Source organism: Microbacterium sp. X-17 (assembly GCF_039615055.1).
In genome coordinates this window covers 1-113941 of record NZ_JBDHNI010000001.1, presented here as the reverse complement: position 1 = coordinate 113941, position 113941 = coordinate 1, and the positions used below count along the sequence as shown (strand labels likewise).

At 72.3% G+C, this 113941-nt stretch carries 105 protein-coding genes and 2 pseudogenes; 59 read left to right on the top strand and 48 right to left on the bottom strand.

The genetic code is table 11. The features are described from left to right. Positions 1-71: 71 nt before the first annotated feature. Entirely contained in the window at positions 72-689 is a 618-nt protein-coding gene (locus ABCS02_RS00535; protein ID WP_345833655.1) for an NAD(P)H-binding protein, read from the bottom strand. A 59-nt stretch (positions 690-748) separates the two neighbouring features. Between ABCS02_RS00535 and ABCS02_RS00530 the strand changes: the two genes are divergently transcribed. The 3 genes from ABCS02_RS00530 to ABCS02_RS00520 are packed head-to-tail and all read left to right on the top strand — an operon-like array spanning position 749 to position 3207. Beyond that, a complete protein-coding gene (locus tag ABCS02_RS00530) occupies positions 749-1237 on the top strand; it encodes a MarR family transcriptional regulator (protein ID WP_345833654.1) in 489 nt (162 codons plus the stop codon). Between the two features lie 40 nt (positions 1238-1277). Then, positions 1278-2714 (top strand): argininosuccinate synthase, encoded by a 1437-nt coding sequence (gene argG / locus ABCS02_RS00525; RefSeq protein ID WP_345833653.1) that lies wholly within the window; start codon positions 1278-1280, stop codon positions 2712-2714. A 7-nt stretch (positions 2715-2721) separates the two neighbouring features. After that, complete coding sequence (locus tag ABCS02_RS00520) at positions 2722-3207, top strand: MarR family transcriptional regulator (RefSeq protein ID WP_345833652.1); 486 nt, start codon at positions 2722-2724, stop codon at positions 3205-3207. Between the two features lie 16 nt (positions 3208-3223). Here the strand turns inward: ABCS02_RS00520 and ABCS02_RS00515 are convergent, their stop codons facing one another. Then, a complete protein-coding gene (locus tag ABCS02_RS00515; protein ID WP_345833651.1) occupies positions 3224-5884 on the bottom strand; it encodes a LuxR C-terminal-related transcriptional regulator in 2661 nt (886 codons plus the stop codon). Between the two features lie 567 nt (positions 5885-6451). Here ABCS02_RS00515 and ABCS02_RS00510 point away from each other — a divergent pair. Then, positions 6452-7765 carry a UDP-glucose/GDP-mannose dehydrogenase family protein gene (locus ABCS02_RS00510; RefSeq protein WP_345833650.1) on the top strand — a complete coding sequence of 438 codons (1314 nt, stop codon included), beginning with the start codon at positions 6452-6454 and terminating at the stop codon, positions 7763-7765. A gap of 10 nt (positions 7766-7775) precedes the next feature. On the opposite strand, the gene ABCS02_RS00505 is transcribed toward ABCS02_RS00510, so the two are convergent. Continuing rightward, a complete protein-coding gene (locus tag ABCS02_RS00505) occupies positions 7776-9056 on the bottom strand; it encodes a serine/threonine-protein kinase (RefSeq protein ID WP_345833649.1) in 1281 nt (426 codons plus the stop codon). Positions 9057-9153: 97 nt separating this feature from the next. On the opposite strand from ABCS02_RS00505, the gene ABCS02_RS00500 reads away from it, so the two are divergent. The 3 genes from ABCS02_RS00500 (at position 9154) to ABCS02_RS00490 (ending at position 10143) form a co-directional block, all read left to right on the top strand. Next, positions 9154-9645, top strand: a complete 492-nt coding sequence (locus tag ABCS02_RS00500) for a MarR family transcriptional regulator (RefSeq protein WP_345833648.1) — start codon at positions 9154-9156, stop codon at positions 9643-9645. A 70-nt stretch (positions 9646-9715) separates the two neighbouring features. After that, complete coding sequence (locus ABCS02_RS00495) at positions 9716-9880, top strand: hypothetical protein (RefSeq protein WP_285115337.1); 165 nt, start codon at positions 9716-9718, stop codon at positions 9878-9880. Between the two features lie 11 nt (positions 9881-9891). Then, complete coding sequence (locus ABCS02_RS00490) at positions 9892-10143, top strand: DUF6458 family protein (RefSeq protein ID WP_345833647.1); 252 nt, start codon at positions 9892-9894, stop codon at positions 10141-10143. Between the two features lie 66 nt (positions 10144-10209). Here the strand turns inward: ABCS02_RS00490 and ABCS02_RS00485 are convergent, their stop codons facing one another. Next, positions 10210-11598 (bottom strand): aminotransferase class V-fold PLP-dependent enzyme, encoded by a 1389-nt coding sequence (locus ABCS02_RS00485; protein ID WP_345833646.1) that lies wholly within the window; start codon positions 11596-11598, stop codon positions 10210-10212. 144 nt (positions 11599-11742) lie between these two features. Here ABCS02_RS00485 and ABCS02_RS00480 point away from each other — a divergent pair, with 144 nt between their 5' ends. Together ABCS02_RS00480 and ABCS02_RS00475 are read left to right on the top strand one after the other, a co-directional pair. Beyond that, positions 11743-12525: a class I SAM-dependent methyltransferase gene (locus tag ABCS02_RS00480; RefSeq protein ID WP_345835154.1), complete on the top strand. Its 783-nt coding sequence runs from the start codon at positions 11743-11745 to the stop codon at positions 12523-12525. Between the two features lie 9 nt (positions 12526-12534). After that, positions 12535-13419, top strand: coding sequence for an aminoglycoside phosphotransferase family protein (locus tag ABCS02_RS00475; protein WP_345833645.1), 885 nt, complete (start codon positions 12535-12537; stop codon positions 13417-13419). Between the two features lie 115 nt (positions 13420-13534). On the opposite strand, the gene ABCS02_RS00470 is transcribed toward ABCS02_RS00475, so the two are convergent. Continuing rightward, positions 13535-15577, bottom strand: coding sequence for a DEAD/DEAH box helicase (locus ABCS02_RS00470; protein WP_345833644.1), 2043 nt, complete (start codon positions 15575-15577; stop codon positions 13535-13537). A 276-nt stretch (positions 15578-15853) separates the two neighbouring features. Between ABCS02_RS00470 and ABCS02_RS00465 the strand changes: the two genes are divergently transcribed. The 3 genes from ABCS02_RS00465 to ABCS02_RS00455 are packed head-to-tail and all read left to right on the top strand — an operon-like array spanning position 15854 to position 18344. Next, a complete protein-coding gene (locus ABCS02_RS00465) occupies positions 15854-17380 on the top strand; it encodes an NAD(P)/FAD-dependent oxidoreductase (RefSeq protein WP_345833643.1) in 1527 nt (508 codons plus the stop codon). After that, the gene (locus tag ABCS02_RS00460) at positions 17380-17838 is read left to right on the top strand and encodes an SRPBCC family protein (protein ID WP_345833642.1); all 459 of its coding nucleotides are present in this window, start codon (positions 17380-17382) and stop codon (positions 17836-17838) included. The genes ABCS02_RS00465 and ABCS02_RS00460 overlap by 1 nt, the downstream gene beginning before the upstream one ends. A 47-nt stretch (positions 17839-17885) precedes the next feature. Further along, entirely contained in the window at positions 17886-18344 is a 459-nt protein-coding gene (locus ABCS02_RS00455) for a GNAT family N-acetyltransferase (protein ID WP_345833641.1), read from the top strand. 6 nt (positions 18345-18350) lie between these two features. On the opposite strand, the gene ABCS02_RS00450 is transcribed toward ABCS02_RS00455, so the two are convergent. After that, positions 18351-18734, bottom strand: coding sequence for a phage holin family protein (locus tag ABCS02_RS00450; RefSeq protein WP_345833640.1), 384 nt, complete (start codon positions 18732-18734; stop codon positions 18351-18353). A gap of 96 nt (positions 18735-18830) precedes the next feature. Between ABCS02_RS00450 and ABCS02_RS00445 the strand changes: the two genes are divergently transcribed. After that, positions 18831-19931, top strand: coding sequence for a trypsin-like peptidase domain-containing protein (locus ABCS02_RS00445; RefSeq protein WP_345833639.1), 1101 nt, complete (start codon positions 18831-18833; stop codon positions 19929-19931). A 69-nt stretch (positions 19932-20000) separates the two neighbouring features. On the opposite strand, the pseudogene ABCS02_RS00440 reads toward ABCS02_RS00445, so the two are convergent. Then, positions 20001-20756, bottom strand: a pseudogene (locus tag ABCS02_RS00440) (IclR family transcriptional regulator); the annotation flags it as partial. Positions 20757-20837: 81 nt separating this feature from the next. Here ABCS02_RS00440 and hutH point away from each other — a divergent pair. The 3 genes from hutH (at position 20838) to hutI (ending at position 25357) form a co-directional block, all read left to right on the top strand. Further along, the gene (hutH, locus tag ABCS02_RS00435) at positions 20838-22427 is read left to right on the top strand and encodes a histidine ammonia-lyase (protein ID WP_345833638.1); all 1590 of its coding nucleotides are present in this window, start codon (positions 20838-20840) and stop codon (positions 22425-22427) included. A 93-nt stretch (positions 22428-22520) separates the two neighbouring features. Next, a complete protein-coding gene (hutU, locus tag ABCS02_RS00430) occupies positions 22521-24197 on the top strand; it encodes a urocanate hydratase (RefSeq protein WP_345833637.1) in 1677 nt (558 codons plus the stop codon). Then, a complete protein-coding gene (hutI, locus tag ABCS02_RS00425) occupies positions 24197-25357 on the top strand; it encodes an imidazolonepropionase (protein ID WP_345833636.1) in 1161 nt (386 codons plus the stop codon). The genes hutU and hutI overlap by 1 nt, the downstream gene beginning before the upstream one ends. Positions 25358-25425: 68 nt before the next feature. On the opposite strand, the gene ABCS02_RS00420 is transcribed toward hutI, so the two are convergent. The 3 genes from ABCS02_RS00420 to ABCS02_RS00410 all read right to left on the bottom strand — a co-directional run bounded on the left by ABCS02_RS00420 (position 25426) and on the right by ABCS02_RS00410 (position 30673). After that, positions 25426-26322, bottom strand: coding sequence for an agmatinase family protein (locus ABCS02_RS00420; RefSeq protein ID WP_345833635.1), 897 nt, complete (start codon positions 26320-26322; stop codon positions 25426-25428). 187 nt (positions 26323-26509) lie between these two features. Further along, a complete protein-coding gene (locus ABCS02_RS00415) occupies positions 26510-29881 on the bottom strand; it encodes an efflux RND transporter permease subunit (protein ID WP_345833634.1) in 3372 nt (1123 codons plus the stop codon). A gap of 144 nt (positions 29882-30025) precedes the next feature. Beyond that, complete coding sequence (locus tag ABCS02_RS00410; protein ID WP_345833633.1) at positions 30026-30673, bottom strand: TetR family transcriptional regulator; 648 nt, start codon at positions 30671-30673, stop codon at positions 30026-30028. A gap of 90 nt (positions 30674-30763) precedes the next feature. On the opposite strand from ABCS02_RS00410, the gene ABCS02_RS00405 reads away from it, so the two are divergent. Then, on the top strand, positions 30764-31702 hold the full coding sequence (locus tag ABCS02_RS00405; RefSeq protein WP_345833632.1) for an SDR family oxidoreductase: 939 nt from the start codon (positions 30764-30766) through the stop codon (positions 31700-31702). A gap of 42 nt (positions 31703-31744) precedes the next feature. Here the strand turns inward: ABCS02_RS00405 and ABCS02_RS00400 are convergent, their stop codons facing one another. Further along, positions 31745-33241, bottom strand: a complete 1497-nt coding sequence (locus ABCS02_RS00400) for a PLP-dependent aminotransferase family protein (protein ID WP_345833631.1) — start codon at positions 33239-33241, stop codon at positions 31745-31747. Positions 33242-33304: 63 nt separating this feature from the next. On the opposite strand from ABCS02_RS00400, the gene ABCS02_RS00395 reads away from it, so the two are divergent. Then, the gene (locus ABCS02_RS00395; protein WP_345833630.1) at positions 33305-34207 is read left to right on the top strand and encodes a membrane protein; all 903 of its coding nucleotides are present in this window, start codon (positions 33305-33307) and stop codon (positions 34205-34207) included. A 75-nt stretch (positions 34208-34282) separates the two neighbouring features. Here the strand turns inward: ABCS02_RS00395 and ABCS02_RS00390 are convergent, their stop codons facing one another. Next, complete coding sequence (locus tag ABCS02_RS00390; protein WP_345835153.1) at positions 34283-35044, bottom strand: MerR family transcriptional regulator; 762 nt, start codon at positions 35042-35044, stop codon at positions 34283-34285. A 98-nt stretch (positions 35045-35142) separates the two neighbouring features. Here ABCS02_RS00390 and ABCS02_RS00385 point away from each other — a divergent pair, with 98 nt between their 5' ends. Further along, positions 35143-35859, top strand: a complete 717-nt coding sequence (locus ABCS02_RS00385; RefSeq protein WP_345833629.1) for an MBL fold metallo-hydrolase — start codon at positions 35143-35145, stop codon at positions 35857-35859. Positions 35860-35865: 6 nt separating this feature from the next. Here the strand turns inward: ABCS02_RS00385 and ABCS02_RS00380 are convergent, their stop codons facing one another. The 5 genes from ABCS02_RS00380 to ABCS02_RS00360 all read right to left on the bottom strand — a co-directional run bounded on the left by ABCS02_RS00380 (position 35866) and on the right by ABCS02_RS00360 (position 41556). Further along, the gene (locus ABCS02_RS00380; protein ID WP_345835152.1) at positions 35866-38016 is read right to left on the bottom strand and encodes an APC family permease; all 2151 of its coding nucleotides are present in this window, start codon (positions 38014-38016) and stop codon (positions 35866-35868) included. Between the two features lie 249 nt (positions 38017-38265). After that, positions 38266-38895 (bottom strand): PadR family transcriptional regulator, encoded by a 630-nt coding sequence (locus ABCS02_RS00375; RefSeq protein ID WP_345833628.1) that lies wholly within the window; start codon positions 38893-38895, stop codon positions 38266-38268. Further along, complete coding sequence (locus ABCS02_RS00370; protein WP_345833627.1) at positions 38892-39719, bottom strand: DUF4097 family beta strand repeat-containing protein; 828 nt, start codon at positions 39717-39719, stop codon at positions 38892-38894. Before ABCS02_RS00370 ends, ABCS02_RS00375 begins: the two co-directional genes overlap by 4 nt. Positions 39720-39857: 138 nt before the next feature. Then, a complete protein-coding gene (locus ABCS02_RS00365) occupies positions 39858-40466 on the bottom strand; it encodes an antibiotic biosynthesis monooxygenase (protein WP_345833626.1) in 609 nt (202 codons plus the stop codon). 52 nt (positions 40467-40518) lie between these two features. Then, entirely contained in the window at positions 40519-41556 is a 1038-nt protein-coding gene (locus ABCS02_RS00360; RefSeq protein ID WP_345833625.1) for a LacI family DNA-binding transcriptional regulator, read from the bottom strand. Between the two features lie 363 nt (positions 41557-41919). Here ABCS02_RS00360 and ABCS02_RS00355 point away from each other — a divergent pair, with 363 nt between their 5' ends. The 5 genes from ABCS02_RS00355 to ABCS02_RS00335 are packed head-to-tail and all read left to right on the top strand — an operon-like array spanning position 41920 to position 48035. Next, positions 41920-43173, top strand: a complete 1254-nt coding sequence (locus tag ABCS02_RS00355) for an extracellular solute-binding protein (RefSeq protein WP_345833624.1) — start codon at positions 41920-41922, stop codon at positions 43171-43173. 14 nt (positions 43174-43187) lie between these two features. Continuing rightward, on the top strand, positions 43188-44321 hold the full coding sequence (locus tag ABCS02_RS00350; RefSeq protein ID WP_345833623.1) for a sugar ABC transporter permease: 1134 nt from the start codon (positions 43188-43190) through the stop codon (positions 44319-44321). Continuing rightward, positions 44318-45235: a carbohydrate ABC transporter permease gene (locus tag ABCS02_RS00345; RefSeq protein ID WP_345833622.1), complete on the top strand. Its 918-nt coding sequence runs from the start codon at positions 44318-44320 to the stop codon at positions 45233-45235. The genes ABCS02_RS00350 and ABCS02_RS00345 overlap by 4 nt, the downstream gene beginning before the upstream one ends. Beyond that, complete coding sequence (locus ABCS02_RS00340) at positions 45232-46044, top strand: peptidase E (RefSeq protein WP_345833621.1); 813 nt, start codon at positions 45232-45234, stop codon at positions 46042-46044. The genes ABCS02_RS00345 and ABCS02_RS00340 overlap by 4 nt, the downstream gene beginning before the upstream one ends. After that, positions 46041-48035, top strand: coding sequence for a glycogen debranching N-terminal domain-containing protein (locus ABCS02_RS00335; protein ID WP_345833620.1), 1995 nt, complete (start codon positions 46041-46043; stop codon positions 48033-48035). The genes ABCS02_RS00340 and ABCS02_RS00335 overlap by 4 nt, the downstream gene beginning before the upstream one ends. 95 nt (positions 48036-48130) lie before the next feature. On the opposite strand, the gene ABCS02_RS00330 is transcribed toward ABCS02_RS00335, so the two are convergent. Continuing rightward, positions 48131-49192: an NAD(P)-binding domain-containing protein gene (locus ABCS02_RS00330; protein WP_345833619.1), complete on the bottom strand. Its 1062-nt coding sequence runs from the start codon at positions 49190-49192 to the stop codon at positions 48131-48133. A 150-nt stretch (positions 49193-49342) separates the two neighbouring features. Here ABCS02_RS00330 and ABCS02_RS00325 point away from each other — a divergent pair, with 150 nt between their 5' ends. Continuing rightward, positions 49343-49588: a DUF3073 domain-containing protein gene (locus tag ABCS02_RS00325; RefSeq protein ID WP_345833618.1), complete on the top strand. Its 246-nt coding sequence runs from the start codon at positions 49343-49345 to the stop codon at positions 49586-49588. Positions 49589-49667: 79 nt separating this feature from the next. On the opposite strand, the gene ABCS02_RS00320 is transcribed toward ABCS02_RS00325, so the two are convergent. The 10 genes from ABCS02_RS00320 to ABCS02_RS00275 form a co-directional block, all read right to left on the bottom strand. Next, positions 49668-50276, bottom strand: coding sequence for a response regulator transcription factor (locus ABCS02_RS00320; protein ID WP_345833617.1), 609 nt, complete (start codon positions 50274-50276; stop codon positions 49668-49670). Then, entirely contained in the window at positions 50273-51412 is a 1140-nt protein-coding gene (locus tag ABCS02_RS00315) for a histidine kinase (protein WP_345833616.1), read from the bottom strand. Before ABCS02_RS00315 ends, ABCS02_RS00320 begins: the two co-directional genes overlap by 4 nt. A 31-nt stretch (positions 51413-51443) precedes the next feature. Continuing rightward, a complete protein-coding gene (locus ABCS02_RS00310; protein WP_345833615.1) occupies positions 51444-52187 on the bottom strand; it encodes an ABC transporter permease in 744 nt (247 codons plus the stop codon). Continuing rightward, on the bottom strand, positions 52184-53134 hold the full coding sequence (locus ABCS02_RS00305; protein WP_345833614.1) for an ABC transporter ATP-binding protein: 951 nt from the start codon (positions 53132-53134) through the stop codon (positions 52184-52186). The genes ABCS02_RS00310 and ABCS02_RS00305 overlap by 4 nt, the downstream gene beginning before the upstream one ends. Before the next feature lie 80 nt (positions 53135-53214). Further along, the gene (locus tag ABCS02_RS00300) at positions 53215-54480 is read right to left on the bottom strand and encodes a Calx-beta domain-containing protein (RefSeq protein ID WP_345833613.1); all 1266 of its coding nucleotides are present in this window, start codon (positions 54478-54480) and stop codon (positions 53215-53217) included. Positions 54481-54644: 164 nt separating this feature from the next. Then, entirely contained in the window at positions 54645-55766 is a 1122-nt protein-coding gene (gene purM / locus ABCS02_RS00295) for a phosphoribosylformylglycinamidine cyclo-ligase (RefSeq protein ID WP_345833612.1), read from the bottom strand. Between the two features lie 22 nt (positions 55767-55788). Continuing rightward, positions 55789-56580 carry a carbonic anhydrase family protein gene (locus tag ABCS02_RS00290; RefSeq protein WP_345833611.1) on the bottom strand — a complete coding sequence of 264 codons (792 nt, stop codon included), beginning with the start codon at positions 56578-56580 and terminating at the stop codon, positions 55789-55791. A 37-nt stretch (positions 56581-56617) separates the two neighbouring features. Further along, positions 56618-58204 carry an amidophosphoribosyltransferase gene (gene purF / locus ABCS02_RS00285; RefSeq protein ID WP_345833610.1) on the bottom strand — a complete coding sequence of 529 codons (1587 nt, stop codon included), beginning with the start codon at positions 58202-58204 and terminating at the stop codon, positions 56618-56620. A gap of 32 nt (positions 58205-58236) precedes the next feature. Further along, positions 58237-58722: a hypothetical protein gene (locus ABCS02_RS00280; protein ID WP_345833609.1), complete on the bottom strand. Its 486-nt coding sequence runs from the start codon at positions 58720-58722 to the stop codon at positions 58237-58239. 62 nt (positions 58723-58784) lie between these two features. Further along, positions 58785-59141 (bottom strand): sterol carrier family protein, encoded by a 357-nt coding sequence (locus tag ABCS02_RS00275; RefSeq protein ID WP_345833608.1) that lies wholly within the window; start codon positions 59139-59141, stop codon positions 58785-58787. Between the two features lie 58 nt (positions 59142-59199). On the opposite strand from ABCS02_RS00275, the gene purD reads away from it, so the two are divergent. Continuing rightward, entirely contained in the window at positions 59200-60462 is a 1263-nt protein-coding gene (gene purD / locus ABCS02_RS00270) for a phosphoribosylamine--glycine ligase (protein WP_345833607.1), read from the top strand. An 89-nt stretch (positions 60463-60551) separates the two neighbouring features. Here the strand turns inward: purD and ABCS02_RS00265 are convergent, their stop codons facing one another. Further along, positions 60552-61796 (bottom strand): FAD-binding protein, encoded by a 1245-nt coding sequence (locus ABCS02_RS00265; protein ID WP_345835151.1) that lies wholly within the window; start codon positions 61794-61796, stop codon positions 60552-60554. Between the two features lie 166 nt (positions 61797-61962). On the opposite strand from ABCS02_RS00265, the gene ABCS02_RS00260 reads away from it, so the two are divergent. Both ABCS02_RS00260 and ABCS02_RS00255 read left to right on the top strand, forming a co-directional pair. Continuing rightward, positions 61963-62430 (top strand): DUF6325 family protein, encoded by a 468-nt coding sequence (locus ABCS02_RS00260; RefSeq protein ID WP_345833606.1) that lies wholly within the window; start codon positions 61963-61965, stop codon positions 62428-62430. Positions 62431-62441: 11 nt separating this feature from the next. Beyond that, a complete protein-coding gene (locus tag ABCS02_RS00255; RefSeq protein WP_345833605.1) occupies positions 62442-62777 on the top strand; it encodes an SHOCT domain-containing protein in 336 nt (111 codons plus the stop codon). Between the two features lie 94 nt (positions 62778-62871). Here ABCS02_RS00255 and ABCS02_RS00250 read toward each other — a convergent pair whose 3' ends face one another. Next, a complete protein-coding gene (locus tag ABCS02_RS00250; RefSeq protein WP_345833604.1) occupies positions 62872-63351 on the bottom strand; it encodes a MarR family transcriptional regulator in 480 nt (159 codons plus the stop codon). Positions 63352-63405: 54 nt separating this feature from the next. Here ABCS02_RS00250 and ABCS02_RS00245 point away from each other — a divergent pair, with 54 nt between their 5' ends. From ABCS02_RS00245 to ABCS02_RS00235, 3 genes are read left to right on the top strand one after another with little or no spacing between them, the layout of a single operon-like run. After that, on the top strand, positions 63406-64131 hold the full coding sequence (locus ABCS02_RS00245) for a hypothetical protein (protein WP_345833603.1): 726 nt from the start codon (positions 63406-63408) through the stop codon (positions 64129-64131). Further along, the gene (locus ABCS02_RS00240; RefSeq protein ID WP_345833602.1) at positions 64128-64913 is read left to right on the top strand and encodes an SDR family NAD(P)-dependent oxidoreductase; all 786 of its coding nucleotides are present in this window, start codon (positions 64128-64130) and stop codon (positions 64911-64913) included. The genes ABCS02_RS00245 and ABCS02_RS00240 overlap by 4 nt, the downstream gene beginning before the upstream one ends. A gap of 27 nt (positions 64914-64940) precedes the next feature. Then, positions 64941-65843: a phosphoribosylaminoimidazolesuccinocarboxamide synthase gene (locus tag ABCS02_RS00235; protein WP_345833601.1), complete on the top strand. Its 903-nt coding sequence runs from the start codon at positions 64941-64943 to the stop codon at positions 65841-65843. A 15-nt stretch (positions 65844-65858) separates the two neighbouring features. On the opposite strand, the gene ABCS02_RS00230 is transcribed toward ABCS02_RS00235, so the two are convergent. Continuing rightward, the gene (locus ABCS02_RS00230) at positions 65859-67757 is read right to left on the bottom strand and encodes a heavy metal translocating P-type ATPase (RefSeq protein ID WP_345833600.1); all 1899 of its coding nucleotides are present in this window, start codon (positions 67755-67757) and stop codon (positions 65859-65861) included. 143 nt (positions 67758-67900) lie between these two features. Between ABCS02_RS00230 and ABCS02_RS00225 the strand changes: the two genes are divergently transcribed. Then, a complete protein-coding gene (locus ABCS02_RS00225; protein WP_345833599.1) occupies positions 67901-68599 on the top strand; it encodes an RraA family protein in 699 nt (232 codons plus the stop codon). Between the two features lie 33 nt (positions 68600-68632). Beyond that, positions 68633-69535 carry a VOC family protein gene (locus ABCS02_RS00220; protein WP_345833598.1) on the top strand — a complete coding sequence of 301 codons (903 nt, stop codon included), beginning with the start codon at positions 68633-68635 and terminating at the stop codon, positions 69533-69535. A gap of 726 nt (positions 69536-70261) precedes the next feature. Here ABCS02_RS00220 and ABCS02_RS00215 read toward each other — a convergent pair. Together ABCS02_RS00215 and ABCS02_RS00210 are read right to left on the bottom strand one after the other, a co-directional pair. Next, positions 70262-71728 (bottom strand): annotated as a pseudogene (locus ABCS02_RS00215) (DHA2 family efflux MFS transporter permease subunit); the annotation flags it as partial. 13 nt (positions 71729-71741) lie between these two features. After that, positions 71742-72323, bottom strand: coding sequence for a PadR family transcriptional regulator (locus tag ABCS02_RS00210; protein ID WP_345833597.1), 582 nt, complete (start codon positions 72321-72323; stop codon positions 71742-71744). A gap of 301 nt (positions 72324-72624) precedes the next feature. Between ABCS02_RS00210 and ABCS02_RS00205 the strand changes: the two genes are divergently transcribed. Beyond that, entirely contained in the window at positions 72625-72933 is a 309-nt protein-coding gene (locus ABCS02_RS00205; RefSeq protein ID WP_345833596.1) for a hypothetical protein, read from the top strand. Positions 72934-72969: 36 nt separating this feature from the next. Further along, positions 72970-73503: a MarR family transcriptional regulator gene (locus tag ABCS02_RS00200; RefSeq protein ID WP_345833595.1), complete on the top strand. Its 534-nt coding sequence runs from the start codon at positions 72970-72972 to the stop codon at positions 73501-73503. Between the two features lie 15 nt (positions 73504-73518). On the opposite strand, the gene ABCS02_RS00195 is transcribed toward ABCS02_RS00200, so the two are convergent. The 5 genes from ABCS02_RS00195 to ABCS02_RS00175 all read right to left on the bottom strand — a co-directional run bounded on the left by ABCS02_RS00195 (position 73519) and on the right by ABCS02_RS00175 (position 78265). Next, entirely contained in the window at positions 73519-74130 is a 612-nt protein-coding gene (locus ABCS02_RS00195; RefSeq protein ID WP_345833594.1) for a uracil-DNA glycosylase, read from the bottom strand. Between the two features lie 27 nt (positions 74131-74157). Next, a complete protein-coding gene (locus ABCS02_RS00190) occupies positions 74158-74781 on the bottom strand; it encodes a TIGR00645 family protein (protein WP_345833593.1) in 624 nt (207 codons plus the stop codon). A 64-nt stretch (positions 74782-74845) separates the two neighbouring features. After that, entirely contained in the window at positions 74846-76012 is a 1167-nt protein-coding gene (locus ABCS02_RS00185; protein WP_345833592.1) for an alcohol dehydrogenase catalytic domain-containing protein, read from the bottom strand. After that, the gene (locus ABCS02_RS00180) at positions 76009-77037 is read right to left on the bottom strand and encodes a phosphonatase-like hydrolase (RefSeq protein WP_345833591.1); all 1029 of its coding nucleotides are present in this window, start codon (positions 77035-77037) and stop codon (positions 76009-76011) included. The genes ABCS02_RS00185 and ABCS02_RS00180 overlap by 4 nt, the downstream gene beginning before the upstream one ends. Positions 77038-77107: 70 nt before the next feature. Continuing rightward, a complete protein-coding gene (locus ABCS02_RS00175) occupies positions 77108-78265 on the bottom strand; it encodes a TIGR03364 family FAD-dependent oxidoreductase (protein WP_345833590.1) in 1158 nt (385 codons plus the stop codon). A gap of 167 nt (positions 78266-78432) precedes the next feature. Here ABCS02_RS00175 and kynA point away from each other — a divergent pair, with 167 nt between their 5' ends. From kynA to purQ, 6 genes are read left to right on the top strand one after another with little or no spacing between them, the layout of a single operon-like run. After that, positions 78433-79293 (top strand): tryptophan 2,3-dioxygenase, encoded by an 861-nt coding sequence (gene kynA, locus ABCS02_RS00170; protein WP_345833589.1) that lies wholly within the window; start codon positions 78433-78435, stop codon positions 79291-79293. Further along, positions 79290-80339, top strand: a complete 1050-nt coding sequence (locus tag ABCS02_RS00165) for a hypothetical protein (protein ID WP_345833588.1) — start codon at positions 79290-79292, stop codon at positions 80337-80339. Before kynA ends, ABCS02_RS00165 begins: the two co-directional genes overlap by 4 nt. Further along, the gene (locus ABCS02_RS00160; RefSeq protein WP_345833587.1) at positions 80336-81661 is read left to right on the top strand and encodes an aminotransferase class V-fold PLP-dependent enzyme; all 1326 of its coding nucleotides are present in this window, start codon (positions 80336-80338) and stop codon (positions 81659-81661) included. The genes ABCS02_RS00165 and ABCS02_RS00160 overlap by 4 nt, the downstream gene beginning before the upstream one ends. After that, on the top strand, positions 81658-82515 hold the full coding sequence (locus tag ABCS02_RS00155; RefSeq protein WP_345833586.1) for a PaaX family transcriptional regulator C-terminal domain-containing protein: 858 nt from the start codon (positions 81658-81660) through the stop codon (positions 82513-82515). The genes ABCS02_RS00160 and ABCS02_RS00155 overlap by 4 nt, the downstream gene beginning before the upstream one ends. A gap of 43 nt (positions 82516-82558) precedes the next feature. Continuing rightward, positions 82559-82816: a phosphoribosylformylglycinamidine synthase subunit PurS gene (purS, locus tag ABCS02_RS00150; protein WP_345833585.1), complete on the top strand. Its 258-nt coding sequence runs from the start codon at positions 82559-82561 to the stop codon at positions 82814-82816. Further along, positions 82816-83514, top strand: a complete 699-nt coding sequence (purQ, locus tag ABCS02_RS00145) for a phosphoribosylformylglycinamidine synthase subunit PurQ (protein WP_345833584.1) — start codon at positions 82816-82818, stop codon at positions 83512-83514. The genes purS and purQ overlap by 1 nt, the downstream gene beginning before the upstream one ends. Before the next feature lie 56 nt (positions 83515-83570). On the opposite strand, the gene ABCS02_RS00140 is transcribed toward purQ, so the two are convergent. Continuing rightward, positions 83571-84365, bottom strand: a complete 795-nt coding sequence (locus tag ABCS02_RS00140) for a helix-turn-helix transcriptional regulator (RefSeq protein ID WP_345833583.1) — start codon at positions 84363-84365, stop codon at positions 83571-83573. Between the two features lie 77 nt (positions 84366-84442). On the opposite strand from ABCS02_RS00140, the gene ilvD reads away from it, so the two are divergent. Continuing rightward, entirely contained in the window at positions 84443-86308 is a 1866-nt protein-coding gene (ilvD, locus tag ABCS02_RS00135) for a dihydroxy-acid dehydratase (RefSeq protein ID WP_345833582.1), read from the top strand. Positions 86309-86385: 77 nt separating this feature from the next. On the opposite strand, the gene ABCS02_RS00130 is transcribed toward ilvD, so the two are convergent. Then, on the bottom strand, positions 86386-86763 hold the full coding sequence (locus tag ABCS02_RS00130) for a TfoX/Sxy family protein (RefSeq protein ID WP_345833581.1): 378 nt from the start codon (positions 86761-86763) through the stop codon (positions 86386-86388). A 139-nt stretch (positions 86764-86902) separates the two neighbouring features. On the opposite strand from ABCS02_RS00130, the gene purL reads away from it, so the two are divergent. Continuing rightward, complete coding sequence (purL, locus tag ABCS02_RS00125; RefSeq protein ID WP_345833580.1) at positions 86903-89221, top strand: phosphoribosylformylglycinamidine synthase subunit PurL; 2319 nt, start codon at positions 86903-86905, stop codon at positions 89219-89221. Positions 89222-89227: 6 nt separating this feature from the next. On the opposite strand, the gene ABCS02_RS00120 is transcribed toward purL, so the two are convergent. Both ABCS02_RS00120 and ABCS02_RS00115 read right to left on the bottom strand, forming a co-directional pair. Then, positions 89228-90133, bottom strand: coding sequence for a DMT family transporter (locus ABCS02_RS00120; RefSeq protein ID WP_345833579.1), 906 nt, complete (start codon positions 90131-90133; stop codon positions 89228-89230). Between the two features lie 55 nt (positions 90134-90188). Then, positions 90189-92309 carry a transglycosylase domain-containing protein gene (locus ABCS02_RS00115; protein WP_345833578.1) on the bottom strand — a complete coding sequence of 707 codons (2121 nt, stop codon included), beginning with the start codon at positions 92307-92309 and terminating at the stop codon, positions 90189-90191. Positions 92310-92489: 180 nt separating this feature from the next. Here ABCS02_RS00115 and ABCS02_RS00110 point away from each other — a divergent pair, with 180 nt between their 5' ends. From ABCS02_RS00110 to ABCS02_RS00100, 3 genes are all read left to right on the top strand, one after another. Then, positions 92490-93677, top strand: coding sequence for an LLM class flavin-dependent oxidoreductase (locus ABCS02_RS00110; RefSeq protein WP_345833577.1), 1188 nt, complete (start codon positions 92490-92492; stop codon positions 93675-93677). Positions 93678-93717: 40 nt separating this feature from the next. Further along, positions 93718-94413 carry a CE1759 family FMN reductase gene (locus tag ABCS02_RS00105; protein ID WP_345833576.1) on the top strand — a complete coding sequence of 232 codons (696 nt, stop codon included), beginning with the start codon at positions 93718-93720 and terminating at the stop codon, positions 94411-94413. A 73-nt stretch (positions 94414-94486) separates the two neighbouring features. Continuing rightward, the gene (locus tag ABCS02_RS00100; RefSeq protein ID WP_345835150.1) at positions 94487-95965 is read left to right on the top strand and encodes a glycosyltransferase; all 1479 of its coding nucleotides are present in this window, start codon (positions 94487-94489) and stop codon (positions 95963-95965) included. 24 nt (positions 95966-95989) lie between these two features. Here ABCS02_RS00100 and ABCS02_RS00095 read toward each other — a convergent pair whose 3' ends face one another. Further along, positions 95990-96409 carry an organic hydroperoxide resistance protein gene (locus ABCS02_RS00095; protein ID WP_345833575.1) on the bottom strand — a complete coding sequence of 140 codons (420 nt, stop codon included), beginning with the start codon at positions 96407-96409 and terminating at the stop codon, positions 95990-95992. Positions 96410-96511: 102 nt separating this feature from the next. Here ABCS02_RS00095 and ABCS02_RS00090 point away from each other — a divergent pair, with 102 nt between their 5' ends. Then, complete coding sequence (locus ABCS02_RS00090) at positions 96512-96790, top strand: hypothetical protein (protein WP_345833574.1); 279 nt, start codon at positions 96512-96514, stop codon at positions 96788-96790. A 62-nt stretch (positions 96791-96852) separates the two neighbouring features. Here ABCS02_RS00090 and ABCS02_RS00085 read toward each other — a convergent pair whose 3' ends face one another. Further along, positions 96853-97776: an SDR family NAD(P)-dependent oxidoreductase gene (locus ABCS02_RS00085; protein WP_345833573.1), complete on the bottom strand. Its 924-nt coding sequence runs from the start codon at positions 97774-97776 to the stop codon at positions 96853-96855. 4 nt (positions 97777-97780) lie between these two features. Then, positions 97781-98095 (bottom strand): chorismate mutase, encoded by a 315-nt coding sequence (locus ABCS02_RS00080; RefSeq protein ID WP_185275984.1) that lies wholly within the window; start codon positions 98093-98095, stop codon positions 97781-97783. 93 nt (positions 98096-98188) lie between these two features. Here ABCS02_RS00080 and ABCS02_RS00075 point away from each other — a divergent pair, with 93 nt between their 5' ends. The 4 genes from ABCS02_RS00075 (at position 98189) to ABCS02_RS00060 (ending at position 100635) form a co-directional block, all read left to right on the top strand. Continuing rightward, positions 98189-98629 carry an SRPBCC family protein gene (locus ABCS02_RS00075; protein ID WP_345833572.1) on the top strand — a complete coding sequence of 147 codons (441 nt, stop codon included), beginning with the start codon at positions 98189-98191 and terminating at the stop codon, positions 98627-98629. Then, on the top strand, positions 98626-99066 hold the full coding sequence (locus ABCS02_RS00070) for a MarR family transcriptional regulator (protein ID WP_345833571.1): 441 nt from the start codon (positions 98626-98628) through the stop codon (positions 99064-99066). Before ABCS02_RS00075 ends, ABCS02_RS00070 begins: the two co-directional genes overlap by 4 nt. A gap of 42 nt (positions 99067-99108) precedes the next feature. Continuing rightward, entirely contained in the window at positions 99109-100392 is a 1284-nt protein-coding gene (locus ABCS02_RS00065; RefSeq protein ID WP_345833570.1) for a GNAT family N-acetyltransferase, read from the top strand. Between the two features lie 120 nt (positions 100393-100512). Next, on the top strand, positions 100513-100635 hold the full coding sequence (locus tag ABCS02_RS00060) for a hypothetical protein (RefSeq protein ID WP_345833569.1): 123 nt from the start codon (positions 100513-100515) through the stop codon (positions 100633-100635). A gap of 13 nt (positions 100636-100648) precedes the next feature. Here the strand turns inward: ABCS02_RS00060 and ABCS02_RS00055 are convergent, their stop codons facing one another. After that, a complete protein-coding gene (locus tag ABCS02_RS00055; protein WP_345833568.1) occupies positions 100649-101935 on the bottom strand; it encodes an adenylosuccinate synthase in 1287 nt (428 codons plus the stop codon). A 145-nt stretch (positions 101936-102080) separates the two neighbouring features. Here ABCS02_RS00055 and ABCS02_RS00050 point away from each other — a divergent pair, with 145 nt between their 5' ends. From ABCS02_RS00050 to ABCS02_RS00020, 7 genes are all read left to right on the top strand, one after another. Next, on the top strand, positions 102081-105026 hold the full coding sequence (locus tag ABCS02_RS00050) for an MMPL family transporter (protein WP_345833567.1): 2946 nt from the start codon (positions 102081-102083) through the stop codon (positions 105024-105026). 12 nt (positions 105027-105038) lie between these two features. Beyond that, positions 105039-106955, top strand: coding sequence for a hypothetical protein (locus ABCS02_RS00045; RefSeq protein WP_345833566.1), 1917 nt, complete (start codon positions 105039-105041; stop codon positions 106953-106955). 46 nt (positions 106956-107001) lie between these two features. After that, complete coding sequence (locus ABCS02_RS00040; RefSeq protein WP_345833565.1) at positions 107002-107691, top strand: TetR/AcrR family transcriptional regulator; 690 nt, start codon at positions 107002-107004, stop codon at positions 107689-107691. Next, positions 107688-108407 carry a hypothetical protein gene (locus ABCS02_RS00035; RefSeq protein WP_345833564.1) on the top strand — a complete coding sequence of 240 codons (720 nt, stop codon included), beginning with the start codon at positions 107688-107690 and terminating at the stop codon, positions 108405-108407. The genes ABCS02_RS00040 and ABCS02_RS00035 overlap by 4 nt, the downstream gene beginning before the upstream one ends. A 2-nt stretch (positions 108408-108409) precedes the next feature. After that, positions 108410-110305: a YhgE/Pip domain-containing protein gene (locus ABCS02_RS00030; RefSeq protein ID WP_345835149.1), complete on the top strand. Its 1896-nt coding sequence runs from the start codon at positions 108410-108412 to the stop codon at positions 110303-110305. A gap of 96 nt (positions 110306-110401) precedes the next feature. Further along, the gene (locus ABCS02_RS00025; RefSeq protein WP_345833563.1) at positions 110402-111247 is read left to right on the top strand and encodes a metallophosphoesterase; all 846 of its coding nucleotides are present in this window, start codon (positions 110402-110404) and stop codon (positions 111245-111247) included. After that, the gene (locus ABCS02_RS00020; protein WP_345833562.1) at positions 111244-111660 is read left to right on the top strand and encodes a DUF3052 family protein; all 417 of its coding nucleotides are present in this window, start codon (positions 111244-111246) and stop codon (positions 111658-111660) included. Before ABCS02_RS00025 ends, ABCS02_RS00020 begins: the two co-directional genes overlap by 4 nt. Before the next feature lie 77 nt (positions 111661-111737). Here the strand turns inward: ABCS02_RS00020 and ABCS02_RS00015 are convergent, their stop codons facing one another. Next, the gene (locus tag ABCS02_RS00015; protein ID WP_345833561.1) at positions 111738-112400 is read right to left on the bottom strand and encodes a TrmH family RNA methyltransferase; all 663 of its coding nucleotides are present in this window, start codon (positions 112398-112400) and stop codon (positions 111738-111740) included. Positions 112401-112513: 113 nt separating this feature from the next. Here ABCS02_RS00015 and ABCS02_RS00010 point away from each other — a divergent pair, with 113 nt between their 5' ends. After that, on the top strand, positions 112514-113314 hold the full coding sequence (locus ABCS02_RS00010) for an HAD-IIA family hydrolase (protein ID WP_345833560.1): 801 nt from the start codon (positions 112514-112516) through the stop codon (positions 113312-113314). Positions 113315-113327: 13 nt separating this feature from the next. Here the strand turns inward: ABCS02_RS00010 and ABCS02_RS00005 are convergent. Beyond that, positions 113328-113941, bottom strand: a 614-nt coding sequence (locus tag ABCS02_RS00005; protein ID WP_345833559.1) for a septum formation family protein, incomplete at its 5' end; no start/stop codon positions are given.

Genomic DNA, 113941 nt, shown 5'->3' with positions numbered 1-113941 from the left:
CCCCGGCGCGGCCCGCCGGCCCACTGTGGGGCCCCAAACGGCCCCATCCCCCACGAAAGTGCGGAGGCGGTTCAGCCGGCGACGCCGACGGCGGCGCGCTCGGTCTCGGGGCGGGTGAGGGACGCGAGCATCGCGGCGGCGAGGTCGGCCCGCGACACGCGGAAGCTGCGCGGCACGCTGGCTCCCACGCGGGTCTGGTAGCGCCCCGTCGCCTTCCCGTTGGTGAGCCGCGGAGGCCGGAACGCCGTCCACGCGCTGTCGGACGCGGCGAGCGCCGCCTCCATTTCGCGCAGGTCGTCGTAGACCGGCCGCAGCGCGCGCTCCACGATCGGGATCGCGATCCGGCGGCTGATGAAGCTGTCATCGGGCGGAGGCGGGGCGACCGGCGCGGCACTGATGACGACGAATCGCGCCGGGTGCGCGGCCAGGATCGCGCGCGTGGCGGGAGCCGCGATCGGCGCGTCCTTCCCGGATCGCGGCCCGATGGCCGACAGCACCGCGTCGGCGCCGTCGATCGCCTCCCGCAGCGCCGCCGTGTCCGCGAAGTCGGGCACCACGCGGACGGTCACGCGCGGGTCGAAGGACGCCGGCCGCCGCACGACGACCGTCACGTCGTCGCCGCGCTCCAGCGCCTGCCGGACGAGCTCGGAGCCGGTGCGCCCGCTGGCGCCGAAGATGGTGAGTCTCATATCGGCATGGTAAGTGATAATCACAGTGATGTGCAATCACTGATTGGTACGATATCGGGATGCCGGCACCAGACGACGCACGCGAGTTCACCGCGCTCGAGACCCGCGCGAGCTTCCTCCTCTCGCAGCTCGGCCTCCAGAGCGCCCAGCGCTTCACGGCGGCACTCGCCCCGCTCGGCATCACCCCCAACCGCTTCGGCGTGCTGGCGCAGCTCGCCCGCCAGGAGGGCCGCACCCAGCAGGAGCTGGCCACCGCGCTCGGCCTGCACCGCAACTCGATGGTCGGCCTGATCGACGACCTCGAAGCCCGCGGCCTGGTCGAGCGCCGCCGCCACCCGGACGACCGCCGCGCCTACGCCATTCACCTCACCCCCGCCGCCCGTGATGTCCTCGCCACGGGCGACCGCATCGCCGACGAGCTGGAGGAGACGATGCTCGGGCCGCTCAGCACACAGGAGCGGGAGGCCCTGGTGGCGACTCTGACCCGCCTCGTGGCCGCAGCGGGGTACACGGCCGGGGTGCATCCCGGGCTGAGCGAAGGGCACTGAGCAGGAAATCGCCGCCCACGCCCGCACTAAGCTTTAACCCGTGTCCAAAGTCTTGAGCAGTCTTCCGGTCGGTGAGCGAGTCGGCATCGCGTTCTCGGGGGGTCTCGACACCTCCTGCGCGGTCGCCTGGATGCGCGAGAAGGGTGCGATCCCCTGCACCTACACGGCGGACATCGGTCAGTACGACGAGCCGAACATCGACGAGGTGCCCGGCCGCGCCACGGAGTACGGCGCGGAGGTCGCCCGGCTGGTCGACGCCAAGCGCGCGCTGGTCGAGGAGGGCCTGATCGCGCTGCAGTGCGGCGCCTTCCACATCCGCTCCGGCGGCAAGACCTACTTCAACACCACGCCGCTCGGCCGCGCGGTCACCGGCGTCATGCTGGTGCGCGCCATGATGGACGACAACGTCGAGATCTGGGGCGACGGCTCCACGTACAAGGGCAACGACATCGAGCGGTTCTACCGCTACGGCCTCATCGCCAACCCCCGCCTGCGCATCTACAAGCCGTGGCTGGACGCCGCGTTCGTGGAGGAGCTCGGCGGCCGCAAGGAGATGAGCGAGTGGCTCGTCGCCCGCGGCTTCCCGTACCGCGACGCCACAGAGAAGGCGTACTCCACCGACGCCAACATCTGGGGCGCCACCCACGAGGCCAAGCGCCTCGAAGAACTGGACGCCGGGCTCGACATCGTCGACCCGATCATGGGCGTCGCGGCCTGGCGCGAAGACGTGGAGGTCGCCCCTGAGACCGTCACCGTCCGCTTCGAGGCGGGTCGCCCGGTCGCGCTCAACGGCGTGGAGTTCACCGACCCGGTCGCGCTCGTGCTGGAGGCCAACGCGATCGGAGGCCGCCACGGTCTCGGCGCGTCCGACCAGATCGAGAACCGCATCATCGAGGCCAAGAGCCGCGGCATCTACGAGGCCCCGGGCATGGCCCTCCTCTACATCGCCTACGAGCGCCTGCTCAACGCGATCCACAACGAGGACACCGTCGCCAACTACCACAACGAGGGCCGCCGCCTCGGCCGACTGATGTACGAAGGCCGCTGGCTCGACCCGCAGTCGCTCATGCTGCGCGAGTCCCTGCAGCGCTGGGTCGGGTCGGCGATCACCGGCGAGGTGACCCTGCGCCTGCGCCGCGGCGACGACTACACGATCCTCGACACGACGGGCCCGTCGCTCAGCTACCACCCCGACAAGCTCTCGATGGAGCGCGTCGGCAACGCCGCCTTCGGCCCGTCCGACCGGATCGGCCAGCTCACCATGCGCAACCTCGACATCGCCGACTCGCGCTCGCGCCTGGAGCAGTACGCGGCCTCCGGCCTCATCGGCGGCCCGACCGGCGAACTCGTCGGCGAGCTGGAGGAGGGCAGCGCCCGCTCGATCCTGGAGCTCGACGTGAGCGGATCCGACGACGCGCTGTCGCGGGAGATCGACGCGTCCTCCGAGGGCGCCGCGTTCGACGCCGGGACCGACTGAGGCCACGATGCCCGGGGATGCGACGCCAGGCGAGCCCGCTCGGGCCGACCAGGCGCGCAACCACGAGCGCGGCGATCACGAGCCGGACAGGTGGCCGCTCGGCCGCCTGCTCGGCGCCGCCTCCCGTGCCGTCGAACGCGCCTGGTACGAGGCCCTGGAGACCCGCGGCCTGACGCACGCCGGCCTCATCGCGCTGCACTTCCTGGAGCTCGGCTTCGACTCCCAGACCGACCTCGCCCGTTTCGCGCAGGTGGAGGCGCAGACCATGTCCCGCACGGTCGACCGGCTGGAGCGCGAGGGCCTGGTCATCCGCCTCCCCGACCCGGCCGACCGGCGCAGGCACATCGTGTCCATCACCGAGCGCGGTCACGCAGCCTTCGAGGCCGTGCGCGGCCTGGAGGACGAGGTCTTCCCCACGGTCGACGACCCGGACGCGCTGAGGGCCGCGCTGATCCAGATCGTCAGCGCGGCCCCTGCGCGTCAGCAGCGCTGACGCGCCGCTCGCCCGGTCAGGCGATCCTGTCGTCGCCCTCGTAGCGGTTGCGCCCGATCGGCAGCCGCGGGCGCAGCAGCCCCAGGTCGTACGCGACCCGGACGGCCTCCTCGCGGGAGTTGGCGCCGAGCTTGCGGTAGATGCTGCGGGTCTGCGTCTTCACCGTGTTGATCGAGACCACGAGCGAGCGGGCGATGTATTCGAGGCTGGCCGTCGACTGGAGCCGGTCGAGCACGATCCGCTCCCGCTGGGTGAGCTGCGCGGCCATCGCCGACTCCGAGAAGAGCGGCGTGATCCGCGCCAGCGCCGCGTCGATCCCCTCGCAGTCGGCGGCGGCGGCCGACGGCAGCGGCGACACCTGGCCCTCGATCGTGAGCACGAACGGGGTGAGGAGGCCGTTCGCCTCCGCGAGCTGCCGCGCGTTCAGCCGGATCGTCGCCGCCCGCGCGCTCTTCAGCCGGGCCAGCGCTTCGGCCTGGACGAGCAGCATCTCCACCCGGGTCCGCGGTCCGGGGCTCTCCGCCAGCACCGTCTCCGCCAGGAGCTGCGCGCTCCGGTACTCCCGGAACATCAGCAGCAGCCGTGCCGCGACCGGGCGCAGCGCGTTCGTGCCGTCCGGGAAGGCCTTGATGAGCTTCTGCGCGGCGACCAGGTTGCCCTGCGACATCAGCAGGTCGGCGCTCAGGGCGACGAAACGGGCGCTCTCGGTGTTGCTCGGCGTGTGCGTGCCCTTGCTGAGCAGCTCCCCGTCGATGACCTGCTGGGCCTCCTCCAGCTCACCGGCCGCGAGCGCGTGCAGGGCGGCCGCGTAGGCGGCGTAGCTGTGCAGCTCGCCGACGTCGACGGCCGCGCTCGGCGGCCACGACGAGACCTCGCCGGCGGCAGCCTCCCCGTCGGCGCCGGTGTCGGCGTACGCCGGCAGCTCGGTCGCGATGAGCTGCCGCGCGATCGCCAGCGGCGCGAACGCGCGCGGAGCGAGCGGCCGGTCGCCGTAGCGGTGCGAGCCGAGACGCTCGGCGACGGCCTTCGCCCGGTCCAGCTCGCCGTGCAGGGCGTGCGCCAACGCGGCGGCCCCCGACGCGAAGACGTGCAGGTCCGGGTCGTCCGAGACGCTGATCGCCGCGCGCTCGAAGGAGGTCACGGCCTCCAGCTCGCGGCCGAGCCGGAGCTGCGTGAGGCCCATCTCCAGCCACGCCAGCGGCGGGACGGAGACGCCAGGGTCCGGCGTCGACAGCGGGCCGAGGAAGTCCTCGGCGTTCGCGAGGCGCCCCACCTTGCGGAGGGCGATCATGCTGGCGAGGTCCGTCCAGTACTGGCGCACCGGCTCCAGCCGCCTGCCGCGCAGAGCTTGCGGCTCCGCGGCCGCCTGATAGTAGTCGAGCGCGCCCGTCGCGTCGCGCCCGGCGATCTCGCGGAGCAGTCCGGTGACGGTCAGGAGGATGGCCGATGACCGGATCGCGCCGAGCTCCACACCGCCGAGCACGTCGAGGTAGTCCGTGGCGTCCTCGGTGAACGAGGAGGTCCAGTTGCGGGCGATGATCGTCTCGGCCGCGGCGAGGTCGTTCGCGCGCAGCGCCTGACGGAGGGCGGCGAGGGAGTCCCCGTTCGCCTCCAGCACGTCGAGGAGCTCGGCGGCGAGCCGCTCGCCCTCGCCCGGGGACGCCGCGTCGAGCTGCGAGCGCAGCGCCACGCGCACCGGGTCGAGCAGCTCGAAGACCAGGCGGCCCTGTCCCCGCGCGTACGTCCAGACGCCGAGGCCGGCTGTCTCCGCGTCGCCGAGGGCGTCGCCCGCCTCGTCCGCGCCGATGCGCTCGACGATGTGCGGCGACAGGTAGGGGGCGACCGCCGCGCGCTGGAGGCCGAGACGGCCGTCGTCGCCGACCGGCGCCGCAGCCAGCAGCTCGGCGGCCACCGTCGCGCTGATGTCTTCGAGCGCGCGCACGGCGACGGGCTCGGCGAGCGCGGACCGCGGGTCGTCGAAGATCCGGACCATCGCGCGGGCGGCCAGCGGCCAGCCGCGGCTCTGCCGGAGCACGTGGTCGAGGATGCGCCGCTCGACGTCGAGGCCGAGCGCGCGCACGACGTCGTCGAGCTCCTCCCGGTCGAAGGCGAGGTCGTCGTTCTGCACGACCACGAGGTCGAGCACGGCCGCCAGGCCCGGAGCCTCGAAGGAGGTCAGCGCGCGGGTGAGCACCATGAGGTGCAGGTTCGGAGTCCGGCGGAGCATCTGGACCAGCTCGGCGGACAGCAGGCCGTCCCAGCTCCGCGTGTACCCGTCGAGGACGAGCACGACGGTGCCGGGATACCCGGCGATGGTGTCCTGCGCCGCGGCGACGGGGTCGGCGGCCCACCGTTCGTCGGCCCCCTGGGGGTCGAACTCGGTGCGGACGGCGCCCCAGAAGTCCCCGACCCCTCCGGTCACGAGCTCGAGGTCGATCCAGCCGGCCGCGGCCCGTGCCGCGCCGCCCGGGCTCTCCAGCCACTTGCGGACGAGGGACGTCTTGCCGTACCCGGCCGGAGCGCGCACCACCGTGGCCTGCTCCCGCAGCGCGCGGTCAAGGCGGGCGGCCAGCGCCGGCCGGTCGATCGTGTAGCGCGAGAGTCGCGGCAGCCGTGGCGACTCACCGTCGGTGCGGCCGTCCACGAGCGACGCCTCGGATGTGGTCGTGATCGTCATACCTGACTCCTTTGGCTCGATGTGATTGAGAGCGAGCCGGTTGCCTGCTGGATCGTGATGCGCGGCGTGTTCGAATTCACCTTCGTCGTGCCCATCGGTTCCCCCCGAGATCGTCATGAAACCCCCTTGTCCCCGGTGCGCGCCCCCGGCGGAGCGCCACAGGCGATGCTGGCAGCCCCTTCACGCCGGATACCGCTGAGCGGAAGGCCAGTCCGCGGAGGATCGCACGCACGTCATCAGTCCCTTCATCTCGTGATTCACCTGACATCTGCAGGTAACATAATAGAGGCCACACGCCGCGTGTGTCATTTTCACCCGATTCGAGGTCGGGGGTGACGGGGGATCGGGGAGGCGAGGCGAGGGTGAGATTCAAGACGCGAACAGGTGAAATCCGCGCGCCGGACTTGCCAGGACTCCTGGTAAAGCACAGAATTTCAGACAGCGCGACGTCCAATCGGAAACGGAGCGCAGGCCCGCCGCCCATCCCCTCCGGCGGCGAATGAGGCGCGGGCGCCGTCCCCTGACATCGAGCGGCGCCCGCGCCGGCCCAGCAAGGAGTACGACCTGGTGAGACTTTCCGTTGTCGGTTGCGGCTACCTCGGAGCGGTCCACGCGGCCGCGATGGCCGAGCTCGGGCACGACGTCGTCGGCGTCGACGTCGACGCGGCGAAAGTCGCGCGGCTCTCCCGGGGCGAGGCGCCCTTCTTCGAGCCGGGGCTGCAGGAGCTCCTGCTGTCCGGGCTGCGCAGCGGCCGCCTCCGATTCAGCACCGACCCCGCGGCGCTGAGCTCGGCGGACCTCCACTTCATCGCCGTCGGCACGCCGCAGGTCTCCGGCGGCGCCGGGGCGGACCTCGCATACGTCGACGCCGCGTTCGCGCAGTTGCTCGCACACGGCAAGGACGGCGACATCGTCGTCGGCAAGTCGACGGTCCCGGTCGGCACCGTCGAGCGGCTCTCGGCGACCGTCGGCGGTGACGGTCCGCGCGTGACGCTCGCCTGGAACCCGGAGTTCCTCCGGGAGGGGCACGCGGTCGCCGACTCGCTGACCCCCGACCGGCTGGTGTTCGGGGTAGCGGCCGGAGCCCAGGACGACCCCGCAGCCGCGGCGCTCGCGCAGGTCTACGAGAAGCCGCTGCGCGACGGCACCCCCCTCATCGTGACCGACTGGGCGACGGCGGAGCTGGTCAAGGTCGCGGCGAACGCGTTCCTGGCCACGAAGATCTCCTTCATCAACGCGATGGCGGAGATCGCGGAGGCCACCGGGGCCGACGTGACGCAGCTCGCGGATGCGATCGGTCACGACGCGAGGATCGGGCGGCGCTTCCTCAACGCGGGCGTCGGCTTCGGCGGCGGCTGCCTGCCGAAGGACATCCGGGCGTTCCAGGCGCGCGCCGTCGAGCTCGGGCTGGCCGAGACGGTGGCGTTCCTGGACGAGGTGGACAGGATCAACCTGCGCCGCCGCGCCCGCGTCGTGGAACTGGCCGAGGAGTTGCTCGGCTCCGCTCCGGCCAGCCGCCGCATCGCCGTGCTGGGGCTGGCGTTCAAGCCGGACTCGGACGACGTCCGCGACTCCCCCGCGCTCGACGTCGCGTGCGCCCTGCGTGCTGCGGGAGCGGAGGTCGTGGCCGCGGACCCGCACGCGGCGGCCAACGCCCGCGCCCGCGACCCGGAGCTCGTGACGGTCGACTCCGCGGACGAGGCGCTCGCGGGCGCCGAACTGGTGATCCTGCTCACCGAGTGGCGCGAGTTCACGGAGCTGGACCCCGCGCGGACGGCCACGCTCGTATCCGGCCGCCGCATCATCGACGCCCGCAACATGCTCGATCCGGAGGCGTGGACCGGCGCGGGGTGGGAGTACCGGGGACTCGGGCGGCGTTAAGGCGCAGCGCTCAGCCGCCGCCCTTTCCGTGGCCGTTGCCGTGCCCGTTCCCGTTGCCGTTCCCGCTGTTCCCTGTGCCCTGGTTCGGGGCGGGGGCCGGCGGCGCGGGAGCCGGGGCCGCGGGCGCCGGGGCGGTCGTCGCCGCAGGTGCGACGGTCTGCGCCGGGCCGGTGACGGTCGGAGTCGGACGGGGTGTGTTCCCCGTCCCGGCCGGCGTCGGCTCCGTGAAGGCCGGGGCGAGCATACTGCCCAGGGACAACGCCAGAGCCACGATCACGACGCTCCCGCCGGCGATCGCCCCCACCAGGATCCGGCGTCGCCGCGCCCCGCTCTCGGCGGCCCGGGCCGAGCGCCGGGGCGAGGACTCCGCGGCGCCCGCGAGCGCCCCTCCGCCGAGCTCGGCCGCGGGCATCGCGGCGGTCGGCTCGAGCTCGCCCGGCACCTCCGCCACCGGAAGCGTCCACCCGGCGAGCTGCGGGGCGAGCTCCCGCGCCATGACCGCCACTTCCAACGCGGTGGGGCGGACCCGCGGGTCCCGCGCGGTCATCGCGCCGAGCAGGCCGCGCCAGTCCTCCGGCAGCGACGCGGGGATGCGCGGGTCGCGGGCGAGGCGCGCCGTGACGGCCTCCAGCGGGGTCCCCGGGTACTCGGTCACGCCGGTGAGGGCCTCCAGCGCCACGAGCCCGAGCGCATAGATGTCGGCCGCCGGCCCCGGCTCCTCGACGTCCGCCTGCTCCGGGCTGAGGTAGCCGGCGGTGCCGATGATCGTGCCCGCCGTGGTCAGCCGCTCCGTGCCGATGAGGTGGGCGATCCCGAAGTCGGCGAGCTTCGCGTGCGGCATCCCGCCCGGCACGCCGGAGTCGGCGAGCAGGATGTTCGCGGGCTTGAGGTCGCGGTGGACCATCTCCGCGCCGTGGACGACGACCAGGGCCTCCGCGATGCCTCCGGCGATCGCCGCGGCCTCCTCGGGGGCGACCGGTCCGCGGTCGAGTCGCGAGCGGAGGTCCTCGCCGTCGACCAGCTCCATCACGAGGAAGCTCGGGGACGGGTCCCCCTCGGCCGAGAGGTGCGCGTCGAGCAGCGTGACGAGGTTCGGGTGCGAGACCCGGGCGAGGGCCGTGGCCTCCGCGCGCCGGCGGGCGTCGTCGCTGGCCTCCCCTGCTGCGAACACCTTGACCGCGACGAACCGCTCCAGTTGGCGGTCGAACGCGCGGTACACGGTCCCCATCCCGCCGCGCCCCAGCCGATCGCGGAGCTCGTAGCGATCGAGGAGGAGCGGGTCGGGAAGCACTGCCCGAGCATACGCGCTCTCCGGCATGCCGTGAATCCGCCGAAAATCCGGCCGTCTCCCGTTGCGTGATCGCACAGGTGGGGCGTGACTGGCAAGAGTGACCGAACCATCCGAGGAGCCCCCGCCGGACACCGGCGTGCTCGAGGCGCTCCAGGTCTATCGGGCGGCGGAGACCGCGATGCGGCGGCGCACAGGAGCGGCCATGGGCATCGGCGAGAACGACTTCCTCGCGCTGCGCCTGATCCTCGACAATGCCGCAGCGGGGCGCCGCACATCCGCCAAGGACGTCAGCGCCTACGTGGGCGTGTCCAGCGCCTCCACCACGGCGTTGATCGACCGGCTCGTCGCGGGAGGGTACATCGAGCGCCGCACGAACGAGGCCGACCGCCGGTCGGTGGACCTCGTGCCGACGCGCGCGGCGTTCGGCGAGACCGGCCCGCTGAAGATCGCACAGGAGCAGATCGCCGCGGAGGCCGCCGAGCTGAGCGAGGAGGAGGCCCGCACGGTGACCCGGTTCCTCACGAAGATGCGGCGAACCGTGGACGGCATCAGCGCGGAGCGACACGCGAATAGGCCGGAAAGACCCTGACGTCAAGGGGATTGTTCGACAACCGAAACAGTTGTTCCGTGGAGCGCGTCAAGGAAAGGACAACCCCTCCATGAACATCCTGCTCATCATCGTCGCCATCATCGCGATCATCCTGCTGCTCACCGGCGGCTTCGTGTCGTCCTTGAACTTCCTGCTCTGGGTCGGCATCATCCTGCTCGTTCTGGCAGTGATCGTCTGGCTCGTGCGGCTGCTGACCGGCAGCCGACGCGTATAAGGGAGGTCTCCATGAGTCTGGGCACCGGAATCGTACTGTTCGTGATCGGAGCGATCCTCGCGTTCGCCCTCAACATCCAGGTCGACTGGATCAACCTCCACCTGGTCGGGTACATCCTGATGATCGCCGGCGTCGTCGGCATCATCATCGGGATCATCCTGCTGACCCGTCGCCGCCGCACCATCGCGACGACGCGCACGGCCGTCGACCCGGTGACCGGCGACCGCGTCACCCGACGCGGCGTCGACGACGACATCGTCTGAGACGAAACCCCCGGAAGTACGAAGCCCCCGCCGTCCGGCGGGGGCTTCGTCATGTCCGGTGGAGACTCAGCCCTCCATCGAGTCCAGGATCTCCACGAGGTCCTCGAACGTCGTCAGCGGGTTGAGGATCGCGAACCGCGTGTTCGTCCGGCCGGCGTGCGAGCTCGGCGTGACGAACGCGCGCTGCTCGTCCAGCAGGCGGGCGGACCAGAGCGCGTAGTCCTCCTTGCTCCAGCCCTCGCGCTCGAAGACCACGACCGAGAGCTGGGGCTTGCGCACGAGGTGGAAGCCCTCCCGGCGGTCGATCTCGTCCGCGATGCGGCGGGCGAGCTGCAGGGAGGCCGTGACGGCGTCCCGGTAGGCGGCGGCGCCGTGCGAGGCCAGCGAGAACCAGAACGGCAGCCCGCGGGCGCGGCGCGTGAGGTGCGCGGCGTAGTCCGACGGGCTCCACTCGGTCGCCTCGGTGAGCGTGTCGAGGTACTCGGCGTGCTGCGTGTGCGCGCGGCGGCCCTGCTCCGGATCGCGATAGAGCAGCGCGCAGGCGTCGAACGGCGCGAACAGCCACTTGTGCGGGTCCACGATGAGCGAGTCGGCACGCTCGACGCCCGCGAACCGCGGCCGGGCGAGCGGCGACAGCATCCCGGCCAGGCCGTAGGCGCCGTCCACGTGCAGCCAGAAGTCGAACTCGTCCTTCAGTGCGGCGATGGAGGCGATGTCGTCGACGATCCCGAAGTTGGTGGAGCCGGCGGTCGCGACGACCGCGAAGACGGCGCCGCCGTGCTCGGCGAGCGCCGGACGCACCGCGTCGCCGGTGAGGACGCCCGACTCGCCGGGCGAGACCGTCACGACCTCCACGTCCATGACGCGCGCGGCCGAGGCGACGGAGGAGTGCGCCTCCGCGCTGCAGACGATGATCCAGCTCCCCGCCGGGTTGCCGCGCTCGCTGCGGGCGTGGTCGCGGGCGGCCACGAGCGCCGAGAGGTTGCCGAGGGTGCCGCCCTGCACGAAGACGCCGCCCGCGGTCGCCGGGAGGCCGAACTCGGCGGCCAGCCAGGCCAGCACCTGGTTCTCGGCGTAGACGGCGCCGGAGCCCTCCAGCCACGACCCGCCGTAGACCGCGCTCGCGGACACGACGAGGTCGAACGCCGTCGCCGCCTTGGTGGGCGCGGTCGGGATGAAGGACAGGTAGCGCGGGTGGTCGGTGGTGATGCACGCGGGCGCGAGGACGTGCTCGAACACGGCGAGTGCGCGCTCGGCGCCCATCCCGGTCTCGGAGACGGTGCGCCCGGCCAGCCGGCGCAGCTCGGACTCGGGCAGCGGCTTGTCCAGGGGCGTGTCCGTCGCCAGGATGCGGCGGCGGGAGTAGTCGAGCACGAGGTCGACGAGCTCGGTGGTGTCGTCGGTGACGCTGTGCATGCGCGCGGGGTCGGTCGTGCGGGCGGGGTCGGTAGTCATGGGGCCTCCGCACCAATGCTGACACACGACTTCAGCACGATTTCGCGGCGCAACGCGGGTTTGCTGCGCATTTGGATATCAGTACGCAGCGACCATGCGTGGTCGGTACGACGGCCGCGGCGCTAGGGTGTGCGTGTGGCCGGGATGTGGGGGCGCGGGGACCCGTACGAGCAGTACGTGGGCCGCTGGAGCCGCCGCGTCGCGCCGCTGTTCCTCGACTGGCTGAGCGCCGCGGAGCGGCTCGGCTGGGTGGACGTCGGCTGCGGCACCGGCGCGCTTACGGCGGCGATCCTCGACGGCTGCGCACCCGCCTCGGTCGTCGGGGTGGACCCGGCCGAGGGGTTCGTCGCGGCGGCGCGTGAGCGGCTGGGCGACCGCGCGACGTTCCTCCTGGGGGACGCCGCCGGACTCCCGCTCCGGGACGCCTCCGCCGACGCGGTCGTCTCCGCACTGGTGCTGAACTTCGTGCCGGCGCCCCGCGCGGCGGTCCAGGAAGCCCTCCGCGTCGCGCGCCCCGGCGGGACCGTCGCGGCCTACGTCTGGGACTACGCCGGCCGCATGGACCTGATGCGCCGGTTCTGGGACGCGGCCGCGGCCCTCGACCCGGCCGCCTCTCGGCTCGATGAGGGCCCTCGCTTCCCGCTGGCCCGGCCGGACGCCCTCGCCGCCCTGTTCGGCCTGGCGGGCTGCGCCGAGGTCGCGACGACGGCGATCGACATCCCGACCGTGTTCGCGGACTTCGAGGACTACTGGACGCCGTTCCTGGGCGGCCAGGGGCCAGCGCCGGCCTATGCGATGTCGTTGGAGGCTTCGGCACGCGAGGCGCTGCGGGCGCGGCTGGAGAAGACGCTGCCGCGTGAGGCGGACGGGTCGATCGCCCTGATGGCGCGCGCGTGGGCGGTGCGTGGGGTCCGGCCGGGCGGCTAGGCTGCTCCGGTGCCGCTGACCCCGCCCGCCGACATCCCCACCGACGCCGAGCTCGTCGCCGCGCTCGTGGCCGCGCAGCATCCCGACCTGGCCGGGCCGCTGCGGCTCGTGTCCGACGGGTGGGACAATCAGCTCTACCGGCTGGGCGACGCGTACGCCGTCCGCATCCCGCGGCGGGAGGTCGCCGCGCACCTGATCGAGCACGAGCAGCAGATGCTGCCGGGAATCGCCGCGCGCGTGCATGCGACGGTCCCCGCCCCCGTCCGGGTCGGGGTGCCGTCCGATCTGTTCCCGTGGCCGTGGAGCGTCGTCGAGTGGATCGACGGCGTCGACGGGGCGTCGGTCGGCGCTGACGAGCGGGCGGGCATCGCCGCGTCACTGGCGGAGTTCGTCGGCGAGCTGGCCGTGCCCGCGCCCGAGGCCCCGCACAACCCGGTGCGAGGGGTTCCGCTGGCGTCGCGCCGGGAGGTCGTGGCGACCCGGTTGCGGTCGCTGTCCGGCCGCATGGAGGTCGCGGCGCTGGAGCAGGCGTGGCGGGAGGCGCTCGCGGCGCCCGTCTGGGACGGGCCTCCGCTCCTCCTGCACGGCGACCTCCACCCGGGCAACCTGCTGCTCACCCCGGAGGGCGGCCTCGCGGCGGTCATCGACTTCGGCGACGTCACGTCGGGCGACCCGGCGACCGACCTGGCGACCGCGTGGCTCACCTTCGACGGCGACGCGCGCGAGCGGTTCCGCGCCGCGCTCCCCGTCGCCCCCGACCGCGCCACCTGGCTCCGCGCCCGCGGCTGGGCCGTCACCGTGGCCAGCGCCCTGGCGACCTCCTCCGACGACAACCCCCGCATGGCCTCCCTAGCCCACCACGCCCTAGCCCAACTCACCCACGAGTCGAACTAACGCGAGACGGCTCAAAGTAGGCCCGAATCCGTCGAGACGGCGGAGAATCAGCCGTCTCGTGCGACGACGAAGCCCCCGGACCCGCGGCGTGAGCCACGGGTGCGGGGGCTTCGAGTCAGGCCTCGGCGGATGCGACCGCGAGGTCGGTGATCAGCTGGTCGCCCGGGATGGCCGGCACGAAGTCGGCCTCGATCTCGGCGCGCTCCAGGAGCTCGTTCATGCGGCGCTGGCGGTGGCGCGGGATGAGCGTGACGACCGTGCCCTGCTTGCCGGCGCGGCCGGTGCGGCCCGAGCGGTGCAGGTAGGTCTTGTACTCGTCCGGGGCGTCGGCCTGGATGACCAGGTCGATGTCGTCCACGTGGATGCCGCGGGCGGCGACGTCGGTCGCGACCAGCACGTTGACCCGGCCGCTGGTGAGCTGGTGCAGGTTGCGCGTCCGGCGCGACTGATTGAGGTCGCCGTGCAGGCTGACGGCGGGGATGCCGGCGTCGTCCAGCTGGTCGGCCAGCATCTCCGCGAAGGCGCGGGTGCGGGCGAAGATCAGCGTCTTGCCCTCGCGGTCGGCGAGCTGCTCGATGATGGCCGGCTTGTCGCGGTGCTCGATCACGAGCACGCGGTGGTCGATGGTCGAGGACGCCTGGTCCTCGCCCGCCACCTCGTGCACGGACGGCTCCACGAGGAACTCGTCCACGAGCTGCGCCACACCGGTGTCGAGGGTCGCGGAGAACAGCAGCTTCTGGCCGCCCTCGGCGGTGCGGCGCAGGATGCGCTGCACCGGCTCCAGGAAGCCGAGGTCGCACATGTGGTCGGCCTCGTCCAGGACGCTGATGACGACCTGGCTGAGGTCGAGGCGGCCCTGCTCCACGAGGTCCTCGATGCGGCCGGGGGTGCCGATCACGATGTCGACGCCGCGCTGGAGGGCGCCGACCTGGCGGCCCTGCGGCACGCCGCCGTAGATCTGCGTGGTGAACAGGCCGACGCTGCGCGCGATGGGCTGCACCGTGCGGTCGATCTGGAGGGCGAGCTCGCGGGTCGGCGCGAGGATGAGCGCACGCGGCGCGCGGCCGAGCTGGCGCTTGCCGCCGGACTTGCCGGACTCCGCCCAGAGCTGCATGAGCCGCTCGACCAGCGGGGCGCCGAACGCGATCGTCTTGCCGGAGCCGGTGCGGCCGCGGCCGAGGACGTCCTTGCCCGCGAGCACGTCGGGGGCGGTGGCGGCCTGGATGGGGAACGGCGTCTCGGCGCCGAGCTCGGCCAGGGCGCGGACGACGTTGCCGCCGAGGCCCAGGTCGGCGAAGGTCACGCCCTCGACGTCGGCGGCCTGGATGGCGTCGGCCTCCAGGCGCTCGAGCACGACGTCGTCCTGCGGGGTGAACGCCTGCTTCTCGTCGCGCGACGGGTAGAAGGAGGAGTCGCGGCGCGGGGCGCGCTCGTCGCGGTCGAAGTCGCGGCGGGGACGGTCGCCGAAGTCGCGACGCGGGGCACGGTCGTCCCGGTCGAAGTCGCGGCGCGGGCGGTCGCCGAAATCGCGACGCGGGGCACGGTCGTCCCGGTCGAAGCGACGCGGGCGGTCGCCGGAGTCGCGGCGGGGTGCCCGGCCGTCACGGTCGAAGTCGCGGCGGGGACGGTCGCCGAAATCGCGACGCGGGGCGCGGTCGTCCCGGTCGAAGCTGCGACGCGGACGGTCGTCCTGGTCGCGGCGCGGGGCGCGGTCGTCCCGGTCGAAGTCGCGACGCGGGCGGTCGCCGACGTCCCGGCGCGGGGCGCGGTCGTCGAAGTCACGACGCGGACGGTCGTCCCGGTCGAACTGGCGACGCGGCGCGCGGTCGTCGCGGTCGAAGCTGCGGCGCGGACGGTCGTCCTCGCGGCGGCCGGCGTTGGCGCGGCTGTCCCACTCGCGCTCGGTGCGGCGGGCGTCCTTGCCGCGGGGCTCCCAGTTCGGGCGCTCGCCACGGCCGGTGCGCTCGGCGCCACGGGCGTCGCCGCGGCTGCCGTAGGTGTCGCGGCCGCGGGCGGCGCGGTCCTCGGCGGTCCAGCGGTTCTTCGCGCCCGGAGTCTCCTCGCGGTAGCCGCGGTGCTTCGGGCTGCGCGAGCCTGCGCCCTTCGGCGCGCCGGACTGCGACGGTCGTCGGTCGTTGTTCTTCTTGTACGGGGGCATGCGTGTTCTTCCTGGGTTTTTCTCTGAAATGCGCGGCGGCGCGCTGAAGCGCACCGGAGAATCCCCGGCAGACATCGCCTGGGGCCGTTCACATCGTGATGAATCCGCGAAACCGTCTGGTTGCGGAACCGGCCCGCTTGACTTACAAACCCATCCGCGCGACAAAAAGGCGCGGTGTCAAGAGCCGACCTCCCAACGATACAGGATCGCGCCTGGGAAGTCGCTGCCGATCCGCAACCCCCTCCCGGGCCGCGGCGGCCGGGGTATACATGGGGCATGTCCTCCGTCGACGCGATCGTCATCGGGTCCGGCCCCAACGGGCTCGCGGCCGCCGTCACCCTCGCCCGGGCGGGGCTGAGCGTCCACGTCTACGAGCGCAACGCGACGCCGGGCGGCGGCGTGCGGACGGAGGAGATCACCCTCCCCGGGTTCCGCCACGACATCTGCTCCGCGGTGCACCCGCTGGCGTTCGCGTCGGGGTTCTTCCGGAAGTTCGGGCTGACGGAGCGCGTCCCGTTCATCACCCCGTCGGCCTCCTACGGGCATCCGCTGCCCGGCGGGGAGGTCGCCGTCGCCTACCGCGACCTGGAGCGCACCGCCGACGCGCTCGGCCCGGACGGCCCCGCCTGGCGCGCCCTCCTCGGCCCGCTCGCGCGCAATGCGGACGCGGTCGCGCAGTTCACCGGGTCCTCGCTCCTCCAGGTGCCGCGGAATCCGCTCGTCGCCGCGCGGTTCGGGCTCGCGGCGCTGTCCCAGGGCGGCCCGTGGTGGGACCTGCCGTTCCGCACGCCGAAGCCCGGCGCTCTCCTCACCGGCGTGATCGCGCATGCGACGCTGCCGCTGCCGAGCCTCGCCGCCGCGGGCGCCGGCCTCGCCCTCGCGACCTACGCGCACGCCCGCGGCTGGCCCATCCCGGTCGGCGGCTCGCAGGCCATCGCGGACGCCATGGTCGACGACCTCCGAGCGCACGGCGGCGAGGTCGTCACCGGCGCGGAGGTCACGTCGCTCGGCGAGCTGCCCGACGCGCGCGCCGTCCTCTTCGACACCCACGTCGCCATCGCCGCCCGGCTCGGCGAGGACCTCCTGCCCGCCGACTACCTGCGTCGCGTCGCCGGGTTCCGCGACGGCAACGGCGTCTTCAAGATCGACTTCGCGCTGTCCGGCCCGGTGCCGTGGACGAACCCCGAACTGCTGGAGACCGCGACCGTCCACCTCGGCGGCGAGCGCGGCGCGATCGCCCGCTCCGAGCGCGTGGTCGCCGCCGGACGGGAGAGCGATGACCCCTACGTGCTCGTCTCCCAGCCCACGCTGTTCGACCCGTCGCGCGCCCCCGCCGGCAAGCACGTGCTGTGGGCGTACACGCACGTCCCGCGCGGCTCGACCTCGGACCGCAGCGAGGCGGTCATCGCGCAGATCGAGCGGTTCGCGCCCGGCTTCCGCGACCTGATCCTCGCGAAGACCACCCGCACGGCGCACGAGCTGGAGGGCTACAACCCCAGCTACATCGGCGGCGACATCTCCTCCGGGATGCCCGACCTCTCCCAGCTGGTCATGCGGCCGGTGCTGTCGGCCGACCCGTGGCGGATGCCGGGCCGCGGGCTGTACCTGGCCTCGTCCTCCGCCGTGCCGGGGCCGGGCGTGCACGGGCTGGCCGGCTACTACGCGGCCCGCAGCGCGCTGCGGCACGAGTTCGGGGTGACCCGGATGCCGTCACTGTCTCCGGACGGCCCGGCCGCGGCGCCGAGCGCACCCGCGAGCGGCTTCAACCAGACCACCGGCTTCATCGAAGAGGAGATCGCCTGATGTCCGTCAACGTCCGCCGTTTCGCCTGCACACCCGACGAGGTCTTCACCGCCCTCGCCGACCCGTGGGTCTTCCCCACCTGGGTGGTCGGCGCGTCCCGCCTGCGCGGGGCGGACGGCAGCTTCCCGTCGCCGGGCTCCCGGCTGCACCACTCCATCGGCGTCTGGCCGTTCGTCCTCAACGACGAGACCACGGTCGAGGAGTGGGACCCGCCCCGGCGGTTCGTGCTGGAGGCCAAGACCCGGCCGGTCGGGACCGAGCGCGTCGTCATCGAGGTGCAGCCGCGCGGCAAGGGCTGCCTGGTGAGGATGGAGGAGCACGCGATCACCGGGATCGCCGCCCGCATCCCGGCCCTCATCGCCGACCCGATCCTGTGGGTGCGCAACCGGGAGGCGCTGCGCCGGCTCGAATGGGTGGCGCGCGGGATCAGCCGGCAGAAGGCGCGCTCCGGGAGCTGAGCACGAGACGAAACGTGCGTGAAACAGCGGCTGGCTAGCATCGCCGCATGACCACCCGCGTGTCCGCCGAGCCCGCCCGCTCCCCCGGCGTCGCCGAGCTGCTGCGCCTGAGCGACGAGTTCACCTTCGCGCTCTACCCGGCAGAGAGCTGCTACCTGCTCGACATCTCGGAGCTGGAGCGTCCGGGCGTGACGGTGTTCGTCGGCCGCGACGACGAGGGCACGGCGCTCGGCATGGCCGCGCTCGTCCGGAAGACCGACGGCAGCGCCGAGCTCAAGCGCATGTTCGTCCACGAGGACGCGCGGGGCCACGGGCTGGCCGGCAGCCTGCTCGGCGCAGTGGAGGCCGAGGCCGTCCGCGACGGCGTCGCGACCCTGCAACTGGAGACCGGCCCGCTGCAGCACGCCGCGATCGCGCTGTACGAGCGCCGCGGCTACGCGCGCATCCCGAACTTCGGCGACTACGTGGGCGACCCGCACTCGGTCTGCTACGCCAAGGACCTCTGACCGGCCTCAGGTGCGCTGCGCCACCTTCTTCTTGAGAAAGATCAGCGGCAGCAGCCAGCCGCCGAGCGCCGTCACGACCCAGACGACGAGCGCGGCCAGGATCCAGGTCAGGACGTCGTCCACCCGGATGCCGCCCGGCAGCAGCGAGGCGACCAGCAGCGCGACGAGCGTCGACACGAGTCCGATCCCGCCGAGCAGCGCGGACGCGTACTTCCGGGCGAGATTGAAGATGAAAGGCGCCAGGATGCTCTGCGCCACCGCGAACACCAGCACGGCGACCAGGAAGCCCTCCCAGTCGAGGTGGAACCCGGGAAGCACCCAGGAGGCCACCAGCAGGCCCAGTGCCGCGGTGACCACGAAGATCGCCGCACGGATCAGGAATCTCACCATGCCCGAAGGGTAGCGGCCTCCCGAGCGGGCGAGAACACCCCTTCTCGCCGCCGCATCGGGCCGCTAGCCTGGCGCCACCGTCCAGGAGGGGGCACCGTGACCGAACAAGAGACCACCCCCGAGCGGAAGCCGACCCGTCAGCCGAGGCCGACCCTGCGGGGCTGGACGATCGCACTCCTCGTCCTGGGCTGCGCACTCGTCCTCATCGCCGGCGGGACGATCGCCGGAGCCTTCGCGTTCGCCGCGATCTCGGCCGGCCGCAGCGGCACCTGCGACGCCGCCCGGGTCGCGGACGACGTGCTCCCGAGCGTGGTCACCATCGCCGTCACGGGCCCGCGCGGGTCGAGCAACGGCAGCGGCGAGATCATCACGGAGGACGGCTACATCCTCACCAACAACCACGTCATCTCGGACGCGGCGTCCGGCGCGAAGCTCGCGGTGCGGTTCAGCGACGGCCACGAGCTCCCCGCCGAGCTCACCGGCCGCGACCCGAAGACCGACCTGGCCGTCATCAAGGTGAAGGACGACGAGCCGCTGCCGGTCATCGCGACGGGCGACTCGGGCTCGCTCGGCGTCGGTCAGCCCGTGGTCGCGCTCGGCGCCCCGCTCGGCCTCTCCTCGACCGTGACGGCCGGCATCGTCAGCGCGCTGGGGCGGACCGTCCCCGTGCCGAGCGACGACGACAGGAACGCCATCCTGGCCGGGGCCATCCAGACCGACGCGTCGATCAACCCGGGCAACTCGGGAGGCGCGCTCGTCGACTGCGCCGGCCGCCTCGTCGGCGTCCCCACGGCGATCGCGACCGTTCCCGGCTCCAACGGCCAGGCGAGCACCGGCAGCGTCGGGATCGGATTCGCCGTGCCGGAGTCGCTGGCCCTGCCGATCGCGCACGAGCTGATCGCGCACGGCGAGGTCACGCATCCGGACGCCGGGCTCATCGTGGTGCCGATCCCGCCTGCCGCGGCGGCCGCGTTCGGGGTGGACGGCGGGCTATTCGTGCAGTCGGTGGTCTCCGGCGGCCCCGCGCAGCAGGCCGGCCTCCGGGTCGGCGACGTGGTCACCGCCGTGAACGGGAACCCGGCCACCGACATCGACGTGCTCACCGCCATCCAGGTCACCAGCAAGCCCGGCGACGAGGTCACGGTCGACTACCTCCGCGACGGCACATCCCACTCCACCACCGTCACCCTCCAATAGCCATCGACACGTGACTTGGCGCGTGAAGCGGCACGGGTATGCCCGCGCCTTGCCACGTCTCGGGGGTTGGGCGCCGCGGATGCGGCGGGAGAGCTCGGCGGCGGCGTCGCGGACGCGGTCGGCGAGGGTGTCCCAGTCGGCGGGCGGGATGTTCTCGCGGGGGAAGGTGACGGCGATCCCGGCGGCCGGCCAGCCGGCGTGGTCGCGCACCGACACGGCGACGGAGGCGAAGCCGGGCGTCACGTCGCCGTCCTCGGTGGCGTAGCCGCGCTCGCGCGCCTCCGCGACCAACCGGCGCAGCTCGGCGTACGAGTGCGGGCCGGCGCCGGTGCGGTCCTCGAACGCGTCGGCGTCCGGGTACAGCGCCCGCAGCTGCCCGGCGGGGAGCGAGGCCAGCAGCGCGCGGCCGCTTGCCGTCAGGTGCGCGGGGAGGCGGACGCCCACGTCGGTGACGAGGCGCGGCCTCCGGGGCGCCCGCTCCTCCACGATGTAGACGACGTCCCTGCCGTGGAGCACCGCGACGTGGCCGGACTCCCCGATCGCGTCCACGAGCGCGGCGACGATGGGCCGGCCGAGCCGGCTGAGCGGCTGCTGGCGGGAGAACCCGCTCGACAGCTCGTAGGCGGCGACGCCGAGCCCATAGCGCCGCGCCTCCGGGAAGTGCAGCACGAAGCCGTGCTCGGTCAGCACGGTCAGCAGGTGGTAGACGGTCGAGCGCGGGAGGCCGAGGGCGGAGGCGATCCCGGCGGCGGGCACGGGGCCGCGCTGCGTGGCGAGGTAGGCGAGGACGCGCAGGGTGTTCTCCGCCGCGGGGACCTTGCTCATGGACGCTCCTGTCTGGTATCCCGGACACCGATGAGCCTAACCCCCGGGCGCGCCGGACGGCCTCCGGCGCATGATCGGAGCATGTCCGCCTTCACCACCGGTTCCACCCCCGCAACCACCTCCCGCGCCGACGCCGGCGCCGCAACCGTCACCGTCGGCGCGCGCCCGCTCACCATCGCCGAGGTCGTCGCGGTGGCCCGGCACGACGCGCCTGTGCGACTCGACGTCGCCGCGCTCGACGCCGTGCAGGCCTCCCGCGCCATCATCGAAGCGCTCGCCGACGACGTCGAGCCGCACTACGGGATCTCCACCGGCTTCGGCGCGCTGGCCACCACGTTCATCCCCGAGGAGCGCCGCGCGCAGCTGCAGGCCTCCCTCGTCCGCTCGCACGCGGCCGGGTCGGGGCCGGAGGTCGAGCGCGAGGTCGTCCGCGCCCTCATGCTGCTGCGCCTGGCGACGCTGATGACCGGCCGCACCGGCGCCCAGCGCCGCACGGTCGAGACCTACGCCGCGCTGCTCAACGCGGGGATCACCCCGCTCGTGCGCGAGTACGGCTCGCTCGGCTGCTCGGGCGACCTCGCGCCGCTGGCGCACTGCGCGCTCGCCGCGATGGGCGAGGGCCAGGTGCGCGTCGACGGACGGCTCGTGGAGGCCGCCGACGCGCTCGCGGATGCCGGCATCGAGCCCGTGGTGCTCGCCGAGAAGGAGGGCCTCGCGCTCATCAACGGCACCGACGGGATGCTCGGGATGCTCTCGCTCGCGCTGCACGACCTCGCCGCCCTGCTCACCACGGCCGACATCACCGCGGCGATGAGCGTGGAGGCGCTGCTCGGCACCGACGCCGTGTTCGCGGCGGACCTCCAGCAGCTGCGTCCGCAGGCCGGCCAGGCGGTCTCCGCCGCCAACCTGCGCGCGCTGCTCGCGGACTCCCCGCTCGTGGCCAGCCACAAGGGTCCTGAGTGCACGCGCGTGCAGGACGCCTACTCTCTGCGCTGCTCGCCGCAGGTGAACGGCGGCGCCCGCGACACCGTGGCCCACGCGACGATGATCGCCGAGCGCGAGCTGGCCTCCGCGATCGACAACCCGGTGCTCACCCCGGACGGGCGCGTGGAGTCCAACGGCAACTTCCACGGCGCGCCCGTCGCGTACGTGCTCGACTTCCTCGCGATCGTGGTCGCTGACGTGGCGAGCATGTCGGAGCGGCGGACCGACCGGTTCCTCGACCCGGCGCGCAACCAGGGGCTGCCGCCGTTCCTCGCGCACGAGGTGGGCGTGGACTCCGGCCTGATGATCGCGCAGTACACGGCGGCCGGGATCGTGTCGGAGCTCAAGCGCCTGGCCGTGCCCGCGTCGGCGGACAGCATCCCGTCGTCCGCGATGCAGGAGGATCACGTCTCGATGGGCTGGGCGGCCGCCCGCAAGCTGCGTCGCGCGATCGACGGCCTGACCCGGGTGCTCGCGATCGAGCTGATGACCGCCTCCCGCGGAGCCGACCTTCGCGCCCCGCTGCGCCAGGGCCCGGCGACCGGCGCCGTGACGGAGGCGCTGCGCGCGACCGTCCCGGGACCCGGCCCGGACCGCCACCTCTCCCCCGAGATCGAGGCCGCCGTCGCTTTCGTCGCCTCCGGCGCCGCCGTCGCAGCCGCCTCCGCCACCACCCCCCTCCACTAACCCCTCCATCTCTCCCGGAGTTATGTACGCGACACGCCGAGGCGAGGCGTACACAACTCCGGAACGGATGGTCACCAACGTAAGGAGCACGACATGCAGGGATCGCGACCGGTTAGGGCGCCGCGGGGAACGTCGCTCAGCGCCAAGAGCTGGCAGACCGAGGCGCCGCTGCGCATGCTGATGAACAACCTCGACCCGGAGGTGGCCGAGCGGCCCGACGACCTGGTCGTCTACGGCGGCACCGGCCGCGCCGCGCGGAGCTGGGAGGCGTTCGACGCGATCGTCGCCACCCTCCGCGACCTGGAGGCCGACGAGACGCTGCTCGTCCAGTCCGGCAAGCCGGTCGGCGTGTTCCGCACGCATGAGTGGGCGCCGCGCGTGCTCATCGCCAACTCCAACCTGGTCGGCGACTGGGCGACGTGGCCCGAGTTCCGCCGCCTGGAGGCGCTGGGTCTCACCATGTACGGCCAGATGACCGCCGGCTCCTGGATCTACATCGGCTCGCAGGGCATCCTGCAGGGCACGTATGAGACGTTCGCGGCCGTGGGCGACAAGCGGTTCGGCGGCTCGCTCGCCGGCACCCTCACCCTCACCGGCGGCTGCGGCGGCATGGGCGGCGCGCAGCCTCTGGCGGTCACCCTCAACGGCGGCGCCGTCCTCATCGTCGATGTCGACCGCTCCCGCCTGCAGCGCCGCGTCGACCACGGCTACCTGGACGAGCTCACCGACGACCTCGACGACGCCATCGCCCGCGTCACCGCCGCCAAGGATGAGCGCCGCGCCCTCTCGGTCGGCCTGGTCGGCAACGCCGCCACGGTCTTCCCCGAGCTGCTGCGCCGCGGCGTACCGATCGACATCGTCACCGACCAGACCAGCGCGCACGACCCGCTCAGCTACCTCCCCGAGGGCGTCACGGTCGAGGAGTGGCACGACCGCGCCGCCGCCGACCCCGAGGCGTTCACCATCGCGGCGCGCCTGTCGATGGCGAGGCAGGTGGAGGCCATGGTCGGCTTCCTCGACGCCGGCGCCGAGGTCTTCGACTACGGCAACTCCATCCGCACGGAGGCCCAGCTCGGCGGCTACGACCGCGCGTTCGCCTTCCCCGGCTTCGTGCCCGCCTACATCCGGCCGCAGTTCGAAGAGGGCCGCGGCCCATTCCGCTGGGCGGCGCTCTCGGGCGACCCGGCGGACATCGCCGCGACCGACCGCGCGATCCTGGAGCTGTTCCCCGACGACGACAAGCTGCGCCGCTGGATCACCCAGGCCGGCGAGAAGGTGCACTTCGAGGGCCTCCCCGCCCGGATCTGCTGGCTCGGCTACAAGGAGCGCCACCTCGCCGGGCTGAAGTTCAACGAGATGGTCGCCTCCGGCGAGCTCTCCGCCCCGATCGTGATCGGCCGCGACCACCTCGACTCCGGCTCGGTGGCCTCCCCCTACCGGGAGACCGAGTCGATGAAGGACGGCTCGGACGCGATCGCCGACTGGCCGCTGCTCAACGCGCTGCTCAACACCGCCTCCGGCGCGACCTGGGTGTCGCTGCACCACGGCGGCGGCGTCGGGATCGGCCGCAGCATCCACGCCGGCCAGGTGGTCGTCGCGGACGGCACCCCGCTCGCCGCGCAGAAGATCGAGCGCGTGCTCACCAACGACCCGGGCACCGGCGTGATGCGGCACGTGGATGCCGGATACGAGCACGCGGCGGAGGTCGCGCGGGAGCGCGGCCTGCGCATCCCGATGGCCGAGGCGAGCGCCTCGGGACCGGTCGCCTGATGTCCCGCGCGACGCTGCTGACCGGGATCGGCGAACTCGTCACCCTGGATCCCGCCCACCCCGGACCGCTCGGCATCCTCCCCGACGCGGCCCTGCTGGAGGTGGACGGGCGGGTCGAGTGGACCGGTCCCGCGTCGGCGGCGCCGCGCGGAGACGCCGACGAGGTCGTGGACGCGGGCGGCGCGGCCGTGATCCCCGGTTTCGTCGACAGCCACACGCACCTCGTCTTCGGCGGCGACCGCTCGGCGGAGTTCGAGGCGCGGATGGCCGGCCGGCCGTATTCCGCCGGCGGCATACGGAGCACTGTCGCGGCGACGAGGGCGGCCTCCGACGAGGAATTGCGCCGCCGCCTGGCCGGTTTCGTTCGTGAGCTGCACGCGCAGGGCACCACGACCTTCGAGATCAAGAGCGGCTACGGACTGACCGTGGAGGACGAGGCACGCATCCTGCGGCTGGCCCGCGAGGTCACGCAGGAGACCACATTCCTCGGCGCGCATGTGGTGCCCGCCGAGTACGCCTCCGACCCCGAGGCGTACGTGGACCTGGTCACCGGCCCGATGCTGGACGCCTGCGCGCCGTACTCCCGCTGGGTCGACGTGTTCTGCGAGACCGGCGCGTTCAGCGTGCCGCAGTCCCGGCGCATCCTGGAGGCCGGCGCCGCCCGCGGACTCGGCGTGCGCGTCCACGCGAGCCAGCTCGGCCCGGGCGACGGCGTCGCGCTGGCCGTCGAACTGGACGCCGCGAGCGTCGACCACGGCACCTACCTCACCGACCGCGACGTGTCGCTGCTCGCCGGCTCGCGGACGGTCGCGACCCTGCTGCCCGGCGTCGAGTTCTCCACCAGGCACCCGTACCCGGACGCTCGCCGCCTCATCGACGCCGGCGTGCGCGTGGCGCTGGCGAGCGACTGCAACCCCGGCTCGTCGTTCACGTCATCCATGCCGTTCTGCATCGCGGTCGCGGTGCGCGACATGGGGATGACGGTGGCGGAGGCGCTGCGGGCCGCGACCCTCGGCGGCGCGGAGGCGCTGCGCCGGGAGGACGTCGGGCACCTGCGCCCAGGAGCGCGGGCGGACTACGTCGTGCTCGACGCGCCCTCGTACGTGCACCTCGCCTACCGGCCGGGGGTGCCGCTGGTGGCTCGCACGCACGTCGCCTGAGGCTCTTTCGTGCCGAATGGCTGCTTTCGCGGCGTGAATCCCACCATTCGGGCCAAATCAGCGGGCGCTCAGCGCGAGGCCAGCCCCGCCGCCGCCTCCAGGACCAGCAGCGCCGCGAGCCGCACCGTCCGCTGGTCGGGTGCGTCAGCGGTTGCATCGACCTCCGCGATGTCGATGGAACGGACCCGGGAGTCCGCACCGGCGAGCCGCGCGAACCTCCGCAGCTCCCACGCAGAGAGACCGCCCGGCACCGAGGCAGGACAGCCGGGGGCGACGGAGCGGTCGCACACGTCCACGTCCAGGTCCACGTGGACGGGGCCGCCGGCAGCGCCTGCGACCTCCAACGCCTCGGCCATCACCTCGTCGATCGGGCGGCGGTGGAGGTCGTCGCGCGGGATGACGGTGACCCCGTACTCCTGTGCCCGCAGCGCGTACTCCGCCGAGTTGGCGAAGTCGGCGATGCCGATCTGCACGATCCGGCGGCCGTCGAGTCCCGCCTCCACGAGGCGGCGCACCGGCGATCCGTTGGAGATGCCGTCGCGGAGGTCGTGGTGGGCGTCGAGCGTCACGAGCCCGGCCGTCGGCACGTCGTCGCCCCAGGCGCCGAGCGCGGCCGGGACGGTGAGGGAGTTGTCGCCGCCGACCGCGACGGTCAGGCGCGAGCGCGAGACGGCCTCCCGCACGGCGTCCATCGCCCGGCGCTCGCCCTCGGGGCCGTCCGGCTCCGCCACGTCGCCGGCGTCGGCGAACCGCAGCGCCTCGACCGCCAGCTCGGGAACGTGCAGCGAGTACCGTCGCAGCGCCTCCCGCACCGCGCCCGGCGTCGCGTGCGCGCCGGTCGGGGACAGCGACGTGCGCCAAGTCGGGAGACCGATCATCGCCACATCGACCTGCCTGTCCGGGAGGTCGGCGAGCGACGGCCAGGAACCGGCGCGCGGCCAGCGGGGATCGACGGAGAGGCTCATACCGCGACGCTAGCAACGCCCGCCCGCTCGGGCGCGCGGCGCCCCGCCTCCGCTGTCTGGGATCCCGGACGCGCACCCTCGCCACCGAGTCGAGGGGCACGTAATCGCCCCTAAAAGTGCGGTTTAAGGGCGTTTACGTGCCCCTCGGCGGGATGGTGATGGTGGGTGCGAGGCAAGGCGCACGCGGTCAGAGCTGTCGGCCGCCCGCGGGGGTCGTGAACACGGGCGGCTCCGGCGACTCGCCGTCCGGCGCGCCGCCGGCCGGGCCTTCGGCAGAAGCCGCGCCGCCGCCCTTCGCCGCCCGACGGGCGATGCGACGCTCGCGCGCCCCCTCCACCAGGTTGTAGAGCGTCGGCAGCACCACGAGCGTCAGCACCGTGGACGAGATCAGACCGCCGATCACCACGATGGCGAGTGGCTGGGAGATGAAACCACCATGCCCGGTCACGCCCAGCGCCATCGGCGTCAGCGCGGCGATGGTCGCGAGCGCGGTCATCAGGATCGGCCGCAGACGACGGGACGCACCGTGCACGACCGCGTCGCTGACCGTCAGACCGCGCGCGCGGTACTGGTTGACGAGGTCGATGAGCACGATCGCGTTGGTCACCACGATGCCGATCAGCATCAGCACGCCGATGAGCGACGCCACGCCGAGCGGGATCCCGGAGGCGAGCTGCAGCAGGATGGCGCCGGTCGCCGCGAACGGCACCGAGACCAGCAGGAGCAGCGGCTGCCGCAGCGAGCGGAACGTCGCCACCATGACGATGTAGACGATCAGGATCGCCGCCAGCAGCGCGAGCCCGAGCTGACCGAACGCGCTCGACTGGCTGGACGAGACGCCGCCGATCTTCGCCGTGGCGCCGGCCGGGAGGTCGGCCTTCTTGAGGGCGGCGTTGACGTCCGCGTTGGCGGTGGTCAGGTTGTCGGTGGCCGGCGTGGCCGTGACCGCGGAGGTCCGCAGGCCGCGCTCGGTGGTCACCGTCGACGGGCCCTTGGCCTCGGCGACGGTCGCCACGGAGCTCAGCGGCACGACCCCCTTGGGGGTCGGGATCGGCAGGTCGGACAGTCCGGCGACCGTCGTCGGCGGGTTGTCGCTCTGCAGGTAGATGTTGAGCGTCGAGTTCTCGATCGCGACGGAGCCGATCTGGGTCGGCTGCATCGCCTGCGAGACGAACGTGCCGACCGCGACCTCGCTGAGGCCGGCCTCCGCCGCCTTCGTCCGGTCGACGGCGACCGACACGTAGGGCAGCGACGCGCTCAGGTTGTCGGTGACCTGCTTGAGTGAGTCGTGCTTCTTCAGCTCGGTCACGACCGAGTCCGTCGCCTTCTGGAGGTCGGCGTTGGAGCTCGCGGTGATGTCCACCTCGATGTCGGTCGAGCCGCCGAACCCGCTCGACGCGGACACCGTGATGTCGCCCGCTCCGGTGATCGAGGCCATCTCGTTCTGGATCGTGGTCTGCAGCTTGTCCTGGTCGGCGTTCGCGTCCGTCGTGACCGAGAATGTGGTCGCGCCGCCGCCGCCGGTGAACGCGTCGCGCAGCGACGATCCGCTGGAGCCGATCGACACCTGGACGGTCTTCACGCCGTCGGTGTGCAGGAGCTTGTCCTCCACCTTGCGCGCGGCGTCGTCCTTCGCCTGGAGGCTCGCGCCCGGGTCGAGGGTCTGCGACACGGTCAGCGAGTTCTGGCCGCTGGAGCCGAGGAAGTTGGTCTTGAGCAGCGGGAACGAGAAGAAGGTCAGGACCAGCACGACCACCGCGGCCACGACGGTCAGCACGGAGTGCTTGAGCGTCCAACGGATGATCGGGAGGTAGCCCTTCTGCAGGCGAGACGGGTGCTCGAGCTCGTCATGCCCGGAGGCGGCGGCCTCCGCGACCGAGAGATGGGCGGCCTCGTCGTCGAACTGCTCCCCGCCCTCGTGCTTGCGGGCCTTCGGCGCGCGCAGGAACCAGTACGCGAGCACCGGCACGATCGTCAGCGCGACGAGCAGCGACGAGAGCAGCGCGATGGTGACGGTCAGCGCGAACGGCCGGAACAGCTCGCCCGTGACGTCGCCGACGAACGCCAGCGGCAGGAACACCGCCACGGTCGTGATCGTGGAGGCCGTGATCGCGCCGCCGACCTCCCGCACCGCGCGGATGATCGTGACGGCCCGGTCTACGCCGGGCACGAGTTGCCGTTTGATGTTCTCGATGACGACGATCGAGTCGTCCACGACCCGGCCGATCGCGATGGTCAGCGCGCCGAGGGTGATGATGTTGAGGGTGTAGCCGCTCGCCCACATCACGATGAAGGTGATGAGCACGCTGGTCGGGATGCTGACCACGGTGACGAGGGTGGAGCGCACCGAGAGCAGGAACACCAGGATGACGATGACCGCCATCGCGAGGCCGAGCAGGCCCTCCTCCGCGAGCGAGTTGATCGACTGCGTGATGAACGGCGCCTGGTCGAACACGACGGTGATCGTGGCGTTGTGGCCGAGCTTGGTCTCCAGGCCCGGGATGAGCGCGGACACCGCGTGCGACACCGCGACGGTGTTGGCGGACGGTAGCTTGGTCACCGCGATGGTGAGCGCGGGCTTGCCGTTGACGCGGGAGAGGGAGGTGACCGGGTCGTCGTTCTGCACGACGGTGGCGACGTCGCCGATCGTGTGCGGCGTGGAGTTCGCGGCGGCGGCCGCAGCCGCAGCCGCAGCGGCGGCGGCGGCGGCCTGGCTGGAAGCAGCGCCTCCCGCGGTCGCCCCTCCCGAAGCAGCACCGGCGCCGCCGGTCGCCCCGGTCGCCCCGGTCGCGCCCGACGACGCCGCCGCGCCCGTGGACGACTTGATGAGCGGAAGCGCCTGGATGTCTGCCACCGACGTGAGCTGCGCCCCCGACTGGATGGTGAGCGTCTGGCCGTTCTCGGTGATCGACCCGCCGGGCAGCAGCACGCCGTTCTGCTGCAGGGCGTCCTTGATCGCCGACGCACTCAGTCCCGCCGCTGCGAGCTTGGCGGTGTCCGGCGTGATGGTGATGCGCTGGCCGACCTCGCCGACGAGCTGGGCGTCGTTGACGCCGCTCACGGCCTTGATGTCGGGCAGGGCGAGCTTGGTGATGTCGTCGCCGAGGGTGCGCTGGTCGGTGTCGCTGCTGACCGCGAGCTGGATGACGGGGAGGTCGTCGATGGAGCCGGAGAGCACCTGCGGGTTCACGCCGGACGGCAGCGTCGACTTGATCCGGTTGATGGCCTGGTCGATCTTCTGCTCGGCCGTCGCCAGGTCGGTGCCGTAGGTGAACTTCGCCGTGATGATCGACTGGTTGGTGCTGCTGACCGCGGACGTGGAGTCGAGGTCGGGCACGCCCTGGATGGCGGCCTCCACCGGCGTGCTCACGTCATGGTTGACGACCTCGGGCGACGCGCCGGGGTAGCTCGACAGCACGACCAGCTGCGGGAACGTGATCGACGGCGCGAGCTCCTGCTTGAGGTTGCCGAGCGCGACCCCGCCGAAGATGGCGGCGACGATCGTGACGAGCGCGATGAGGGCGCGGTTCTTCATGCTGAGAACGGCGAGATAGTGCACGGAGGGTCCCCTCGGCGGATGTGATTGAACTGGTGGCGACGACGGAGGCGCTGGAGAAGTCTCTCATTGCAGGCTGTGCAATTTCCTCATGCCGTGGTACGACCTGGGCCCGGCACCGGGGTCCGACGCGTCAGCGCCGGAGCGTCACCTCAGCCCCCGGATCAGCGTCACGAGCAGAGTCTCCAGGCTCTCGCGGAAGTCGATCCGGAAGCGCGCGAGCTCCGGGTCGAGCTCGTAGGCCTCGGCCATGCCGGGCGAGAGCCGACACGTCGACCAGATGCCGCCGATCCCGAGGGTCACCGCACCGACGAAGACGAGCGTGCCGCGGGGGTCGTCGCCGATCCACGGCGCCGCCAGCGCGCCGAGCCGGGCCGCGTCCGCCAGCAGCGCGCGCTTGTAGGCGAGCGCGACGGGACCGGAGATGTTGTGCTCCAGGATGCCGGGCGCGGACGCGCACAATTCCGCGAAGACGGGACGTGCGGCTGCGGTGTCCGCCACGGCGGCCGCAAGGGACTCGGGCGCGCGGTCGGCGGTGGCGGCCAGTCGCTCCTCCAGAGCGTCGAGCCAGGCCGCGAACTCGCGGCCGTAGAGCTCCAGCAGCACGGCCTCCCGCGACTCGAAGTACCGGAGGACGTTCGACTTCGCGAGCCCCACACGGCGGGCGAGCTCGTTGAGGCTGAGGTCGGCGACACGCGTGTCCGCCAGCATGGCCGCGGCCGCCGTGAGGATGTCCTCTCTGCGCCGCGCGCGCTGCTCCTCGCTGCGCGCCCGGCTGAACGTCGCCTGAGACATCACCCTCCCTCTTGCTAACAGACCGGTGGTCTATTACTGTGATCCGTAACAGACCATCGGTTCATTATTTCACGACCCGCGGAGGAAATCGTGTACAACGTCCCCGACCAGACCGGACGCCACATCGTCGTCACCGGCGCCAACAGCGGCACCGGCAAGGAGGCCACCGCCCGGCTCGCCGCCGCGGGCGCCCGTGTGACCATGGCCGTGCGCAACCTGGAGAAGGGCGAGGCCGCGCGCGCCGAGCTCCTGGAGCGCGTGCCCGGCGCCGATCTCCGGCTGCGCCGCATCGACCTCGCGGACCTCGGCAGCGTGCGCGCCTTCGCCGACGGGATGCTGGCCGACGGCGAGCAGCTCGACACGCTCGTCAACAACGCCGGCGTGATGATCCCGCCGAAGCGGATCGAGACGGTCGACGGGTACGAGCTGCAGTTTCAGAGCAACTTCCTCGGGCCGTTCCTGCTGACGAACCTGCTGCTGCCGCGCCTCCTGGAGTCGCCGAAGCCGCGGGTGGCGACGATGTCGAGCGGGACGGCCGACTTCGGGTCGATCCACTTCCGCGACCTCCAGTTCGAGCGGCGCTACAGCGCCCCGCGCGCCTACGCGCAGTCCAAGCTGGCCGACCTCCTGATGACGCTGCGCCTCGCCGAGCTCTCCGAGGAGCGGGGCTGGGGCCTGCTCAGCACGGCGGCGCACCCCGGCTACACGCGCACCAACCTGCAGACCGCGGGCCGCAACCTCGCCCGCGAGGACGGGAAGCAGCTCCAGCCGTCCAGCCGAACGCTCCTCCCCTCGCAGGGCGTGGAGCAGGGGGCCGAGCCGCTGCTGTTCGCCGCCGCCGACCCCGGCGCGGTGCAGGGCGCGTACTACGGGCCGTCGCGGATGGCGCTGGTGGGGCCGACGCACCGGGCGCGGCTGCCGCGGAGTGCGCGTGGCCGCGACCTCCCCGCGTCGCTGTGGGCGGTGGCTGCGGAGCTGACGGGTGTGGATGCGCAGACCACGTTGGGGAGCGCCGCCGCGTCGAAGTAGCGGGCGGGCAGGCTCCAACCACGCTGGGCGGTGGCTTTCCCCTCAGACCACGTTAGGCAGCGCCCCCGCGTCGAAGTAGGGCGCAGGCTCCGCAGACGCCACCGCCCACGCCCGCTCCAGCGCCGCGAACGCCCGCCGCGTCTCGTCCTCGCTGTACGTGATCGGCACGCGCAGGAACCGCTCGAACGCCCCGTCCAGTCCGAACCGCGGTCCGGCGGCGATGAGGAGGCCGTGGTTGCGCGCGGCGAGCGCCAGCGACGAGCTGACCGGCGCGCCGATCCCGATCCAGGCCGCGAGGCCGCCGTGCAGGCGGGGGATGCGCCACTCGGGGAAGACCTCGCCCGCCAACCGGCGCACGGTCTCCCGGCCTGCGGCGAGCTGCACGCGGCGCTCCTCGAGGATCTCGGCCGTCTGCGGCAGCATCCGCGCGACGACGAGCTGCTCGATCATGGGCGTGCCGAGGTCGGTGGACGGCTTGGCCGCGATCAGCCGCTGGATCAGCGGTCGCTCGGCGCGGATCCAGCCGATCCGGAGGCCACCCCAAAGGCTCTTGGAGGCCGAGCCGATGAGCAGCACGGGCGGGTCCCCCGCGTTGCGGTGGGCGTAGGTCGGCAGCGGCAGGTACTCGCCGGGCCGGTCGATGTCGAGGTCGGCCGTCGTCTCGTCGCCGACCACGACCGTCCCGTGCGCGGCCGCGGCGGCGAGGATGCGCTCCCGGGTCGCCGGCGACATGGACGCGCCGGTCGGGTTGTGGAAGTCCGGGATCAGGTATGCGAGCGCAGGGCTTGCCCGCCGGATCGCCTGCTCGGCGGCGTCGGCGTCCCAGCCGTCGTCCTCGGCGGGCTCCCGGCCGTCCGGGCCGAGGGCGTGCGGGGCGTCGTCCGGCGGCGTGACCGTGATCGGGAGGAGGCGCGCGCCGGCCAGTCGCAGGGCCTCCGTCGCGTGCGGATAGGTCGGCATCTCGACGAGCGCGCGGTCGCCGCGCGACAGGAAGGTGCGGGCGATGAGCGCGATGGCCTGCTGCGCGCCGACCGTCACGAGCACCTGGTCGGCCGTGGTCGGGAGGCCGCGCTCGGCGTAGCGGTCCGCGATGGCCTGGCGGAGGTGCGGCAGGCCGACCGGGTCGTAGCCGGAGTCGGGGAGGAAGTGCGGCAGCTCCTCGGCGGCGGCGCGCGCGGCGGCGGGGAGGGAGGCCGCGGCGGGCAGCGCAGCCTTGGTGAAGTCGAGCATCCCCTCGCCGCCGGTCATCGGCAAGGCCAGCGCCGGGCCGGGGAGGCGCGCGACGCTGCCGGAGCCGCGCACGCTGTCGAGGAAGCCGCCCTCCCGGAGCTGCCGGTAGGCCGCGCTGACCGTGGTGCGGCTCAGGTCCAGCCGGCCGGCGAGGTCGCGCTCGGCGGGGAGGCGGGTGCCGATCGGGATGCGGCCGTCCAGCACGAGCAAGCGGACGCGGTCGGCGAGCGACTGGTAGCAGGGAGCCGCGCCGCGCCAGTCGCCGAGCAGCGATTCGAGCGAGCGGGCCGAGAGTTGAGCGTCGGGCATGCGGGCCACTTTATCCGGATTGGCATCTTGATGTAAGGCCAATCGAGCGATTGGATTATCACCATGCCCCGTTTCCTCCTCACCCGGCGCCTCGGCCAGCTCCTGGTCGGGCTGTTCCTCTACGGCATCGCGATCGCGCTGATGGTGCGCGCGGGGATCGGCGTCTCGCCGTGGGACGTGCTGGCGCAGGGCGTCTCGTACAAGACGGGCATCCCGTTCGGGCTGGTGACCAACCTGGTCGGGCTGGTCGTGCTGGCCTTCTGGATCCCGCTGCGGCAGCGGCCGGGGCTCGGGACGGTGCTCAACGTCCTCCTGGTCGGGCCGAGCGCACAGCTCGGGCTCTGGATCATCCCGCAGCAGACGGTGCTGTGGGCGCAGGTTCTGGTGTTCGCGGCCGGGCTGCTGCTGCTCGCCGTCGCCACCGGCCTCTACATCGGGCCGAAGCTGGGCCCGGGGCCGCGCGACGGCCTGATGACCGGCCTCCACGCCCGCACCGGCCGGCCGATCTGGGCCGTGCGGACCGCGATCGAGGTCACCGTGCTCATCATCGGCTGGTTCCTCGGCGGCAACGTCGGCGTCGGGACGCTCGCGTTCGCGCTGCTCGTCGGGCCGCTGTGCAGCCTCACCCTCCCGTTCTTCGCCATCCGGCTGCCGGAGCCCGCGCCCGCGGACGCCGAGCTGGAGGGCGAGCTCGAAGGCACGGCGGAGCAGGGCCCCGGCCTCCGCGGCGAGGGTGCGGACGAGCGGGATGCCGTCCGTTTCGACGTGCGAGACGGCATCCTGCTCGAATCCGATGCGGCGACGCGCTCGCGCTCGGTCGATCGCGCGGCCTCCCCGCTGGTGCGCGGCCCCCAACCCGACCGCGCCCCGGCCGGGCCGCCGGCCCCGCGGCGCCCCTCCCGCCTCATCGAGGCCCACTGGCTCGACGACCGCCTCACCGGCCGAACCCGCACCCGCCGCGCGTAGCAAGCAATCTCTCCCGGAGTTGTGTACGCAACACGCCGGGTGCGAACGTACACAACTCCGGAAACGATTGCTGGGTTACGCGAGGTGGGCCGCGGCGTAGACGCGGAGGGCGTCGCGCACGAAGGTGGCGCCCTCGGCGCCGCCGTAGTTGGCGGCGAAGCGCGGGTCGGCGACGTACATGTCGCCGAGCCCGGTCAGGTACGCGGCCGGCGGGGCGCCCGTGCCGTAGCCGGGCGTGCCCGGGATGTCGGCCAGCCAGTCCGCGTGCCGGCGGGCGAGCGCCTGCGCCTCCTCCGACGCCGGGTCGACCCCGCGCGCGGCGGCGGCCGTCCAGTCGGCGGCGAGCGCCTTCTGCCGCTGCTGCCAGCCGGCGCGCTCCTCGGCGGTCATCCCGCGCCACCAGCGGTCGGACGACGCGTACGCCTCCTTACCCCAGCGCTGCTCGACCTCCTCCTTGTACTGGGTGTGGTCGAAGCCGTCGAACATCTCCTCAGCCACGATCTCCCCTCCTTCCTCCACTGCGTGGATCGTCGACTCGACCGACGCGATCTGCCGCGCCAGCCGTTCCCGCTCGCTGCGCAGCCACGTCAGGTGGTCGCGCAGCGCGGGGACCGCATCCCGCCTGTCGTCGAGCACGCGGGCGATGGCCGGGAGGCCGAGCCCGAGGTCCCGCAGCAGGAGGATGCGCTGCAGCCGCACGAGGGAGTCGCGGTCGTAGTGGCGGTAGCCGTTCGCGGCGACGCGGCTCGGCGGGAGCAGGCCGAGCTCGTCGTAGTGACGCAACGTCCTGCTCGTCGTGCCGGCGATGCGCGCGATGTCCTGGATACTCCAGTCCACGGTCGCCTCCACCATGTCCGTCTCCTCTCGTGGGTGCAGAAACCACGGTAAAGGTTGACGTTACGTCAAGGTCAAGTGCGGCGCGATACATTCGTGATGTGCGCACGATCCGCTCCCTGACCACTGTCGCCCCGGGCATCCTCTTCGCCGAGGGCCCGGCCTCCAACTGGACCGTCTTCCACGGGCGCGGGCACGTCGAGCTGGTGGACTGCGGCTACCCGGCCGACCGCCCGCTGGTCGAGGAGTCGATCCGCGCCACAGAGCTGGACGTGGAGGCGCTCAAGCGCATCATCGTCACGCACGGGCACTCCGACCACCTCGGCGCGGCGCGCGCGTACAGCGAGGGCTCCGGGGTGGAGGTCCTGGCAGCCGCCAGCGAACTCCCGAACGTCCGCCGCGAGGTCACCGAGCAGGTCACCGTCGCCGACCTGATGCCCGTCGCCCTCCGCCGCGGCACCATCCCTTGGGCCGTCGCGGCCATCCGGGCGGGCGGCCTCGGCGACGTCGGGGTCCCGTCCGCGCAGGCGATCACAGCCGACGTGATCGCGCTGTCGACCGGCCACCGGCTGGAGGTGCTGCCCACGCCCGGCCACACGTCGGGGCATGCCTGCTTCTTCGAGCCGGACGCCGACGTGTTGATCACGGGCGACGCGCTCGTGACCGGGCACGCGCTGCTCAACGACGCCGGGGAGCTGCAACAGCTGCCGACGTTCTTCCATCACGACGCCGACGGGGCGGAGGCGAGCGCGCGGCGGCTCAGCCTGTGCGACGCGCGCTGGGTGCTGCCGGGCCACGGACCGGCGCTGCGGCTGTAGCGGGCGCTACCGCTTCGCCTTGACCGGCGCTTCCGTGCCCTGCGACGTCCGCTCGTCGGCGGCCACCGGCGGCACCGCCAGCTCCCCCGGCGCCGCGAACTCGCTCTCCGCGAGCGTGATCGGCGTGTTGTGGATGTGGATGCGCGCACGCGCCGCCGACGCCGGCGCCAGCGGACGCCGCGCGACCGGGCGCACCGGCTCGCCGCGACGGTCCTGACCGGGCAGCGGGCGCGACCGGCGGCCGTAGATCAGCGACGACGAGTCCAGCAGCCACGGAACGAGCGCCACGGTGACGCCGTGACACAGCATGAGCTGCTTGCTCAGCCGCCGGGCGCGGTGGTTGTGCAGCAGCGACTCCCACCAGTGGCCGACGATGTACTGCGGCAGGTAGACCGTCACGACCTCGGAGCCGTGCTCCTCGCGGCGGTGCTTCAGGTACTTCATCACCGGGACGCCGAAGTCGCGGTACGGGGAGTCGATGACGGTGAGCGGCACATGGATGTTCTGCTCGATCCACTGCCGCTGCAGCTTCTCGGTCGCCTCCTCCTCGATGGAGACGTGCACGGCCTCGATCGAGTCGTGGCGGGCGGCGATCGCGTAGTCCAGCGCCTTGAGGGCCGGCTTCTGCATCTTGCCGATCAGCACCACGGCGTGGTCTCCGACGCTGCCGAAGGTCGTGACCGGGTCGACCTCGATCTCCTTCTCGACATCCCGGTAGTACCGGTTCACGCCCAGCATCAGGAACCAGAGGATCGGCATGAAGATGAAGACGAGGTACGCGCCGTGCGTGAACTTCGTGATGGTGACCACGATGAGCACGACGAAGGTCAGCGTCGCGCCGAAGGCGTTGATGCAGAGCGAGCGGACGATGCTGCTGCGCTCGCGCTGGCTCAGCACGGCATTGCCATCCTTGCCGCTGCCGCGCAGCATCGTGACCCAGTGCTTCACCATCCCGGACTGGCCGAGGGTGAACGACACGAACACGCCGATGATGTAGAGCTGGATCAGCTGCGTCAGGTTCGCCTGGTAGACGAGCAGCAGGACCGTCGCGGCGAGCGCCAGCAGGATCATGCCGTTCGAGTAGACCAGGCGGTCGCCCCGGGTGTTCAGCGCCTTCGGGGCGTAGGAGTCACGGGCGAGCACCGAGCCGAGCAGCGGGAAGCCGTTGAACGCCGTGTTCGCGGCGAGCAGCAGCACGACCGCGGTCGCCGCCTGCACGATGAAGAAGAAGAAGGTGTTGTTGCCGAACGTCGCCGCGGCGATCTGCGCGATGAGCGAGCGCTGCGGGGAGGTCGCGCACTGCGCCCAGCCCTGGAGGTCGCACGGGTTCTCCGCATAGTGCACGCCGCTGATCAGCGCCGTGACGGTGAGGCCGGCGAACAGGACGATCGCGATGCCGCCCATCAGCGCGAGCGTGGTGCGCGCGTTGCGGATCTTGGGGGTGCGGAAGGCGGGCACGCCGTTGGCGACGGCCTCCACACCGGTCAGGGCGGAGCAGCCGCTGGAGAACGCGCGCAGGAGCAGCAGCACCATCGCGGCCTGCGTGATGCTGCTGGAGTGCACGGTGAAGCCGGCCGACTCGGCGACCGGCGCGTGGCCGAACGCGGTGCGGACCAGCGCCGTGACGACCATGACGAAGATGCTGCCGATGAAGATATAGGTGGGGAGCGCGAACGCCTTGCTCGACTCCCGCACGCCGCGGAGGTTGACCGCGACGAGGATGATCACGCAGACCACGGCGAGCTCCACCCGCCACGATGCGAGGAACGGCAGCGCCGAGATCACGTTGTCGACGCCGGAGGCGACCGACACGGCGACGGTCAGCACGTAGTCGACCAGGAGGGCGGAGGCCACGACCAGTCCGGCCTTCTCGCCGAGGTTCTTGTGCGCCACCTCGTAGTCGCCGCCTCCCGAGGGGTAGGCCTTGACGAGCTGGCGGTAGCTGAGCACCACCGTGATCATCAGGACGACGACGGCCGCCGCGACCCAGGGGGCGAAGGTCAGGAACGACAGGCCGCCGAGCAGCAGGATCATCAGGAGTTCCTGCGGAGCGTACGCGACGCTGGAGAGTGCGTCTGACGCGAAGATCGGGAGCGCGAGGTGCTTCGGGAGTAGCTGTCCTTCGAGCTTTTCGCTCGGAAGCGGGTCGCCGATCAGCCACCGCTTCGGGGATCTCCCCTCATTTGTCACGAGGGACGAGAATACTCGCTGCCAAAACGCTGTCAAATCGGCGCGTCGCGTCAGCGCCGGAAGGCGATTCCGCGAACACTGGGTTCGCACCTCCCGGAGCATCCGTTGCCGCGGATTCTCGCGGGAGTCGGCTCGTCATCGGCCTCACTGGGAGCGAGATGAGCATGAGCTGGGACTTTCTGGAATTCTTTCCGAAAACCGCTCTCACCGGCTGGTTCAGCCGCGGCCGATCGCCTCGACGATCGCGCGCCGCACGCGGGTCAGCTCCTCCTTGAGGAGGGGCACGACGTTCTCCGGGAGTGCGCCGCGGGCGGCCTGCGTGCGCAGGTCGGTGCGGAGCTGCTGGCGGAACTCGTTGATCGCGACCTCCGCCTCCCGCGCCGCGGCGTTGGCGGCCGCGCGGGCGTCGCGGCCCGCCTCGCGCGCCTGCTGCCGCGGGTCGACCCGCGTCGCGTCGCGCTTGGCCTCCCGCGCCGCCGAGGCCAGCTCGGCGCGCAGGGTGCGCATGGCGTCGTTCACGCCGGCGCGGACCTCGTCGGCGAGCCGGCGGACGGAGTCGGTGACCTCGTCCTCGATCGCGTCCAGCTCGGGCTCGCGGGCGGCGAGCTCGGCGCGGCCGGCGTCGGTGATCGCGTAGACGGTCTTGCGGCCGTCGGTCGTCTTGGTGACCAGCCCCTCCTCCTCCAGCTTCGCGAGCCGGGGGTAGATGGTGCCGGCGCTCGGCACGTAGGTGCCGCCGAAGCGGTCGCTCAGCGCCTGGATCAGCTCGTAGCCGTGGCGCGGCGCCTCGGCCAGGAGGCTCAGCAGGTAGAGGCGGAGGCTGCCGTGCGCGAAGACGGGGGTCACGCCGACGCCTCCTCCTGGGCCGCGGAGCTGCGGAGCACCGAGACGGCGCCGGAGACCGAGTTGACGGTGATGTCGACCCAGTAGCCGTCGAGGCTGCCGGTGGTCGCCGCGTACCCCTTTCCAGCGGAGCCGACGACCATCACGTTGTCGAGCTGGACCCGGCCGGACACGGTGTTGGCGCGGTAGCGGGCGCCGAGGGCCTCCGGGATGCGGATGGTCGTGTCGCCCGAGACGGTGTTGATCTGCACCTCGTCCGGGGTGCCGGAGAGGTCCACCATGATGTCGGCCGAGACGCCGTCGGCACTGAACCGCGGGATCGTGCCGGTGGCGGTGATGTCCCCCGACACCGTGTGCGCGGTGATCCGCCCGGTGTGCCCGCGGGCCGAGAGCTCGCCGCTGACGGAGTTGAGCTCCAGGGCGCCTTCGAGGCCGTCGATGACGACGTCCCCGGAGACGGTGCTGAGCCGCGCGTCGGTCTTCAGGCCGGAGACGAGGGCGCCGGCGGAGACCACGCCGAACTTGAGCGCGACATCCCGCGGCACCAGCACGCTGACATCGGCGCGGGCGCTGGACCGCATCGACTTGAACACGTCGATGAAGTTGTCCCAGCGCAGCTGCGGGTGATCGATCTCCAGGCGGTCGCCGTCGATGCTGACCTTGAGGTCACGGCCGGACACCGAGTGGACCTCCACCCGCGCTCCCGGCTCGTCGTGGCCGATGATGTCGATCTGGCCGCCCAGCAGCCCGACCTTGAGGGAGCGGACCAGCTCCACGTCGATCGTGCGGCTCTCGCCGGGCTGGATGAGCCACTTCTCCTGTGCCATGCTCTCGCGCTCCTTGCTTCGGTGACTCGCGATATATCGCGATGTTGACGTATTCACGATATATCGCGAGTTGGACGAGCGCAAGCGCCCGGGACGAATCTCAGGGTCACCTCAGGGACATCCCGGACCCTGCCGCGGTCAGCGGCGCGGGCGGGCGAGCCAGGGGTGCAGAAGGCGCGTGACGAACGGGAGCAGGTAGTACGTCATGGTCGGCGTGAGCAGGAGGGTCGTGATGAGGACCGTGGCGAGCGGCCAGAGCTGGTGCCAGCCGGGCACCAGATAGAAGGTGAAGTAGGTGAAGGCCAGCGAGAGCGGGAAGAAGCCGAGCCAGATCGTGACGGCCTGCTTCCAGCGCGGCGGGGCGGCGGGGACACCGGGCTCCGGCTCGTCGAACCAGCCCTCGATGCCGGTGCGGCGCTCGACACGGGACACCTCGACCAGCTCGCGGCCCTCGTACAGCCACTCGGCGCGGGCGTCCGAGGACTCCCAGACCTCCAGCGACGCGGCGTCGGCGAAGCGGTACAGCATGTGCCACTCGTGCGAGTGGGCGTTCGCGCGCACCCAACCGGAGCCGAGGAAACCCTCGTAGCCGTTGGCGAGGTTGACCCCCGCCTGGACCCAGTGGGTCACCTCGGGGAGGCGATCGGGGTCGACACGGCGGGTGATGGAGACGGTGACGGGGATGCGCGGTGGGAAGTCCGGGTTCTGCGCTTGTGGCGCGGAGACGTTCGGCTCTTGTGGAGTCATGCGTCCATTGTCGCCGCCGCGGGTTACGACCGCGTTTCGTCGGCGGCGGCGCTCAGCGCGGGGCGAGGAGGGTGCCGCCGTCGCGCACGACGAGCTGGGGCGTCACCAGGCGGTGGCGCGGGTCGTCGACCGACGACCGCGCTCGACCGCCGTGGGCGCCGGTCAGCAGTTCGAGCACGCCCGCTGCCACCTCGTCCAGCGGCTGGCGCACGCTGGAGAAGCCGAGCGACGCGGCGACAGGGGTGTCGTCGTACCCGATCACCGGGATGCGGCCTCCGGTCGCCGTCAGGGCGCCGAGGGCGAGCGAGTCGGAGGCGCAGACGACGGCCTCCACGTCGGCGCGGGCGGCAAGGGTCCGCATGGCCTCCGCGCCGAACGTCACGCCGTCCTCTGAGGCCTCCTCCAGCGTCGCGAGTGTCGCAGCGTCGACCGCGTGCGCCTCCCCCATCGCCTCCAGCCAGCCCGCCCGGCGGTCGTCCCCGGTGCCGGAGCCGGCCGGCCAGCCGAGGTAGCCGATCCGGCGGAGGCCCCGCGCGAGGAAGTGGTCGGTCGCCTCGCGCAGCCCGGAGCGGCCGTCCACGTCCACCCACAGGTGCAGCGGGTCGGTCATGTCGTCGATGCCCCAGGGGCGGCCGAACGTGACGAAGGACTGGCCGTGCTCGATCAGCCACTCCGTGCGGGGGTCGCCGTGGAAGGTGGAGGTCAGCACGAAGGCGTCCACGTCCGCGCCGTCGGAGAGCCTGCGGAACTGCTCGATCTCGTCCTCCGGGCCGTCCGCGGTGAAGAGCAGCACGCGCAGGCCCTTGCGGTCGGCCTGCTCGGTGAGGGCGTGCAAGAAGCGGTCGAGCACGCTGCCCGAGATGCCGTCCCTGGTCATCGGGTCGAGCCGGATGCCGATGGTGGAGCTCTTCTGCGTGCGGAGCCGGCGTGCGGAGGCGTGCGGCCGGTAGCCGAGCGAGCGGATGGCCTCCTCGACGCGCTCGCGGGTCTCCGGGCGGACGATCGCCGGGGTGTTCAGCACGTTGGAGACCGTCTGCCGCGAGACGCCCGCGGCGTCGGCGACGTCGCTGACGGTCGGCTGTGCGCCCATGCTGCTCCTTCCCCGGCGTGCTCCGGCCCGGTCGGAGACGCCGTCTCAGACCTTACCGCTGCTCGTTCGCGCTGGCCCACTGCCCCCGCTTGACACGTGCCGACGGCCGTGACTATGGTGACAGCGTCCCCGTTTGATCGTTCAAAATGCACTGTAGCATCATCGAATTTGATCGTTCAAAGGGGAGTCCCACCGGAACGAGACCACAGGAGGTCGGATGCGCGCAGAGCAGCGGGCGATCCCAGCGCTCCCTCCGCGATGTCCTCCACAGGTCCGCGTCCCACGCGAACGTTCCACGACTTCGGCGACCCCCACCGCGTGAGCCCGGCCGTTCGGGCACACTCACACCAAGGAGAGAAACACATGCGAAGAATCACATCCCGCTGGCTCGCGGGCGGCGCCGTCGCCGCCGCGGCCGCACTCGCCCTCACCGCCTGCGGCTCCGGCTTCGGCGGCAGCGGAAGCGGCAGCAGCGACACCGGCAAGCTGACCTCGTCGAACAAGGCGCTGACGGTCATGATCGGCTCGTCCGGCGACGCCGAGACGGCCGCGGTCAAGTCCGCCGTCGGCGACTGGTCGAAGAGCTCGGGCGCCAAGGCCAGCGTCGTGGCCGCGAGCGACCTCAACCAGCAGCTCGCGCAGGGCTTCGCGGCGAAGAAGCCGGCGGATGTGTTCTACCTCTCGACCGACGCGCTCGCCGGCTACGCCTCCAACGGCTCGCTGCTCGCGTACGGCGACCAGCTCGGCAACAAGAGCGACTTCTACCCGAGCCTGGTCAAGTCCTTCACCTACAACGGCAAGTTCTACTGCGCGCCGAAGGACTTCTCCACGCTTCAGCTCATCATCAACAAGGACATGTGGAGCGCCGCCGGCCTCACCGACAGCGACATCCCCAAGACCTGGGACCAGCTGGAGGCCGTCTCCAAGAAGCTCACCGGCAACGGCCACGTCGGCCTCGGCATCTCGGGTGAGTACGCTCGCATCGGCTCCTTCATGGTCCAGGCAGGCGGCAACCTGATGAACGACGACAGCACCAAGGCGACCGCGAACAGCGACGCCAACGTCAAGGCGCTCGACTTCGTCAAGACGATGCTGAACGCGGGCGACCTCAAGTACGCCAAGACCCTCGGCGCGGGCTGGGGCGGCGAGGCGTTCGGCAAGGGCCTGGCCGCGATGACCATCGAGGGCAACTGGATCACCGGCGCCATGAAGTCGGACTACCCGAACATCAAGTACCAGGTCGCCGAGCTGCCGGCCGGCCCCGCCGGTCAGGGCACCCTCCAGTTCACCAACTGCTGGGGCATCGCCGCCGACAGCCCCAACCAGGCCGCCGCGCTCAAGCTCGTCGAGAAGCTGACCAGCAAGAGCGACCAGCTCGCCTTCTCCCAGGCCTTCGGCCCGATGCCGTCCATCAAGTCCGCCGCGAGCGAGTGGAAGTCGGCCAACCCCGACCTGGTGCCGTTCCTCAACGCCGCCGACTACGCCAAGGGCGTGCCGACCGCCAAGGGCGCGGCCGACGTCGTGACCGACCTCAACAGCAAGCTGGAGACGCTGGCCACGAGCGACCCGAAGACGATCCTCGACGCCACGCAGAAGAACCTCGAAGCGCTGAAGTAAGGATCGCAGACACCATGTCGCAAGCCACGAGTCGGTCTCGCCGTTCCGGAATCCGGCGCGGCGAGGCCGCCTCGGGGTGGTTGTTCACCGCCCCGGTCATCCTGCTGCTCGGCGTGTTCCTCGTCATCCCGGTGCTCATGGCGCTGTGGGTCAGCTTCTCCGACTGGGGAGGGCGCGGCAGCCCCTTCGCCTCCGACGTGAACTTCGTCGGTCTCAAGAACTACTCGACCCTGCTGGCGGGCGGCGGGCTCGCCGAGTCGGACTTCGGCATGGCGCTGAAGAACAACGCCTGGTACGTCGTCCTGGTCGTCCCGATCCAGACGGCGATCGCGCTCTTCCTCGCGGTGCTCGTCAACCGGGCCGTCCTCCGCGGGCGCGGCTTCTTCCGCACCGCCTTCTACTTCCCGTCGGTGACCAGCTCGGTCGCCATCACCGTGCTGTGGCTGTTCCTGTTCAGCACGACGGGCGCGGTGAACAAGGTGCTCTCCTGGTTCGGCGTCAACGGACCGAACTGGTTCAACGACCCGAGCGGCATCATCCACAACTTCCTCGGCCTGTTCGGCGTCAGCACCGGGCCCGCCGCCCTCACGCAGAACACCCTGCTCGGCGTCTCCTGGTGGGACTGGCTGGGCGGGCCGTCCGTTGCGATGACGGCGTACATCATCATGGCCGTGTTCACCACGAGCGGCACGTTCATGCTGCTCTTCATCGCGGCCCTGCAGAATCTCGGCGGCGACATCACCGAGGCCGCGATGATGGACGGCGCCAACGGCTGGCAACGGTTCTGGCGGATCACGCTCCCGCAGCTCCGCCCAACGCTCTTCACCGTCCTCACCCTCGGCCTGATCGGCTGCTGGCAGGTCTTCGACCAGATCTACACCGGCAGCAAGGGCGCGCCGAGCAAGACAACGCTGACCCCGGCGTACCTCTCGTACCAGACCTCGTTCACGAATCAGGAGTGGGGTCAGGGCGCCGCGATCGCGTTCATCCTGTTCATCATCATCGTGCTGTTCACGATCTTCCAGCGCTGGGTGCTGCGTGAGCGCGCGGTGTCCAAGCGACGCATGCGGCCGTACGACGCGATGGTCATCGCGGCGACCGCGCCGAGCAACTCGTCCGGCTCCGCCATGAAGGGAGGCCAGGCATGACCGCCACCACGTCCACCGTCTCCCCCGCCACCGCAACGTCGCCGGGCGCTCCGGCTCCGCGCCCGGTGCGCCGGCGCCGCCGCACGAGCGGCAGCATCGCCGCCACTTCCGTCAGCTACGCCATCCTGGTCGTGCTCGCGGTCGTGTACATCATGCCGTTCCTCATCCAGGTGGCCACATCGTTCAAGACCGACGCGGACGCGACGGCCAACCCGGTGTCGCTCATCCCCCAGGTGTGGACGACGGCCGCGTACACGAAGCTGTTCCTCAACTCGGACTTCCCGATCTGGTTCATGAACTCGGCCATCGTCACGGTGTTCGTGACCCTCGGCCGCGTGTTCTTCGACTCGCTCGCCGGTTACGCCCTCGCACGGCTGCACTTCCGCGGGCGCGGGTTCGTGTTCGCCGCGCTGGTCGCGGTCATGTCGGTGCCGATGGTCGTGCTGCTCATCCCGAAGTTCCTCGTGATCAACCAGCTCGGCATGTACGACTCGTACACCGGCATGATCCTGCCGCTGCTCACCGACGCCGCCGGCGTCTTCATCATGAAGGGCTTCTTCGAGTCGATCCCCGCGAGCGTCGAGGAGCAGGCGCGCATCGACGGCGCCGGCACCTTCCGGGTGTTCTGGTCGATCGTGCTGCCGATGGCGCGGCCCGCGCTCATCACCATCATCATCCTGTCCTTCCAGGGGTCGTGGAACGAGCTCGCGCATTTCATCGTCTCGACGCAGGACCCGGCCCTCACCACGCTGACCAAGGGCGTCGCGGGGCTCGCGAGCGGACAGCTCAGCCAGGGCAGCCAGTACCCGATCAAGCTCGCCGCCGCCGCGATCATGACCATCCCGGTCGCCGTGCTGTTCTTCGTCTTCCAGCGCCGCATCATGAACTCCAGCGACGGAGCGGTGAAGGAGTGACGGCCATCGCACCGACCATCCTGGCCACCTGCGGAGGCCTGGTCGCGGGAGACTGGACGGACTCCGCCTACGGCCCGCTCCTCCAGCACGCGATCGAGCTGGCGCAGGTCGTCGGGCGCCGGCCCCGGGTCGCCCACCTCAACACCGCGGGCGGCGACCAGCGGCACGTCGAAGGAGCCGAGCTGGAGGCCGCACGCCTCGCCGGCGTCGAGGCCAGCCATGTGCGCTTCTTCCCGCACCCGAACACCCCGGACCTGCGCGAGCACCTCCTCGCCCAGGACGTCGTGTGGGTCAGCGGTGGGAGCCTGCTCAACCTGCTGGCCGTCTGGCGCGCGCACAGGCTCGACGCGATCCTGACCGAGGCCTGGCAGCGCGGCGTCGTGCTGGCGTGCGGCTCGGCGGGCGGCCTGTGCTGGCACGAGGGCGGCACGACGGCCTCCCGCGGCCCGGACATCTCCGCGCTGGCCGACGGGCTCGGCCTGGTGCCGGGCTCGCTCGCGGTGCACTACGACTCCGATCCGCGCCGCCGGCCGGCGCATCAGGCGGCGGTCGCCTCCGGCGAACTGCCCGGAGGCTACGCGCTCGACGAAGGAACCGGGCTCGTCTATCAGGGCACGACGCTCGTGGATGTCGTCTCCGAGCGGGAGGGCGCGGCGGTCTGGCACGTGCAGCCGGCGGACTCCGATCGGCGGCGCGGCGTGACCGAGACGCGGATCGAGCCGCGCGTGCTCCCCGAACTCACCTCCCCTCCATCCCCATCCCAACCCCCACTCACATCCCTGATCGAGGAGGCGCGAACGCCACGATGACCCAGCCGCTCCAACCCCTGCTGCACGACAGCGTCGTGGTGCTCACCGCGCCCAGCCAAGCCTGGTCCGCCGCGGACGGCGCCATCGACGGCGGCGGGATCCACGGGTTCTTCCACTCGGACCTCCGGGTGCTCGACCGCATCCTCCTGACCGTCGGCGGCGACGTGCCCGAGCACATCGCCACGGCCGGCCCCGACGCCGCGAGCGCCGTCTTCACCTCGCTCGCCCGCCGGATCGACGATGCCACGGCCGACCCGCGCGTCCGGCTGGACCGCACGCGCACGGTCGTTGCGGGGAGCCTGCGGGAGCGGATCGTGCTGCGCAACGCCCTCCGCACCCCGATCGCGACGACCGTCGAGGTCGCTGTCCGCGGCGACTTCACGCCCATGCAGACGATCAAGGCCGGGCTGACGGGTGCGGAGCACGCGGTGTCGGCCGAATCCGTCGAGGAGGGCGTCGTCTTCCGCTCCGGACCGGTGACCGCACGGCTGGCCGCGGCCGACGCCCACGTGACGGTGGACGGCACCGCCGCCACTCTCGCCTGGGAGGTCGAGGTCCCCGCTCACGGCGAGGTCGCCCTCGACTGGACCATCGACGTGGACGACCCGACCGCGGTCGTCGCCGGCGCCGCACCATCCGCCGAGTGGGCCGCCTTCCGCGCGACCACCGGCGACTCCCGGCTGTCCTCTTGGCTCGACCGGGCGCTCGCCGACCTCCAGTCGCTGCGGATGTCCACCACCGCGCGCCCGGACGACACCTTCCTCGCCGCCGGCGCCCCGTGGTTCTTCACGCTGTTCGGCCGCGACTCGCTGTGGGCCGCTCGCCTGCTGCTGCCGCTCGGCACCGACCTCGCCGCCTCCACCCTCCGCGTGCTCGCGCACTTCCAGGGCACGGAGACCGTCGCCGAGACCGCCGAGCAGCCCGGCAAGATCATGCACGAGCTGCGGCCGGCCGCGCTCACCATCCCGGGTGAGGGCGTCGTGCTGCCGCCGCTCTATTACGGCACGGTCGACGCGACCGCGCTCTGGATCGGCCTCCTCCACGACGCGTGGAAGTGGGGCATGCCCGACGCCGAGGTGCGCGAGCTGCTGCCCGCGATGCAGGCGGCGCTCGCCTGGATGCGCGATTACGGCGACAGCGACGGCGACGGTTTCCTGGAGTACGTGGACACCACCGGTCACGGCCTGGCCAACCAGGGCTGGAAAGACTCCGGCGATTCCATCCAGTGGAAGGACGGCACCCTCGCGGACGGTCCGATCGCGCTCTGCGAGGTCCAGGGCTACGCCTACGAGGCCGCGATCGGCGGCGCCGAGCTGCTCGACGCGTTCGGCCTGGAGGGCGCCGACGACTGGCGCGACTGGGCCGCGCAGCTCAAGGGCCGCTTCGCCGAGTCGTTCTGGATCGACGACCCGGACGGCGCCTACCCCGCCGTCGCGCTCGACGCCGCCAAGCGCACGGTCGACACCGTCACCAGCAACATCGGCCACCTGCTCGGCACCGGCATCCTCACCCCGGAGCAGTCGGCCGGGATCGCGCGACGGCTGGCGTCGCCGGAGCTGTCGTCCGGCTACGGCCTGCGCACCATGTCGACGGACTCCGGCGGCTACTGGCCGCTCAGCTACCACGGCGGCTCGGTCTGGGCGCACGACACCGCGATCGCGATCGTGGGCCTGTCGCGTGACGGCCACACGGCGGAGGCCGACCTCCTCGCCGACGGGCTGCTGGCCGCGGCGGACGGCTTCGGCTACCGGATGCCCGAACTCCACTCGGGCGACTCCGCCGAGCAGACCAGCGCTCCCGTCCCCTACCCGGCCGCCTGCCGCCCGCAGGCGTGGTCGGCCGCCGCGGCGGTCGCGGTCCTCTCGGCCCGCCTCGGCCTCCGCGCCGACGCTCAGACGGGCTCGCTCGACGTCCGCCCCACCCCCGGCGCCGGCAGCATCCGCGTGAGCGGCGTGCGCTTCGCGGGCACCCCCCGCGACCTGAAGGTCTGAGCGCACTCCCAAGCCCCCGAAGGGCACGTTGTTGTCACTTTTCGCCCGCAAAAGTGACAACGACGTGCCCTTCGTTGGTGCGGCGGCGGGAGGCGCTAGATCTGCGCCATGATCTGGCGGGCGATCACGCGGCCGGCGCGGTTCGCACCGATCGTGCTCGCCTGCGGGCCGTACCCCGCCAGGAAGATGCGCGAGTCCTGCCACGAGGCGCCGGACGCCACCGTGAGGCCGCCGGCCTTCTCGCGCAGCTTCAGCGGCGCGAGGTGCCTGAGCTCCGGGCGGAAGCCGGTCGCCCAGATGATCGTGTCCGCCTTCGACGTCGAGCCGTCCGCCCAGACGACGCGGTCCGGCTCGATGCGGGAGAACATCTCCCGCTCCACCAACAGCCCGCGGTCGATCCCGGCGGCGACGCGGCGCGTGCGCGGGACGCCCGTTCCGCTGACGATGCTGGGCAGCGCCAGGCCGGCACGGGCCGCCGCGTCCTGGGCGGAGACCGCGGCCACGCCGCCCTCGATCGTCAGCTCCGACTCGTTGCGGAAGTCCACAGGCCGGCGGGTCGCCCAGGTCAGGCTCTCGGCGACACCCTCCAGCTCCAGCAGGAAGCCGATCGCGCTCGTGCCGCCGCCGACCACGACGACCGACTGCCCGGCGAGCTCCTCCGCCGACACGTACGACGACGTGTGCAGGTGGCGGCCTGCGAAGTCGTTCATCCCCGGATACCACGGGATGAACGGCGCACCCCAGGTGCCGGACGCGTTCACGACGACCCGGGTGCGCGTCTCGCCGCGGTCGTGCGCGACGACCAGGTCCGCGCCCCGGTCGTAGACGCGCGAGACCGTCACCGGCCGCTGCACCTCCAGGCCGTAGTGCTCCTCGTAGCGGCGGTAGTAGCCTGCGACGATGTCCTTGGCCGGGAGGGCGCGGTCGGCGGTCTCGAAGCTGAGACCCAGCTCCGCCATCCCTGGGAGATCGTTCACGTGGTGGGCGCTGCCGAGACGCAGCGCGTCCCACCGGTGCTGCCAGGCCCCGCCGGTGCCCGGGCCGCGATCGAGGATCACGAAATCCTGTCCGGGGACCAGCTCGAACCGGCGCAGGTAGTAGGCGACCGCCAGCCCGGCCTGCCCGGCGCCGACGATCACCACCTGGGTGTCGGTCATGCCACTGATCACGCGCTCATTCCATCATCCGACGCTGTGCGGGAACTCGGGGTCCACGAGGGTCACCATGCTAAACTCGACGCTAGTTTTCACTATTTCTGTTGGATCCCCGGGTGCCATTCCCCGGGCAGGACCAAAAGGGGGTCACGCATGGGGCGCGGCCGTCAAAAGGCAAAGCACACCAAGATCGCTCGTCAGTTGAAGTCGTTCAGCCCGAACGTCAACTACGACGCGCTCGAGCGTGAGCTCACCGGACATTCCCACCACGACGACGAGCGCCAGTACGACGCGTGGGCCGACTACGACCCGGATGGCGACGACGATACCTCAGGGTACGACGACGCCGACGAGGACGAGTACGAGGACAGCGAGTCCGAGACGCCCAAGCGCGCCTGACCGCGACCAGGTCATCCCCGCGATCACCCGACCGGGCGGCGTGACCGGCTGACGATCCTTCGACCGAAGGATCGCGCGCTCAGAGCCAGCCCTGCCGCGTCGCGATCGCGACCGCTTCGGAGCGGTTGCGCGCGCCCGTCTTGCCAATCGCGCTCGAGAGGTGGTTGCGCACCGTCCCGTCGCTGAGGTGGAGACGGCGCGCGATGTCGGTGATCGTGCCGCCCTGGCCGGCCACCGCGAGCACCTCGGCCTCCCGCACCGTCAGCGGGGAGGCTCCTGACGCCAGCGACTCGGCGGCCAGCGCCGGGTCGACGACGCGCAGCCCGGACGCGACGCGGCGGACGGCGTCGGCGAGCTGGCCGGAGGGGGTGTCCTTCACGATGAACCCCGCGGCGCCGGCCTCCATCGCCCGCCGCAGGTAGCCGGGGCGGCCGAACGTCGTCACGATCAGCGAGCGGCACGACGGCTGGTCACGCGCGAGCTGCGCGGCGACCTGGATGCCGTCGAGCCCGGGCATCTCCACATCGAGCAATGCGACGTCGGCGGCGGAGGTGCGCGCGGCGTCGAGCACCTCGTCGCCGCGGCCGACCTGCGCGACGACCTCCAGGTCGCTTTCGAGGTCGAGGAGGGCGGCGAGCGCACCGCGGACGAGGGCCTGGTCGTCGGCGAGCAGCAGGCGGATGGTCACGCGGTCCTCCTCACCGTCAGCAGGGTCCCGCCGCGCGGGCCGGCCTCCACCGTCACCGCGGCCCCGAACTCCCGCGCCCGGTCGGTCAGCCCCGCGATCCCGGACCCGCGCACGAGCTCGCGCCGCTCCGCGAACGGGGCGGGCCCGCGGCCGTCGTCCTCGATCCGCAGGACGTCCGGCTCCACCGTCACCCAGCAGTTGCGGGAGCCGGAGTGCCGGATCACGTTCGTCACGCCCTCCCGCAGCACCCAGCCGAACAGCTCGCGCAGCTCGGGCGCGACCTCCTCGCCGTTGCGCGGCAGGTGCGCCTGGATGTCGGCGGCCGCCAGTCCCGCCTGGGCAGCGGCGAGCTCCGTGGACAGGCTCATCTCGCGGTAGCCGGCGACGGCCGCGCGCAGGTCGGCGAGGGCCGAGCGGGTGAGGCGCTCGATGTCGGCGAGCTCGTCCTCCGCGCGACGCGGGTCGACGGGGATCAGCCGGCGAGCGAGCTCCGACTTCACCGTCACCACCGTCAGCGAGTGGCCGAGGACGTCGTGCATGTCGCGCGAGAACCGGGCGCGCTCCTCCACCACCGCGAGCCGGGCTATCTCGCCCTGCGCATTCCGCAGCCGGCGGAGGGTGTCGATCTGGCGGGCGAACGCGCTCATCATGATGCCGATCGAGACCGTGATGAGTGCGATGAACCAGGCCTCCGCGAAGGTGCCGGTGAGCAGGAACACGATCACCTGCACAGCCCCGAGGGAGCCGATGATCGTGTTCGCGACCCAGGTGCGCGCGATCGACATCCCGGCGACGCACGCGACGTAGACCCAGGTCCAGAGCGTGTCGACGCCGATGAACGGGAGGAGGGTCAGCGTGAGCGCGAAGTACGCCAGCACGCCGATCAGCCGCGTGCGCTCGCTCTCCCACCACAGGATGGGCGGGAGGGCGAGGAAGCCCACATAGACCACCGCGAGCAGCGCGGTCGCGACGACCTTGGTGCTCAGGGCGCCGGACGACGTCCACAGGCCCGCGATCACGGAGATCTGGTAGAGCAGGCCGATCACCGCGCCCGGGTACCAGCGGAACGCGGAGCGGTGCGTCAGCCGCGCCCACACCCCGGTGGGCCGGTACTCCTCGACCTCGCTGCTGAACACGTCCCCAACCCTAGCCAGCCGGCGGCCCGGCTCAGCCGCGCGCCGCGTCGCGCCGGTAGCGCCACACGATCAGCGCGCCGAGGGCGAGCGTCCACGCGGTCAGCACGAGCGCGGGCGTGAGGGCGTCTCCGCTCTGCAGCGCGCCGAGCTGCCCGACCCGGTTGAGCCAGTACGACGGGACGGCCTGTGCGACGTTCGCGACCCAGGCGGGGAAGATCTGCAGCGGGATCCACAGGCCGCCCAGCACGGCCATCCCCATGAACACGGCCATGAACAGCGGCTGCGCGAACTCCGGCTTGGCGAACTGGCCGATCAGGATGCCGAGCAGGGCGAACGGGACGACGCCGGCCCAGATCGCCAGGCAGGCGAGCATCCAGCTCATCGCGGGGAGGACCGGGTGATAGAGCGCGATCGACACCCCGACGATGACCACGATGCTGAGCAGCGCGAGCGCCAGGGCCGCCACCAGCTTGGAGATCAGGTAGCCGGTTCCGGTGAGCGGCGTGACCCGGAGCTGGCGGTTCCAGCCGAGCGAGCGCTCGGTGACGATGTTGAATGCCTGCGACAGGGCGGCCATCATCCCGCCGTACGCGGAGACCTGGATGGTCGTGACGACGATCCACGGGAGGTGGGTGACGGCGTCCACCTGGCCGCGCCCGCCGAACGTGCCGCCGAAGGCCAGCAGCATGACGAGCGGGACGGCGAGGGTGAAGATCATGGCGCGCATGTTCTTGAGCTGGCGCAGGGACTCGCGGCCCAGGTAGGCGATGCTCATCGGAGGGCTCCTTCGGAGAGAGGTTGTGCGGGCGCGGAGGCGTCGTCCCGCGACTCGGTGAGGGCGAGGAACGCGTCGTCCATCGTGTGCGCGGTGACCTCGATGTCGTGCAGGTCGTCGTGCGCGGCGAGGAGGGCGCGGAGGGTGGCGTCGGAGTCGTCGCTGACGATCGAGAGGCGGCCGTTGCGCTGGTCGACCGAGCGGACGCCGGGGAGGGCGCCGAGCGCGGCGGCGACCTCCGGGGTCCAGGCGAAGCCGGCGGTGGCGGCGATCCGGCGGCCGGACACGACGGCCTTCACCTCGGCGGGAGTGCCGTCGGCGACCACGCGGCCGCGGGCGAGCATGACGATCCGGTCGGCGTAGGCGTCGGCCTCGTCGAGGTAGTGCGTCGCGAAGACGACGGTGCGGCCCTGGTCGGTGAACTCCCGCATCGAGAGCCAGAAGGTGCGCCGGGCCTCCACATCCATCGCCGCGGTGGGCTCGTCCAGGAACAGCAGGTCCGGGTTCGAGACGACGGCGACGGCGAACCGCGCGCGCTGCATCTGGCCGCCGGACAGCTTGGAGACGCGCTGTTTCGCGATCTCGGTGCAGCGGGCGCGTTCGAGGGCTTCGGCGACGCTGAGCGGATGCCGGTGCGCCGACGCGACGAGCGCAACGGACTCCGCGACGGTGAGGGTGGGGAGCAGCGCGCCGCCCTGCAGCATCGCGCCGACCCTCCCCTCCCGGATCGCCGCGCGCGGGTCGCCGCCGAACAGCTCGGCGGTGCCGGCGGTCGGGCGCGCCAGACCGAGCGCGAGGTCGATGGTGGTGGACTTGCCTGCGCCGTTGGGGCCGAGGAGGGCGATGACCTCCCCGGCCTTCACGGTGAGGTCGACCCCGTCGACGGCGGTGAGCGACCCGAAGGTCTTGCGGAGGCCGCTGAGGCGGATTGCTGGTGAGGTGTTCACCGTCTCAGAGTGCCGGGCCGGAGGCGGGGCCGCGCAGGGGGCGCGTCAGGGATTCGGGGTGACGTTTGTCATGGCCCGCGTCAGACCAGCCCGTCGCGGGGGCGCACCGACCGGAAGAGGCCGATGACGCCCGCGATGCCGCCGACCGCGATCAGGCCGGCGCCGAGGAGGAGCAGGAGGTCCTGGCCGACGGGAGCGCTCGCGAGCGGCGTGTGCGCGGTCGGGTCACCCTGCGGGAGCGCGGAGGCCGCGCTGGCCGTACCGCCGCCTCCCGTGCCTCCCGCGACGACGGACGCCGGGGCCGCGGCCGGAACCGCCGGAAGCGACACCATCGCGACGGCGCCGCTGACGTCCGCGGTCGCATGCTGCAGGACCACGAAGAAGACGGAGGCTGGGGAGCCGGGCGTGCGAGCCGGCAGGCGAACCGTCGTGGTCGCGGTCGCCTGGCCGGCGGCGAGCGCGAGGGTACCGGACGTGGCGACGTAGTCGGGTCCGGCATGCGCGGTGCCGTCGACCGTCGCGAAGTCCACGGTGACCGGTGCGGCGCCCGTGCGGGTGACGTGGACGGTGACGGACGTGCTGCCGGTGACGACGCTGTCGGCGGCGATCGCGAGCGCGCCGGACGCCGGGGTGACGGTGACGGGCGCGGTGGCCGTCGCGGGGCGGAGGGTGGACCCGCCCGCGGGAGTGAAGGTCGCGGTGATCGTGTGCGGGCCGGCCGGGGCGGCCAGGTCGGCGCGCGCGACGCCGCCCGCGCCGACGGGCACCGTGATGGAGGCCGCTCCGTCGACCGCGAAGGCGACGGTTCCCGCCTCCGGCGGCCCGAGCAGGAAGCGTGTGACGGTCGCGGACACGGCGACGGTGCCGGAGGTCGTCGCCGGTGCGCTGAGCACGATCGCGGTGGCGTCGGTGCAGGCCGGGGCGGAGGCGTCGATGGCGACCGAGCGGCCGCCCAGGGTCCAGGTCAGGGACGGCTCGGCTGCGGCATCCACTGTCAGCAGCCACGCGCCGTGGTGCTCGCCCGGCAGGAAGGAGGAAGGCTGCCCGCGGTCGGCGGCGCCCGGCGAGAGGTCGTCGCCGCCGGAGCCGGGGGTCAGGGTGACCGGGGTGGAGGCCGACGACCGGTAACCGAGGACCACGGTGCGCGAGGTCACGGCGCCGAGCGGGGCATCCTGCACGCAGTCGACGAGCGGGGTGAGCGCGTCGGGGGCGGTCGGGGCCGTCGAAGTCGGCGAGGGGGTCGGCGTCGGTGTCGGTGTCGCGAACGCCGGCGCCCCCGCGAGCGCCACGGCGACGAGCGCGGCCCCCAGCGCACACGCCAAGCGGAGGCTGGCATGGGGGGTCACAGCGGCCACTCTAGCGGGACGCCGCGACCCCCCGCGCCTCCACGAACGGGTCACGTCGTGCGGCGCTGCGAACGGAGGAGATCAGGCCCGCGATGGTGCCAGATAGCAGTCAGTGGAGGAGATCAGCGCGGGATCGTGAGGGAAGTCCTCCGTTAGCTGCGCGGTCAGGCCGCGTAGGCGCCGACCAGGCGGACGGCGCCGCCGTCGACGCCCTTGGCACCCTGCTCGAAGCCGGCCAGGTCGCGCGCGGCCGTGGAGACCACGCCGGCCCGCCAGGTCGGGATACCGTCCGCGGTGATCGCGGCCGCGATCGCGTCGGCGGCCTCCTCGGCCACGACGGCGAACATCCCGATGCCGAGGTTCCAGGTGCCCTCCGACGACTCCAGACTGCTGCCGGCCAGGTCGCTCAGAACGCGGAACACCGGGCTCGGCGACCACGTCGAGCGGTCGACCTCCACCCACGAGCCGACCGGGAGGACGCGGGCCAGGTTCGCGGCGATGCCGCCGCCGGTGACGTGGCTGAGCGAATGGACGGCGCCCGCGAAGGTCGAGGTCTCCAGCACGCGCAGCAGCGGCGACGTGTAGAGGCGCGTCGGCTCCAGGAGCGCCTCGCCCACGGTGCCGCCGAACTCGTCCAGCCGGTCCGTGAAGGCGATGCCGCGCTGCGCGAGGATGTGCCGGACGAGCGAGAAGCCGTTCGAGTGGATGCCGGAGGACGCCAGCGCGAGCACGACGTCGCCGTCGCGGACGCGCTCGGCGCCGAGCAGCTCGTCGGCCTCCACCGCGCCGACCGCCGCGCCGGCGACGTCGTAATCGTCCGGCCCGAGCAGCCCGGGGTGCTCGGCGGTCTCGCCGCCGACCAGCGCGGTGCCGGTCTCCTCGCAGGCGCGGGCGATCCCGGCGACGATCGCCGCGATCCGCTCGGGCACGACCTTGCCGCACGCGATGTAGTCGGTCATGAACAGGGGACGCGCGCCCACCACGACGATGTCGTCCACGACCATCCCGACCAGGTCCTGGCCGATGGTGTCGTGCTTGTCGAGTGCCTGCGCGATCGCGACCTTGGTGCCGACGCCGTCGGTGGAGGTCGCGAGCAGCGGGCGGCGGAAGGCCTTCAGCGCCGACACGTCGAACATGCCCGCAAAGCCGCCGACCCCGCCCAGCACCTGCGGGCCCTGCGTGCGCGCGACCGCGGCCTTCATCAGCTCGACGGCGCGGTCGCCGGCGGCGGTGTCGACGCCGGCGGCGGCGTAGGAGGAGGACGAGGATGCGGTGGACTCTGTCACCGCTCCATCGTATCCGGGGCCCCTACCCCGCGCGGACCGCGGTCACCGTGCGACCGTGCAGCGGCTGGACCGGCCGGTGGTTCGCGGGGTGGGCGCCGGTCAATGCGTCGAGCTGGGCACGCGACAGGGTGGTGGGCGTGAGGAAGACGTTCCAGCTGACCCCCTCGGTGCACGGCGGGGTGGTCAGCGAGCCGGTGTAGCGGGCGCTCGCGCCGGAGGCCGGGAGGAGCGCGGCCGGGTCGATGACGGCGGGGGCCGTGTGCGCAGCGTCGGAGCTGTCGACCAGCGCACCGAGCGCCGGGTTGCCTTCCCCCTCCGTCAGGAGGACGCCGAGCACCGCGACCTCCCCGCCGGCCGCCCGGTGCACCAGGTGCAGCTCCGCGTCGGCCTGCACCCCGTCCACGGTGTGCTCGCTCGCGGCGTGGAAATGGAACTGCTGCAGCCGATAGATCCTGCCGCCGAGTTCGATGGAGCCCGCCTCCGCGTCCTGGGGAACAGCCTCGATCGCGTGACCGTTGTCCTCGACCGCGAAGGGGGTCGAACCGTAGTCCACCCGGACCGGCGCGGCCGAGTCGTCGCGCTTCAGCTCGCCGGTCACGATGTCGACAGGCGACTGCCGGGCACCGGCCCAGTCGGCGCAGGCGGGAGCGACTCCAGACCAGTGCGCCGGGCCGTCCGCCCCGCTGTACGACCACGAGGTGAGGGAGGGGCTCGGCGCGCTCGTCCCCGCCGGAGCCGAGCAGCCGGCGGTTCCGAGGGCGACCAGGGCTGCGGCGACGAACGCGGCGGTGCGGCGGGGTGGAGCTGGAGTCACCCAGGAAACGTTACATCATAAATTTGTGTCGGCGCGCCTATTCCTGGCGCCCCGGGTCGCCGAACGCGATCAGGCGCTCGTACTCCGAGTCCGGTCCCGGCTCGCAGCCGTCGCTCGTCGCGTCCGCGCCGTCGTCGGTGTCCGCGACCGTGGCCGCGCGCTCCTCCGGACGCTCCAGGAGGTTCTTGCCCAGGTGGTGCGCGTCCGGCAGCTCGATCGGGTACACGCCGGTGAAGCACGCGGTGCAGAGGCGCTCGCGCGGCTGCTCGGTGGCGGCGATCATGCCGTCCTCCGACAGGTAGCCGAGGGAGTCCGCGCCGATGGACTGGCGGACCTCGTCCACGCCGAGGCCGGTCGCGATCAGCTCCGCGCGGGAGGCGAAGTCGATGCCGTAGAAGCACGGCCAGGTGATGGGCGGGCTGGAGATCCGCACGTGCACCTCGGCGGCGCCGGCCTCCCGCAGCATCGAGACGAGCGCGCGCTGGGTGTTGCCGCGCACGATCGAGTCGTCGACCACCACGAGGCGCTTGCCCTTGATGACCTCCTTGAGCGGGTTCAGCTTGAGCTTGATGCCGCGCTGGCGGATGGTCTGCGACGGCTGGATGAAGGTGCGGCCGACGTAGGAGTTCTTGACCAGGCCCTGGCCGAACGGGATGCCGGATGCCTGCGCGTAGCCGATCGCCGCCGGGGTGCCGGACTCGGGCGTCGGGATGACCAGGTCGGCCTCCACCTCGTGCTCGCGGGCGAGCTGGCGGCCCATCTCGACGCGGGCCTCGTAGACGCCGCGGCCCGCGATGGTGGTGTCCGGGCGGGCCAGGTAGACGTACTCGAAGACGCAGCCGGCGCGCTTCTCGGCGGCGAACCGCTGCGTGCGCAGGCCGTTCTCGTCGATCGCGATCAGCTCGCCGGGCTCCACCTCGCGCACGAAGCTCGCGCCGACGATGTCGAGCGCCGCGGTCTCGGAGGCGACCACCCAGCCGCGCTCCAGGCGGCCGAGCACCAGCGGGCGGACGCCCTGCGGGTCGCGCGCCGCGTACAGGGTGTGCTCGTCCATGAAGACCAGGCAGAACGCGCCGCGCAGCCGGGGCAGGACCTCCAGGGCCGTGGCCTCCAGCGTGTGGTCGAGGTCGCCGGTGAGCAGCGCGGTGACCACAGCGGTGTCGGTCGTGTTGCCGCGGGACAGCTCGCCGTCGAGCTCCGGGTAGCGGTCGTGCACGAGCTGCATGAGCTCGGCGGTGTTGGTCAGGTTGCCGTTGTGGCCGAGCGCGACGGTGCCGCTGGAGGTGCGGCCGAGCGTCGGCTGCGCGTTCTGCCAGCTGGAGGCGCCGGTGGTGGAGTAACGCGTGTGGCCGACGGCGATGTGGCCGGTCAGCGAGTTGAGCGCGTTCTCGTTGAAGACCTGGGAGACGAGACCCATGTCCTTGTAGATGAGGATCTTGCTGCCGTCGCTCGTCGCGATGCCCGCGGACTCCTGCCCGCGGTGCTGCAGGGCGTAGAGGCCGAAGTAGCTGAGCTTGGCGACCTCCTCGCCGGGCGCCCACACCCCGAAGACGCCGCAGGCGTCCTGCGGGCCCTTCTCACCGGGCAGAAGATCATGACTCAGGCGACCGTCGCCTCCGGCCACAGCGGGCCCCTTTCGTCAGGGTGTCGGGATGTTCAGCTGTCGACGGACGGGCGGGAGTCGTTCTCCCGTGAGTCGTCCGATCGTGGACCCGGCTCCGCGCCGCGCTCGGTGTCGAGCTCGGCGCCGGCGTCGGGAAGGCGCACGTCGATTCTATCCGCCTGGACGGTGCGTGCCCGGCGGGTGACCGCGCGGTCGATCAGGAGGGCGACCAGCGCGCCGACGGCGACGCCGATCGTCGCGCAGATCGCCAGCAGGAAGCCGAAGACCTGGCCGCGGTCGTAGGTGGGGTTCGCGGGGAACGCGAAGGTGAGGATGAGCGCGATGACACCGAAGACGACGGCGCCGGTGAGCATGAAGCGGAAGTACCGCGGCGAGCGGTGGACGCGCACCTCGGCCTCGGTGACGGTGGCGTCGACCTCCGGGTCGGGGGCGCGCGCATCGGCGGGCTGCCCGGGATCGGCGGCGTCGGCGGCGTGCGCCTCTTCGGGCACGGCGGACTCCTCCGGATTCGAGCTCATGCCTCCATTGTCTCGCACCGTAACTGAGCGGATGCCCACTGCTGGCGCGGTCACGAGCGTGGTCAGTAGCGGAGCGGGAGGAGGCCCTCCAGGCTCGCCCGCTGGCCGGACGCGTGCACGGAGCCGGACGCGATGCCGGCATCCCAGGTGAGGCTCCCGGAGGCCAGGGCCAGCCAGGTCGCGGCGTCGGTCTCGATCACGTTCGGCGGGGTGCCGCGGGTGTGGCGCGGGCCGGGGATGCACTGCACGGCGCCGAACGGCGGAACCCGCACCTCCACGGTGTTGCCCGGCGCCCGCTCGGCCAGGAGCTGGAGGAGGTAGCGCACGGCCGTCGCGGTCGTGTTCCGGTCGGCGCCCTCCGCCAGCGCGCCGCGGACCGCCGCGCCGCCGACCTCGTCGCTGATCTTCGCTCTGGCCATGCCTCCATCCTCGCACCAGGGTCGGACGGCGGCCGACGCGCCCTCTAGCATGGGTCGCGTGAAGATTCTGGTCCTCGGTTCCGGTGCCCGCGAGCACGCCATCATCACTGCGCTCCTGGCCGAGGAGGCCGGGCACGCGATCGTCGCGGCCCCCGGCAACGCCGGAATCGCCGCCGACGTCCCCGTCGAGACCGGCCTCGACCCGCTGGACGGCGCGGCGGTCGCCGAGTACGCGATCGAGAACGGCATCGAGCTCGTCGTGATCGGCCCGGAGGCGCCCCTGGTCGCCGGCGTCGCCGACCCGCTGCGTACGCGCGGCATCCCGGTGTTCGGCCCCGGCCGCGCCGCTGCGCAGCTGGAGGGCTCCAAGACCTTCGCCAAGCGGATCATGGAGGAGGCCGGCGTCCCGACCGGCCGCGCGGCCCGGGCGAGCACCCTCGCCGAGGCCGAGCGCGCACTGGACGAGTTCGGCGCGCCCTACGTCGTGAAGGCCGACGGACTGGCCGCGGGCAAGGGCGTCATCGTCACCTCCGACCGCGCCGCGGCCGTCGAGCACGCCCGCCACTACCTCGGCCAGGGCGGCGTGCTGATCGAGGAGTTCCTCGACGGCGAGGAGGTGTCGCTGTTCCTGGTCAGCGACGGCCACACCGTCCTCCCGCTGTCCCCGGCGCAGGACTACAAGCGCCTCCTCGACGGCGACGCGGGCCCGAACACCGGCGGGATGGGCGCCTACTCGCCGCTCCCCTGGCTGCCCGAGAACTTCGTGGACGAGGTCATCGACACGATCGCCCTCCCGACCGTCCGGCAGCTCGCGGCCGAGCAGACGCCGTTCATCGGCCTCCTGTACTGCGGGCTGATCGTGACGTCGAAGGGCATCCGCGTGATCGAGTTCAACGCGCGGTTCGGCGACCCGGAGACGCAGGTCGTGCTGCCGCGGCTGGTGACGCCGCTGTCGTCGCTGCTGTACGCGGCGGCGACGGGCGAGCTGTCCGGGATGCCGCGACCCGAGTTCGCGCTCGACACCGCGGTGACCGTGGTGCTCGCAAGCGAGGGATATCCGGAGGCGCCTCAGACCGGGCGGCCGATCACCGGGCTGGACGAGGCGGCGCAGGTCCCGGAGGTCACGATCGCGCACGCCGCGACCGCGGTGGATGACGCGACCGGCGCGCTGCTCGCAACCGGAGGCCGTGTGCTCTCGGTCGTCGCGCGCGGCACCACGTTCGACGAGGCGCGCGAGCGCGCGTACGACGCGGTCGCGCGCATCCACCTGCCCGGCGCGCAGTACCGCACCGACATCGCCGCCCGCGTCGCGCACTCCTGAGCGCCCGCGAGCCCCGATCACGCGAGACGGCTGAATCTGCGCCGTCTCGCGCGTTTCGGGCGCACTTTGCGCCGCCTCGCGGCACGCGGCTACGCGAGCAGGCGGGTGAGGAAGGGGTTGGTGAAGCGGGACTGGGGGTCGAGGGAGGCGGCCAGCGCGCGGAAGTCGTCGAGGCGCGGGTAGAGCGCGGGGACGACGCCGTCGACGTCGAGGTAGAGCTTGCCCCAGTGCGGGCGCGCGCCGAGCGGCAGCAGCGCGGCCTCCAGCGCCGGGAGCACCGCCTCCACGCCGGCCTGGTCGCGGAACCACGTGAAGTGCAGGCCGACCACGTCCGTGCCGTAGGCGCTCGAGAGCCACAGCTCGTCAGCGGCGACCGTACGGATCTCGCTGATCTGCAGCAGCGGCGCGATCACCGGGGCGAGCTCACGCACCGCCTGGATGGCCTCCACCGCCCGCGCACGTGGCACCAGGTACTCGGACTGGATCTCCTCGCCGTTGGAGGGCGTGAACTCGAACCGGAAGTGCGCGAGGCGCTCGCTCCACGGGCCGACCACGCCGAGCTGCTCGGTCGTGCTGCGGACGTCCATCGCCGCGATCATGTGCCGCGCCTCCGTGAGCGCAGGCGCGCCGAAGAAGTCGTCGCCGATCGTCGTCTCCGCGCCGTCCAGCTCCTTCAGCCACGCGAGCGAGACGGCCTCCTCGTCCCAGGTCGTGAAGAGGGAGACGCTGTACGCCGCGGACGTGAGCTCATCGAGTCGCGAAGTCACGGCCTCCCACGGGACGCCGCCGAACAGCCGCTGACGGGCGTCGAAGGTCGGCCGGATGTCGAGCACGACCTCCGTCACCACCCCGAGGGCGCCGAGCGAGACCGCCGCGCCCTCGAAGCCGGCGTCGCCGCGCGCGAAGTCCACGAGCTCGCCCGAACCGGTGAGGATGCGCAGCGCGGCGACCGCGGACGACAGGTTCCCGTTGCGGTCGCCCGAGCCGTGCGTCGCCGTCGCGATCGCGCCGGCGACGGAGATGTGCGGCAGCGACGCGAGGTTGTGCAGCGCCCAGCCGGCCGCCTGGAGCTCGCGGGCGAGGTCGCCGTAGCGCACGCCTCCGCCCACGGTCACTGTGCGCGAATCCGCGTCGATGCGGATGTCCGCCGGGAGGCCGGCCGTGCTGACCAGGAGGCCGTCGGTGTCCGCGAGGTCGTTGAACGAGTGCCGACTGCCGAGGGCCCGCACCGAGGTCGCGCCGGTGACGAGCTCGCGGAGCTCCTCCACGCTGGTCGGGCGCGCGATCCGCTGCGCCCGGTACTCGTGGTTTCCTGCCCAGTTCTTCTCCACCAGGGTCCCTTCTCGACGTCGACGGCCGTGTCCGCAGGGTCCCAGTCTAGGGATGTGACCGTGCACATCTCACGCCTCCCCGCGGCCGGAAATCGGTCATTGCCGGGCTGAGTACGCCTGTGTATCGTCTGCCGTGAAAGCGGGACCGGCCCGCTGACGGAGGCGTGAGATGGCTGAATTCGAGTACGGTCCGGCGGAGTTCATCGTCGCCCAGTTCGACAACGACAGACCGTCGCCCGGGGTGGTCCAGGCCATCCTCGACCTGGTGGAGAGCGGCACGGTCCGCCTGCTCGACCTCCTGTTCGTGATGCGTCACGCCGACGGCGGGATCGAGATCGTGGAGCTGGAGGAGATCGGCGACGAGATCGGCATGGCCGACATCACACTGGACGCCGGCGGCCTCGCGGGGGCCGAGGACGTGGACTCGATCGCCGAGCTCATCGAGCCGGGCACGACCGGCGCGATCCTGGTCATCGAGCACCTCTGGGCGAAGGACCTCGCCAGCAAGTTCTTCCAGGCGGGCGGTCTGGTGGTCCACAGCGAGCGCATCCCGGCGCCGGTCGTCAACGCGGTCGTGGCCGGGGAGTTCGAGGACTACGCGGAGTCCGACGCCGATGTCGAGACGGTCGAGAGCTGAGGAGTGGGGACATGCCTTTGGGACGAATGGGACGCCCGGGACTGATCGGGATGGCGGCCCGCACGGCCGTCGTGGCCGGGACGGCGACCGCCGTGTCGGGCAACGTGCAGCGGCGGCAGGCGCAGCGCCAGCAGGACAAGTACGAGCAGCAGGCGTACGAGCAGGAGCAGCAGCAGGCGCAGATGCAGCAGGCGGCACAGCAGGCCGCGGCACAGCAGCAGGCCGCGGCGCCGGCGCCTCCGGCCGACGACATGATGGCGAAGATCCAGCAGCTCGCCACCCTGCACTCGCAGGGGATCCTGTCGGACGAGGAGTTCGCCGCCGCGAAAGCGAAGCTCCTGGCCTGACGCGCGGCACCCGCCCCGTCGAGGGGCACGTAAACGCCCCTAAGACGCCGTTTTAGGGGCGTTTACGTGCCCCTCGGCTCAGTGGGTGGCCGGGTTAGCGGCGGAAGCCGGGGTGCCCGTCGAGCGGGACGGTGGAGGCGGCGGCGAGCTTCGCGAGGAGCGCCGCGAGGGCGACCTGCTCGTCGTCGTCCAGCGGGGACAGCACGTCGCCCTGGTGGGCCTCGGCGACCTCCCGCAGCCGCGCGAGCATCCGCTCACCGTCGGGCGCGAGGGTGAGCACGTTGTTGCGGCGGTCGCCCTCGCTGCGCTCGCGGACGACGAACCCCTTCGCCTCGAGCTCGTCCACCAGCGCGACAAGCCGGCTCGGGACCGTCCCGAGCTGCTCGGCGAGTTCGCGCTGACTGAGTCCCTGACGTCGCCCGAGCACCCGGATCGCGCCCGCCTCCCGCGGCGTCAGGTCCAGAGCAGCGACGCGCTCGGCGAAACGGTCTGCGGCGTCGGCCCCGAGCTGGGCGAGCAGGAACGCCGTGCGCGGCGGGGCGCCGCGGCGGGCGCGCTGGGGGAGGGACGTCACAGAATCCAGAATAGCGCTTGCGCGTAACGATTACACAGTGTAATCATTTCAATTATGAACGATATCCAGCCGACTCCCCGTCGTCGCCGACCGGACGGCCCGCCCCTGGGCATCCTCGCGGTCGTCCACGCCGGACTGTTCCTGCTCGCGCTGATCGTCGGGTTCGCGCTGTCCGGCGCGGGAGCGTTCCTCTCGCCGTTCGCCGGCGCGGACGCGGTCGCTGCGCACGCCCACGCCGATTGGGCAGCCATCCGCGTCGCCGCGATGCTGCAGTTCGGCTCCGCCGTGCCCCTCGGCATCTACGCCGCCACCGCGTTCGTCCGCCTCCAGCGTCTGGGGGTGCGCGTCCCGGGCCCGGCGATCGGCTTCACGGGCGGCCTCATCGCGTCGATCCTGCTGATGGTGTCGGCGTTCGGCACCTACCTGCTGAGCCGCCCCGAGCTGACGTCGGACCCGCGCCTGGCGCTCACGTTCTCGTTCCTGGCATTCGTCACCGGGGGCGTCGGCTACGTCGTCGGCCTCGGCCTGCTGATCGCCGGGATGGCAGTACCCGGTGTCATCCTCGGGCTGTTGCCGCGCTGGCTGGCGTGGGCGGGGCTGGTGGTGGCGGCGCTCGCGGAGCTCTCGTTCCTGTCCCTCGCTGTGGAACCGTTGCAGTTCCTGATCCCGATCGGGCGTTTCGCGGGGATCGCGTGGCTGATCGCGGCGGGGTTCCTGCTGCCGCTGGACCGGCGCGAGGTGGGGGATCGGGCGGGGACGCGCGAGGAGGTGCGGCCGTGAGCGAGGCACTCGGCGGGAGCCGGACGCCTCGCGACATTCAAACGCCTCGCGTCGCGTTCGTCCTCGGCGCGAACGGGGCGATCGGCAACGCGATCTGCCGGGCGCTCGGCGCGGACGGCCTCCTCATCGCCCCTGCCGCACGGGACGCCGACGCACTGCGCACCCTCCAGGACGAGCTCGTCGCGTCCGGCGTCGGATGCCCGGAGACCTTCCCGCTCGACGCCACCGACGACGAGGCGGTGGAGGCCGCCATCGCCTCGGCTGCAGCGCTCGGCGAGGGGTTCGCGGTCGCCGTGAACAACGTCGGCCGCGGCCACATGCCCACCCCGCTCGCGGACATGCCCGCGGACGTGTTCGACCAGCTCGTCGCGGTGAACTTCCGCACGGTGGCCGTCGCGATGCGTGCCGAGGTGCGGGCGTTGCGGGCGTCCGACGGGCCGCGCGCCATCGTGAACATCACCTCCACGGCCGGGACGCGCGGCGCCCCCGGGATGTCGGCGTACGCGGCGGCGAAGCACGCGGTGATCGGCCTGACCCTGACGACGGCGCTGGACGAGGCGCGGTCTGGCATCCGGGTGAACGCGGTCGCGCCGGGCCCGATCATGTCCGGCGGCAACCTCCGGCTGGACGACGCGACGCGCGAGCGGATCGGCGGGTACGTGCCGGTGGGCCGGATGGGGACGCCCGAGGAGGTCGCCGCGGCCGTCGCGTGGTTGGCGTCGCCTGCGGCGTCGTATGTGACGGGCGACGTGCTCGCGGTCGACGGCGGTCGCACGATCTGACGCGGGCGCGACCCCTACGATGGACGGGTGAGCGAACTGGCAGGCTGGAAGCACGTCTACTCCGGGAAGGTCCGCGACCTCTACGTCCCCGAGGGGGCGGAGGGGCTGGACGACACGGCCGCCGTCCTCGTGGTGGCCTCCGACCGGGTGAGCGCGTTCGACCACGTTCTCGAACCCGGCATCCCGGGCAAGGGTGAGCTGCTCACCACGCTGAGCCTGTGGTGGTTCGACCGCCTGGGCAGCGTCCCGAACCACCTCATCCCGGATCACGCGCTGGAGGGCGACCGCGTCGTCGAGCGGATCCCGGCCGAGGTCGCGGGACGTGCGATGCTCGTGAAGCCGCTCGACATGTTCCCGATCGAGTGCGTCGTCCGGGGATACCTGACCGGCAGCGGCTGGGCCGAGTACCAGACGACGCAGAGCGTCTGCGGGGTCCCGCTCCCGGCCGGGCTCACGGACGGCGACCGGCTGCCGGAGCCGATCTACACTCCGGCGTGGAAGGCCCCGCTCGGCGCACACGACGAGAACATCAGCTTCGAGCGCACGGTCGAGCTGGTCGGTCCGGAGGTCGCGGAGGAGCTCCGCCGGCTGTCGCTGGACGTGTATGCGCGCGGCGCGGCCATCGCCGAGGAGCACGGCGTCATCATCGCGGACACGAAGTTCGAGTTCGGCGCCGACCGCGCCACCGGGGAGATCACGCTCGCGGACGAGGTGCTCACCAGCGACTCCAGCCGCTACTGGGACGCGCGTGTGTTCGCCACCGCCACGAACCCGTCCGAGCGGATGGCGAGCTTCGACAAGCAGATCGTCCGCGACTGGCTCGCCGCCAACTGGGACAAGCAGGGCACCCCGCCCGAGCTCCCCGCCGAGGTGGTGGAGCGCACGGCCGCGCGGTATCGGGAGCTGCTGGAGCGGCTGACCGGGAGGTAGGGCGCGGGCCTCGCGCTATTCCGACCTCCGCGCCCCACTCTCCGCCACCCGCGGCCCGGCCCGCGGCTCCGCCACTACCTCGCGCGCGTCGAGCCGTCCCCCAATTGCCCTCAGCGCGGCGAGGATGGTCGCCACGTCGACCAGCTCCTGGATGAGCGCCCCCGCCGTCGCCGGGATGAAGCCGAACGCCGCGATCAGCATCAGCACGACCGACACCGCGATCCCGAGCCAGATGCTCTGGAGGGCGATGCGGACGGTGTCCGTGCCGATCCGCACGGCGCGGGCGACGCCGTGGATGTCGTCCACGAGGATCACCGCGTCGGCCGACTCGCTCGCCGCGGTCGCGCCTTTGGCGCCCATCGCGATCCCGACGTCCGCCGCGGCGAGCACAGGGGCGTCGTTGACACCGTCGCCGACCATGACCACGGGCCGCTCGGCGACGCCCGCGACCTCGGCGACCTTGTCGGCCGGCAGGCACTCCGCGCGGACGCGCGTGATGCCGAGTTCCCCCGCGATGTGCTCGGCGGTCTCGCGGGCGTCGCCGGTGGGCATCATCGTGTTCGTGACACCGAGCGCTGACAGCTCGCGGAGCGTGGCCGCCGCGTTGGACCGGAGCCGGTCGCTCGCGAGCAGCGCGCCCGCGAACCGGCCGCCGATCGCGACGTAGACCGCCAGCTCGCCCGGCGCGATCGGGGTGCGCACCGCGTCGGGCGCATGCGCGGCGACGAACGCGAACTTACCGACCACGACCTCCCTGCCGTCGATATCGGCCACGACGCCGTTGGTCGCGGCCTCCTGCGCGGAGGCGGCCTCGCGCAGCTCCAGCCCGCGTTCCCGGGCGGCCTTGATGAACGACGCCGCGAGCACATGGGACGAGTACTGCTCGGCGCTGGCCACGGCGGTCAGGAGCTCGTCCGCGTCGAACGGCGGCTTCGGGCGCACGTCGCTGAGGGCCGGGGCGCCATAGGTGAGCGTGCCCGTCTTGTCGAACACAGCGGTGCGCGCCCGCGCGAGCTGCTCCAGCACGCCGCCGGACTTCACGATGATGCTGTTGCGCGCGCCTCGGCTCATCCCGCCGATGAACGCGACCGGGGCCGCGATGAGCAGCGGACACGGCGTCGCCAGCACGAGCACCTCGGCGAATCGCACCGGGTCGCCGCTCAGCCACCAGGCGATCGCGCCGAGCGCCAGCGAGAACACGGTGAACGGCACCGCGTAGCGGTCGGCGAGCCGGACCACGGGCGCCTTGCTCTCCGCAGCCTGGGCGACCAGCGCGACGATCTGCTGGTACTGCGAGGATGCGGCGGTGGAGGTCGCCCGCAGCTCGACGGCCTCCTGCCCGTTCACCGACCCGCTCAGCACCTCGTCGCCCGTCGTCTTCTCGACCGGGATGCTCTCCCCGGTGATCGACGCCTGGTCGAACGCGGCGCGGGCCGAGAGCAGGATGCCGTCGACCGGGACGATCTCGGACGGCCGGACGAGCAGCGCGTCGCCCACCTCCACCCGGTCGACCGGGACCTCCTGATAGCCGCCGTCGACCACGAGATGCGCCAGCTGCGGGGCGCGCGTGAGGAGGGCGTCGAGCTCGCGTTTCGCCCGGCGGTTGGCGTAGTCCTCGAGCGCGTCGCCGCCGGTCAGCATGAGCACGACGATCAGCGCGGCCACGAACTCGCCCACCAGCACCGTGGCGACGATCGCCGTGATGGCCAGGATGTCGAGACCGAACCGGCCGTGCGCCATCGCCCGGACCATCCCCGCCGCCTGCCACACGGCGACGGCGAGCGCGTAGACGCTGAACAGCCACTGCACCAGCCAGCCGGCGCCTGCGAGCGCCAGGATGACGCCGATCAACCCGATGCCCAGCGTCAGCGTCACGACCCAGTACCGGCGGGCCAGCCGCGCCATCCGTCTCATCGCACCTCCCGGAACCATCCTTGGGCAGCGGGTCGCGTCGGAGAAGACCCGACCTGGATCCGTGGGGAACTCGCCAGGGAGGCGGGGCTGTGGAGGAGAAAGGCATTCCCCCACGCGCATGAGCGCGGCGGTAGCGTCGCGACATGGAAACCACCGGCACCGACGCTCACCCGCTCCCCACCGCCGCCGTCGCCGACGCCGCGGTGCGCCTCGGAATCCCCGTCGCCGCGGCCCCCGTCGCGCTCCTCCCGCTGCTCCCGGGCCGGCCCTTCCACGGCCCCGCCGCACCTGTCACGCACCTCGGAAGCGTGGACGTGCTCCTGGAGACGATCGACGACGCCCCTCCCGGCGCGGTCCTCGTCGTCGACAACGGCGGCCGGCGCGACGAGGCCTGCGTCGGCGACCTGATGCTGCTGGAGGCGCGGGAGGCCGGCCTCAGCGGTGCCGTGATCTGGGGCCTCCACCGCGACACCGCGCAACTGCGGGAGATCGGCCTGCCGCTGTTCAGCCTGGGCGCGAACCCGTTCGGCCCGCGCCGGGTGCCGCCCGCCGGCGCCGCGATGCGCAGCGCCATGCTCGACGGGGTCGCCGTCACGCCGGGCGACTGGATCGTCGCCGACGACGACGGCGTCCTCGTGGTCGGCGCCGACCCGCGGGATGAGCTCTTCGCGGAGGCCCGGCACATCCAGACGGTGGAGGGTGCGCAGTCCGAGCGGATGCGGGCCGGGACGTCGCTGCGCGCCCAGCTCGACTTCGCCCGCTACCGCGAGCTCCAGGCCGCAGACCCGTCGCTCACCCTCCGCCGCTACCTGGCCGAGACGGGCGGCGCGATCGAGACCTGAAATACCCGCGGCCTCTCGCGCGTTGCATTACGCATGCCAGAACTGCTTCCCGCCGACTCCGCGATGGGTGCGGTGACCCTCCGAGTCGCCGACCTCGACGCGATGACCGCCTACTACCGCGACGCCGTCACGCTCTCCGTGCTGGCAGCGGAGGGAGGCCGCGTCATCCTCGGCCGGGGCGCGACACCCTCGGTGATTCTGGAGCACGCGCCCGAGCTGAAGCACGCCTCCCCCGGTGAGGCCGGACTCTTCCACACCGCGATCGTGTTCGACAGCCAGGAGGCCCTCGCGGCCGCGGTGTACTCGGTCGCGCACCGCGCCCCCGGCACCTTTACCGGCAGCGCCGACCACCTGGTCTCGCAGGCCTTCTACTTCACCGACCCGGAGGGGAACGGCGTCGAGCTGTACTGGGACCGCGACCGGAGCCTGTGGAGCTGGACGCACGGGCAGGTGGAGATGGACACGCTCTACCTCGACCCGAACGCGTTCCTCCGCGAGCACCTCAGCGAACGCGGCGCTGCGCTGGCCGAGCTGCCGATGCTGGATGCGACGGACGCGGCCGCCGATCCGCGCTTCGGCGACGCCGTGGTCGGTCACGTGCACCTGTCGGTTGGGGACGTCGCCTCGGCCCGAGCGTTTTACGTCGACCGGCTCGGGTTCGAGGCCACGGCCTCCCTCGGCTCGTCGGCGCTGTTCGTATCCGCGGGCGGGTACCACCACCACATGGCGATGAACACGTGGAACAGCCGTGGCGCGGGCGTGCGGCGCCTGGCGCTGGGGCTCGGGGAGGTGGAGCTGCGGCTCCCCGGCTCAGACGACGTGGGCGCGCTCACCGAGCGGATGCGTCACTACGCGGTCCCGACGCGCGACGACGGCCGATCGGTGTCGTTCGATGATCCGTGGGCGAATGTGGTGCGGGTGGTCGCAGAGGCGTAGGCGGCGGAGGAGATTGTGGGCGGCGCGCCGCGCTGAGGCAGCGAACGGAGGACTTCCTGGCCGGATCGGTCGGGGAGTCCTCCGTTTTTTACGTGGTGGCGCGGCCGCGGCTAGTCGGCCGCGGGGGCGTAGGCAGCGGAGGAGATTGCTGGCGACACACCCCGCAGCGGCAGTGAACGGAGGACTTCCTGGCTGGATCGGTCGGGGAGTCCTCCGTTGTTCGCGTGGTGGGGCGGCCTCGGCTGGTCGGTCGCGGGGGTGTTGGCAGCGGAGGAGATTGGGGGGGGCACGCGCCCTCGAACAGTTAACGAGAGGACTCCCCGGCCGGATTGGCCGGGGAGTCCTCCGTTGTTTGCGTGGGCCGGGCTAGTCGGTTGCGGGGGCAGCGTGGATGCCGTGGTGCTCGTCGCCGTCGCGGCGCGCGTCGGCGGCCGGTTCGGCGGCGTGCGCGCCGTGCCGCGCGGCGTCCACCGGGCCGGAGGCTGCGTGCGCGCCGTGCGCGGGCGCAGCGGGCTCCGTGACCCCGGCAGGCTCCCCGATGATCGCGTGGGCACCCGCGGGCTCCGCGGCGACCGCACCGGCACCCTCACTGGCGGCGACACCCTCCGCGGCGACCGCACCGACAGTGACAGGCTCCCCAGCGTCCGCACCGGCACCGGCCGGCGCCGCTGCACCGGCCTCACCAGCGGCACCCTGGGCGGCAGCCGCCCCCGGCCCCCACGCCGGCGGCTTGGGCTTCGCCCACCACACGACGATGAGCGCTCCCAGGAACGCCACCGCCGCAGGCAGCAGCAGCGCCTCCGACATCGCCTGGGTGAACCCGGCGTGCAGGAAGCTCGGCAGCTCCGTCCCGGTGGTCGCGGTCGGCGCCGCGCCGCTCGGGGCCTTCGGCAGGTCGGCCGCGAGGCGGCCGGTGATGAGCGCGGAGATGGACGCGCTTCCGAGGACGGCGCCGATCTGGCGCGTGGTGTTGAACACGCCGGAGCCGGCTCCCGCCTGGTTCATCGGGAGGTTGCGGGTGGTGACGGCCGAGATCGGTCCCCAGACGCCCGACATCGCGATGCCCATCAGCGCGCTCGGGATGAGCAGCCACCAGATGCTCACATCCGGGGTCAGCATCCGCGAGTAGAGGAACAGCGACAGCGAGAACAGCACCAGCCCGGGCGTCGCGATGAACTTCGGGTTGATCCTGTCGATCAGCCGGCCCATCACCGGCGCGAGCACGCCGGAGAACACGGCGGTCGGGGCGAGCATCAGCGCCGACTGGGTCGGGGTGAGGCCGCGCACGGTCTGGAAGTAGAACACCAGCGGGAGCGCCATACAGGTGACCGCGAAGCCGACCGTCGTGATCGCGCCGTTCGAGAGCGAGAAGTTGCGGTCGCGGAACAGCGGGAGCGGCAGCAGCGGCTCCTTCTTGTTGAGCGCCTGCCAGACGACGAACGCGATCAGCACGACGATGCCCGCGATGATCAGGCCCCACACCGAGAACGGGCCGTCCCCGATGACACCCCAGTTGTAGGTGCCGCCCTCCTGAATGCCGAACACCAGCAGGAACATGCCCACCGCGGAGAGCACGACGCCCAGGATGTCGAACGCGTGCGTGTGCGTCGGGAGCTTCGGGACGAGCCGCATCGCGAGGATGAACGCCACGATGCCGACCGGGACGTTGATGAAGAAGATCCACTCCCAGCCGAGCCAGTCGACCAGCACGCCGCCGAGCAGCGGGCCGATCAGCGTGGCGACGCCGGCGACGGCGCCCCAGAGGCCCATCGCGGCACCTCGGCGGTCGGGCGGGAAGATGCGCGTGATGACCGCCATCGTCTGCGGGGTCATCAGCGAGGCGCCGAGGCCCTGGACGACGCGGGCGGTGATCAGCATCCCGATGCCGCCGCCGGCCATGACGCCGGAGAATCCGCACCAGGCCGAGGCCAGGGTGAAGATGACGAGGCCGATCAGGTACATGTTCTTGGGGCCGAAGCGGTCGCCGAGGCGGCCGGTGATCAGCAGCGGGACGGCGTACGCGAGCAGGTAGGCGCTGGTGACCCAGATGACCGCGTTGTAGTCCGTACCGAGGTTGAGGCCCTTCATGATCGACGGGTTGGCGACCGACACGATGGTGGTGTCGATCAGGATCATGAAGAACCCGATGACGAGCGCCCAGAGGGCGGGCCACGGCTTCAGTTGGCGTTCCATGTGATTCTTTCTCTCAGTGCTGCTTCTCCTCGTCCCAGGAGATGGCTCCGGAGGCGAGGTCGTCGATGAGGGCTTCGAGGGCGGCGGCTTCGGCCTCCGCCGTCGTGCGCAGGTACCGCACGTCGAGCCAGTACTTCTCGGGCAGCCCCTTCGCGCGGACCCGGTGGATCCCGTCGTCGAGGAGGGCGATGTCGGCGCGCATGAGGCCGACACGGTTGCGCAGGAGGTCGATCACGGTGTCCACCGGGAGGTTGTGCGCCTCCCCGAGTCCGAGCGGGAACTCGGGGAACTCGTTGACCGGGGTCGCGATGATGTCCGCGACGCGTTCGCCGAGCGCCCGGGTGCCCTCCTCGGTGATCTCGTAGGTGGTGCGCTCCGGGCGGTTGCCCTCGCGCTCGGTTCCGGTCGCGCGCACGAGCCCCTGCCGGGCCAGGCGGTCGACCGTGTGGTAGAGCGAGCCCGGCCGCACCTTGACGAGCCGGTCCTCCGAGCGCAGCACGAGCGTCTGATACATCTCGTACGGGTGCGTCGGCCCCTCGGCGAGCAGCGCGAGCGCTGCGACGGCGAGCGGCGTGAGGGTCGGGGAGTGGGGCATGGCTTCTCGGGCAGACGCTTTCGGTGGGATGGATGATCGGAAAGGATTATTCCGTGTGGAATAGTACGCCAGGGGCATTTTCGGAGTCAAGCGCCCGGCGATCGGTCGTTGTCACGATCCGCTGCTTAGTCGCCGGACGGCAATGGGCCAATGTAACTAGGTGGACTAGCTACGCAGCACCTGCGGCCGGATAGGGGCTCCAACTTGCGGTGAAAAAATATTCCGATAACCGGATAGCTAGATGATCTAGCTAGCGCTATGATCGTTCCAAGCTCACACGCCCCAGTGGAAGGAGACGACGATGGGCGCCCTGATCTACGACGGCCAGTCGTTCGAGTTCGACGACCGCGCGCTCGCGCACCTGCAGGCCGTCATCACCATGAAGCTCCGCCGACGGGAGCCGTTCCTGCTGTCCTGGAATCCCGACGAGGCCGAGCCGATCGGTCGCCACGCGATCTGGATCGACAACGCCATCCCGCTCCGCTACGAGTTCCTGTCCCCCACTCCCGAGCGGCTCGACGAGCAGTGGCTGAACACGCTCGCCGACCAGTCGTCGCGCGCGAGCGGCCTCTACTTCTCCCCGCAGCGCGCCGAACCCCTCGTGGTCTGACGCGTCGCGCCGGTCCGCAGGATTATCATCGACAGCATGGCGACGGGCAGACCCGATTCCACCCCATCCGCGTCCGGAGGCCCGGGCGCGGATCGTCGGCGCGCGCTGGAGGTCCTCGAAGGCCTCCGCAGCTACCTGGTCGCCGAGTCGGCGATGCAGCGCCGCTCCGAGAAGAGCATGAACCTCACGGTCAACGACATCTCGGCGCTCCGCTACCTGCTGCGCGCCCGGGAGCGCGGCATCGCGGTCGGACCCAAGGAGCTCGGCGACTACCTCGGCATCCAGAGCTCGTCCGTCACGGTGCTGCTCGACCGGCTCGAGAAGGCCGGCCACATCCGCCGCGAGCCCAGCCCGTTCGACCGCCGGGCGCTGATCATCGTGCCCGCGGTGCCTGTCGACGAGATCCACCGCGCGATCCTCGGCGACGTCCGGGAGGAGCTGGTCGATGTGGCCGCGACGCTGGACGACGACGAGTCCCGCGCGGTCATCCGGTTCCTCGACCGGCTCCGCGACGCGATCGACAGCATCGACGACGTGACGGCGCAGGAGCACAAGCGGACCGGCCGCTGAGGCGGGCGGGAGCGCTCAGAGTTGCAGCGCCCGGTTCAGCTCGATGAGCTGTTCCGCGAACAGCGTCGCGCCGCCCTGCGCGGGATGCCGGATCGCCGGCGCCTCCAGTCCCGCCGTCGCGATCGCGCCCTGCGCCTTCCTGCCCACCGCCACGACCGTCTCGATCTCCAGCGCGCGGATCAGTTCCAGCGCGACCGGCGCTCCCGCCCGCACCTCGGCGGGCCTCGGCGTGCGGTTGCTGTGCGGCGTGCCCGCGACGAACGGGTGGAGCGGGTAGACCGGCCACGACAGCGGCACCGGGCCGCGCCAGTCCTGCAGCGTCGCCCAGACGACCCGGCTGGAGGCCTCCCACGGCGCCTGCGGATGCGCGGGCAGCTCCAGTCCGGGGACCACCCCGGCCTCGGCCTCCCGCACCGACACGAACGGGACGCCGGTCACCGTCATCCCGCGCCAGCCCGGCGCCTCGCCCAGCAGCAGGACCGACGCGTGCGGCATCGCGAAGTACCGTCGCAGGTTGCGCTCGCGGCGCCGGCCCTCCGGATCGTCGCCGTACAGGGCTTCGGCGTCGTCCGGCTCGGGAAGCGCGCGCAGCAGCTCGAAGAAGCGGGCGAACGGGTCGGTGGCCATCCCCCTACGATGCCACGGCCGTGGGGGTCAGTGCTCGGCGCGCACCCGCGGCTTCGACATCCGGTCGATGGCGGCGAGCGCGACCGCCGAGGCGATGAAGACGCAGTGGATGACCACCTGCCAGAACACGCCGAGCGACGTGTACCGCTCCCCGTCGATCGACCCGCCGTTGGAGGCGCCGAGGTCGCCGACCGCGATGAAAGTCTTCAGCAGGTGGATGGAGGAGATGCCGATGATCGCCATCGCCAGCTTCACCTTCAGCACGTTGGCGTTGACGTGCGACAGCCACTCCGGCTGGTCGGGATGGCCCTGCACGTTGACGCGGGAGACGAACGTCTCGTAGCCGCCGATGATGACCATGATCAGCAGGTTGGCGATCATCACGACGTCGATCAGCCCGAGCACGGCGAGCATGACGTACGCCTCGTCCACGTGGCTCGGGTCGGAGATCACCTTCTCGGTGAGGTGCCAGAGCTCCACGACGAAGACGTAGACGTACACCGCCTGGGCGACGATGAGCCCGAGGTAGAGCGGCGCCTGCAGCCAGCGGCTCGAGAAGATCAGGGCGCTGATGGCGCGGCTGGGCGCACGGGGAGGCGGCGCTGCGGGCGCATGCTGGGCTGCGGTCGGGGCGACGGGGGTCTCGATCACGGGGGTCCTCACGGTCGGGCGGCTCCCAGGATAGGCAGCCTTAGATGTGAGAACGCTCAGGAAGTCAGCTCGGCCGCACCGCCACCCGGGGGTGCCCGGTCGCCGTCAGCGCGGCATCCACCTCCGCGAGCGGGAACACGGCGCCCACCTGCTCCGCGAAGGGGTACGTCGTGCCCGCCTCCGCCAGGAAGCGGACCGCCTGCTCCAGGTGTCTCGGCGCGTAGTTGTGGACGCCGCGGACGGTGAGGAGGCGCCGGACCAGCTGCTCCGGGACGAGCGGCAGCTCCGGGCCGTCCGAGAGCGAGCCGGCCAGGACCAGCACCCCGCCGACGTCGACGACCGGCAGCAGCGACCGCACGGCGGACGGATTGCCGGAGAACTCCAGGGCGATCGTGGGCGCGGACGCCCGGCCGCCCGCCTTCGTCAGGGCCGCCGCCAGGCCGGTGCGGGAGTCCGGCGCGGCGCGCGGGTCGGCGACGGCGGCGGCCCCGAACAGGAGGGCGGCCTCCCGGCGCTCGGGGATCGGGTCGCTGACGACCACCTTCGCACCGGCCTCCGTCGCCATCGCGGACGCGGTCAGGCCGAGCATCCCGGCGCCGGTGATCAGCACGAGCGCGCCGTCGAGGGGGACGATCGCGGAGGCGGCCTCCAGTGCGGCGGCGACGGTCGCCGTCGTGCAGGACGCGGGCGCGAGCACGGCGGCGGGGAGCTCCTCCGGCGCCGCCACGATCGAGGTGCCGTCGAGGAGGTGCGTGTGGGTCGCGAAGCCGCCGGACAGCTCCCAGCCGCGCCGCATGCGCTCGTGGCCGTACTTCTGGAGGTTGACGCACCGCTGCGGGAGGCCGCGGCGGCAGCGCGCGCAGCGTCCGCACGGCACGGCGACGGACCACACGACGCGCTCGCCGAGTGCGACGCGATGCCCGTCGGTCGTCTTCGCGCCGCCGCGGCCGAGCGCGACGACGCGGCCGACCTGCTCGTGACCGAGCACGAGCGGCGTCGGCGCCAGGCGGTGCCCCAGCGCCGTGTGGATGTCCGAGCCGCACACCGTCGCCAGCTCGACCTCCACGAGCACGTCGCCCGGCGCGAGCCGCACGCCGGGGACGGCCACGGCCTCGTGCCGGTGGCCGACGCCCTGCCAGACCATCGCGGTCGCCGACGGGTACACGCTCACCCCCATCCCCAGGCTCGCGGGCGGCGCGACGACGCGCGGGGTCACTGCCTTGATCGTCACCGGCCGGTCTGCCCCTCCGGCTGGTCGGCTGCACGCTGGGCGGCCTTCGGCGCGGCGGGGAGCGTGGCGGCCGCGTCGAGGTCGTCCTCCGCGTCGTCCTCGTCCAGGTCGTCCTCGTCGTCGTCGGCGTCCTCGTCACGGGTGCGCCGGTCGTCCGCCTCGTCGGCGTCGAGGTCGTCGTCGAAGTCCAGCTCGTCCAGGTCGTCGAACTCGTCGTCCAGCTCGTCGGCGCGCTCCAGCGCGTCCAGGCCGAGCAGCTCGGCCAGGTCGGCGACGCTCCCGATGACCGCGTCCGCGCCCGCGGCGGTGAGCGTCCTCTCGTCGTGGGCGCCGGTCAGCACTCCGACGACGAGGCCGGCGCCGGCGGCGAGGCCGGACGCGATGTCGCTCGCGGTGTCCCCCACGACGACCATGCCCTCGACGCTCGACGCCCCGGTGCGCAGCAGCGCCGTGAGCGGCAGGTCGGGGTAGGGGCGTCCGCGGCGGGCGTCCGACGCGCTCAGCGTGAGGTCGGCGAGGTCGCGCCAGCCGAGAGCGTCCAGCACCGTGTCCTGCGTCGCGCGGGAGAAGCCGGTGGTGAGCACGACGGCGACGCCGAGCGAGCGGAGGCGGCGGATGAGGTCCTCGGCGCCCGGCACCGGGCGGAGGCCCTGGTCGGCGGCGAGCTCGGCGTAGGCGGACTCGAAGACGGCGTTGGCGTGCTCCGCCTGGTCCTCGTCGTCGGCCAGCGCGCGGAAGACAGCGATCTTCGGCTGGCCCATCGTGTCGTGAGCGAACCGCCGGGCGCGGCGCTGCTCGTCGTCGGTGACGGCCAGCCCGGCCGCGTCGACGGCGCGGAGGAACGCCTGCTCGACCAGGCCGTCGTCCACGACGGTGGTGCCCGCGAGGTCGAGCACGACGAGCTCGAGGTCCGCGAGGTCGTCCGGGTCGTCGGCGTCGGCGGCGACCACCGTGGCCGCGTCGACCTCGGTGTCGATGATGGCGGCGTCGTCGAACTCGCTCGTGATGAGGCCTTCAGGAGACATGGTCGGTGCCTTTCTGTGCGGAGCTTCGGTGGTCGGCAGGGGTGCGGTGGGCGGTCGGCGGTGTCGAGGATCAGCGTGTGCGCGCGGCCGCGGCGGCGGTCAGCACTCCCGGCGCGGTGGCGAACAGCTCGTCCACCACGCGGTCGGCGAGCCCGAGCCCGGTGGTCATGCCGATGCCGGAGGTCACGGAGACGACGCGGACGGACGGCGCCGGGGACGACACGAGGAAGTCGTCGGCGGCGGTCGCGTGGACTCCCTGCCAGCGCTCCAGCACGCGCACCCGGCCGAGGCCGAACAGCGCCCGCGCGCCGTCCAGCAGCAGCTCGAACGCGGTCTCCGCCTGGAACGGCGGCACGTCGTCGCCGCTGCGCCTGGCCGCTCCGAGCAGGACGGAGCCGTCCGGCCGCTGCGCGAACACCTGGTCGATGTCGAACGCGGCGAGGTCCGGGCGCTCGGCGGCGAGCCGCTCCCGGAGCGCGTCGACGCCGGGGACGCGCGCGAACCCGGAGGCCCGCGTCAGGGACCGTCCGGTCAGCACCGGCGCCGTCAGGGGGCGGTCGAAATCGGCCTCCACGAGCAGCATGTCGAGCCCGGTGCGCTGGATGCCGTGCGCCTCCGCGATGCCGGGGAACAGCCGGTCGACCTCGTGGTCGACGGCGACCACGACGGCGTCCGCGGACACCCGGCCGCGGGACGTGTGCACCCGGCCCGTCTCGACGCCGGTCACGGTGGTGTGCCAGAAGAAGTCGACGCCGTGCGCGTCCAGCCAGCGCGCGATCGCCGGAGCGGCCTCCCGCGGGTCGACCTGGAGGTCGGCGGGGAAGAACGCGCCCCCGACTGCGACGCCGTCGGCGACGGGCACACGCTCGCGCACGTCGGCGGGGGTCAGCATCCGCACGTCGTGGCCGCCGCGGGTGTCGCGGAACTCCTCCAGCACGGCCAGCTCGTCCGGCGCCTGAGCGACGACGACCGTGCCGGCCTCGCCGAGCCAGAATCCGGCCTCGACGGCGAGCGTCAGCCAGAGCTCGCGGCCGAGCTCGGCGTACGCCCTCGCCTCGCCCTCCTGGCCGGTGATGCAGAGGTGTCCGAAGCCGCGGACCGAGGACCCCTCCACGCTGGAGGCGCGATCCACAACGGCCACGGTCAGCCCGCGCCGCAGCGCCGCCACCGCATGCCCGAGCCCGACGATGCCTCCGCCGACGATCGCGAGGTCGTAGTGCCTGCCCATTCCCGTCTCCCGTCCGCAGGAAGTCCCTGCACGACGGTAGGAGCCGGCGACGACGGAGGCGGCAACTCCAGGTAACCGGGCGGTGAACGACAGCGAACGTCCGCGTGCCGCGCCGTGGCGTCGAGGATGCTGTTGCACTTCCGTGACGATCGGCGCAGAATCGCAACATGACGTCGAACCAGAACACGCGCGAGTTCGATCCGGACATCGTCACGGACTTCCGCGAGCGCATGTCGTACGGGTCGTATCTCGACCTCGGCACCCTGCTCAGCGCCCAGAAGCCGGTGAGCGTGCCGGAGCACCACGACGAGCTGCTGTTCATCATCCAGCACCAGACCACCGAGCTCTGGCTGAAGCTCGTGCTGCACGAGCTGGAGTCGGCGCGCGACCTGCTGCGCGCCGACGAGCTGCAGCCGGCCCTCAAGCGGATCGCGCGCGTCAAGCACATCCAGAAGACGCTGACGGAGCAGTGGTCGGTGCTGGCGACGCTCACGCCGACCGAGTACGCCCAGTTCCGCGGCTTCCTCGGCAACTCGTCAGGGTTTCAGTCGTACCAGTACCGCGCGGTGGAGTTCGTCCTCGGCAACAAGAACCGGCGGATGCTGTCGGTCTTCCGCGACGATCCCGGCGCGCTCGCGCTGCTCACCGAGCTGCTGGAGGCGCCGAGCGTGTACGACGAGTTCCTGCGCTACCTGGCCCGCGCCGGGCACGCCGTGCCGCAGGCCGTGCTCGACCGGGACGTCACGGAGGCCCACGTGTTCAGCCCGGAGCTGGTCCCGGTGTTCCGCGACATCTACGAGCACGCCTCGGAGCACTGGAGCGAGTACGAGGCGTGCGAGGAGTTCGTGGACCTGGAGGACAACTTCCAGCTCTGGCGCTTCCGCCACCTCAAGACCGTGCTGCGCACCATCGGCATGAAGACCGGCACCGGAGGCTCCACCGGCGTCAGCTTCCTGCAGAAGGCGCTCGACCTGACGTTCTTCCCCGAGCTGTTCGCCGTGCGGACGGAGATCGGGGCGCCGGAGTGAGCGACGACCGCTCGCAGGTCGGCGCCATCCGGGTGGACGCCGTCTGGAGCGGCGCGGGCTTCGACGGCCCGGCGACGTTCCACGTCGTCGGCGAGCGCCTCGTACCCGCGCCCGCCGACGCCCGCGCACCGGTCTATTTGGGCGGCACCCTCTTCCCCTCACTTACCGACCACCACACGCACCTCGGCCTCTCCGACCCGGCCGCGCTCTTCGCCGGCGGCATCACGCACGCGGTCGACCTCGGCTGGATCCCGGGCGTCGCGGCCTCCTGGCTCACCGACCTTCCGGGCCGACCCGCGGTCGCGATCGCGGGCGCGCTGGTCACCGCCCCCGGCGGCTACCCGGTGGCGTCCGGATGGGCTCCGGAGGGCGCAGCGGCGGAGGTCGGCGGCCCGCGCGAGGCCAGAGACACGGTGCGGAAACAGCTCATGCTGGGAGCCTCCCGCATCAAGGTCGCCCTCAACAGCGACGCGGGCGAAACCGTGGACAACTCGACGCTCGCCGCGATTGTGGAGGAATCCCACGCCGCAGGGCTCCCCGTCGTCGCGCACGTGCAGGGCGAAGGCCAGACCGCCCGCGCGGTGGCGGCCGGTGTCGACCAGCTCGCGCACACCCCGTTCACCGAGCGGCTGGACGACGCGCTCGTCGCGGAGTCCGTCCGCCGCGGGATGACCTGGATCAGCACCCTGGACATCCACGGCTGGGGCACCCCCACCGAGCACCACCGCATCGCCGTCGACAACCTCCGTCGGTTCGCCGCCGCGGGCGGACGCGTGCTGTACGGCACCGACCTCGGCAACGGCGACCTCCCCGTCGGCGTGAACGCACGCGAGCTCGCCGCGCTGCAGGAGGCCGGACTGACCGGCGCGGCGCTCGTGCGCACGATCGCGGGCGGCCCGACGGCCTCCCTCGGCCCTCGCGTCGCCTGGGTCCCCACCCCGCCGCCCGCCGACGACCGCGACCTGCCCGCCTGGCTGGCCACCGCCCGCGGCGTCCGCATCCCCGACCTCCTCCCCTCCCGACCGCTTCGACAGGAGACCCCATGACCGACATCCCCGAGGACCTCTTCGCCTACGACCCGCTCGACGACGAGGCCGCGGCGGCCGACGCCGACACCCTCGCCGGCGATCCCCTCGCCGCCGCCCGCGCCCTCGATGAGGCCGACCCGCTCGCCGCGTACCGCGACCGGTTCGTGGGCGTCGGCACCGACCTCGGCTCGGCCTCCCCGGTCCTCGCGTACTTCGACGGCAACTCCCTCGGGCGCCCCGTGCGGGCGAGCGTCGAGCGCATCCAGCGGTTCCTCGTGGACGGCTGGGGAGGCCGGCTGATCCGCGGCTGGGACGAGGAGTGGATGGAGCTGCCGTTCCGGATCGGCGACACGCTCGGCGAGACCGCGCTCGGGGCCGCGGCCGGGCAGGCGTTCATCGGCGACTCCACGACCGTGCTCCTCTACAAGCTCGCGCGCGCCGCCGTCGACTCCCTGCCCGAGCGCAGCGAGATCGTCCTCGACACCGACAACTTCCCGACCGACCGCTACGTGCTCGACGGCATCGCGCGCGAGCGCGGCCTTTCCCTGGTCTGGATCGAGGCGGACACCGAGTCCGGCGTGACTCCCGAGCAGGTCGCGGCGGCGGTCGGACCGCGCACGGCGCTCGTCGTGCTCAGCCACGTCGCGTACCGCTCCGGGTTCCTCGCCGACGCCCGCACGATCACGCGCATCGTCCACGACGCGGGAGCGCTCGTGCTGTGGGACCTCTGCCACTCCGCCGGGTCGGTGCCCGTCGAGCTGGACGAGTGGGACGCCGACCTGGCCGTCGGCTGCACCTACAAGTACCTGAACGGCGGCCCGGGCTCGCCCGCGTTCGGCTACGTGAACAGCCGCCTCCAGCGCCGGCTCGTGCAGCCGATCCAGGGCTGGATGGGCGTGCGCGACGTCTTCCTGATGGGGCCGGAGTACCAGCCCGCCGACGGCGTCCGCCGCTTCATCTCCGGCACGCCGCCGATCGTGGGGATGCTCGCCCTGCAGGACACCGTCGCGATGATCGCGGAGTGCGGGATCGACGCGGTGCGCGCGAAGTCGGTCGCACTCACGTCGTTCGCCGTCCGGCTCGCCGACACGTGGCTGACGCCGCTCGGCGTCACGCTCGCCAGTCCGCGCGACCCGTCGCAGCGCGGCGGGCACGTCACCCTCAGCCACCCGGCGATGCGGGAGGTCACGGCGCGGCTGTGGGAGCGCGACGTGATCCCCGACTACCGCGACCCGGACGGCCTCCGCATCGGGCTGTCGCCGCTGAGCACGAGCTTCGAGGAGGTCGCGGTCGGGCTGGCGGCGGTGCGGGATGTGCTGGGCGAGCTGATCACGGAATGAGCGGCCAGGTGGGGGTGCGGGAGGTGCGGGAGGACCTCGAAGCCAGCAGCGGCTCCGCCACCGCCATGCTCCGCACCGTCGTCGGCAGCACCCTGCGGCCGCTCGGCGGCTGGATGAGCTCCGCCGGAGCGGTAGAGCTGATGGCCGCCCTCGGCGTGCCGGCGACGACCGCGCGTTCCAGCCTGGCGCGGCTGTGCGCGCGGGGCGTGCTGGTGCGCGAGCCGCGGGACGGGGTCGCGGGCTACGCGCTCGACCCGGCCGCGGTGCCGATGCTGGAGCGCGGGGACGCGCGCATCTTCGGCGAGCGCGCCGCGCCGGCCTCCTGGTGCCTGGTGTCGTTCTCGTTCCCCGAGCACCAGCGCTCGCAGCGTCACCGCCTGCGGCGGACGCTCGCCGCGCTCGGCTGCGGGACGGTCGCGGACGGACTGTGGATCGGGCCGGACGCCCTGGAGGCCGAGCTCGCGGAGGTTGCGCATGCGTTCGGTGCCGACCTGTTCACCGGCGCGCACCTGGCGGACACCCCCGCCACCCCGGACCTGCCGTCGGCCCTCGCCCGCTGGTACGACCTCCCGGCCATCCGCACCCTCCACGACGCCTTCCTCGCCCGCTTCCAGGACGCGGAGGCGCCGGCCGACGACCGCGACGCCTTCGCCCTGTGGATCCGCCTCCTGGACGAGTGGCGCGTCATCCCGTACCGCGACCCCGGCCTCCCCGCCGCAGCCCTCCCCGCTGACTGGCCGGGCGCCGCCTCCGCCGCCCTGTTCGCGCGCCTCGACGCCGCGCTCGCCGGGCGCGCGCTCGCCTTCGCCGCCCGGACCGCCCGCGCGGACCGAGGCGCCTCCGCCCCACGGTAGAATCGCTGTGGCCCGGATGCGCGAGTGGAGCGGAGATCACCCTTTGTCGACGATCGTTGTGGAAGTCATGCCCAAGGCTGAGCTGCTCGACCCGCAGGGGAAGGCCGTTGCCGGCGCCCTCGCGCGCATCGGCAAGGGCGAGTTCTCGGGAGTCCGCGTCGGCAAGCGGTTCGAGCTGACCGTCGACGGCCCGATCGACGACGAGATCAAGGCCGCGGTCGCCGAGATCGCCTCCGAGATCCTCTCCAACTCGGTCATCGAGGACGTGGTGGGCATCCACTACCCGGGCGAGGACGCCTGATGCGCATCGGCGTCATCACCTTCCCCGGCTCGCTGGACGACCGGGACGCACTGCGCGCCGTCCGCATCGCCGGCGCCGAGCCGGTCGCGCTCTGGCACGGCGACCATGACCTCCAGGGCGTCGACGCGCTCGTCCTCCCGGGCGGGTTCAGCTACGGCGACTACCTGCGGTGCGGCGCCATCGCCTCCCTCTCGCCGATCATGACCGAGGTCGTTGACGCGGCGGGCAAGGGGATGCCGGTGCTCGGCATCTGCAACGGCTTCCAGATGCTCGCCGAGGCGCACCTCGTCGCCGGCGGCCTCATCCGGAACGACCACGGCAACTTCATCCGCCGCGACCAGCACCTGATCGTCGAGAACGCGGACACCCCGTGGACCAACGGCTTCGAGCGGGGCCAAGAGATCGTCATCCCGCTGAAGAACGGCGAGGGCGGCTTCATCGCCTCGGCCGAGGAGCTGAAGCGGCTGGAGGGCGAGGGACTCGTCGTCTTCCGCTACGCCGGCGTGAACCCCAACGGCTCACTGGACGACATCGCGGGCGTCCGCAACGAGCGCGGCAACGTGGTCGGCCTGATGCCGCACCCGGAGCACGCGGTCGAAGCGGGCTTCGGTCCCGACACGGCGGCGGCCATGCGCTCGGGTGTCGACGGGCTCACCTTCTTCACGAGCGTCATCCGCTCGGCCCTGGTCGAGGCGTAACCGCCCGCCGAGACGTGACTAATCACGGGAATGGCCCGAGCGATTCCCGCGATTAGTCACGTCTCGGCGGTGTAGACGACCAGGCGCAGGTCGGGGTGGTCGGTGGGGGTGAGCTGGTGGTGCTCTAGGGTGACCGGGCCGCGGCGCGGGTGGCGGAAGCGGCGCTCGCGGGAGGCGAAGCCGCGGATGTCGTAGCGCTCCCACGCCGCGCGAAAGGCGGGGCTGGCCTCCCGCAGCCGCTCGACCAGCGCGCGGACGGCCGGGTCACCGGCCCGCGTGCCCGTCTCCGCCCGGAACTCCGCCAGGAAGCGCGCACTCGTCTCCTCCCAGTCGGGCAGCAGCTCGCGCACGGCCGGGTCGGTGAAGACCAGCCAGAGGAGGTTGCGGTCCTCGCGCGCCACGTGCGCGACGTTCGGGTACAGGTCCGCGTAGGCGGCGTTCCAGCCCGCAATCCCCCAGTCCGGTGCGAGGGCGAAGGCCGGGTTCGCACCGAGCGCGTCGAGGAGGCGCTGCACGTGCGCCGGGGCGTCCTCCACCGGCCGGGTCGGGACGAGCGACGGGAGGCCGAAGCCCGCGAGCGACAGCAGATACTCGTGCTCGGGCGGCGTCAGCCGCAGCGTCCGCGAGACCGCGTCGAGCACCGAGCGGGACGGGTTGATCTGCCGGCCCTGCTCCAGCCACGTGTACCAGGTGACGCTCACACCGGACAGGTAGGCGACCTCCTCGCGGCGCAGCCCGACGTCGCGCGAGCGCCCGACCGGCGGGAGGCCGTACTCCGTCCGCGGCGCCTGCTCGCGGCGGCTGCGCAGGAAGCGTCCCAGCTCGGCGCGGCGGTCGTCCTGTTCGGTCACGCGCTCGATACTAGTGCTCCCACTACTAGTATCAGCGCCGCCTTCCGGCCGGAGCGCGACGCCCGCACGATGGGAGGATGCCCGCTCTCCGCTCCCGCACTGTCACCCACGGCCGCAACATGGCCGGCGCCCGCGCACTGCTGCGCGCCGCCGGCGTCGCCCGCGAGGACTTCGGCAAGCCGATCGTCGCCGTCGCGAACAGCTTCACCGAGTTCGTCCCCGGCCACACCCACCTCCAGCCGGTCGGCCGCATCGTGTCGCAGGCCGTGCAGGCCGCAGGCGGCATCCCGCGCGAGTTCAACACGATCGCGGTGGACGACGGGATCGCGATGGGCCACGGCGGGATGCTGTACTCGCTGCCGTCGCGCGAGTTGATCGCCGACTCCGTCGAGTACATGGTGAACGCCCACTGCGCGGACGCGCTGGTCTGCGTCTCGAACTGCGACAAGATCACGCCCGGGATGCTGCTGGCCGCGCTGCGCCTCAACATCCCGACCGTGTTCGTCTCCGGCGGCCCGATGGAGGGCGGCCGCACGGTGCTCGTGGACGGCACGGTCCGCAAGCTCGACCTCATCTCCGCGATGGCCGACTCCGCCAACGACGCGGTGTCCGACGAGGACCTGCTGCGGGTCGAGGAGGCCGCCTGCCCGACCTGCGGCTCGTGCTCGGGCATGTTCACGGCGAACTCGATGAACTTCCTGGTCGAGGCGCTGGGCCTCGGCCTCCCGGGCAACGGCTCGACGCTCGCCACCCACACCGCTCGCCGCGCGCTCTACGAGAAGGCGGGCGCGACCGCCGTCGAGCTCGCGCACCGCTACTACGACGGCGAGGACGCGTCCGTGCTCCCCCGCTCGATCGCGACCCGGGAGGCCTTCGGCAACGCGATGGCGCTCGACATCGCGATGGGCGGCTCGACCAACACGATCCTGCACCTGCTCGCGGCCGCCCGCGAAGGCGGCATCGACTACGACCTGGACGACATCGACCGGCTGTCCCGCCGCGTCCCGTGCCTCAGCAAGGTCGCGCCCAACGGCGCGGCGCTGGTGGAGGACGTGCACCGCGCGGGCGGCGTCCCCGCGCTGCTCGGCGAGCTCGACCGCGCCGGCCTGCTCGACCGCGGGGTGCACAGCATCCACGCCGCGTCGCTGGAGGAGTGGCTGGCGGACTGGGACATCCGCGGCGGCTCGGCCACGCCCGAGGCGATCGAACTTTTCCACGCCGCCCCCGGCGGAGTGCGCTCTGCGCAGGCGTCGTCGCAGTCCGAGCGCTGGGAGTCGCTGGACACCGACGGCGCGACCGGTGTGATCCGGGATGTCGCCCACGCGCACTCGGCGGACGGCGGCCTCGCCATCCTCCGCGGCAACCTCGCGCCGGACGGCTCGGTGGTGAAGACCGCGGGCGTCGACCCGAGCATCCTGGTCTTCTCCGGCCCGGCCGTGGTGGTCGAGTCGCAGGAGGAGGCGGTGGACGCCATCCTGACCAAGCGCGTGCAGGCCGGCGACGTGGTGGTCGTCCGTTACGAGGGTCCGCGCGGCGGGCCGGGGATGCAGGAGATGCTGTACCCGACGTCGTTCCTGAAGGGCCGCGGGCTCGGAGCGAAGTGCGCGCTCATCACGGACGGCCGGTTCTCCGGCGGGACGTCGGGCCTGTCGATCGGGCACGTCTCGCCCGAGGCGGCGGCCGGCGGCGCGATCGCGCTGGTGGAGGACGGCGACACGATCACGATCGACGTCGCCGCGCGCAGCATCCGGCTGGAGGTCCCGGACGCCGAGCTCGACGCGCGGCGGGAGGCGCTCGCATCGGGCCGCGGGTTCCGTCCGCTGGACCGGGAGCGGCCGGTGTCGGCGGCGCTGCGGGCGTACGCCGCGATGACGCTGTCCGCGGACCAGGGCGCGGCACGGGACGTCGACCAGCTCACCCGCGCGGCGGTCCCGACCGCGTAGCCGCCCGCGCCGAAGGGCACGTAAGCGCCCTTAAAACGCGGTTTTGGGGGCGTTTACGTGCCCTTCGAGCTTCCGAATCAGGGCTTGGGGGCGCGGGGCTTGCGCGGCTTCTTCTCCTTCGGCGGCATGCGCCCGACCTGCTCCAGTGCGACGCCGATCCACTCGCGGAGGCGGTCGGGGTCGTCGCGCCAGGCGTCGGGGAGGGAGACGTAGCCGCCCATCGGTCGCTCGGCCGGTCCGTACGGTCCGGTGCCGTCGATCGCCTGCAACTCCTTCCGCACCGCGTCGTCGGGCAGCCGCACGCCGACGCTCTCGCCGAACAGCCCGGCGAACATGTTGCCGTTCACGAACGCGCCCAGGTTGGCGAACATCGGCTTGACCTCGACGCCGGGAGCGTCGGGCACCACCGAGCGGAACAGCTCCATCGTCTCCTGCGACGGTCGTGGGATCTGCATGGGTGTGCCTTTCCTCCGGCAGCGGGATGTGCACAACGGCACCTCTCCACATCCTGCCACTCGCCCGGGACAGCGCACCCCTGACCCCCGGTAGACTGGACCCCATCCCCCGCCACCGCCAGCAGCCTGGAGTGCCCGCGTGACCGACACCACCGTCCAGCATGTCGTCGACACCGTCGCGAACGCCGCCGCGACTCCGGAGAAGGAGCAGCCGTACGCGGCGCTCGGCCTCAAGGAGGACGAGTACGCGCAGATCCGCGAGATCCTCGGCCGCCGCCCCACCTCGGGCGAGCTGGCGATGTACTCGGTGATGTGGTCGGAGCACTGCTCCTACAAGTCGTCCAAGATCTACCTGCGCCAGTTCGGCCAGAAGGTCTCGCCCGCGATGAAGAAGAACCTCATGGTGGGCATGGGCGAGAACGCGGGCGTCGTGGATGTCGGCGAGGGCTGGGCGGTCACCTTCAAGGTGGAGTCGCACAACCACCCGTCGTATATCGAGCCGTTCCAGGGCGCCGCGACCGGCGTCGGCGGCATCGTCCGCGACATCATCTCGATGGGCGCGCGCCCGGTCGCCGTCATGGACCAGCTCCGCTTCGGCCGCATCGACGACCCGGACACCGCCCGCGTCGTCCACGGCGTCGTCTCCGGCATCTCGTTCTACGGCAACTGCCTCGGCCTCCCGAACATCGGCGGCGAGACGTACTTCGACTCCGTGTACCAGGGCAACCCGCTGGTCAACGCGCTCTCGGTCGGCGTGCTGCGCCACGAGGACCTCCACCTCGCCAACGCGTCCGGCGCGGGCAACAAGGTCGTCCTGTTCGGCGCCCGCACCGGCGGCGACGGCATCGGCGGCGCGAGCATCCTGGCCTCCGACACGTTCTCCGCGGGCGGGCCGACCAAGCGCCCGGCCGTGCAGGTCGGCGACCCGTTCGCCGAGAAGGTGCTCATCGAGTGCTGTCTGGAGCTGTTCCGCGACAAGCTCGTGGAGGGCATTCAGGACCTCGGCGCCGCGGGCATCTCGTGCGCGACCAGCGAACTCGCCTCCAACGGCGACGGCGGCATGTTCGTCGAGCTCGACAAGGTCCTGCTGCGCGACCCCACGCTCACGGCGGAGGAGATCCTCATGTCCGAGAGCCAGGAGCGCATGATGGCGGTCGTCAAGCCCGAGCTGCTCGACGCCTTCCTCGCCGTCACCGCCAAGTGGGACGTCGAGACCAGCGTGCTGGGCGAGGTCACCGAGACCGGCCGCCTCGTCATCAACTGGAAGGGCGAGGAGATCGTCAACGTCGACCCGCGCACCGTCGCGGTCGACGGCCCGGTGTACGAGCGCCCGGTCGCCTACCCCACCTGGATCGACGCCCTCCAGGCCGACACCGCCGCCGTCCTGGCGCGCCCGTCAACGGGCGACGAGCTGCGCGAGCAGGTGCTCGCCCTCCTCGGCAGCGCCAACCTGGCCGACAAGAGCTGGATCACCGACCAGTACGACTACTTCGTGGGCGGCAACACCGCGCTCTCCTTCCCGGACGACTCCGGCATGATCCGCGTGGATGAGGAGAGCGGCCTCGGCTTCGCGATCGCGACCGACGCCAACGGCCGGTACTGCCAGCTCGACCCGAAGCAGGGCGCCAAGCTGGCGCTCGCGGAGGCCTACCGCAACGTGGCGGCCTCCGGCGCCGTGCCCGCCGCGGTCACCGACTGCCTCAACTTCGGCAGCCCGGAGAACCCCGAGGTCATGTGGCAGTTCTCGCAGGCGGTGGAGGGCCTCTCCGACGCCTGCCTGGACCTGGAGATCCCGGTCACCGGCGGCAACGTGTCGTTCTACAACCAGACCGGCGACACCCCGATCTTCCCGACGCCGGTCGTCGGTGTGCTCGGCGTGATCGACGACGTCGCCCGCCGCATCCCGGCCGGCTGGCAGGACGAGGGCGAGAACATCTACCTGCTCGGCATCACCCGCGAGGAGCTCGACGGCTCCGCGTGGGCCGGCACGATCCACGGCCACCTCGGCGGCCGCCCGCCCGCGGTCGACCTCGCGGCGGAGCGCACCCTGGCCGAGACGCTGCACGCGGCATCGGTCGAGGGCCTCGTCTCGTCGGCGCACGACCTCGCGGACGGCGGCCTCGCCCAGGCGCTGGCCGAGAGCGTGATGCGCTTCGGCGTCGGCGCCCGCGTCTGGCTCGGCGAGGTGCAGGAGCGCGACGGCGTGGACGCCGCGACCGCGCTGTTCAGCGAGTCCACCGCCCGCGTCATCGTCTCGGTGCCGCGCGAGGACGACGTGAAGTTCCGCGGGCTCTGCGAGGGACGCGGCGTGCCGCTGCTCCGCATCGGCGTCACCGACGCCGAGGTCGGCGCTCAGCCGGTGCTGGAGGTCCAGGACCTCTTCACCGTCGGGATCGAGGAGCTGCGCGGGGTCCACCGCTCCACGCTCCCCGAGCACTTCGGCCCGACGGTCGCGTAACCGCGCTCAGTCGGCGACGAGCTCGGCCTGGCGGCGCGTGAAGAGGCGCACGCGCTGCTGCGTCAGCAGGATGCCGCACAGCACGATCGCGGCGCCGACCGGCTCGTTCCAGCTCAGGTGCTCGCCGAGCACGATGATGCCGAGCGCGACGCCGACCACCGGCGTCACGTAGGTAACGCCGGACGTCGCCGTGGGTCCCCACGCGCGCAGCACGTTCATGTTCCAGATGTAGACCACGCCCGTCCCGAGCGCGCCCAGCGCCAGCAGGCTGAGCAGCACCGGCCAGCTGAACGCGATCGGCGACAGCGCCACGACCGGCGTCAGCAGCAGCATGATCACGGCCGCGAGCCCGATGTTGAGGAACGCGACCGACGTCGCCGGGATGTCCCGGTGGCTGATGAACCTCCGGATGTACCCGAAGCTGAAGCCGTAGCACGTGACGGCGCCGAGGCACGCGAGCTGCCCCCACACACTCCCCGACAGCGCCGCGATCGACCACGGGCCGACCACGACGACCACTCCGACGACGCCCACGAGCACACCGAGCACCTGGTCCCGATTGAGCTTCTCCACGCGGAACGCGGCGGTCGCCAGGATCGCGGTCGTGATCGGGGTGACCGCGTTGTAGATGCTGGCGAGGCTGGAGGACACATACTGCTCCGCCCACGCGAAGAGCAGGTACGGCACCACGCAGTACGTCACCGCCACGACCGCGAAGTGCAGGTAGACGATCGGCTGCTTCGGGAGCCGGCTGCGCGTGACGAGCACGATGATCCCGAGGGTCACGGCCCCGAACACGAGCCGCGCCCACGCCACCTGCCCGAACGAGACACCCTCCAGCGCCACCTTCATGAACAGGAAGCTGGCGCCCCAGACGAGACCCATGGCGACGAACTGCAGAGCGACCTTCACTCGTCGAGGCTACTGCCCGCCACTGACGCCGACCGGCGGAAATCGGACGCGGCGGCTAGTCCTTCACGGGACGCCCGGTCGCCTCGGGGAAGTCCTCCCCCGGGTGCACGGTGTTCGCGGCCGTCATGTACTGCTTCCAGACGCGGTGGCGGAGCTGGTCGGCCTGGATGCCGCCGACCTTGGTCCGCCGCAGCGACACGTCGCCAGTCACGTTGCCGACCCACACCGCGGTGGTCAGTCGCGTGGTGGAGCCCACGAACCACGTGTCCTTCTCGGAGTCGGTGGTGCCGGTCTTCCCGAACACCGGGACGCCGTCGTTCGGGTTCGACGCCGATCCCGTGCCGCCGCCGCGCGTGACGCTCTGCAGCGCGGACGCCATCGTCGCGGCGACCTCCGGGCTCACGGCCTCCGAGCAGGTGGACGCCGGCACCGGGACCTCGGCGCCGTCCGGCGCGACGATCCGGTCGATCGCGATCGGGGCGCAGTAGACGCCCTCGTTCGCGATCCCCGCGAAGGCGGCGGCCATCCTCACCGGCGCGACCTCGTTGGTGCCGAGGACATCGGAGACGAAGGAGGTCAGCGGCTTGCCGTCGGCGCGCTTCACGCCGAAGGCCTCCGCCGTCTTGCGGATCTCGCACTGGTCGAGCTTCTGCGCCATCGAGAAGTAGGCGCCGTTCACCGAGCCCGCGGTCGCCGCCCGCACCGAGATGTTGCCGGGCTTCTGACCGCCGTCGTTCTTCGGGGTGTACGGGCCGGAGCCCGATCCCTGGCAGGAGTCCTTGAAGGAGGACAGGTTGAGCGCGCGCGAGTCGCCGTTGACGACGTCGTTGAGCGAGCGTCCGTCCTTCAGCCACTCCGCCAGCGTGAAGACCTTGTACGTCGACCCGGCCTGGAAGCCGTTCGACCCGCCGTAATCGGAGTCGGTGCTGTAGTTGACGGCCGTGTTCTCCGGCGACGTCTCCTCCTGGGCAGCATTGAAGTCCTTGTTCTGCGCCATCGCGAGGATGCGGCCGGTGCCCGGCTCCACCGTGACCAGCGACGAGCCGAGGTCGAGGACCTCCGTCGCGTGCGGCACGTAGGCGTCGACGGCCGCGACCGCGGACGCCTGGAGGTCGAGGTCGAGGGTCGTGTAGATGTCGTAGCCGCCCCGCTTGAAGCTGCTGTACGCCGGGTCCGTGGCGTCCGGCAGGACCTTCTCGTTCTCGATCACGCGCTGCACGTAGTCGCAGAAGAATCCGGCGCCGAGCGGGTTCGCCGTGACGCAGCCGGTGGACGGCGGCGTGATGTTCGGCTCGATCGGGAGGGCGACGGCCTCGTCGTGCTGCGCCCGGGTGATCTTCTTCTCCTCCAGCATGGCGGCGAGGACGTCGTTGTCGCGGCGGAATTTGTTGTCGCCGATGTTGTCCGGGTCGTCGATGCGGAGGTCGTTGGGTGCGTTGACCGTCGCGACGAGGGCGGCGGCCTGGGCGAGCGTCAGCTCTGCCGCGGTTACGCCGAAGTAGTACTCGGCGGCGGCCTCGATGCCGTACACGGACCCGCCGAAGTGCGCGATGTTGAGGTAGCCCAGTAGGATCTGGTCCTTCGGGAGCGACTTCTCGAGCCCGATCGCGAGGCGCATCTCGCGGAGCTTCCTGTCCATGCTGGTCTTGGTGGCCTCCTTGTAGGCGGCCGTGCGCTTGTCCTTGTCGCGGATCGCCTCCGCGCGCTGCATCAGGATGTTCTTGACGTACTGCATCGTGATGGTCGACGCGCCGGAGTCCACCTTGCCGGACGACGCGTTGCCGATCGCGGCCCGCAGCGCGGACGGGATGTCGACGCCGCCGTGGGTGTAGAACCGCGGGTCCTCGGTGGCGGTCAGCGCGTCCTTGACGAACGGGGAGATGCCATCCCAGTCCACGTTCTTGCGGTTCTGCTCGTAGACCGACGCCAGCAGCACCGGCTCGCCGGCGCTGTTCTTCGCGTAGATGTCGGTCGTCTGCGCGAGCGCGTCCACGGTCAGCGCCTCGGGCATCGTCTCGAAGAGATGGATGCCGGTCTCCGTCGCGACCCCCGCGACCGCGACCACCGGCGCCACCATCGCGCTGACCAGCACCCCGGCGATCACGCTGAGCCCGACGAAGGCCGCCGCGGACGCACCGCGACGACGTGAACGATTCGATTCTTTCTGCTCCCCCATAGGAGCCAGCTTGCCCGACCCAACTGAGAAAAGCCTGGCGTGTGATATACGCATCGTCGCGATCCTGGCTCGCTTCGGCCCGATGCGCCATGCTGGTGCCAGCCGCCGGGAATACTTCCAGCTCGGCGTCGTTATATGCGTTTGCATAGATACGGCGAGAACGAACCTGAGGAGCCAGCAATGCAGTACGGAATCTTCTCCGTGAGCGACATCACCCGCGACCCGGTCTCCGGCGAGACCCCGAGCGAGGCGGAGCGCATCGACGCGATCGTGAAGATCGCCACGCACGCGGAGGAGGTCGGCCTGGACGTCTTCGCGATCGGCGAGCACCACAACCCGCCGTTCTTCTCCTCGTCGCCCACCACCCTGCTCGCGCACATCGCCGCCCTCACCGAGCGGCTGATCGTGACGACCTCCACGACGCTGATCACCACGAACGACCCGGTGCGGCTCGCGGAGGAGTACGCGATGCTCCAGCACCTGTCGAAGGGTCGCATGGACCTCATGCTCGGCCGCGGCAACACCGGCCCGGTGTACCCGTGGTTCGGCCAGGACATCCGCCAGAGCCTCCCTCTCGCGCTGGAGAACTACAACCTCCTGCACCGGCTGTGGCACGAGGACGTCGTGGACTGGGAGGGCAAGTTCCGCACCCCGCTGCAGGGCTTCACGTCCACCCCGCGCCCGCTCGACGACGTGCCTCCGTTCGTCTGGCACGGCAGCATCCGCACCCCGGAGATCGCCGAGCAGGCCGCGTACTACGGCAACGGCTTCTTCGCGAACAACATCTTCTGGCCGAAGGAGCACTACCAGCGCCTGATCGCGTTCTACCGCGAGCGCTTCGAGCACTACGGCCACGGCACCGCCAAGCAGGCGATCGTCGGCCTCGGCGGCCAGGCCTACATCGCCAAGACCTCGCAGGAGGCCAAGAAGGAGTTCCGCCCGTACTTCAACGAGGCCCCGGTCTACGGCAACGGCCCGACGATGGAGGAGTTCACCGAGGCGACCCCGCTGACCGTCGGCAGCCCGCAGGAGGTCATCGACAAGACGCTGACCTTCCGCGAGTGGGCGGGCGACTACCAGCGCCAGCTGTTCCTGATGGACCACGCCGGCCTGCCGCTGAAGACGGTGCTGAAGCAGCTCGACCTGCTCGGCGAGGAGGTCATCCCGGTGCTCCGCAAGGAGACCGAGGCCCGCAAGGACCCGTCGACGCCCGACGCCCCGACCCACGCGTCGCTCGTCGCCGCCAAGTACGGCGACGCCGCGCCGCGCCAGCCGCGCCCGAACGCCAACCGCGGCGACAACGTGACCGGCGCCTCCCCCTACCAGGACTCCTCCGAGGAGTTCCAGGCGGACTACCCGGCGCTCTGAGCGTCGCCGGTTCACGCTTCGATTGCGAGAGAAGGACACCATGACCAGCACCGACCAGCGCCCGTTCCGGGTGGTCGTCGTCAACGCGGGCGTCAGCGACCCATCGTCCACCAAGATGCTCGCCGACCGCCTCGCCCTGCGCGTAGAGGCCGCCGCCCAGCGCGACGGCCACACGGTCGAGACGCAGAACCTCGACCTCCGGGAGCTGCTCCCCGAGTTGTCCGGCGCGCTCGCGTCCGGTCACCTCGGCCCGCGCTTCACGGCGGCGATCGAGGCTCTCGCGGCGGCGGACGGCATCATCGCGACCGCGCCGGTCTACAAGGCCGGCCCGAGCGGGCTGTTCAGCTCGTTCTTCCAGGTGCTCGACAACGACCTCCTGATCGCGAAGCCGGTCATCCTCGGCGCGACCGCCGGGACGGCCAGGCACGCGCTGGTCGTCGACGAGCAGATGCGCTCGATGTTCGCCTACCTGCGGACGATGACCGCGCCGACCTCGGTGTTCGCCTCGACCGAGGACTGGCAGGACAACTCCCTCGGCAAGCGGATCGACCGCGCGGCCCGCGAACTCGTCGTGCTGATGGAGACCGGCGTGGAGGCCCGCATCAAGGACACCTCCTGGAACAGCTACCAGCACGAGTTCGGCTCGGCCGGCGGCAACGAGCTGGGGATCGACCTGGGATCGGACCTGATGCGGCTGGCGGCGGGCGGGACGCTGGGCGGGCCGGCGCGCAGCTGAGGCGCGGCCTGCCCCGCACCCCGCTCGCGGTACTCTGTCGGAGACGGAGGGGAGCGGCGTGGACGTGCTGGGCGTGCTGGAGTGGATCGGCGTCGTCGTCTGCCTGGTCCTGGCGCTGACCGGGCTCGTTCCCGTGATCGCGGCGGCGGCGACGTTCGTCGTCATCCCGTTCCACGCCTGGATCAACCACTACAAGAAGGCCGCGCCCTACCTCCCGCGCGTCGCCATCGTCGTCCCGGCCTGGAACGAGGGCGCCGTCATCGGCGCCTCCATCGACCGGCTGATGAGCCTCGACTACCCGAAGGACGCGCTGCGGATCTACGTGGTGGACGACGCGAGCACCGACGACACCCCCGTCGTCGTGCGCGCCCGCGCCGAGCAGTATCCGGGCAGCGTGTTCCTGCTGCGCCGGGATCAGGGCGGCCAGGGCAAGGCGCACACCCTCAACCACGGCATCGAGCGCATCCTGGCCGAGGACTGGATGGAGGCGCTCCTCATCATGGACGCCGACGTCATCTACCTGCCCGACTCGCTGCGGCGGATGACCCGGCACCTGGCCGACCCCGAGGTCGGCGCCGTCTCCGCCTACATCCGCGAAGGCAGCCGTGACCGCAACTACCTCACCAAGTTCGTCAGCGTGGAGTACGTGCTCTCGCAGCCCGCGGCCCGGCGCGCGCAGAACGTGCTCGGCGCGCAGGCCTGCCTCGCGGGCGGCGCGCAGCTGCACACGCGGGAGAACCTGCTCGCCATCGGCGGCCGGGTGGACACCTCCACCCTCGCCGAGGACACCATCACGACCTTCGAGACCCAGCTGCACGGCAAGAAGGTCGTGTTCGAGCCGCACGCGCACGTGCTCGCGGAGGAGCCGCGCGCGGTCGACGCGCTCTGGAAGCAGCGGCTGCGCTGGGCGCGCGGCAACGTCTCGGTCACGGCGCGCTATTCGAAGGTCTGGTTCCGCCCGTCGCGCGAGCACCACCTCGGCGCGTGGACGTTCGGCATCGTCTGGTTCAGCCTGTGGCTGCTGCCGCTGATCATGGTCACTTCGGCCATCGGGCTCGCCGGGCTGCTCTTCCTGCAGAACGAGCTGGCGGCGACCGTCTTCCGCGTCCTCTGGATCTCGGCCTCGCTCGCCTACCTGTTCGTGCTCATCCTCGGCTCGCTGACGGACGCGAAGACCAGCCGGAAGGAGCTCGGCCACATCCTGCTGTTCCCCGGGATCATCAACATGCTCGTGATGATCACCGCGCTGTTCCCGCCGATCACCCTGGTGTGGCTGCCTGGCCTGTTCGGGGTCACGCTGAGCACCGAAGCACTGTTCATCCTGACGCTCGCCATCTACATCTGGATCCCGTTCTCGATGGTCGCCGCCTGGCTCGCCCGGCGGGCGGAGCGCACACGCGCGGGACGCTGGCTGGCGCCCACGCTCATCTACCTGGCGGGGTACGGGTCGCTGCTCTGCGCGATCACGTTCGACTCCTACCTCAAGGAGCTGGCCGGAGCCGAGGCACGCTGGGACAAGACCGAGAAGGTCGGGCGGGTCGCCGCGGGGTGACCTCGCGGCAGGCGCAGGACGCGGTCAGTCGACCAGCGTCAGCCTGACCGGCACGTTGCCGCGCGTCGCGTTGGAGTACGGGCAGACGTGGTGGGCCTTCTCCATCGTCTCCTCCGCCGTCTCCCGGCCGAGGCGCGGGATGTAGACGTCCAGCTCGACGGTGAGGCCGTAGCCGCCCGCGCCGTTATCGCCGATGCCCACGCTCGCCGAGACGGCGGAGTCGGAGGTGTCCAGCTTGTGGGCGCGGCCCACCGCGTGGATGGCGCTCAGGAAGCACGCCGCGAAGCCGGCCGCGAAGAGCTGCTCGGGGTTGGTGCCCTCGCCCGAGCCGCCGAGCTCACGCGGCGGGCGGGTGTCCAGGTCGAGCAGGTCGTCCTCGCTGCGGACGTGGCCGTCGCGACCGCCTCCGGAGGCGTGCGCGATGGCGGTGTAGGCGATGTCCATGAGCACAGCCCAGTCGACGGGACTGAGCGTCCGCTGAGAGCGCGCCCAGGATACTGATGTAAGTGGATTCCGGTAGCGTTGCGTGCGATGAGAGTGCACGGCGTGACGCAGACCACCGAGACCCGCGAGCTGACCGCCGAGGCGGACGACGCCGAGACCGCACGCGCGCTCGTCGCAGAGCAGGTGCCGGACGGGTTCGAGCTGCTGCAGGTGCACAACGCGATGCCCCGCGGCGGACGCGTGATCGCGACCGCGGTCATCCGGGAGTCGGCGACGCAACTTATCGAGGCCGACGGAGCCGACTACGTTGCCGCCCGCGACGCTCTGCGCGCCAGGGTCCCCGACGGCCACCGCCTCCTCTCCATCGTCGTCGAAGACTGACGCGCCCACGATTTGGGCCGAATGGCGGCTCTCAGCGCGCCGAAAGCGCCATTCGGGCCAAATCAGGAGAGGGGGAACTCCTGACCCGACGCGGCCTCCAGCAGCGGCCACAGTCGCGCCCCGGTCCGCGGCGAGCGTGACGCGCGCGTCGCCCGGCCGACCGCAGGGGCGCCCTTCGTGAGCCCGGCCGGTCCGAGGTAGCCGTCGGCGGTCAGCGTCGGGTCGAGCACGGCACGCGCCGGCACCCAGGCGCCGTGGTCCTTGCCCTGCGTCCACGCCGCCTGGAGGTTGTCGGCGAACCGCTTGGCCCGGCTCGGTTGGTTGACGCCGTGGACGCCGGGCGTGCGGCCGGAGGTCGAGTAGCCGGGGTGGACGACGAGGCTCGTCACCCCGCTGCCCGCGGCGCGGAGCCGGCGCTCCAGCTCGAACCCGAACACCTGCGCGGCGATCTTGGAGCCGGAGTACGCCCGCCACGACGTGTACGACCGTTCGAGTTGGAGGTCGTCCAGCTGGAGCGTCCCCAGCCGGCTCGCGAGCGACCCGAGCGAGACGATCCGCGCGCCCTCCCCGCGCTCCAGGGCCGGCAGCGCGCGGGCGACGAGGCGGAAGTGGCCGAGCACGTTGGTGGAGAGGACCAGCTCGTTGCCGTAGCGGTCGGTCCGGCGCTCGCGCGGCGGGTGCACCATCCCCGCGTTCAGCACGAGGGCGTCCACCCGCTCGCGTTCGAGCAGGGCGTCGGCGAGGGCGTCGACGGAGGCGTGATCCGTCACGTCGAGCGGGGTGGCCTCCACCCGGGCGCCGCGGACCCGCCGGCGGATCGCCGCCACGGCGGCCTCCGCGCGCTCCTGGTCCCGGCAGGCGAGCACCACGCGAGCGCCCGCCCGGGCGAGCTGCTCACCCGTGAAGTAGCCCACGCCGGCGTTGCCGCCGGTGATGACGACGGTCCTGCCGTGGGCGTCGGGGAGCTCCGCGGGGTCCCAGGCCACCGCCCTAGCGGCCGTTCTCGGAGGCGATGCGCTCGTGGTGGTGGATGACCTCCGCCACGATGAAGTTGAGAAACTTCTCGGCGAACGCGGGATCGAGGTGGCTCTCCTCGGCGAGCACCCGGAGGCGCTGGATCTGCTCGCGCTCGCGCTCCGGGTCGGCGGGCGGGAGGCCGTGCTCGGCCTTCAGAGCGCCGACCTGCTGGGTGAACTTGAACCGCTCGGCGAGCATGTGGATGACGGCCGCGTCGATGTTGTCGATGCTCTGCCGGATGCTCCGCAGCCGCTCCAGCGCCTGCACGGTCGACTCGTTCTCAGCCATGCTCCGACCCTACCGGGCGGAGGGTTGCGGGGACGACGATCCGGGTTTAATCTATCCGTAGATTATCTACTCGCAGAACAAAGGAGTCGCATCATGTGGAACACGCAGGAGACCGCCGTCACCCCGCTCCCCCGCGACCGGGTTTGGGAGGCCGTTCGCGACCTCCACGCCGGAGAGCTGACCTACGAGGGCGGCGATAACTTCGAGCTCCACGGGCCGTTCGCCGTCGGCACGGAACTGACCGTGACGCCCGCCGGACAGGACCCCATCCGCTCCCGCATCGACGTGCTGGAGGAGGGCCGCACCTACGCCGACGTGACCGAGTTCGGCGACGTGCGGCTGACCTTCCGCTACGACCTGGCGGACGACGCCGCGGGCACGCGCGTGCGGTACTCGCTCACGATCGACGGCCCCGCAGCCGACGCGGTCGGCCCCGAGCTCGGCCCGCAGATCAGCGCCGACTTCCCCGAATCCCTCGCCGCCCTGCTCGCCGAGGCGGAGCGCCGGGCGGAACAGAGCAGACTGGACGCATGACGGACTTCCCCGAGGGCCCGGCGACCAGCCCGGGCTTCCTCCTCTGGCACGCGACGCTCCGCTGGCAGCGCGCGATGGTGGAGGCGTTGCGGCCGCACGACCTCACGCACGCGCAGTTCGTGCTGCTGGCCTCCGTGTGGTGGCTGAACGGGCAGTCGGAGAGCCCGAGCCAGGCGCGGCTGTCCGAGCAGACCGGCTCCGATCCGCGGATGACCTCGGAGGTCGTGCGGCGGCTGGTCGCCAAAGGGCTGCTGGAGCGCACGCCGGACCCGGCGGACAGCCGCGCGAAGGTGCTGCGCGTGACCGCTTCGGGCGCGGCGGAGGCGGAGGCGGCGATCGGGTCGGTGGAGGCCGCGGACGCGGCGTTCTTCATGGCGGCGCAGGAGGCGGCGCCCGGCGCGCTTTTGCCGGTGCTGCACGCGCTGGCCGGGCGCTGACAGTCCTATTCGCCCGTCGCACCGCCCCGATACGGTGGAGCCATGACCCAGACGCACCTCACCGCACCCCTGGACGAGCGCTCGGCGGCGGACCTGGCGGAGGCCGGCCTCCGGCTCGCCCTGGTCGACCTCGCCGACACCGCCGCTCTCGACGCGTGGATCGTCGCGGACTTCCGCGGCTTCCACGGGCGCCGGCCCAGCGAGGAGGTCTTGGAGGAGGCCAGGGGGAACTTCGGCGGCCGGCGGACCACCGCGGTCTACGACGAGGGCGTCAGCACGCCGGTCGGCACGGTCAACTCCTGGGTGGCGCCGCTCACCGTCCCGGGCGGCGGCAGCCTGGACTCCTGGGCGATCAGTTCCGTCACGGTCGCGCCGACGCACCGCCGCCGGGGCGTCGCCACCGCTCTGCTCGGGGCGGAGCTGCGCACGGCGCACGCGCTCGGCGTCCCGGCCGCCATCCTCACGGTCTCGGAGTCCACGATCTACGGGCGCTGGGGTTTCGGGCCGGCCACGTTCGCGACCGGCTGGAGCGTCGACGCCAAGCGGGTCCGCTGGACCGGGGCACCGACGCCCGGACGGCTCTCGTTCACCATGCCGGACGAGTACCGGGAGACCGGCCGTGCCGTCCTCGCCGAGGCCATGGCCTCCCGCCCGGGCGAGATCGGCCTCGAACCGTACCTCGCCGACCGCCTCCTCGGCCCGCTGAAGGGCGACGACGACGCGGCGCGCTACCTCCTGGTGCGCTACGACTCCCCGGACGGACAGCCGGAGGGCTTCGTCAGCTACGTGGTGCGCGGGGGTGAGGAGGACTTCTCCCGCCACGTCGTGGAGGTGAACTACTTGGCGGCGGCGACGGACGCCGCGCTCACCGCTCTCTGGCGCTACCTCCTCGAACTGGACCTCGTCGCCGAGGTGAAGGCCTGGACGCGCGGCGTGGACGAGCCGGTGCAGCTGCTCGTGCAGGACATCCGCGGCGCGCGCATCACGAGCGTCCAGGACCATCTCTGGGTGCGCATCCTCGACGTCCCGGCGACACTCACCGCCCGCCGCTACGAGAGCGACGGCGACCTCGTCCTGGAGGTGACCGACCCGCTCGGCTTCGCGGACGGACGCTACCGGCTGATCGTGGAGGACGGCGAGGCGCGCGTGGAGTCGACCACCGACGCCCCGGACGTCACCCTGCCGGTCGAGGCGCTCGGCAGCGTCTACCTCGGGCACGACCTGGCGCGCGGGCTGGCGCTGGCGGGACGCCTCCACGGCGACGCGGAGGCGCTGGACCGGTTGTTCCGGACGGCGGTGCCGCCTCGGCTCAGTACGTGGTTCTGAGGGGTGGGGAGCCGGAATAGGGAGGTCGTTATTCCGGGTTGAGGGGCAAAACCCGGAATAGCGACTCGGTTATTCCGGGTTGCGGGGTCAAAGCCGGAATAGCGAGTCGGTTATTCCGGGTTGCGCAATCGCGTCTGGGCCGTCACCACGATCATCGACGAGCTCGGTTCGCTCGACTGGCGGATCGCCGCGCGGGCACGTCGGCGCAGCGACCCGGAGCTCCAGGCGCTGCTCGGCGACTGACCGGCCGGCGCCCCTAGTCCACCAGGTCGTGCCGCACGACGATCTCGTCGCGGGCCGGGCCGACGCCGATCGCCGAGATGCGGGCCCCGGAGATGGCCTCCAGGGCGAGCACGTAGTCCTGCGCGTTCTTCGGGAGGTCCTCGAACGTGCGGGCGCCGCTGATGTCCTCGGTCCAGCCGGGGAACTCCTCGTAGATCGGCACCGCGTGGTGGAAGTCGGTCTGCGACGACGGGACCTCGTCGTGGCGCACGCCGTCGACGTCGTAGGCGACGCAGACCGGGATGCGCTCGATGCCGGTGAGGGTGTCGAGCTTCGTGAGGACGAAGTCCGTGACGCCGTTGATGCGGGCCGTGTAGCGCGCGACGGGCGCGTCGTACCAGCCGGTGCGGCGCGGGCGGCCGGTGGTGGTGCCGAACTCGAAGCCGCGCTCGCGGAGGAACTCGCCCCACTCGTCGAACAGCTCGGTCGGGAACGGGCCCGCGCCGACGCGCGTCGTGTACGCCTTCACGATGCCGATCACGCGGTCGATGCGGTTGGGTCCGATGCCCGAGCCGGTCGCGGCGCCGCCCGAGGTGGAGCTGGAGGAGGTGACGAACGGGTACGTGCCGTGGTCCACGTCCAGCATGGTGGCCTGGCCGCCCTCGAACAGCACGTACTTGCCGTCCTCGAGAGCCTGATGCAGCAGCAGCGAGGAGTCGACCACCATCGGCCGCAGGCGCTCGGCGTAGCTCAGCAGCTCCTCGACCACCTCGTCCACGCCGATGGCGCGGCGGTTGTAGACCTTCACCAGCAGGTGGTTCTTCTGGTCGAGGGCGCCCTCCACCTTCTGCCGCAGGATGTTCTCGTCGAAGAGGTCCTGGATGCGGATGCCGACCCGGTTGATCTTGTCGGCGTAGGTCGGGCCGATGCCGCGGCCGGTCGTGCCGATCTGGCGCTTGCCGAGGAAGCGCTCCGTCACCTTGTCGATGGTGCGGTGGTACTGCGTGATCACGTGCGCGTTGGAGCTGACCTTGAGGCGGGACACGTCGACGCCACGCGCGATCAGCCCGTCGAGCTCCTGGAACAGCACTTCGAGGTCCACGACGACGCCGTTGGCGATGACGGGCGTGACGCCCTCGGTCAGGATGCCGGACGGGAGCAGGTGCAGCGCGTACTTCTCGTCGCCGACGACGACCGTGTGGCCGGCGTTGTTGCCGCCGTTGAACTTGACGACGTAGTCGATGCGGCTGCCGAGCAGGTCGGTGGCTTTGCCTTTGCCTTCGTCGCCCCACTGGGCGCCGATGATCACGATCGCGGGCACGTTTCGTCCTCTCGATGGTCGGGAGCGCGTCGGCGCCTCGCGGACGACCGTCGCACTCGATCCTATCGCGACGGGTTCGAGGCACCGCCGAGGGGCACGAGACGGGCATTGTCGCGAACCTGAGCAACGCTCTACATTGGCCCCGATGTCGTCCCTCCTGTACCTGCTGGGCCGCGCCGCCTTCCGGGCGCGGAGACGCGTGCTGGTCAGCTGGCTCGCTGCGCTGGTGCTGCTGCTCGGCGGGGCGGCGCTCCTGAGCAACGGGACCGACAACACGTTCAGCATCCCCGGGACCGAGTCGCAGGAGGCGCAGGACGCGCTCGCCCGCACCTTCCCGCAGGTCAGCGGCACGTCCGCGCAGCTCGTCGCGGTCGCGCCGAAGGGGACGGACGTGCACGATCCGGCGTTCCAGTCCGCGGTGGAGTCGGCGGCGGCGGCGATCGCGAAGATCCCGCAGGTCACCTCCGCGTCCTCCCCGTACAGCGGGCCGTCGACGGGCAACATCGCGGCGGACGGCTCGGCCGTCATCGTGCCCATCCAGCTCTCGGTCGCCCAGACCGCGGTGCTGCCGTCGACGTCCGACGCGATCCAGAAGGCGGGCAGCGACCTGGAGGCCGCCCTGCCGAAGGGCTCGCAGGTCGCGGTCGGCGGCCAGCTGTTCTCGCAGACGGTCGCCGGGATCAGCGTGACCGAGCTGCTCGGCATCGTCGTCGCGTTCGCGGTGCTGATCGCGACCTTCGCGTCGGTGATCGCGGCAAGCCTCCCGCTCATCACGGCGCTGCTCGGCGCCGGGCTGTCGCTGTCGCTGATCTTCGCGGCGACGCACTGGCTGACCATCGCCTCCACGACACCTCTGCTGGCGCTGATGCTGGGCCTGGCGGTCGGGATCGACTACGCGCTGTTCATCATCTCCCGGCACCAGGAGCAGCTGAAACACGGGATGACGCCGGAGGAGTCCGCCGCCCGCGCGGTCGCGACGGCCGGGTCCGCGGTGGTGTTCGCGGCGGTCACGGTGATCATCGCGCTCGTGGGGCTGAGCGTGGCGGGGATCCCGTTCCTCACGACGATGGGGGTCGCGGCGGCGCTCGCGGTGACGATCGCGGTGCTCATCTCGATGACGCTGACGCCGGCGCTGCTGGGGTTCGCGGGGATGCGGGTGGTGGCGAAGCGGTTCCGGATCACTGCGGCGAAGACCGCACCGCCGGTCACCCACCCGATCGCCGGCTTCTGGGTGCGCCTCGTCACCCGCGTCCCGTTCCTCACCGTCATCCTCGTCGTCGCCCTGCTGGGCCTGGTCGCCCTCCCGGCGGCCACCCTCCGGCTCGCGCTGCCGGACGCCGGCTCACTCGACGAGCACGAGCCGGCCCGGATCGCCTACGACCTGATCGCCGAGCACTTCGGCCCGGGCTACAACGGCCCGCTCATCGCCACCGGCTCCGTCATCGGCAGCACCGATCCGGTCGGGCTGATGAACGACCTGGGCGCGGAGCTGAAGACGGTTCCCGGGGTCGCGGCGGTCCCGCTCTCCACCCCGAACGAGTCCGGCGACACGGGAATCGCGCAGGTGGTCCCGACCGGCGCTCCCGACTCGGCGGCGACGCAGGAGCTCGTGGCGAAGCTGCGCTCGATGCACGACCACTTCCAGCGCGAGTACGGGATCGACCTGTCCATCACCGGGTACACGGCGGCGGGGATCGACATCTCGGCACGTCTCGGCAGGGCGCTGCTGCCATTCGCCCTCCTCGTCGTCGGGCTCTCGCTGGTGCTGCTCGCGATCGTGTTCCGGTCGATCGTGGTGCCGGTGACGGCCGCGCTCGGTTACCTGCTCAGCATCGGCGCGGCGTTCGGCGTGACCAGCCTGGTGTTCATGAACGGCTGGCTCGCGGGGCCGCTGGGCGTCGCGCACGTCGGCTCGGTGATCAGCTTCATGCCGATCATCGTCATGGGCGTGCTGTTCGGGCTGGCGATGGACTACGAGGTGTTCCTGGCGAGCCGGATGCGGGAGGAGCACATCCTCGGCGCGGACACGAAGGACTCCGTGCACCGGGGCTTCCAGGGGTCGGCGAAGGTGGTGACGGCCGCGGCGGTCATCATGTTCGCGGTGTTCGCGGCGTTCATCCCGGGCGGCGACGCGCAGATCCAGCCGATCGCCCTCGGCCTCGCGGTCGGGGTCGCGGTGGACGCGTTCGTCGTCCGGATGACGCTCATCCCGGCCGTGCTGGTGCTGTTCGGGAGGGCGACCTGGTGGATGCCGCGCTCGTGGGACCGCGCCCTGCCGGTGCTCGACATCGAAGGCGAGGGCGTGCAGGCGGAGCTGGACGCAGCCGGGTGGCCGGGGCCGGGGACGGTGTACGCGCTCGCGGCGGACGGCGCACGGGCCGGAGGGTCGGGGGCCCTCGACGCGCTGGTGCCGCCGGGCGGGGCGATCGTGGTCACCGGGCCGGGGCACACGGCGCTCGCTCTGGCGATCGCGGGGCGCGCGCCGCTGACGGCGGGACGGATGAAGGTGGACGGGCTGCTCCTGCCGGTGCGGCGGTCGTCGGTGCGGGCGCGGGCGGGGGTCGCGCGGCTGGACCGGGCGACGGACCCGGTCGCGGCGGGGGGGGAGGCGGGGGGGGGGCGGCGGGCGGTGGTCGTGGTGTCGGGGGGGGTGGGGGTGGTCGGGGAGGAGCGGCAGCGGCTCGCCGAGGAGTTGCAGCGGGTGGCGGACACGGGGGTCGCGGTGGTACTGGCGGCGACGGTGCCGGAGGGGGTCGCGGGGTTGCTGCCGGTCGTGGTGGGGGCGCGGGCCACCGCCGAAGCACCCGCCCTCGACGCGGCCAGCCTTGAAGCACCCGCCGCCGACGCGCCGATCCCGGAAACACCCATCGCCGACGCAGCCACCCCAGACTCCCCCACCGCGGAAGGAGCCGCCACCGAAGCGCCCGCCACGGAAGCACCCACCCGGGAAGCACCCGCCACCGATGCACCCACCGCCGAGGCGCCAATCCCCCACGCCGACCCCGCCCACCCCCGCCACGCCCAGCCCCAGCCCTCCACCCCCGACGAGCGCGGCGACGACGCCTCGCTCGACTCGCACCTTCCCTCCTGACGGGAGCGCATCATGACCGATCCATCCGCCGGCCGGGCGCCGTTCGGCGCGCGTGCCGGAGCCGAGCGCACGCGCGTCATCACGCTGGTCGGGCTCGCCCTCGCGCCGCTGCTGGTGGTGACCGTGCTCGGCTGGGGGCTGTTCTCGCCCGTCCAGCACCTCGATCGGGTGACCGCGGCGGTGGTCAACAATGACACCCCGGTGACCGAGAACGGCAAGACCATCCCGCTCGGGCGGCAGTTCGCCGGGTCGCTCATCGCGGGGACCTCCACGGTGTCCGCCTCCGGGAGCACGAATCCGACCGAGGCGCCGCCGTCCACCGACGCCACCAACTTCACCTGGGTGCTGACCAACGACAAGGACGCGGCCTCCGGGCTGGCGAGCGGGCAGTATGCGGCGGTGCTCACCATCCCGTCGTCGTTCTCGGCGGACGCGACCTCGATCGGAGGCGCAGCGGCGAGCGCGAAGCAGGCGAAAGTGACCGTGCAGACCAGTCCCGCGTCGGCGCTGGTCGACCCTGCTCTGGCCGCGGCGGTCACGCAGGCGGCGACGGCCGCGCTCGACCGGCAGCTCACCATCCAGTACCTCCAGAACGTGTACGCGGGCTTCAACACGATCGACCAGCAGATCGGGTCGGCGGCGTCGGGTGCGGCCTCCCTCTCGTCCGGCGCAGCCACGCTGGCGCAGGGGACCCAGTCGCTGGCGAGCGGGGCGGCCACCCTTGCGTCGGGAACCCAATCGCTGGATGCCGGCGCCCAGTCGCTCGCGTCCGGGCTCGACACCCTGAGCGCCGCGACGCAGTCGCTGCCGGCGCAGACCCAGCAGCTCGCGGCAGGGTCCGCGGCGCTCGCGGGCGCGGCGGACCAGGCGTCGGCGGGGGTGGGCTCCGCGACGGACCAGTTCGCGCAGGTGGTCGCGCAGCTCTGCGCGACGGGTCCGGCCGTGCTGTGCGCTCGGGCCACGACCGCCCTCGGCACCCTGCAGCAGGCGAACAGCGGAGTGGCGGCCTTCGCGCAGGGCTCGGACGCCGTCGCGTCCGGCAATGCCGCCCTGGCGAGCGCGATGCCCCCGCTGGTCGACGGGATCGACGCCTCCGCGTCGGGAGCGGCGCAGGTCGCGTCCGGGGCGGCACAGACGGCCTCGGGCGCGGCGTCGGTCAGCTCGGGCGCCGCGTCGGCCGCGACCGGTGCGGACCAGACGGCGCAGGGCGCGGCGCAGCTCGCCTCGGGCCTCGCGCAGGCGACCCAGTCCATCCCGACCTACAGCGACAGCGACATGACGACGCTGTCCGCGGTCGCCGCGCAGCCGGTGGTCGCGGTCCAGAAGGCTCCGCCGACGGGGGTCGGGACACTCCCGCTCTACGCGGTCCTCGCGCTCTGGCTCGGCGGGATGGCGACCGCGCTCGCACGGCGGGCCGTGCCGTCCCGGAGGCTCCTCACGACGACACCCTCGGCGTCGATCGCGCTGCGGTCGGCCGGGATCGTGGCGCTGATCGGTGCGGCGCAGGGCGTGGTGGTCGCGGGCGCTGTGCAGTTCGGTCTCGGCCTGCGGCCGGACGTATGGCTCGGCTTCGCGCTGGTCGCGGCCTTCGTCGGGGCGGTGTTCGGTGTGCTCAACCAGGCGTTGGCGGCGGCGTTCGGGGGCGTCGGGCGGCTGGTGGCGCTGATGGTGGGGATCGTGGCGCTGACCGCCGGCCTGTCGTCGACCGTGCCCGCGGCGCTGACGTCGCTCGCCGCCTCCCTGCCGACCGCGCCGGCGCTGGCGATGCTGCGCGCGGCGACGGGCGGGGACGTGGCGGCGGCGTTCGGCGCGTCAGGGCCGCTGCTCGTCTATGCGGCCGGGGCGCTCGCGATAACGCTGGCGGCGGTCGCGGCGCGGCGCAGCGTGCGGCTGCCGAAGGTCGCGGGAGGGCGGGCGGTCGCGGCGTGATTCGCTTAAGTTGCACACCCGTGTGCAAGAAGAGTACGATCGTCGTATGCCCACCACCCCTGCGCCCGACCCCGGCGCGCCCACCCGCGCGCCCCGCCGCGACGCCGCCGCGAACCGGGAGGCCCTGCTGGTCGCCGCCGCGGCCGCGCTCAACGAGGACATCGACGCCTCCCTGGAGGCCATCGCCGCCCGTGCCGGGCTCAGCCGGCGCGCGGTCTACGGCCACTTCGCCAACCGCGACGAGCTGCTGATCGACGTCTTCACGCGCGGCGCCGCCCGGCTGGCCGCGCTGCTCGACCCGGTGTCGCATCCGGACGCCCGCGTGGAGATCGCGCTGTTCGGCGCGACGCTCTGGGCCGAGGTGGAGCACATCCGGGTCAGCGCCGCCCTCGCCGTGCGCGGGCCGCACCGGGAGCTGGTCGGCACTGCGCTCGACCCGGCCCGCGAGCGGCTGCGCGAGACGGTGGGCCGCGGGATGGCGGACGGCACGATCCGCACCGACCTGGACCGGGAGACGGTGACGCGGCTCATCGAGCACGCGGCCGTGTCCGTGCTTGACGAGGCGACGCGAGCGAAGCTCACCGATCGCGACGGGCACCGGCTGGTCATCCTCGCCGCGCTGTCCGCCGCGGGTATGGGCTGGCGGGAGGCCGGCGACCTCCTGGCAGGGACGCCGGAACTGTCGTTCGACGCGGTGCAGGCGGCGTCGCAGCCCACGGAGGCCACCTCCCGATGAAGATCACCCTCGACTCCGTCGCCAAGGGCCCGCGCGACGCCGCCCTCCCCGCGACCTCCGTCAGCTTCGAGACCGGACAGGCCACGCTGTCCCGCGCCGAGACCGAGCAGCGGCCGACCGTGCTCGGGCTGATCGCGTCCGGACGGATGCGGCCCGACTCCGGCACGGTCACGATCGACGGCCGCGCCGATTCCGGGGCCATGCGCCGGCGCATCGCGCTGGTCGACGCCCCCGACGCCTGCGAGCCGGCGCCCGACGTGACCGTGGCAGGGATCGTCGCCGAAGAGCTGATGTTCGCCGGCCTTGCCTCCCACCCGCTCGCCGTGCGCCGCCGGCTCGCCGAACTGGGCGCCGCCGAGTACGCGCGGTACGCGATCGGGACCGTGCCGCCGACCGTGCGCATCCGCCTCCTCACCGAGCTGGCGCTCCTGCGGACGGGCGTGGAGGGTGTCGTGATCGTCTCCCCCGACCGCCACGGCGGCGACCCCGTGGAGTGGTGGCGGTTCGCGCGCGAGCTCGCCGGGCGCGGCATCGCGGTGCTCGTCGTCGCGGGCGACGCGTCGGCCGCGGCCATCGCGGCGTCCGCGCTCGTGTCGCGGCAGTTCACCGGCGACGACGACGACGCATCTCAGACCTTTGACGAAGACCCGGGACGGGACGACACCGACGAACTCCCCGACCTGATCGTGACCGAGCCGTCCGTGGAGGGCGCATGAAGATCCGCATCCCCCAGATGATCGCGGCCGAGTTCCGCCGCCTGACCGCCAGCCCGATGTCCATCGTGGCGCTCATCGCGCTGATGTGCGTGCCTGTGCTCTACGGCGGCCTCTACCTCTGGGCCAACCAGAACCCGTACGCGAACCTCGACCGCATCCCCGCGGCGATCGTCGTGGACGACACCGGCACGACCGTCGACGGGAAGACCGTGAACTACGGCGACCAGGTCGCCGACCAGCTCATCCAGGACGGCTCGTTCCAGTGGCACCGGGTCGCGTCCGGCTCCGCCTCCGCCGGGGTGGACGACTCGAAGTACGACTTCAGCATCACCTTCCCCTCCGACTTCTCCACGGCGCTCGCCTCGGCCTCCGGAACGTCGCCGCAGCGCGCGATCGTCACGCTGACGACCAACGACACCAACAGCTACCTCGCGTCCACGATCGGGACGCAGGCGGCCGAGAAGATCCGCACCTCCATCGTCAAGCAGGTGAACGAGGAGGCCGCCCAGCGGTTCCTGCTCGGCCTCGCGGACATCCGCTCCAGCCTCGTGAAGGCGCAGGACGGCGCGGCCCAGCTCGTGGACGGCAGCGCGAGCGCGCAGAGCGGCGCCTCCCAGCTCGCCGACGGGACCGCCCAGCTCGCCGCCGGCTCGCAGACGCTCGCGAGCAAGCTCGGCGACCTGTCCTCGGGTGCGGCGCAGGTGCGCGACGGTGCGGCGCACGTCAGCGCCGGCGCCGCGCAGGTCGCGGCGGGCAACGACCAGCTCGCGGCGAAGGCGACCCAAGCGAGTCAGGCCGCGGCGCAGCTCGCGGTCCAGGCGCCCGCCGCCGGGCAGCAGCTCATCGCGCAGCTCCAGGCGGCGCACGTCGACCCGGCCGTGATCGCGCAAGTGGAGGCCGGCCTCAGCGGCATCGACCAGAAGGTCCAGGCCGGCAACACGCAGATCCAGTCCGCCGTCGGCCAGGTGAACCAGCTCGCCGCGGGCTCCGACCAGGTCGCGGCGGGCGCGGCGCAGGTGTCGTCAGGGGCGTCGCAGGTGGCCGACGGCGCATCCCAGGCACAGGCCGGCGCGGCCCAACTCGCGAGCGGCGCCTCCACGGCGGCGACCGGCTCGGCGCAGCTACGGGACGGGCTCACGACCCTGCACAACGGCGCGTCTCAGCTCCACGACGGCCTGACGAAGGGCGTGGCGCAGATCCCGGACAACTCCCCGGCCCTCCAGAAGAAGCAGGCCTCCACGATCGCCGACCCGGTGAACCTCAAGAACGACTCCGTCACCTCGGCCGGCACCTACGGTGCGGGACTGGCGCCGTTCTTCGTGGCGCTCGCGGGGTGGATCGGCATCTACGCGCTGTTCCTGATCGTCAAGCCGGTCTCGCGGCGGGCGATCACCGCCCTCCACTCGCCGGTGAAGATCACGCTCGCGGGATGGCTCACGCCGGGCCTGCTCGGCGCGGTGCAGATGATCGGGCTGTTCGCGATCGTGTCGGGGGCGCTCGGCTTCGGCATCCATAACCCGCTCGGCATGTTCGGGATGATGGCGCTCGCGTCCGTGACGTTCGCGGCGATCATCCTCGCGCTCAACGTCTGGCTGGGCAGCGTCGGGCAGTTCCTCGGGCTCGTGCTCATGGTGTTGCAGCTCGTCACCGCGGGAGGCACCTTCCCGTGGCAGACGCTGCCCGGGCCGCTCGCGGCGCTCCACCACGTGCTGCCGATGTCGTATGCCGTGGACGGCATCCGGCAGCTCATGTACGGCGGCAACCCCGCGACGGCGTGGGCGGACGCGGGAGTGCTCGCGGTGTGGATGCTGATCGCGCTGCTGGTGTCGGCGATCGGCGTGACGCGGATGACGCACTTCCGGACGCTGCGTGACCTGCGGCCGTCGCTGATCGGCTGAGGCGCGCCACGGCGGGGGCGTCGGTGCGAGGCGGGGCGCCTGCGCGAGGCGGGGCGCCTGCGCGAGGCGTCGGCGCCCGGCGCTAGGGTGGGCGGCGTGACCGACCGACTCCGGATCCTCCACCTCAGCGACACCCATCTCTACGGCGACGGCCGCCTGCAGTACGGGCTGGTCGACACGCTGGCTGCGCTCGACCGCGTGCTCGCTCGTGCCGGGGAGTTGGAGGCGGTGGACGTGGTGGTGGCGTCGGGCGACCTGTCCGACGACGGGAGCGCGGCCTCGTACCGGCTGCTGCGGGAGCGGTTGGAGCCGTGGGCGGCGGAGCGCGGCGCGGCGGTCGCGTACGCGATGGGGAACCACGACCTCGCCGACGCCTTCGAGGAGGTGCTCGGGGAGCGGGAGCGGGACTTCGCGGTCGGGGGCTTCCGGGTGGTGACCGTGGACACGACAGTCGCCCGGGCCGGCTACGGAATGGTCGGCGAGGAACGGCTCGCTCGGCTCCGGGAAGTGCTCGCCGAGCCGAGCGCGAACGGGACGGTCGTGGTGCTGCACCATCCGCCGGTCCCGCCGACGACCGGGCTGTTCGAGACGCTGCGGCTGGTCGATCCCGCCCCGCTGCTGGACATATGCTCGGCGGGGGATGTGCGGCTGATCCTGGCCGGCCACTACCATCACGCGCTCGTCACCTCGGCGGGTGCCGGCGGCATCCCGGTCGTGGTGGCGCCGGCCGTCGCCAACACGACGGATGTGCTCTGGCCGCCGCCGCGGGAGCGTGCCGAGCGCGGGTCCGGGTTCGCGGTGGTGGAGCTGTCCGGCGACGGGACGGTCCGTGCCCACTTCGTGCGTGCGCCCGCCGACGATGACGGCGAGACGGTCTACGACCTCGACCCGGACGCGATCGCGCGGATCGCGGCGGACGCGGGCTGGAAGGGCGAGGCGTGAGCGGCGGCGCGGGCTACTCGGGCACCCCGCTCTGGAAGAAGCTCGGGCTCAAGCCGGGGATGCGCGCGCAGCTCCTTCACGCCGACCCCGGCTGGGCGGTGCCCGTGGAGGACGGGCCGGTGGACGTCGGATGGCTCGCGCCGTCCTCGGTCGAGCCGGCCGGGCTGATCGTCGCGTTCTACCGGGAGGCCGCTGACTACGTCGCCGAGCTCGACGCGCTGGCGCCGCGCATCCACCCGGCCGGGATGATCTGGGCGGCCTGGCCGCGGAAGGCCGCCGGCCACGTCAGCGACCTCGACGAGAACCTCATCCGCGACACGGCGCTCGCCCGGGGCCTCGTGGACGTCAAAGTCGCCGCGATCTCCCACGACTGGTCCGCCCTCAAACTCGTCCACCGCCGCGCCAACCGCTGACGCGCTGCAATCTCTCCCGGAGTTGTGTACGCCCGGGCCCGGCGTGTTGCGTGCACAGCTCCGGAACTGATGGCTGGTCAGGCGAAGGGGACGTGCTGGAGGACCCAGGCGTGCATGGCGACGGCGGCCGCGGCCGAGGCGTTGATGGAGCGGGTGGAGCCGAACTGGGAGATCTCCACGACGACGTCGGCGGCCTCCAGGGCTGCGTCGGACAGGCCCGGGCCCTCCTGTCCGAAGAGCAGCACGCACTCGCGGGGCAGCGCGTACGTCTCGATCAGCACCGAGCCCGGCACGTTGTCGACCGCCACGATCGGGAGGCCGGCCTCCCGCGCCCAGGCGACGAACGCGGCCACGTCGTCGTGGTGGACGACGTGCTGGTAGCGGTCGGTGACCATCGCGCCGCGCTTGTTCCAGCGGCGCCGGCCGATGATGTGCACCGTGTCGGCCGCGAACGCGTTGGCGCTGCGCACGATGGAGCCGATGTTCATGTCGTGCTGCCAGTTCTCGATCGCGACGTGGAACGGGTGGCGGTGCTGGTCCAGGTCGGCGACCACGGCCTCCATGCGCCAGTAGCGGTAGCGGTCGATCACGTTGCGGGTGTCGCCGTGGCGCAGCAGCTCGGGATCGTAGCGGTCGTCGGTCGGCCACTCGCCGGGCCAGGGGCCGACGCCGTGCGTGGTCAGCTCGGCGGACGGCGGGAGGTCGCCGGGAAGCTCGCTCGGCTGGGGGTTCTGACTCACCGACTCAGCGTAGCCGGAGCCGTCGCGCTGCATCCCGACAGCCGACCGAAGCCCTCCCGCAACCCCCGGGCAATATGCTGGGGAGGTCACTTCACCATCGGAAGGGGTCCTGCGTGGCGCGACGCGACGAGATCGAATGCTGGCTGACCGACATGGACGGCGTCCTCGTCCACGAGAACTCCGCGCTCCCCGGCGCCTCCGCGCTGATCCAGCAGTGGCGCGACCAGGGCACGCCCTTCCTGGTGCTCACCAACAACTCGATCTACACCCCGCGCGACCTCGCGGCCCGGCTGCGCGCCTCCGGCCTCGACGTCCCGGAGGAGTCGATCTGGACCTCCGCGCTCGCGACGGCCGACTTCCTGAAGTCGCAGAAGCCGGGAGGCAGCGCCTACGTCATCGGCGAGGCCGGGCTCACCACCGCTCTGCACGAGGCGGGCTTCATCATGACCGACACGAACCCGGATTACGTGGTCGTCGGCGAGACCCGCAGCTACTCGTTCGACGCCATCACGAAGGCCATCCGGCTGATCGGCGCCGGGGCGCGCTTCATCGCGACCAACCCGGACGCCACCGGCCCCAGCGCCGAGGGCCCGCTTCCGGCGACGGGCGCGGTCACGGCGATGATCACCAAGGCGACCGGCGGCATGGAGCCGTACGTCGTCGGCAAGCCCAACCCGATGATGTTCCGCTCGGCGCTCAACCGGATCGGCGCACACTCCGAGAACACCGCGATGATCGGCGACCGGATGGACACGGACGTCGTCGCCGGGATCGAGGCCGGCCTCCACACGATCCTGGTGCTGACCGGGATCAGCGACCAGGCGGAGATCGACCGCTACCCGTTCCGCCCGGACGAGATCCTGTCCGGCGTCAAGGAGCTGGTCGAGCCGGCGCCGGTCGAGTCGGACCTCTGAGCCGGCGCGGCCGTCAGCCGGTCGGACCCGGCCCCGCCACCGAGGACGTCAACGGCTGGCCGCTGGAGCGGTTCGCGAAGCAGTAGTAGGACCGCTGCCCACTCTTCCACTGCGCCTCGGTCGCCGGGAACGCGCCCTGGACCTGGAGGTCGGGGTACGCGGCGGCGGCGTTCAGGTCGATCACGCCGGAGGCCGTGCACAGCGTGTTGATCTGCTGCGCCAGCGCGTCGGTGCCCGGGTAGGGTGCGGCTGGGTCGGCGGAGATGAGGTTCGTGTAGACGAGCTGCGCGGCGTGCCCGGTCGTGCAGTCCACGACGGTGAAGGTCTCCGCCCACGGACCCGTGTACGGCTGGACGCACTCGCCTCCGCCGAGCGTGTCCCACGCGTGGGTGCCGGGCCCGACCGCCGCTGCGGGCTTCGGGCTGACCGTGGGGGTCGGCGTGGGCGTCGGCGTCGGGGTCCGCGACGGGGTCGTGGACGCCGAGGCTTTGGGGGTGCCGGCGGACGCGCCGAACAGCGACGGGAGGCGGGTGCCGAGCGCGAACAGACCGACCAGGACGAGCAGGACCGCGAGGACGCCGAGGATGAGGAAGAGGCGGCGGTTGATGGGGGGTTGCGGGGAGGCGG

Bases quoted from the DNA above. Each gene is read 5' to 3' on its own strand.
- ABCS02_RS00460 (WP_345833642.1), top strand. From the start codon at position 17,380: ATGTCCGTCAACGTCCGCCGTTTCGCCTGCACACCCGACGAGGTCTTC.
- ABCS02_RS00160 (WP_345833587.1), top strand. From the start codon at position 80,336: ATGACCGACATCCCCGAGGACCTCTTCGCCTACGACCCGCTCGACGAC.
- ABCS02_RS00365 (WP_345833626.1), bottom strand. From the start codon at position 40,466: ATGACTCCACAAGAGCCGAACGTCTCCGCGCCACAAGCGCAGAACCCG.
- hutU (WP_345833637.1), top strand. From the start codon at position 22,521: ATGCAGGGATCGCGACCGGTTAGGGCGCCGCGGGGAACGTCGCTCAGC.
- ABCS02_RS00310 (WP_345833615.1), bottom strand. From the start codon at position 52,187: ATGAGCATCGCCTACCTGGGCCGCGAGTCCCTGCGCCAGCTCAAGAAC.
- ABCS02_RS00080 (WP_185275984.1), bottom strand. From the start codon at position 98,095: ATGGCTGAGAACGAGTCGACCGTGCAGGCGCTGGAGCGGCTGCGGAGC.
- ABCS02_RS00180 (WP_345833591.1), bottom strand. From the start codon at position 77,037: ATGTCTCCTGAAGGCCTCATCACGAGCGAGTTCGACGACGCCGCCATC.
- ABCS02_RS00480 (WP_345835154.1), top strand. From the start codon at position 11,743: ATGTGGGGGCGCGGGGACCCGTACGAGCAGTACGTGGGCCGCTGGAGC.
- ABCS02_RS00225 (WP_345833599.1), top strand. From the start codon at position 67,901: ATGGAAACCACCGGCACCGACGCTCACCCGCTCCCCACCGCCGCCGTC.
- ABCS02_RS00205 (WP_345833596.1), top strand. From the start codon at position 72,625: ATGGGCGCCCTGATCTACGACGGCCAGTCGTTCGAGTTCGACGACCGC.
- ABCS02_RS00245 (WP_345833603.1), top strand. From the start codon at position 63,406: ATGAACGATATCCAGCCGACTCCCCGTCGTCGCCGACCGGACGGCCCG.
- ABCS02_RS00040 (WP_345833565.1), top strand. From the start codon at position 107,002: ATGCCCACCACCCCTGCGCCCGACCCCGGCGCGCCCACCCGCGCGCCC.
- ABCS02_RS00095 (WP_345833575.1), bottom strand. From the start codon at position 96,409: ATGGACATCGCCTACACCGCCATCGCGCACGCCTCCGGAGGCGGTCGC.
- ABCS02_RS00410 (WP_345833633.1), bottom strand. From the start codon at position 30,673: ATGTCTCAGGCGACGTTCAGCCGGGCGCGCAGCGAGGAGCAGCGCGCG.
- ABCS02_RS00075 (WP_345833572.1), top strand. From the start codon at position 98,189: ATGTGGAACACGCAGGAGACCGCCGTCACCCCGCTCCCCCGCGACCGG.
- hutI (WP_345833636.1), top strand. From the start codon at position 24,197: ATGTCCCGCGCGACGCTGCTGACCGGGATCGGCGAACTCGTCACCCTG.
- ABCS02_RS00115 (WP_345833578.1), bottom strand. From the start codon at position 92,309: ATGGGGGAGCAGAAAGAATCGAATCGTTCACGTCGTCGCGGTGCGTCC.
- ABCS02_RS00345 (WP_345833622.1), top strand. From the start codon at position 44,318: ATGACCGCCACCACGTCCACCGTCTCCCCCGCCACCGCAACGTCGCCG.
- ABCS02_RS00155 (WP_345833586.1), top strand. From the start codon at position 81,658: ATGAGCGGCCAGGTGGGGGTGCGGGAGGTGCGGGAGGACCTCGAAGCC.
- ABCS02_RS00325 (WP_345833618.1), top strand. From the start codon at position 49,343: ATGGGGCGCGGCCGTCAAAAGGCAAAGCACACCAAGATCGCTCGTCAG.
- ilvD (WP_345833582.1), top strand. From the start codon at position 84,443: ATGCCCGCTCTCCGCTCCCGCACTGTCACCCACGGCCGCAACATGGCC.
- ABCS02_RS00255 (WP_345833605.1), top strand. From the start codon at position 62,442: ATGCCTTTGGGACGAATGGGACGCCCGGGACTGATCGGGATGGCGGCC.
- ABCS02_RS00465 (WP_345833643.1), top strand. From the start codon at position 15,854: ATGTCCTCCGTCGACGCGATCGTCATCGGGTCCGGCCCCAACGGGCTC.
- ABCS02_RS00515 (WP_345833651.1), bottom strand. From the start codon at position 5,884: ATGACGATCACGACCACATCCGAGGCGTCGCTCGTGGACGGCCGCACC.
- ABCS02_RS00230 (WP_345833600.1), bottom strand. From the start codon at position 67,757: ATGAGACGGATGGCGCGGCTGGCCCGCCGGTACTGGGTCGTGACGCTG.
- ABCS02_RS00070 (WP_345833571.1), top strand. From the start codon at position 98,626: ATGACGGACTTCCCCGAGGGCCCGGCGACCAGCCCGGGCTTCCTCCTC.
- ABCS02_RS00330 (WP_345833619.1), bottom strand. From the start codon at position 49,192: ATGACCGACACCCAGGTGGTGATCGTCGGCGCCGGGCAGGCCGGGCTG.
- ABCS02_RS00335 (WP_345833620.1), top strand. From the start codon at position 46,041: ATGACCCAGCCGCTCCAACCCCTGCTGCACGACAGCGTCGTGGTGCTC.
- purQ (WP_345833584.1), top strand. From the start codon at position 82,816: ATGCGCATCGGCGTCATCACCTTCCCCGGCTCGCTGGACGACCGGGAC.
- ABCS02_RS00350 (WP_345833623.1), top strand. From the start codon at position 43,188: ATGTCGCAAGCCACGAGTCGGTCTCGCCGTTCCGGAATCCGGCGCGGC.
- ABCS02_RS00495 (WP_285115337.1), top strand. From the start codon at position 9,716: ATGAACATCCTGCTCATCATCGTCGCCATCATCGCGATCATCCTGCTG.
- ABCS02_RS00455 (WP_345833641.1), top strand. From the start codon at position 17,886: ATGACCACCCGCGTGTCCGCCGAGCCCGCCCGCTCCCCCGGCGTCGCC.
- hutH (WP_345833638.1), top strand. From the start codon at position 20,838: ATGTCCGCCTTCACCACCGGTTCCACCCCCGCAACCACCTCCCGCGCC.
- ABCS02_RS00175 (WP_345833590.1), bottom strand. From the start codon at position 78,265: ATGGGCAGGCACTACGACCTCGCGATCGTCGGCGGAGGCATCGTCGGG.
- ABCS02_RS00360 (WP_345833625.1), bottom strand. From the start codon at position 41,556: ATGGGCGCACAGCCGACCGTCAGCGACGTCGCCGACGCCGCGGGCGTC.
- ABCS02_RS00130 (WP_345833581.1), bottom strand. From the start codon at position 86,763: ATGCAGATCCCACGACCGTCGCAGGAGACGATGGAGCTGTTCCGCTCG.
- ABCS02_RS00520 (WP_345833652.1), top strand. From the start codon at position 2,722: ATGCCCGGGGATGCGACGCCAGGCGAGCCCGCTCGGGCCGACCAGGCG.
- ABCS02_RS00065 (WP_345833570.1), top strand. From the start codon at position 99,109: ATGACCCAGACGCACCTCACCGCACCCCTGGACGAGCGCTCGGCGGCG.
- ABCS02_RS00260 (WP_345833606.1), top strand. From the start codon at position 61,963: ATGGCTGAATTCGAGTACGGTCCGGCGGAGTTCATCGTCGCCCAGTTC.
- ABCS02_RS00400 (WP_345833631.1), bottom strand. From the start codon at position 33,241: ATGCCCGACGCTCAACTCTCGGCCCGCTCGCTCGAATCGCTGCTCGGC.
- ABCS02_RS00450 (WP_345833640.1), bottom strand. From the start codon at position 18,734: ATGGTGAGATTCCTGATCCGTGCGGCGATCTTCGTGGTCACCGCGGCA.
- ABCS02_RS00355 (WP_345833624.1), top strand. From the start codon at position 41,920: ATGCGAAGAATCACATCCCGCTGGCTCGCGGGCGGCGCCGTCGCCGCC.
- ABCS02_RS00200 (WP_345833595.1), top strand. From the start codon at position 72,970: ATGGCGACGGGCAGACCCGATTCCACCCCATCCGCGTCCGGAGGCCCG.
- ABCS02_RS00485 (WP_345833646.1), bottom strand. From the start codon at position 11,598: ATGACTACCGACCCCGCCCGCACGACCGACCCCGCGCGCATGCACAGC.
- ABCS02_RS00220 (WP_345833598.1), top strand. From the start codon at position 68,633: ATGCCAGAACTGCTTCCCGCCGACTCCGCGATGGGTGCGGTGACCCTC.
- ABCS02_RS00280 (WP_345833609.1), bottom strand. From the start codon at position 58,722: ATGAGCTCGAATCCGGAGGAGTCCGCCGTGCCCGAAGAGGCGCACGCC.
- ABCS02_RS00045 (WP_345833566.1), top strand. From the start codon at position 105,039: ATGACCGATCCATCCGCCGGCCGGGCGCCGTTCGGCGCGCGTGCCGGA.
- ABCS02_RS00110 (WP_345833577.1), top strand. From the start codon at position 92,490: ATGCAGTACGGAATCTTCTCCGTGAGCGACATCACCCGCGACCCGGTC.
- ABCS02_RS00035 (WP_345833564.1), top strand. From the start codon at position 107,688: ATGAAGATCACCCTCGACTCCGTCGCCAAGGGCCCGCGCGACGCCGCC.
- ABCS02_RS00420 (WP_345833635.1), bottom strand. From the start codon at position 26,322: ATGAGCCTCTCCGTCGATCCCCGCTGGCCGCGCGCCGGTTCCTGGCCG.
- ABCS02_RS00370 (WP_345833627.1), bottom strand. From the start codon at position 39,719: ATGGCACAGGAGAAGTGGCTCATCCAGCCCGGCGAGAGCCGCACGATC.
- ABCS02_RS00050 (WP_345833567.1), top strand. From the start codon at position 102,081: ATGTCGTCCCTCCTGTACCTGCTGGGCCGCGCCGCCTTCCGGGCGCGG.
- ABCS02_RS00275 (WP_345833608.1), bottom strand. From the start codon at position 59,141: ATGGCCAGAGCGAAGATCAGCGACGAGGTCGGCGGCGCGGCGGTCCGC.
- ABCS02_RS00490 (WP_345833647.1), top strand. From the start codon at position 9,892: ATGAGTCTGGGCACCGGAATCGTACTGTTCGTGATCGGAGCGATCCTC.
- ABCS02_RS00210 (WP_345833597.1), bottom strand. From the start codon at position 72,323: ATGCCCCACTCCCCGACCCTCACGCCGCTCGCCGTCGCAGCGCTCGCG.
- ABCS02_RS00195 (WP_345833594.1), bottom strand. From the start codon at position 74,130: ATGGCCACCGACCCGTTCGCCCGCTTCTTCGAGCTGCTGCGCGCGCTT.
- ABCS02_RS00470 (WP_345833644.1), bottom strand. From the start codon at position 15,577: ATGCCCCCGTACAAGAAGAACAACGACCGACGACCGTCGCAGTCCGGC.
- ABCS02_RS00535 (WP_345833655.1), bottom strand. From the start codon at position 689: ATGAGACTCACCATCTTCGGCGCCAGCGGGCGCACCGGCTCCGAGCTC.
- ABCS02_RS00530 (WP_345833654.1), top strand. From the start codon at position 749: ATGCCGGCACCAGACGACGCACGCGAGTTCACCGCGCTCGAGACCCGC.
- ABCS02_RS00105 (WP_345833576.1), top strand. From the start codon at position 93,718: ATGACCAGCACCGACCAGCGCCCGTTCCGGGTGGTCGTCGTCAACGCG.
- ABCS02_RS00395 (WP_345833630.1), top strand. From the start codon at position 33,305: ATGCCCCGTTTCCTCCTCACCCGGCGCCTCGGCCAGCTCCTGGTCGGG.
- kynA (WP_345833589.1), top strand. From the start codon at position 78,433: ATGACGTCGAACCAGAACACGCGCGAGTTCGATCCGGACATCGTCACG.